The 111,024-nt window shown below is 72.8% G+C and carries 109 protein-coding genes, 4 tRNA genes, 1 pseudogene and 1 riboswitch (1 of these 115 only partly in view); of the genes and pseudogenes, 51 read left to right on the forward strand and 63 right to left on the reverse strand.

The genetic code is table 11. From position 1 onward, the window contains the following. Positions 1-58: 58 nt before the first annotated feature. The 3 genes from NFX44_RS18990 to NFX44_RS19000 form a co-directional block, all read right to left on the reverse strand. Entirely contained in the window at positions 59-1,915 is a 1,857-nt protein-coding gene (locus NFX44_RS18990) for an acyl-CoA dehydrogenase (protein ID WP_262284905.1), read from the reverse strand. Positions 1,916-2,053: 138 nt separating this feature from the next. After that, positions 2,054-3,181 carry a PP2C family protein-serine/threonine phosphatase gene (locus tag NFX44_RS18995; RefSeq protein ID WP_262284906.1) on the reverse strand — a complete coding sequence of 376 codons (1,128 nt, stop codon included), beginning with the start codon at positions 3,179-3,181 and terminating at the stop codon, positions 2,054-2,056. A gap of 100 nt (positions 3,182-3,281) precedes the next feature. Then, positions 3,282-3,911 carry a septal ring lytic transglycosylase RlpA family protein gene (locus tag NFX44_RS19000; RefSeq protein WP_262284907.1) on the reverse strand — a complete coding sequence of 210 codons (630 nt, stop codon included), beginning with the start codon at positions 3,909-3,911 and terminating at the stop codon, positions 3,282-3,284. Positions 3,912-4,116: 205 nt separating this feature from the next. On the opposite strand from NFX44_RS19000, the gene NFX44_RS19005 reads away from it, so the two are divergent. The 3 genes from NFX44_RS19005 to NFX44_RS19015 all read left to right on the forward strand — a co-directional run bounded on the left by NFX44_RS19005 (position 4,117) and on the right by NFX44_RS19015 (position 6,241). Further along, a complete protein-coding gene (locus NFX44_RS19005; RefSeq protein WP_262284908.1) occupies positions 4,117-4,656 on the forward strand; it encodes a phosphoribosyltransferase in 540 nt (179 codons plus the stop codon). Positions 4,657-4,696: 40 nt separating this feature from the next. After that, positions 4,697-5,716 carry a questin oxidase family protein gene (locus NFX44_RS19010; protein ID WP_262284909.1) on the forward strand — a complete coding sequence of 340 codons (1,020 nt, stop codon included), beginning with the start codon at positions 4,697-4,699 and terminating at the stop codon, positions 5,714-5,716. Between the two features lie 90 nt (positions 5,717-5,806). After that, complete coding sequence (locus tag NFX44_RS19015; RefSeq protein WP_262284910.1) at positions 5,807-6,241, forward strand: ASCH domain-containing protein; 435 nt, start codon at positions 5,807-5,809, stop codon at positions 6,239-6,241. Between the two features lie 4 nt (positions 6,242-6,245). Here the strand turns inward: NFX44_RS19015 and NFX44_RS19020 are convergent, their stop codons facing one another. Beyond that, positions 6,246-7,124, reverse strand: a complete 879-nt coding sequence (locus tag NFX44_RS19020) for an LLM class flavin-dependent oxidoreductase (RefSeq protein ID WP_262284911.1) — start codon at positions 7,122-7,124, stop codon at positions 6,246-6,248. Positions 7,125-7,173: 49 nt separating this feature from the next. Beyond that, the gene (locus NFX44_RS19025) at positions 7,174-8,226 is read right to left on the reverse strand and encodes a MerR family transcriptional regulator (RefSeq protein WP_262284912.1); all 1,053 of its coding nucleotides are present in this window, start codon (positions 8,224-8,226) and stop codon (positions 7,174-7,176) included. Positions 8,227-8,516: 290 nt separating this feature from the next. Here NFX44_RS19025 and NFX44_RS19030 point away from each other — a divergent pair, with 290 nt between their 5' ends. Beyond that, positions 8,517-9,605 carry a hypothetical protein gene (locus tag NFX44_RS19030; RefSeq protein ID WP_262284913.1) on the forward strand — a complete coding sequence of 363 codons (1,089 nt, stop codon included), beginning with the start codon at positions 8,517-8,519 and terminating at the stop codon, positions 9,603-9,605. On the opposite strand, the gene NFX44_RS19035 is transcribed toward NFX44_RS19030, so the two are convergent. Both NFX44_RS19035 and NFX44_RS19040 read right to left on the reverse strand, forming a co-directional pair. Continuing rightward, positions 9,602-10,153 carry an NUDIX hydrolase gene (locus NFX44_RS19035; RefSeq protein WP_262284914.1) on the reverse strand — a complete coding sequence of 184 codons (552 nt, stop codon included), beginning with the start codon at positions 10,151-10,153 and terminating at the stop codon, positions 9,602-9,604. The two genes, NFX44_RS19030 and NFX44_RS19035, sit on opposite strands and share 4 nt — an antisense overlap. A 31-nt stretch (positions 10,154-10,184) precedes the next feature. Continuing rightward, positions 10,185-11,078, reverse strand: coding sequence for a LysR family transcriptional regulator (locus NFX44_RS19040; protein ID WP_262285160.1), 894 nt, complete (start codon positions 11,076-11,078; stop codon positions 10,185-10,187). A 115-nt stretch (positions 11,079-11,193) separates the two neighbouring features. Between NFX44_RS19040 and NFX44_RS19045 the strand changes: the two genes are divergently transcribed. The 4 genes from NFX44_RS19045 (at position 11,194) to NFX44_RS19060 (ending at position 13,484) form a co-directional block, all read left to right on the forward strand. Beyond that, entirely contained in the window at positions 11,194-11,550 is a 357-nt protein-coding gene (locus tag NFX44_RS19045; protein WP_262284915.1) for a DUF1801 domain-containing protein, read from the forward strand. After that, positions 11,547-11,933, forward strand: coding sequence for a VOC family protein (locus tag NFX44_RS19050; protein WP_262284916.1), 387 nt, complete (start codon positions 11,547-11,549; stop codon positions 11,931-11,933). Before NFX44_RS19045 ends, NFX44_RS19050 begins: the two co-directional genes overlap by 4 nt. Before the next feature lie 67 nt (positions 11,934-12,000). Further along, on the forward strand, positions 12,001-12,999 hold the full coding sequence (locus NFX44_RS19055; RefSeq protein WP_262284917.1) for an aldo/keto reductase: 999 nt from the start codon (positions 12,001-12,003) through the stop codon (positions 12,997-12,999). Beyond that, positions 12,999-13,484 carry a GNAT family N-acetyltransferase gene (locus NFX44_RS19060; RefSeq protein ID WP_262284918.1) on the forward strand — a complete coding sequence of 162 codons (486 nt, stop codon included), beginning with the start codon at positions 12,999-13,001 and terminating at the stop codon, positions 13,482-13,484. The genes NFX44_RS19055 and NFX44_RS19060 overlap by 1 nt, the downstream gene beginning before the upstream one ends. 11 nt (positions 13,485-13,495) lie before the next feature. On the opposite strand, the gene NFX44_RS19065 is transcribed toward NFX44_RS19060, so the two are convergent. From NFX44_RS19065 to NFX44_RS19080, 4 genes are all read right to left on the reverse strand, one after another. Continuing rightward, positions 13,496-14,101: a hypothetical protein gene (locus NFX44_RS19065; protein ID WP_262284919.1), complete on the reverse strand. Its 606-nt coding sequence runs from the start codon at positions 14,099-14,101 to the stop codon at positions 13,496-13,498. A 354-nt stretch (positions 14,102-14,455) separates the two neighbouring features. Then, positions 14,456-14,983, reverse strand: coding sequence for an N-acetyltransferase (locus tag NFX44_RS19070; protein WP_262284920.1), 528 nt, complete (start codon positions 14,981-14,983; stop codon positions 14,456-14,458). An 89-nt stretch (positions 14,984-15,072) separates the two neighbouring features. Further along, positions 15,073-16,092, reverse strand: a complete 1,020-nt coding sequence (locus NFX44_RS19075) for a GNAT family N-acetyltransferase (protein ID WP_262284921.1) — start codon at positions 16,090-16,092, stop codon at positions 15,073-15,075. 147 nt (positions 16,093-16,239) lie between these two features. Further along, positions 16,240-16,313 (reverse strand) — tRNA-Gly (locus tag NFX44_RS19080). A 223-nt stretch (positions 16,314-16,536) separates the two neighbouring features. Here NFX44_RS19080 and NFX44_RS19085 point away from each other — a divergent pair. After that, positions 16,537-17,520 carry a zinc metalloprotease gene (locus NFX44_RS19085; RefSeq protein ID WP_262284922.1) on the forward strand — a complete coding sequence of 328 codons (984 nt, stop codon included), beginning with the start codon at positions 16,537-16,539 and terminating at the stop codon, positions 17,518-17,520. Positions 17,521-17,608: 88 nt separating this feature from the next. Here NFX44_RS19085 and NFX44_RS19090 read toward each other — a convergent pair whose 3' ends face one another. Continuing rightward, positions 17,609-18,154, reverse strand: a complete 546-nt coding sequence (locus tag NFX44_RS19090) for a pyridoxamine 5'-phosphate oxidase family protein (RefSeq protein ID WP_262284923.1) — start codon at positions 18,152-18,154, stop codon at positions 17,609-17,611. Between the two features lie 78 nt (positions 18,155-18,232). On the opposite strand from NFX44_RS19090, the gene dcd reads away from it, so the two are divergent. Next, positions 18,233-18,811, forward strand: coding sequence for a dCTP deaminase (gene dcd, locus NFX44_RS19095; protein WP_073826900.1), 579 nt, complete (start codon positions 18,233-18,235; stop codon positions 18,809-18,811). A 60-nt stretch (positions 18,812-18,871) separates the two neighbouring features. Here dcd and NFX44_RS19100 read toward each other — a convergent pair whose 3' ends face one another. Next, complete coding sequence (locus NFX44_RS19100) at positions 18,872-19,852, reverse strand: NlpC/P60 family protein (RefSeq protein ID WP_262284924.1); 981 nt, start codon at positions 19,850-19,852, stop codon at positions 18,872-18,874. A gap of 70 nt (positions 19,853-19,922) precedes the next feature. Beyond that, positions 19,923-20,059: riboswitch (cyclic di-AMP (ydaO/yuaA leader) on the reverse strand. A 241-nt stretch (positions 20,060-20,300) separates the two neighbouring features. On the opposite strand from NFX44_RS19100, the gene NFX44_RS19105 reads away from it, so the two are divergent. Beyond that, complete coding sequence (locus tag NFX44_RS19105; protein ID WP_262284925.1) at positions 20,301-22,298, forward strand: N-acetylmuramoyl-L-alanine amidase; 1,998 nt, start codon at positions 20,301-20,303, stop codon at positions 22,296-22,298. A gap of 72 nt (positions 22,299-22,370) precedes the next feature. Here NFX44_RS19105 and NFX44_RS19110 read toward each other — a convergent pair whose 3' ends face one another. The 3 genes from NFX44_RS19110 to NFX44_RS19120 form a co-directional block, all read right to left on the reverse strand. After that, on the reverse strand, positions 22,371-23,387 hold the full coding sequence (locus NFX44_RS19110) for a C40 family peptidase (protein ID WP_262284926.1): 1,017 nt from the start codon (positions 23,385-23,387) through the stop codon (positions 22,371-22,373). Between the two features lie 164 nt (positions 23,388-23,551). Further along, positions 23,552-24,556: a hemolysin family protein gene (locus NFX44_RS19115; protein WP_262284927.1), complete on the reverse strand. Its 1,005-nt coding sequence runs from the start codon at positions 24,554-24,556 to the stop codon at positions 23,552-23,554. Next, positions 24,549-25,856 (reverse strand): hemolysin family protein, encoded by a 1,308-nt coding sequence (locus NFX44_RS19120; RefSeq protein WP_262285161.1) that lies wholly within the window; start codon positions 25,854-25,856, stop codon positions 24,549-24,551. The genes NFX44_RS19115 and NFX44_RS19120 overlap by 8 nt, the downstream gene beginning before the upstream one ends. A gap of 115 nt (positions 25,857-25,971) precedes the next feature. Between NFX44_RS19120 and NFX44_RS19125 the strand changes: the two genes are divergently transcribed. After that, on the forward strand, positions 25,972-26,649 hold the full coding sequence (locus NFX44_RS19125) for a GPP34 family phosphoprotein (protein WP_262284928.1): 678 nt from the start codon (positions 25,972-25,974) through the stop codon (positions 26,647-26,649). Positions 26,650-26,718: 69 nt separating this feature from the next. On the opposite strand, the gene NFX44_RS19130 is transcribed toward NFX44_RS19125, so the two are convergent. Together NFX44_RS19130 and NFX44_RS19135 are read right to left on the reverse strand one after the other, a co-directional pair. After that, positions 26,719-28,917 (reverse strand): (Fe-S)-binding protein, encoded by a 2,199-nt coding sequence (locus NFX44_RS19130; RefSeq protein WP_262284929.1) that lies wholly within the window; start codon positions 28,915-28,917, stop codon positions 26,719-26,721. 190 nt (positions 28,918-29,107) lie between these two features. Then, the gene (locus NFX44_RS19135; protein ID WP_091316105.1) at positions 29,108-29,371 is read right to left on the reverse strand and encodes a cell division protein CrgA; all 264 of its coding nucleotides are present in this window, start codon (positions 29,369-29,371) and stop codon (positions 29,108-29,110) included. A 231-nt stretch (positions 29,372-29,602) separates the two neighbouring features. Between NFX44_RS19135 and NFX44_RS19140 the strand changes: the two genes are divergently transcribed. From NFX44_RS19140 to NFX44_RS19155, 4 genes are read left to right on the forward strand one after another with little or no spacing between them, the layout of a single operon-like run. Beyond that, positions 29,603-30,409 (forward strand): DUF881 domain-containing protein, encoded by an 807-nt coding sequence (locus NFX44_RS19140; RefSeq protein ID WP_262284930.1) that lies wholly within the window; start codon positions 29,603-29,605, stop codon positions 30,407-30,409. Next, complete coding sequence (locus tag NFX44_RS19145; RefSeq protein WP_262284931.1) at positions 30,406-31,815, forward strand: class E sortase; 1,410 nt, start codon at positions 30,406-30,408, stop codon at positions 31,813-31,815. The genes NFX44_RS19140 and NFX44_RS19145 overlap by 4 nt, the downstream gene beginning before the upstream one ends. A 2-nt stretch (positions 31,816-31,817) precedes the next feature. Beyond that, complete coding sequence (locus NFX44_RS19150) at positions 31,818-32,096, forward strand: hypothetical protein (protein ID WP_262284932.1); 279 nt, start codon at positions 31,818-31,820, stop codon at positions 32,094-32,096. Positions 32,097-32,100: 4 nt separating this feature from the next. Beyond that, positions 32,101-32,751 carry an aminodeoxychorismate/anthranilate synthase component II gene (locus NFX44_RS19155; RefSeq protein WP_262284933.1) on the forward strand — a complete coding sequence of 217 codons (651 nt, stop codon included), beginning with the start codon at positions 32,101-32,103 and terminating at the stop codon, positions 32,749-32,751. Between the two features lie 83 nt (positions 32,752-32,834). Here NFX44_RS19155 and pknB read toward each other — a convergent pair whose 3' ends face one another. From pknB to NFX44_RS19190, 7 genes are all read right to left on the reverse strand, one after another. After that, positions 32,835-34,658, reverse strand: coding sequence for a Stk1 family PASTA domain-containing Ser/Thr kinase (pknB, locus tag NFX44_RS19160; RefSeq protein ID WP_262284934.1), 1,824 nt, complete (start codon positions 34,656-34,658; stop codon positions 32,835-32,837). Continuing rightward, entirely contained in the window at positions 34,655-36,001 is a 1,347-nt protein-coding gene (locus NFX44_RS19165) for a serine/threonine protein kinase (RefSeq protein ID WP_262284935.1), read from the reverse strand. The genes pknB and NFX44_RS19165 overlap by 4 nt, the downstream gene beginning before the upstream one ends. 1 nt (position 36,002) lies before the next feature. Further along, on the reverse strand, positions 36,003-37,505 hold the full coding sequence (locus NFX44_RS19170) for a penicillin-binding protein 2 (protein ID WP_262284936.1): 1,503 nt from the start codon (positions 37,503-37,505) through the stop codon (positions 36,003-36,005). Further along, on the reverse strand, positions 37,502-38,881 hold the full coding sequence (locus tag NFX44_RS19175) for an FtsW/RodA/SpoVE family cell cycle protein (protein WP_262285162.1): 1,380 nt from the start codon (positions 38,879-38,881) through the stop codon (positions 37,502-37,504). Before NFX44_RS19175 ends, NFX44_RS19170 begins: the two co-directional genes overlap by 4 nt. Before the next feature lie 139 nt (positions 38,882-39,020). Beyond that, a complete protein-coding gene (locus tag NFX44_RS19180; protein ID WP_262284937.1) occupies positions 39,021-40,460 on the reverse strand; it encodes a PP2C family serine/threonine-protein phosphatase in 1,440 nt (479 codons plus the stop codon). Continuing rightward, positions 40,457-40,942, reverse strand: a complete 486-nt coding sequence (locus NFX44_RS19185; protein ID WP_074315675.1) for an FHA domain-containing protein — start codon at positions 40,940-40,942, stop codon at positions 40,457-40,459. Before NFX44_RS19185 ends, NFX44_RS19180 begins: the two co-directional genes overlap by 4 nt. A 6-nt stretch (positions 40,943-40,948) precedes the next feature. After that, the gene (locus NFX44_RS19190) at positions 40,949-41,737 is read right to left on the reverse strand and encodes a DUF3662 and FHA domain-containing protein (RefSeq protein ID WP_262285163.1); all 789 of its coding nucleotides are present in this window, start codon (positions 41,735-41,737) and stop codon (positions 40,949-40,951) included. A gap of 209 nt (positions 41,738-41,946) precedes the next feature. Between NFX44_RS19190 and NFX44_RS19195 the strand changes: the two genes are divergently transcribed. The 4 genes from NFX44_RS19195 to NFX44_RS19210 all read left to right on the forward strand — a co-directional run bounded on the left by NFX44_RS19195 (position 41,947) and on the right by NFX44_RS19210 (position 44,904). Then, positions 41,947-42,032, forward strand: a tRNA-Leu gene (locus NFX44_RS19195). Positions 42,033-42,103: 71 nt separating this feature from the next. Continuing rightward, a complete protein-coding gene (locus tag NFX44_RS19200; protein ID WP_262284938.1) occupies positions 42,104-43,213 on the forward strand; it encodes an NAD-dependent epimerase/dehydratase family protein in 1,110 nt (369 codons plus the stop codon). Further along, positions 43,210-44,016 carry a WecB/TagA/CpsF family glycosyltransferase gene (locus tag NFX44_RS19205; RefSeq protein ID WP_262284939.1) on the forward strand — a complete coding sequence of 269 codons (807 nt, stop codon included), beginning with the start codon at positions 43,210-43,212 and terminating at the stop codon, positions 44,014-44,016. The genes NFX44_RS19200 and NFX44_RS19205 overlap by 4 nt, the downstream gene beginning before the upstream one ends. A gap of 285 nt (positions 44,017-44,301) precedes the next feature. Continuing rightward, on the forward strand, positions 44,302-44,904 hold the full coding sequence (locus NFX44_RS19210; RefSeq protein ID WP_262284940.1) for a hypothetical protein: 603 nt from the start codon (positions 44,302-44,304) through the stop codon (positions 44,902-44,904). On the opposite strand, the gene NFX44_RS19215 is transcribed toward NFX44_RS19210, so the two are convergent. From NFX44_RS19215 to NFX44_RS19225, 3 genes are all read right to left on the reverse strand, one after another. Then, positions 44,872-45,270, reverse strand: coding sequence for a hypothetical protein (locus tag NFX44_RS19215; protein WP_262284941.1), 399 nt, complete (start codon positions 45,268-45,270; stop codon positions 44,872-44,874). The genes NFX44_RS19210 and NFX44_RS19215 overlap by 33 nt on opposite strands. Positions 45,271-45,427: 157 nt before the next feature. Continuing rightward, positions 45,428-45,649 carry a DUF397 domain-containing protein gene (locus NFX44_RS19220; RefSeq protein ID WP_262284942.1) on the reverse strand — a complete coding sequence of 74 codons (222 nt, stop codon included), beginning with the start codon at positions 45,647-45,649 and terminating at the stop codon, positions 45,428-45,430. Then, positions 45,619-46,500 carry a helix-turn-helix transcriptional regulator gene (locus tag NFX44_RS19225; RefSeq protein ID WP_189197556.1) on the reverse strand — a complete coding sequence of 294 codons (882 nt, stop codon included), beginning with the start codon at positions 46,498-46,500 and terminating at the stop codon, positions 45,619-45,621. Before NFX44_RS19225 ends, NFX44_RS19220 begins: the two co-directional genes overlap by 31 nt. Positions 46,501-47,130: 630 nt before the next feature. On the opposite strand from NFX44_RS19225, the gene NFX44_RS19230 reads away from it, so the two are divergent. Continuing rightward, entirely contained in the window at positions 47,131-47,418 is a 288-nt protein-coding gene (locus NFX44_RS19230) for a hypothetical protein (protein WP_262284943.1), read from the forward strand. A 99-nt stretch (positions 47,419-47,517) separates the two neighbouring features. Then, positions 47,518-47,961: a hypothetical protein gene (locus NFX44_RS19235; protein ID WP_262284944.1), complete on the forward strand. Its 444-nt coding sequence runs from the start codon at positions 47,518-47,520 to the stop codon at positions 47,959-47,961. An 18-nt stretch (positions 47,962-47,979) separates the two neighbouring features. Here the strand turns inward: NFX44_RS19235 and NFX44_RS19240 are convergent, their stop codons facing one another. Both NFX44_RS19240 and NFX44_RS19245 read right to left on the reverse strand, forming a co-directional pair. Then, positions 47,980-48,846, reverse strand: a complete 867-nt coding sequence (locus tag NFX44_RS19240; RefSeq protein ID WP_262284945.1) for a PASTA domain-containing protein — start codon at positions 48,844-48,846, stop codon at positions 47,980-47,982. A gap of 101 nt (positions 48,847-48,947) precedes the next feature. Next, positions 48,948-49,658 carry a PASTA domain-containing protein gene (locus NFX44_RS19245; protein WP_262284946.1) on the reverse strand — a complete coding sequence of 237 codons (711 nt, stop codon included), beginning with the start codon at positions 49,656-49,658 and terminating at the stop codon, positions 48,948-48,950. A 94-nt stretch (positions 49,659-49,752) separates the two neighbouring features. Here NFX44_RS19245 and NFX44_RS33255 point away from each other — a divergent pair. Beyond that, positions 49,753-50,622 (forward strand): annotated as a pseudogene (locus NFX44_RS33255) (hypothetical protein); the annotation flags it as partial. A 684-nt stretch (positions 50,623-51,306) separates the two neighbouring features. On the opposite strand, the gene NFX44_RS19255 reads toward NFX44_RS33255, so the two are convergent. Together NFX44_RS19255 and NFX44_RS19260 are read right to left on the reverse strand one after the other, a co-directional pair. Then, positions 51,307-52,785 (reverse strand): glutamate--cysteine ligase, encoded by a 1,479-nt coding sequence (locus tag NFX44_RS19255; RefSeq protein WP_262284948.1) that lies wholly within the window; start codon positions 52,783-52,785, stop codon positions 51,307-51,309. Positions 52,786-53,037: 252 nt separating this feature from the next. Next, the gene (locus NFX44_RS19260) at positions 53,038-53,619 is read right to left on the reverse strand and encodes a YceI family protein (RefSeq protein WP_262284949.1); all 582 of its coding nucleotides are present in this window, start codon (positions 53,617-53,619) and stop codon (positions 53,038-53,040) included. Positions 53,620-53,720: 101 nt separating this feature from the next. On the opposite strand from NFX44_RS19260, the gene NFX44_RS19265 reads away from it, so the two are divergent. Then, positions 53,721-54,212, forward strand: a complete 492-nt coding sequence (locus NFX44_RS19265; RefSeq protein ID WP_262284950.1) for a MarR family winged helix-turn-helix transcriptional regulator — start codon at positions 53,721-53,723, stop codon at positions 54,210-54,212. Between the two features lie 228 nt (positions 54,213-54,440). Here the strand turns inward: NFX44_RS19265 and NFX44_RS19270 are convergent, their stop codons facing one another. The 6 genes from NFX44_RS19270 to NFX44_RS19295 form a co-directional block, all read right to left on the reverse strand. Further along, positions 54,441-57,095 carry a helix-turn-helix domain-containing protein gene (locus NFX44_RS19270; RefSeq protein WP_262284951.1) on the reverse strand — a complete coding sequence of 885 codons (2,655 nt, stop codon included), beginning with the start codon at positions 57,093-57,095 and terminating at the stop codon, positions 54,441-54,443. Positions 57,096-57,219: 124 nt separating this feature from the next. Continuing rightward, the gene (locus NFX44_RS19275) at positions 57,220-58,368 is read right to left on the reverse strand and encodes an acyl-CoA dehydrogenase family protein (RefSeq protein ID WP_262284952.1); all 1,149 of its coding nucleotides are present in this window, start codon (positions 58,366-58,368) and stop codon (positions 57,220-57,222) included. An 83-nt stretch (positions 58,369-58,451) separates the two neighbouring features. Further along, on the reverse strand, positions 58,452-59,984 hold the full coding sequence (locus tag NFX44_RS19280) for an acyl-CoA carboxylase subunit beta (protein WP_262284953.1): 1,533 nt from the start codon (positions 59,982-59,984) through the stop codon (positions 58,452-58,454). A 218-nt stretch (positions 59,985-60,202) separates the two neighbouring features. Then, the gene (locus NFX44_RS19285) at positions 60,203-61,123 is read right to left on the reverse strand and encodes a hydroxymethylglutaryl-CoA lyase (RefSeq protein WP_262284954.1); all 921 of its coding nucleotides are present in this window, start codon (positions 61,121-61,123) and stop codon (positions 60,203-60,205) included. Between the two features lie 164 nt (positions 61,124-61,287). Then, the gene (locus NFX44_RS19290) at positions 61,288-62,625 is read right to left on the reverse strand and encodes an acetyl/propionyl/methylcrotonyl-CoA carboxylase subunit alpha (protein ID WP_262284955.1); all 1,338 of its coding nucleotides are present in this window, start codon (positions 62,623-62,625) and stop codon (positions 61,288-61,290) included. 96 nt (positions 62,626-62,721) lie between these two features. After that, positions 62,722-63,348: a TetR/AcrR family transcriptional regulator gene (locus NFX44_RS19295; protein ID WP_262284956.1), complete on the reverse strand. Its 627-nt coding sequence runs from the start codon at positions 63,346-63,348 to the stop codon at positions 62,722-62,724. A gap of 113 nt (positions 63,349-63,461) precedes the next feature. On the opposite strand from NFX44_RS19295, the gene NFX44_RS19300 reads away from it, so the two are divergent. Further along, positions 63,462-64,655: an MFS transporter gene (locus NFX44_RS19300; RefSeq protein ID WP_262284957.1), complete on the forward strand. Its 1,194-nt coding sequence runs from the start codon at positions 63,462-63,464 to the stop codon at positions 64,653-64,655. A 6-nt stretch (positions 64,656-64,661) separates the two neighbouring features. On the opposite strand, the gene NFX44_RS19305 is transcribed toward NFX44_RS19300, so the two are convergent. Next, a complete protein-coding gene (locus NFX44_RS19305) occupies positions 64,662-65,816 on the reverse strand; it encodes an FAD-dependent monooxygenase (protein ID WP_262284958.1) in 1,155 nt (384 codons plus the stop codon). A 103-nt stretch (positions 65,817-65,919) separates the two neighbouring features. On the opposite strand from NFX44_RS19305, the gene NFX44_RS19310 reads away from it, so the two are divergent. Beyond that, positions 65,920-66,492, forward strand: a complete 573-nt coding sequence (locus NFX44_RS19310) for a TetR family transcriptional regulator (RefSeq protein WP_262284959.1) — start codon at positions 65,920-65,922, stop codon at positions 66,490-66,492. Here the strand turns inward: NFX44_RS19310 and NFX44_RS19315 are convergent. The 3 genes from NFX44_RS19315 to NFX44_RS19325 all read right to left on the reverse strand — a co-directional run bounded on the left by NFX44_RS19315 (position 66,489) and on the right by NFX44_RS19325 (position 68,847). Further along, on the reverse strand, positions 66,489-67,391 hold the full coding sequence (locus NFX44_RS19315; RefSeq protein ID WP_262284960.1) for a sulfurtransferase: 903 nt from the start codon (positions 67,389-67,391) through the stop codon (positions 66,489-66,491). The genes NFX44_RS19310 and NFX44_RS19315 overlap by 4 nt on opposite strands. A 235-nt stretch (positions 67,392-67,626) precedes the next feature. Next, positions 67,627-68,073, reverse strand: coding sequence for a hypothetical protein (locus NFX44_RS19320; RefSeq protein WP_262284961.1), 447 nt, complete (start codon positions 68,071-68,073; stop codon positions 67,627-67,629). Positions 68,074-68,076: 3 nt separating this feature from the next. Next, positions 68,077-68,847, reverse strand: a complete 771-nt coding sequence (locus tag NFX44_RS19325; RefSeq protein WP_262284962.1) for an SGNH/GDSL hydrolase family protein — start codon at positions 68,845-68,847, stop codon at positions 68,077-68,079. A gap of 261 nt (positions 68,848-69,108) precedes the next feature. Between NFX44_RS19325 and NFX44_RS19330 the strand changes: the two genes are divergently transcribed. Further along, the gene (locus NFX44_RS19330; RefSeq protein ID WP_262284963.1) at positions 69,109-70,671 is read left to right on the forward strand and encodes a hypothetical protein; all 1,563 of its coding nucleotides are present in this window, start codon (positions 69,109-69,111) and stop codon (positions 70,669-70,671) included. A gap of 22 nt (positions 70,672-70,693) precedes the next feature. Beyond that, on the forward strand, positions 70,694-72,364 hold the full coding sequence (locus tag NFX44_RS19335) for a PQQ-binding-like beta-propeller repeat protein (RefSeq protein WP_262284964.1): 1,671 nt from the start codon (positions 70,694-70,696) through the stop codon (positions 72,362-72,364). 189 nt (positions 72,365-72,553) lie between these two features. Here the strand turns inward: NFX44_RS19335 and NFX44_RS19340 are convergent, their stop codons facing one another. Next, positions 72,554-72,928: a VOC family protein gene (locus tag NFX44_RS19340; protein WP_262284965.1), complete on the reverse strand. Its 375-nt coding sequence runs from the start codon at positions 72,926-72,928 to the stop codon at positions 72,554-72,556. A 116-nt stretch (positions 72,929-73,044) separates the two neighbouring features. Between NFX44_RS19340 and NFX44_RS19345 the strand changes: the two genes are divergently transcribed. The 4 genes from NFX44_RS19345 to NFX44_RS19360 all read left to right on the forward strand — a co-directional run bounded on the left by NFX44_RS19345 (position 73,045) and on the right by NFX44_RS19360 (position 76,437). Further along, entirely contained in the window at positions 73,045-74,814 is a 1,770-nt protein-coding gene (locus tag NFX44_RS19345) for a proline--tRNA ligase (RefSeq protein ID WP_262284966.1), read from the forward strand. A gap of 55 nt (positions 74,815-74,869) precedes the next feature. Continuing rightward, positions 74,870-75,289 carry a CBS domain-containing protein gene (locus NFX44_RS19350; protein ID WP_151460556.1) on the forward strand — a complete coding sequence of 140 codons (420 nt, stop codon included), beginning with the start codon at positions 74,870-74,872 and terminating at the stop codon, positions 75,287-75,289. 69 nt (positions 75,290-75,358) lie between these two features. After that, entirely contained in the window at positions 75,359-75,784 is a 426-nt protein-coding gene (locus NFX44_RS19355; protein WP_262284967.1) for a SufE family protein, read from the forward strand. Positions 75,785-75,804: 20 nt separating this feature from the next. After that, on the forward strand, positions 75,805-76,437 hold the full coding sequence (locus NFX44_RS19360; RefSeq protein WP_262284968.1) for a DsbA family protein: 633 nt from the start codon (positions 75,805-75,807) through the stop codon (positions 76,435-76,437). A 36-nt stretch (positions 76,438-76,473) separates the two neighbouring features. Here the strand turns inward: NFX44_RS19360 and NFX44_RS19365 are convergent, their stop codons facing one another. The 6 genes from NFX44_RS19365 to NFX44_RS19390 form a co-directional block, all read right to left on the reverse strand. Beyond that, entirely contained in the window at positions 76,474-77,022 is a 549-nt protein-coding gene (locus NFX44_RS19365) for a YbaK/EbsC family protein (RefSeq protein ID WP_262285164.1), read from the reverse strand. Between the two features lie 82 nt (positions 77,023-77,104). Then, complete coding sequence (locus tag NFX44_RS19370) at positions 77,105-77,299, reverse strand: hypothetical protein (protein ID WP_262284969.1); 195 nt, start codon at positions 77,297-77,299, stop codon at positions 77,105-77,107. Between the two features lie 37 nt (positions 77,300-77,336). Beyond that, complete coding sequence (locus NFX44_RS19375; protein WP_262284970.1) at positions 77,337-78,116, reverse strand: SDR family oxidoreductase; 780 nt, start codon at positions 78,114-78,116, stop codon at positions 77,337-77,339. 75 nt (positions 78,117-78,191) lie between these two features. Next, positions 78,192-78,857 carry a GAP family protein gene (locus NFX44_RS19380; protein WP_262284971.1) on the reverse strand — a complete coding sequence of 222 codons (666 nt, stop codon included), beginning with the start codon at positions 78,855-78,857 and terminating at the stop codon, positions 78,192-78,194. Between the two features lie 52 nt (positions 78,858-78,909). Beyond that, entirely contained in the window at positions 78,910-80,280 is a 1,371-nt protein-coding gene (locus NFX44_RS19385) for an MFS transporter (RefSeq protein WP_262284972.1), read from the reverse strand. A gap of 55 nt (positions 80,281-80,335) precedes the next feature. Then, entirely contained in the window at positions 80,336-80,596 is a 261-nt protein-coding gene (locus tag NFX44_RS19390) for a hypothetical protein (RefSeq protein ID WP_262284973.1), read from the reverse strand. A 212-nt stretch (positions 80,597-80,808) separates the two neighbouring features. Here NFX44_RS19390 and NFX44_RS19395 point away from each other — a divergent pair, with 212 nt between their 5' ends. Both NFX44_RS19395 and NFX44_RS19400 read left to right on the forward strand, forming a co-directional pair. Further along, on the forward strand, positions 80,809-85,371 hold the full coding sequence (locus NFX44_RS19395; RefSeq protein WP_262284974.1) for a cation-translocating P-type ATPase: 4,563 nt from the start codon (positions 80,809-80,811) through the stop codon (positions 85,369-85,371). Then, positions 85,361-86,149 (forward strand): MBL fold metallo-hydrolase, encoded by a 789-nt coding sequence (locus NFX44_RS19400; protein ID WP_262284975.1) that lies wholly within the window; start codon positions 85,361-85,363, stop codon positions 86,147-86,149. The genes NFX44_RS19395 and NFX44_RS19400 overlap by 11 nt, the downstream gene beginning before the upstream one ends. A 55-nt stretch (positions 86,150-86,204) precedes the next feature. Here NFX44_RS19400 and NFX44_RS19405 read toward each other — a convergent pair whose 3' ends face one another. Beyond that, positions 86,205-86,624 (reverse strand): CBS domain-containing protein, encoded by a 420-nt coding sequence (locus tag NFX44_RS19405; protein ID WP_262284976.1) that lies wholly within the window; start codon positions 86,622-86,624, stop codon positions 86,205-86,207. A gap of 220 nt (positions 86,625-86,844) precedes the next feature. Between NFX44_RS19405 and NFX44_RS19410 the strand changes: the two genes are divergently transcribed. Both NFX44_RS19410 and NFX44_RS19415 read left to right on the forward strand, forming a co-directional pair. Beyond that, complete coding sequence (locus NFX44_RS19410) at positions 86,845-88,332, forward strand: serine/threonine-protein kinase (protein WP_262284977.1); 1,488 nt, start codon at positions 86,845-86,847, stop codon at positions 88,330-88,332. Positions 88,333-88,374: 42 nt separating this feature from the next. Then, a complete protein-coding gene (locus NFX44_RS19415; protein ID WP_262284978.1) occupies positions 88,375-88,836 on the forward strand; it encodes a GNAT family N-acetyltransferase in 462 nt (153 codons plus the stop codon). A 4-nt stretch (positions 88,837-88,840) separates the two neighbouring features. Here the strand turns inward: NFX44_RS19415 and NFX44_RS19420 are convergent, their stop codons facing one another. Then, positions 88,841-89,788 carry an L-threonylcarbamoyladenylate synthase gene (locus NFX44_RS19420; protein WP_262285165.1) on the reverse strand — a complete coding sequence of 316 codons (948 nt, stop codon included), beginning with the start codon at positions 89,786-89,788 and terminating at the stop codon, positions 88,841-88,843. 75 nt (positions 89,789-89,863) lie between these two features. On the opposite strand from NFX44_RS19420, the gene NFX44_RS19425 reads away from it, so the two are divergent. Then, positions 89,864-90,415 carry a hypothetical protein gene (locus NFX44_RS19425; protein ID WP_262284979.1) on the forward strand — a complete coding sequence of 184 codons (552 nt, stop codon included), beginning with the start codon at positions 89,864-89,866 and terminating at the stop codon, positions 90,413-90,415. Between the two features lie 52 nt (positions 90,416-90,467). Beyond that, entirely contained in the window at positions 90,468-91,364 is an 897-nt protein-coding gene (locus NFX44_RS19430; RefSeq protein WP_262285166.1) for an aminoglycoside phosphotransferase family protein, read from the forward strand. Here the strand turns inward: NFX44_RS19430 and NFX44_RS19435 are convergent. Continuing rightward, positions 91,358-91,960: a helix-turn-helix domain-containing protein gene (locus tag NFX44_RS19435; RefSeq protein WP_262284980.1), complete on the reverse strand. Its 603-nt coding sequence runs from the start codon at positions 91,958-91,960 to the stop codon at positions 91,358-91,360. The genes NFX44_RS19430 and NFX44_RS19435 overlap by 7 nt on opposite strands. A 63-nt stretch (positions 91,961-92,023) precedes the next feature. On the opposite strand from NFX44_RS19435, the gene NFX44_RS19440 reads away from it, so the two are divergent. Next, the gene (locus tag NFX44_RS19440; RefSeq protein WP_262284981.1) at positions 92,024-92,614 is read left to right on the forward strand and encodes a dienelactone hydrolase family protein; all 591 of its coding nucleotides are present in this window, start codon (positions 92,024-92,026) and stop codon (positions 92,612-92,614) included. A gap of 4 nt (positions 92,615-92,618) precedes the next feature. On the opposite strand, the gene NFX44_RS19445 is transcribed toward NFX44_RS19440, so the two are convergent. Continuing rightward, entirely contained in the window at positions 92,619-92,972 is a 354-nt protein-coding gene (locus NFX44_RS19445) for a hypothetical protein (RefSeq protein ID WP_262284982.1), read from the reverse strand. Positions 92,973-93,102: 130 nt separating this feature from the next. Here NFX44_RS19445 and NFX44_RS19450 point away from each other — a divergent pair, with 130 nt between their 5' ends. Together NFX44_RS19450 and NFX44_RS19455 are read left to right on the forward strand one after the other, a co-directional pair. Further along, positions 93,103-93,807 carry a VOC family protein gene (locus tag NFX44_RS19450; protein WP_262284983.1) on the forward strand — a complete coding sequence of 235 codons (705 nt, stop codon included), beginning with the start codon at positions 93,103-93,105 and terminating at the stop codon, positions 93,805-93,807. A gap of 19 nt (positions 93,808-93,826) precedes the next feature. Next, a complete protein-coding gene (locus NFX44_RS19455; protein WP_262284984.1) occupies positions 93,827-94,363 on the forward strand; it encodes an alpha/beta hydrolase in 537 nt (178 codons plus the stop codon). Positions 94,364-94,414: 51 nt separating this feature from the next. On the opposite strand, the gene NFX44_RS19460 is transcribed toward NFX44_RS19455, so the two are convergent. Further along, a complete protein-coding gene (locus tag NFX44_RS19460) occupies positions 94,415-95,104 on the reverse strand; it encodes a nucleotidyltransferase family protein (protein WP_315974610.1) in 690 nt (229 codons plus the stop codon). Between the two features lie 104 nt (positions 95,105-95,208). Continuing rightward, the gene (locus NFX44_RS19465) at positions 95,209-96,030 is read right to left on the reverse strand and encodes a TetR/AcrR family transcriptional regulator (RefSeq protein ID WP_262284985.1); all 822 of its coding nucleotides are present in this window, start codon (positions 96,028-96,030) and stop codon (positions 95,209-95,211) included. Here NFX44_RS19465 and NFX44_RS19470 point away from each other — a divergent pair. From NFX44_RS19470 to NFX44_RS19495, 6 genes are all read left to right on the forward strand, one after another. Further along, positions 95,965-97,089, forward strand: coding sequence for an NAD(P)/FAD-dependent oxidoreductase (locus NFX44_RS19470; protein ID WP_262284986.1), 1,125 nt, complete (start codon positions 95,965-95,967; stop codon positions 97,087-97,089). The two genes, NFX44_RS19465 and NFX44_RS19470, sit on opposite strands and share 66 nt — an antisense overlap. A 69-nt stretch (positions 97,090-97,158) precedes the next feature. After that, positions 97,159-97,749 (forward strand): GrpB family protein, encoded by a 591-nt coding sequence (locus NFX44_RS19475; RefSeq protein WP_262284987.1) that lies wholly within the window; start codon positions 97,159-97,161, stop codon positions 97,747-97,749. 105 nt (positions 97,750-97,854) lie between these two features. After that, positions 97,855-98,559, forward strand: coding sequence for a hypothetical protein (locus NFX44_RS19480; protein ID WP_262284988.1), 705 nt, complete (start codon positions 97,855-97,857; stop codon positions 98,557-98,559). 49 nt (positions 98,560-98,608) lie between these two features. Further along, a complete protein-coding gene (locus NFX44_RS19485) occupies positions 98,609-99,601 on the forward strand; it encodes a sulfotransferase (protein ID WP_262284989.1) in 993 nt (330 codons plus the stop codon). Positions 99,602-99,820: 219 nt separating this feature from the next. Further along, positions 99,821-100,201: a YciI family protein gene (locus NFX44_RS19490; RefSeq protein WP_262284990.1), complete on the forward strand. Its 381-nt coding sequence runs from the start codon at positions 99,821-99,823 to the stop codon at positions 100,199-100,201. A 136-nt stretch (positions 100,202-100,337) separates the two neighbouring features. After that, positions 100,338-101,390, forward strand: a complete 1,053-nt coding sequence (locus tag NFX44_RS19495) for a hypothetical protein (protein WP_262284991.1) — start codon at positions 100,338-100,340, stop codon at positions 101,388-101,390. 100 nt (positions 101,391-101,490) lie between these two features. Here NFX44_RS19495 and NFX44_RS19500 read toward each other — a convergent pair whose 3' ends face one another. Beyond that, a complete protein-coding gene (locus tag NFX44_RS19500) occupies positions 101,491-102,099 on the reverse strand; it encodes a low temperature requirement protein A (RefSeq protein ID WP_315974613.1) in 609 nt (202 codons plus the stop codon). Then, complete coding sequence (locus tag NFX44_RS19505; RefSeq protein ID WP_262284992.1) at positions 102,039-102,188, reverse strand: hypothetical protein; 150 nt, start codon at positions 102,186-102,188, stop codon at positions 102,039-102,041. The genes NFX44_RS19500 and NFX44_RS19505 overlap by 61 nt, the downstream gene beginning before the upstream one ends. A 184-nt stretch (positions 102,189-102,372) precedes the next feature. On the opposite strand from NFX44_RS19505, the gene NFX44_RS19510 reads away from it, so the two are divergent. The 3 genes from NFX44_RS19510 to NFX44_RS19520 all read left to right on the forward strand — a co-directional run bounded on the left by NFX44_RS19510 (position 102,373) and on the right by NFX44_RS19520 (position 103,959). Beyond that, positions 102,373-102,594, forward strand: coding sequence for a tyrosine-type recombinase/integrase (locus NFX44_RS19510; protein WP_262284993.1), 222 nt, complete (start codon positions 102,373-102,375; stop codon positions 102,592-102,594). Between the two features lie 160 nt (positions 102,595-102,754). Then, positions 102,755-103,135: a VOC family protein gene (locus tag NFX44_RS19515; RefSeq protein ID WP_262284994.1), complete on the forward strand. Its 381-nt coding sequence runs from the start codon at positions 102,755-102,757 to the stop codon at positions 103,133-103,135. 629 nt (positions 103,136-103,764) lie between these two features. Beyond that, complete coding sequence (locus tag NFX44_RS19520; protein ID WP_262284995.1) at positions 103,765-103,959, forward strand: hypothetical protein; 195 nt, start codon at positions 103,765-103,767, stop codon at positions 103,957-103,959. A 15-nt stretch (positions 103,960-103,974) separates the two neighbouring features. Here NFX44_RS19520 and NFX44_RS19525 read toward each other — a convergent pair. The 6 genes from NFX44_RS19525 to gyrB form a co-directional block, all read right to left on the reverse strand. Next, positions 103,975-104,050 (reverse strand) — tRNA-Ala (locus NFX44_RS19525). A 40-nt stretch (positions 104,051-104,090) separates the two neighbouring features. After that, entirely contained in the window at positions 104,091-104,219 is a 129-nt protein-coding gene (locus NFX44_RS19530; RefSeq protein WP_208818042.1) for a DLW-39 family protein, read from the reverse strand. A 43-nt stretch (positions 104,220-104,262) separates the two neighbouring features. After that, positions 104,263-104,336: transfer RNA gene (locus NFX44_RS19535), tRNA-Ile, on the reverse strand. 153 nt (positions 104,337-104,489) lie between these two features. Continuing rightward, positions 104,490-105,401, reverse strand: coding sequence for a DUF3566 domain-containing protein (locus NFX44_RS19540; protein ID WP_262284996.1), 912 nt, complete (start codon positions 105,399-105,401; stop codon positions 104,490-104,492). Between the two features lie 3 nt (positions 105,402-105,404). Then, complete coding sequence (gene gyrA, locus NFX44_RS19545; RefSeq protein ID WP_262284997.1) at positions 105,405-107,930, reverse strand: DNA gyrase subunit A; 2,526 nt, start codon at positions 107,928-107,930, stop codon at positions 105,405-105,407. Between the two features lie 130 nt (positions 107,931-108,060). Next, positions 108,061-110,007 (reverse strand): DNA topoisomerase (ATP-hydrolyzing) subunit B, encoded by a 1,947-nt coding sequence (gyrB, locus tag NFX44_RS19550; RefSeq protein ID WP_262284998.1) that lies wholly within the window; start codon positions 110,005-110,007, stop codon positions 108,061-108,063. Between the two features lie 583 nt (positions 110,008-110,590). Between gyrB and NFX44_RS19555 the strand changes: the two genes are divergently transcribed. Next, positions 110,591-111,024, forward strand: the 5' portion of a protein-coding gene (locus NFX44_RS19555; RefSeq protein ID WP_262284999.1) for a hypothetical protein. 121 nt of this gene lie beyond the right edge of the window; the window shows 434 of its 555 coding nt (coding positions 1-434); it begins with the start codon at positions 110,591-110,593; its stop codon lies beyond the right edge, outside the window.

Here is a 111,024-nt window from a genome sequence, read left to right on the forward strand (position 1 = left end):
GAGCTGTACGCTCGCCGGCCGCCGGTCGGTCGTCAGGGTCGAATCACCCCGTCGGGGATCAGAACGCCTCCTCCGGGAGGTCCATGATCTCCAGGTCGGTGCCCTCGATGATCCGCCGGTCGGCGCCGATGCGGGGCAGCACCTCGCGGGCGAAGAACCGGGCGGCCGCCACCTTGCCGGTGTAGAACGCCTTGTCGGTGGCGGAGACCTCGCCGCCGAGCGCCTTCAACGCCACGTCCGCCTGCTTCTGCAGCAGCCAGCCGACCACCAGGTCGCCGACCGCCAGCAGGAACCGGCGGCTGCTCAGGCCGACCTTGTAGAGGGCGCGGGCGTCGCCGCCCTGGGCCTCGGTCAGCCAGCCCATCATCACGCCGAGGATGTTCTGGATCTCGCCGAGCGCCTTGCCCAGCGCCTGCCGCTCCTCCTTGAGCTGGCCGTTGCCGGCCTCGGAGGCGATGAACTCCTGGATCTCGCCGGCGACGGCCATGAGCGCCTTGCCGTTGTCCCGGACGATCTTCCGGAAGATCAGGTCGAGGCTCTGGATCGCCGTGGTGCCCTCGTAGAGGGTGTCGATCTTGGCGTCCCGGACGTACTGCTCCAGCGGGTAGTCCTGGAGGAAGCCGGAGCCGCCGAAGGTCTGCAGCGCCTCGTGGCCGAGCAGCTCGTACGCCCGCTCCGAGCCGACGCCCTTGACCAGCGGGAGGAGCAGGTCGTTGACCCGCTTGGCCAGCTTGGTGGCCTTCTCGTCACCGGCCGCCTCGGCGACCGCGACCCGGTCCTGCCAGGTGGCCGTGTAGCAGACCAGCGCGCGCAGGCCCTCGGCGTACGACTTCTGCATGAGCAGGGAGCGGCGCACGTCCGGGTGGTGGGTGATGGTCACCCGCGGGGCGGTCTTGTCGGTCTGCCGGACCAGGTCGGCGCCCTGCACCCGGTTCTTGGCGTACTCCAGGGCGTTCAGGTAGCCGGTCGAGAGGGTGGCGATCGCCTTGGTGCCCACCATCATCCGGGCGTACTCGATGATCATGAACATCTGCCGGATGCCGTCGTGCTTCTCGCCGAGCAGCCAACCCTTGGCCGGCACGCCGTGCTCGCCGAAGGTCACCTCGCAGGTGTTGGAGACCTTCAGGCCCATCTTGTGCTCGACGTTGGTGGCGAAGACGCCGTTGCGCTCGCCCAGCTCGCCGGTCTCCTCGTCGAAGTGGAACTTCGGCACGACGAAGAGGGACAGGCCCTTGGTGCCCGGGCCGCCGACGCCCTCGACGCCGACCGGGCGGGCCAGCACGTAGTGGACGATGTTGTCGGTCAGGTCGTGCTCACCCGAGGTGATGAAGCGCTTGACGCCCTCGATGTGCCAGGAGCCGTCCGGCTGCGGGACGGCGCGGGTGCGGCCGGCGCCCACGTCCGAGCCGGCGTCCGGCTCGGTCAGCACCATGGTCGAGCCCCACTGCTTCTCGATGAAGAGCCGGGCCCACTTCTTCTGCTGCTCGGTGCCCTCGACGTGCAGCACGTGCGCGAAGGACGGGCCGGAGGCGTACATCCAGATCGGGGCGTTGGCGCCGAGCACCAGCTCGGCGAGCGACCACCAGAGGGCGCGCGGGGCGTTGGTGCCGCCGAGGACCTCCGGCAGGTCCAGCCGCCAGAACTCCGAGTCCATGAACGTCTGGTAGGACTTCTTGAACGACTCCGGCAGCGGCGCGGTGTGCGTCGCGGGGTCGAAGACCGGCGGGTTGCGGTCGCTGTCCGTGTAGCTGGCGGCCAGATCCTCGCGGGCCAGGCGGTCGACCTCGGAGAGGAAGCTGCGGGCGGTGTCGACATCCAGGTCCGTGTACGGCGCCTGGCCGAACGTCCGGTCCGCCCCGAAGACCTCGAACAGGTTGAACTCGAGGTCCCGAAGATTGCTCTTGTAGTGGGTCATGCTCGCTGGCCCCGCTTCCGGACAGGTGTTACCGATCAGTAACTCCAGACTGTATTACTCGCCGGTAGCCAACGACAAGCCGATCTCGGAAGTGACAGCGATTACACACTTCCGGTTCACCCGACGGTGGCCGTCGGCTCAACTCTCCGCCGCGCCGACCTCCCAGCTCGGCACGGGCGTGGCGGCGGCGCTGCGCGGCCCGGTGTATTCCATCAGGACCAGCGCGATGTCGTCGTCGAGGCGGCCGTGCACCCACTCGACCAGGGCGGTCTCCAGCGAGGCCAGACCGTCGGCCACGGTGCCGTGGCCGAGCAGCCGCCAGGCCCGGTCGGCCGTCGGGAAGAACTCCCCGTCCCGGCGCGCCTCGCCCAGCCCGTCGGTGAAGAGCAGCAGCCGGTCGCCCGGCTCCAGCCGCTCCACCCGGGGCCGCACCACCGGCATGAAGCCGAGCGGCGGTGCGGGCGCCGGCGGTTCGAGCGGGATCACCGCGCCCCGGCGCAGCAGCAGCGGTGGCGGGTGGCCACAGTTGACGATGGTGAGGGTGCCGCCCCGCTCCTCGACCAGCGCGGCGGTGACAAAGTCCTCGTCACCCACGTTGCGGGCCACCGCCCGGTCCAGGTCGGTCACCACCGCGCGCAGGTCCGCCCGCTCGTACGCCACGTGCCGGTAGGAGCCCAGCACGATGCTGGCCAGCCGGACCGCGTCCAGCCCCTTGCCGCGCACGTCACCGATGATCATGCGGACGCCGTACGGGGTGTCCATCGCCTCGTACAGGTCGCCGCCGATCTCGGCGGTCGCCGTGGAGGAGATGTAGCGGGCGGCTACCGCCAGGGTGCCGACCTGCGGGCCGAGCGACCGGAGCACCGCCTGCTGGGCGACCGAGGCGAGCCGGGACAGCTCCGCGATCCGCTCGGACTGCCGCTCGCGGACCGCCGCCACGGCGCCGGCGATCGCGGTGGCCAGCGCGATGCCGGCCACGTTGACCGCGGTGACCAGTGACATGGTCTGCTCGGCCAGCGCGAACGCGGCCCCGATCCCGGTGGCGAGCAGGCCCACCCCGAGCACCACCCGCCAGGACGCGAGCGCGGCGGCGAGGAACGGGGCGGCCACCATCAGGGCGATGTAGTGCGCCGGACGCCCGTCGGCCAGCTCGACGGCGGAGACGATCGCGAGCAGCGCGAGGGCCGCGCCGAGGCCGGCGCGGGATCCGGGGCTCAGTGGGCCGCGGCCCGACTGGAAGGGTTGCGTGCGTACACCGGACAGCATGCCTGATGGACGTGAACGGGTGAATGAACCTGACCCGTCGTCCGAGGATGTTCTGGCCGGCCGGATCCTGTCGCCGACCCGATCGCCGCCGGTCACCCGGTCAGCCGAGGACCTCGTACCTGACGGTCAGCTCGCCGAGGTCGGTCGAGGCGATCGCGGCGAAGGCGGCCCGGGACAGGTCGATGCACCGGCCGTCGATGTACGGACCGCGGTCGTTGATCCGCACCACGACGGACTTGCCGTTGGCCGGGTTGGTCACCCGTACCTTCGTGTTGAACGGCAGCGTCTTGTGCGCGGCGGTCAGCGCGTCCGGGTTGAACGTCTCGCCGTTCGCCGTCATCTGCCCCTCGTCGTAGAAGGACGCGCCGCAGGAGCCGCTGTCCACGACCTTCGCGGCCGTGGTGGTCTTCTTCGCGGTCGGCTTCGGGCTCGCGGTCCGGGTCTTGCTCCGGGAGGCCGCCTGGGTCCGGGTCGCCGTCGGGCTCGGGGTGGCCTTCGGCGAAGGGCTGAGGCTCGGCGAGGCGCTCGGCGAGGCGGACGGCGACGCCGAGCTGGGGGCGAGCGTGCTGGGCAGGGCCTCGACCGCGGCCGGGGTCGCGGCCGGCTCGGCCGAGGTGAGCTGGACGGCGCCGACCGTGCCGCCGATGGCGAGCACGACGCCGACGGCCGCAGTGGCGGCGATGCCGGCCGGCGAGGAGAACTTGCGGGTACGAAGGTGCCTACCAGCCACCGCCCGGTCCTTTCGTCTGCTGAACAAACCGGCTCGGACCGTAACGAGAGAAGCACTTCGGAAGTCAACGTGATCATGGTGCTATGCCCACATTTACCCTGGTACGTGTAGCCGATCAAGCTAGCACCACTCCACCGAACGTAGGAAGGAGTGCTGGCCGGGGCCGGTGGGGCCTCGCCTGGTGCCGGTGCCCCAGGATGGAGGCGTGCTGAGCCGACGCCTGGTCGAGCTGTTCCGCTGGGTCGACCCCGGCCCGGGGAGCAGCCATCTCGTCAGCGACCTCTCCGCCTGGTGGCGCGATCCCGAGGTGCTGGCCGGGGTCGGGCCCGCCCTGGCCGGCCTCTTCCCGGCCGCCCGGCCGACGGTCGTGATCGCCCCGGAGGCGACCGGGCTGCTGCTCGGTCCGCTGGTCGCGGTGGCCGCCGGCGCCGGGTTCCTGCCCGCCTACAAGGACGGCGGGGAGCGGCGGCGGGTCGGACCGATGCGCTGGGCCGGGACGCCCGCCGACTACCGGGGTCGGCAGCTCCGGATCGGGGTGGACGCCCGACACCTCGGCCCCGGCGACCGGGTGCTGCTGGCCGACGACTGGGTGGCCACCGGGGCGCAGCTCGACGCGCTGCACCACCTGGTCCGGGACAGCGGGGCCGAGTTCGTCGGCACGGCCGCGCTCGTCGCGACCTGTCCGGCGCCGGTCGCCGAGCGGCTCCGGGTCCGCGCCCTGCTCAGCGGAGACCAGTTGCCGTGAGGGTTGACCTCAAGGGCGCTTCAACTCCGATGATCGACGCATGGACGACGGCATCCTGGACGAGGCGTACCAACGGCTGCACCGGACCGGCCCGGAGTTCGAGGGCTGGCTCTCCAACCACGGGCCGATGGCGGTCGAGGCGCTGGTCCGCCACGGCCACGGCACGCGCGTACACCGCTGGCTCGACGACTACCTGCGCCGGCTGGACGAGCTGCCCCGCGGGTTGCGACCGATCGACGACTGGCGGGCCGCGCTGGGCGACCCGAAACGGGCCGGCGACTGGCTCGCCCACTTCGACCGGGAGCTGCGGGAGCGCCCCTGGCACCAGGTGCTCGGCGACTGGTGGCCGCGGCTGCTGCCGGGCATCGCGGCCGGGGCCACCCACGGGGTGATCCGGGTCGGGCACGCGGTGCGGGTGCTGCGTACCGACGGGGAGAACCCGCAGCGGCTGGCCGAGCTGGGCCAGGCGCTCGGCTACTGGGCGGCCCGCTGGCAGCCGGTGCCCGGCGCCGGCCCGCTCACCGGACGGTCCGACGTCCCGACCGCGCTCGCCGCGGTGCCCCGCATCCCGGCCCAGACCGGCGGGATCCGGGACCGGCTGGGCCGGCTGACCGACGTAACCGGATGGCCCGGCGCCGTCGCCGCGCTGCACCCGCCCGCCGACCCGGTCGCGGCCGAGCGGACCCTCACCGACCTGGTGCACCGCACCGCGCTGGACTACCTGCGGTTCGGGCACGGCAACCCGGTGATGCTGGTGCACGCGGTGACCGCACCGACCGCGGTGCTGCGCACCCTGCCGGCCCTGGACCCGGGGCTCTGGGCACCGAGCGTCGCCGCGGCCTGGTCGGCCACGGCCGCCGTGACCTCGGTGTACGCCCCACCCACGCCGGCCCCCGCACCCGCCGTGACCGACGGCGAGCCGGCGGAGGTGTTCGCCCGGGCGGCCCGGCACGGCGACGAGCACGTGGTGAAGCTGGCCGACGCGGTGCTGGAGGCGCACGCGGCGACCGGCGACGCCCGGGTGCTCACCGCCGCCGGCTACGCCGGCCAGCTCATCTGAGGACGTCGTCGACGGCGTCGCAGACCTCGGCTCGTGGGCGGCGGGCGAATTCCCGCGACGGGCCGGCGGCCGGCGGTTAGCCTCGGCAGGATGTGGCCCCGCATCGGTGGACTCCGCACCCTCGCCCTCGGCACGCCGGGCGAGCTGCGCACCACCCTCAACACCCTCGTGCTGTCCGGCGTGAAGACCGCCACGGCCGGACTGCTGACCGACGAGTACGCCACCGAGAACGAGGAGCTGGAACACGTCGGCGAACGCCTCGTCCTGGTGGACGACGACGACAAGCTGATCGGCGTGGTCGAGGTCACCGGCGTCGAGGTGGTCCGTTTCGCCGACGTGTCCTGGGATTTCGCCCGCTCGGAGGGTGAGGGGGACCGGTCCATCGAGGAATGGCGCGAGGGCCACCGCCGCTACTGGGCCCGGGTGGGCTTCCCCGTCGACGACGACTCGCAGGTGGTCTGCATCCGGTTCCGGCTGGTCTCCGCCGGTGACGGCGGCATCAGCACCGGCGACCTGGGCACCTGACCGGTCAGAGCCGGCGCAGCTCCGGCAGCAGCTCCGCCGCCCGGACCAGCACGGCCTCGTCGCCCGCGTACCAGCTGCTGGCCCGGGGCCAGTGGGTCACCACGTCGGTGAAGCCCAGCCGGGCGGCACGGGCGACCTGCTCGGCGAAGAAGTCCGCGTCGCGCAGCGAGAAGACCGGCGCCGAGTCCAGCGACAGGTAGCGGTCCAGGGTGGCCGGGTCGCGTCCCGCCTGCTCCAGCGTGCCGTCCAGCCGGGCGGACAGCTCCGCCACGCTCGACCACCAGCTCTCCAGGTCGTCACCGCCGAGACCGGTGGTCACCCAGCCCTGCCCGAAGCGGGCGACCAGCCGCATCGAGCGGGGCCCGTTCGCGGCGACCACGAACGGCACCCGGGGCTGCTGCACGCACCCGGGGTTGTTCCGCGCGTCGACCGCGGCGAACCACTCGCCGCGCCAGGTCGTGCCGTCCTCCCGCAGGATCAGGTCGAGCAGCTCGGTGAACTCGGCGAACCGGTCGACCCGCTGGCGGGGCGGCAGGGTCTCCCCGCCGAGGACCGCCGAGTCGAAGCCGATGCCGCCCGCACCGAGGCCGAGCAGCACCCGCCCCCCGGAGACGTCGTCCAGCGCGGTCACCTGCCGCGCGAACGCCGCCGGATGCCGGAAGTTCGGCGAGGCGACCAGGGTGCCGAGACGGATCCGGGAGGTCACCGTCGCGGCGGCGGTCAGCGTGGTCATCGAGTCGAACCAGGGGCCGTCGACCAGGTCGCGCCACCCCAGGTGGTCGTAGGTCCAGGCGTGGTCGAAGCCCCACTCGTCCGCCTGCCGCCAGCGCCGCCGGGAGTCCGACCAGCGCTGGTCGGGCAGGATCACGATGCCAATTCGCATGATCGCCAGGGTACGACCCGGGTCGGACAGGCCGACCCGGGCCGGGGGACTACCCCTCCACCAGGTCGGCGACCACGCAGGCGATGTTGTCGGGGGCGCCCGCCGCGTACGCGAGGTCGACCAGGCGCCCGACGGCGGTCTCCGGGTCGTCGGCCCCGGCGAGCACGGCGTGCAACGCCTCGGGGTCGACCACCGCCGCGAGCCCGTCGGAGCAGAGCAGGTAGCGGTCGCCGGCCAGGGCGGTCCGCAGTGCGAGGTCCGCCTCGACCTCGCCGGCCCCGAGCGCCCGGGCCAGCAGGGCCCGCTGCGGATGCGCCCCGGCCTCGGCCGGGCTGAGCTTCCCCTGGTCGACCAGCGACTGGACGTAGGTGTGGTCCTGGGTGAGCCGGGACAGCTCGCCGCCACGCAGCAGGTACGCCCGGGTGTCCCCGACGTGCACCAGGGCCAGCCGGCTGCCGCGCCGCAGGACGGCGGTGAGCGTGGTGACCGGCTGGTGCGCGGCGGTCGCGTGGGCGCGTACCGCCCGGTCGGCGGCCCCCACCGCGTCGGCCAGCGCGGCGAGTAGTTCGGTGGCCGGCGCGTCGGCCGACTCCAGCGGCCGCAGGGCGTCCACGGCCGCGGTGCTGGCGGATGCCCCGCCCGGGCCCCGCATACCGTCCGCCACGGCGAGCAGCGTCCCACTGGCGTACGCGGTGTCCTCGTTGGATTCCCGGACGGCGCCCGTCTCGCAGCGGACGGCGTACCGGAAGGTGGTGTCGGACATGGTGGTGCCCCTCTCGGTGAGCTGGTCGACGAGGAGCGCGACGGCGCGGCCGCGGGCGGCCGTGTCGGCGCTGACCCGCCGCCACCAGGCGTCGACCGCCTCGGCGGCGGCGTCCGGCGGCAGGCCGCAGACGGCCCGGATCTCGGCCAGCGGCATGCCGGCCCGGCGCAGCGCGGCGATCAGCCGGGCCCGGTCGAGCTGTCCCGGCGCGTAGTACCGGTAGCCCGAGTGCGGGTCGACGGCGGCGGGTGGCAGCAGCCCCAGCTCGTCGTAGAGCCGCAGCGCCTTCGGCGTCAGGCGCGCCGCGCGGGCGAACGCTCCGATGGTCAGCAGCTCCACAGGCCCATCCTCCCGCCCCGGTCGCGTCTCCTCGTGCCGGTCGCGGCGACCGGCACGGACCAAGCTGGGCCTTGCCGCAGGGGCAGGGTCAAGGCGTTGACGATGTATCGATCACTTACATATGTTGCTCACCTCCAACGGCCTCGACGCACGGCAAGCCGAGACCGTCCGGCTGCGCCGGCTCACCACGGCCGCCGAGAGCCGGCTGCGCGCCCTGCGCCCCCGCACCGCCTGACCCGCGTCCCGGGCCGCCACCGGCCCACCACCCGAACGACCTGAAGGGGACGGCCATGCCACCGACGGGGGACCCCCTCGCCCGCCGCTACCGGCGCCTGCTGCTCGCCTATCCGCGCGCCTACCGCCGCGAGCGCGGCGAGGAGATCCTCGGCCTGCTGCTCGACGGCGGGCCCGCCGGGCGGACCCGGCCCACCCTCCGCGAGGCCGCCGACCTGGTCCGGGCCGGCCTGCGCTGCCGCCTGGGCCGGCCGGCCAGCCGCACGGTCGGCGTCTGGGCGGTCCTCACGGCGCTGATCTGCGGGCTGTTCACCGGCGCGCTGGCCGCCCGGGCCGCCTGGGAGACCTCCCGGCCGCAACCCGACCGGGCCGAGTTCACGGCGGTCTTCGCCGAGGCGTTCCCCGGCCACCGGCTCGGCGAGGACGTGTCGACCGCCCCCGCGCTGTTCGTCATCTACGGCCAGCCGCTGTCCCGGGCGTCCCTGCGCAACCTGCTGCTCGGCGACGGTGGCGAATACCAGGAGGGGTCGGCCGGCGGCTCGGCGACCGGCCCGATGCCGACGCCGGAGGCGCAGACGCTGGCGACGGCGCAGCGGCGCCTCCGGGACGCCGGCTGGCGGGTGTACGAGCCGACCTCCGAGGTGCTTCTGACCTGCGCCGACCCGCGCTGCGACCCGGCGAGCCAGCCGGTCGAGACCGTCCTGGTGGCCCGCCGGGGCGACACCGTGCTGCGGGCCACCTTCGACGATCCCCGGTCCTTCGGCTCGTACCTCTCCGTGGCGCTGCAGCGGGCCGCGCCGCCGGCCGTGCTGCCCGTCGCCGTGCTGGCCGGGCTGCTCGGTGGCGCGCTGGCCTGGCTGGTCTTCGGCTGGGCGAGCCGGCGCACCGAGGGCCGCCGGCGGGCGCCCCTGCTGCTGGGCATCACCCTGTTCCTCTGGTGGGTGCCCGTGCTGCTCGCCACGTCGTCGCTGGCCCGGCACCACCTCGACGAGCCGCACCCGAACTGGCACCCGCTCTGGGAGTGGCTGGGTCAGCCGACCCTCTCGCTGTTCTTCCTGCTCGGCCTGGCCAGCGCGCTGGTCCTGCTGCTCACCGCGCTGACGCCGCGCCGGCACCCGCGCCCGCTGACCGTGGGCCTCGGCTAGAGCTTCGCCAGCATCCGGCGCAGGTGCGGCTCGACCGTCCCGGGCGCGGCCTCGGCCACCTCGCGCGGCATCCACCAGCGGACGCCCCGGAACTCCGCCGGGTCGGGGATCAGCTTCTGGTCGCGGCTGCCGGCCAGCACGTACCAGAGGGTGACGTCGGTGTGCCGCTCCTCCGGCGGGCCCACGGTCTCCGTCACCGTGAGGAAGGCCGGGCGCTCGCCGAGGGCCGGCGCGAAGACGGCCGGCACGCCCAGCTCCTCCAGCATCTCCCGGCGCACGGTCTGCGCGGGGTGCTCGCCCGGCTCGACGTGACCGCCGCTGGGCAGCCACATCCCGGCGTTGCGGTGGTCGACCAGCAGCACCGCGCCGTCCGTCTCGTCGCGGAGCAGGAAATAGGCCACCAGGTGCGGCGACGGGGTGCGCGGCTTCACCCGACGGAAGATGTCCTCCGTCGCGGCCAGCCAGGCCAGCGTCGTGGCGCGGTGCCGCGCCTCCTGCTCGTCACCCGGCGTGAGCGCCTCGACCAGCGCCCGGATCTCGTCCCGCACGCCGCCATGCTGCCAGCCGGGTCCGACAGTCTCAGGCCGCGGGGGCGGGGTTGGCGTCGACCGCCGCGCGGACGAACTCGCGTACCCGGGTGGTGGTGTTGCTGGCCAGCCACACCGGACCGCGCCGGATCGGCGGCGCGTCGTGGATCGGCACGTAGGCCAGGTCCGGCCGGGCGTGGTAGTGCCGGGTCTGCTCGCCCACCGGCAACACCCCGCGCCCCATCGCGACCAGGGCCAGCATCTCGGAGAAGGTGTTGCCGGCCGGGCCCCGCGGCACCGGCCGGCCCGACGGGGTCCAGTCCGGCGTGCGGTCCCGCTTGAAGGCGGCCGAGGTCACCGCCGGGTACTGCACCACCGGATGGTCGGCCAGCGCCTCCAGCGACACCGACTCCGCGCCGGCCAGCGGATGATCCGCGGCCACCGCGAGCACCCGGGCCTCGTGCAGCAGCGCCGGGCCGTTCGCCATGCCGTCGAAGGGGTACGCGGCGATCAGCACGTCGATCGTGCCGTCCCGCAGGCTCGACCGGGTGGTCGCGAGCGGGGCCTCGTGGACGTGCACCACACAGTCCGGGTGGCGCTCGGTGAACAGGGTGACCGCCCGGAGCAGCACCGGGGCGGTCGACTCACCGACGTACGCCACCCGCAGTTCGCCGGTGAGCCCGCGCCCGGCGTCGACGGCGCGCTGGACCGCGTCCGCCATGCCGGCGACGAGCGGTCGCAGGTCGTCGGCGAGGCGGGCGCCGATCGGGGTGAGCCGGACCACCCGGCTGGTCCGCTCGAAGAGCGGCGCTCCGATCCGGCGTTCCAGCTTCCGCACCACGTGGCTGATCCGCCCGGTGGTCACCCGCAGCCGCTCGGCGGTCCGCCCGAAGTGCAGCTCCTGGGCGAGGGTCAGGAACGTCTCGACCTCGTACCGCTCCAGCACCGCCGACCCCCACCGTTGAATCCTGGTCAACGATCGTAGTCCGATCGCGTCTTGGTCCGGACGGCGCCGCCGACGAGGGTTGACGGTGTTCCCGACGCACTCAGGAGGACCACCGATGGACCCCGTCACCACCTATCTGACCGGCCTCGACGCGCCGAGGCGCGGGACCGGCGAGAAGCTGCGTTCCGTCGTCGAGGCCGCGCTGCCGGAGGCCACCGGGGCGATGTGGCACGGCCAGCCGGTCTGGGGGCTCGGCGACCGGCCGGGGAAGACCCCGCTCTGCCTGGTCAAGGCGTACCCGGCGTACGTCACCTTCGGGCTGTGGCGGGGGCAGGACGTCGCCGACGACTCCGGCCGGCTCGTTTCCGGCGCGCGCCGGATGTCCTCGGTCAAGCTGCACGGCGTCGACGAGATCGACCCGGAGCTGTTCACCGGCTGGCTGCGCGCCGCGTACGCGCTGGAGACCCGGTGAGCGCCGTGCGGGTGACGGGCTTCGACCACCTGGTCCTCGCCGTCACCGACGTCGAACGGTCCCTGGAGTTCTACTGCGGCACCCTCGGCCTGGCGCCGGTGCGGGTCGACCGGTGGCGGGCCGGTGAGGTGCCCTTCCCGTCGGTACGCGTCAACGCCGACACCATCATCGACCTGGTCCGTGGCGAACCGGACGGGTCGAACGTGGACCACTTCTGCCTGGTGGTCGAGCCGCTCGACTGGGCCGAGGTGGTCGACTCCGGGGTGTTCACGGTGCTGACCGGGCCGGTGCCGCGCTTCGGCGCGCGGGGCACGGCCACCTCGATCTACGTCCGCGACCCGGACGGCAACACCGTCGAGCTGCGCTGGTACCCGGGGTCTTGACTTCCAGTTCGCTCGAAGCCGCAGAGTGGCAACCGGCAGGACCACGACGCGGACCGGGGAGCGGATCATGAAGCGCACGTTGGGGCGGAGCGGCATCGAGGTCAGCGCGCTGGGCATGGGCTGCTGGGCGATCGGCGGCCCGTACGCCGGTGGCGCCAACCAGTACGGCTGGGGCCGGGTCGACGACGACGAGTCGACCCGGGCCGTCCGCCGGGCCCTCGAACTCGGCGTCACCTTCTTCGACACGGCGAGCAGCTACGGCGCCGGGCACAGCGAGGTGGTGCTCGGCAGGGCGCTCGGCGGCGACCGGGACCGGGTGGCGATCGCCACGAAGTGGGGGTTCACCTTCGACGAGCGGACCCGGGAGGCGCTCGGCACGGACAGCAGCGTCGCGTACCTGCGCAGGTGCCTGGACGGCTCACTGCGGCGGCTGGGGACCGACCACGTCGACCTCTACCAGCTCCATCTCGGCGACCTGCCGGTCGCGGAGGCCCTGGACCTCGTCGCCCCGCTGGAGGACCTGGTCACCGCCGGCAAGATCCGGGCGTACGGCTGGAGCACCGACGACCCGGAGCGCGCCGCGGCCTTCGCCGACGCGGGCCCGCACTGCACTGCCGTGCAGCACGACATGTCGGTGCTGGCCGACCGGCCCGCGATGATCGAGCTGTGTGAACGGGCCGGGCTGGCCAGCATCAACCGGGGACCGCTCGCCATGGGCCTGCTCAGCGGCAAGTACGCCGACGGCCGCACGGTGCCCCGGGACGACGTGCGCTCGCAGAGCTACGACTGGATGACGTACTTCCGCGACGGCGCCGGGGCGCCCGAGTGGCTGGCCCGGGTGGAGGCCCTGCGGGAGGTGTTCGCCACCGGCGGCCGTACGCCGACGCAGGGCGCGCTGGCCTGGCTCTGGGCCCGCAGCGGGGCGACCGTCCCGATCCCCGGCTGCCGCACCGTCGCCCAGGTCGAGCAGAACGCCGCCGCGCTCGCCCAAGGCCCGCTGCGGCCGGACGAGTTCGCCGCCGTGGAGGATCTGCTGGCCGACCTGCGGGTTGCTAGCGTCGCCTGATGCCCGCACTCGAACGGCTCGCCGTCCGCCACGCTCCGGCCCTGCTCCGCTTCGAGCAGGAGAACCGGGCGTACTTCGCCCGGTTCGTGACGGACCGCGGCGACGACTACTTCGCCGAGTTCGCCGATCGGCTCGCGGGCCTGCTGACCGAGCAGGACGCCGGGGAGTGCCACTTCCACGTCCTCGTCGACGGCGACGACGGGACGGTGCTGGGCCGGTTCAACCTGGTCGACGTCGCCGACGGCAGCGCCGAGCTGGGCTACCGGGTGGCCGAGCGGGCCAGCGGACGCGGCCTGGCCCAGGAAGGTGTCCGCCGGGTCTGCGCGCTGGCCCGCGACGAGTACGGGCTGCGCCAGATGGTCGCCTCGGCCGCGCTGGCGAACCCGGCCTCCCTGGCGGTGCTCCGGCGGACCGGGTTCGTGCCGGTCGGGGAGGTCCTGCTCCACGGCGAGCCCTCCCTCCGGCACGTCCTCGACCTCACCTGAGGCCGCACAGGTCAGGCCGCGCGCACCGGCATCCCGTAGATCCCCCCGTCGCCGACCTGTGCGCTGTCGACCAGCATCGGGTTGAGGCTCCACAGGGCCGCCAGCTTGAGCACGTCGTGTTCGTGCGGCGCCGACTCGTACCAGGCGTCCCAGTCTTCCTCCTGCCAGTTCCGCCAGTTGTCGCCCCAGCCCCGGAGGCCTTTGCCGACCTCGCGCTCGGCCGGCGTGACGTCACCGATGAACAGCGGGACGTCGCCGTCGAAGGTGGCGAACGCCCGCACGACGACCCCGTCGACCGCCCGCACCCATCCGTGGGAGGACCATCCCCGCTCGTTGACGAAGAACTGGACCTCACCCAGGCGCGCGCTCAGGGCTGCGAACCATTCCGGGAACCGCGGATCGGTGGCGCTGTAGTCGAACGTCGCGAGATCGCGCCGGCCGTGCGCCAGGGTCCACCCGTCCACGGGACCGGCCACGAACACGCCGGAGACGTACGCGCGGTCGACGCCCTCGTCCCAGGAGAGACGCTCACGGTCGGCCAACCGCAGCACGTCGGCGACCTCCTCCGGGCTTCGCTCCCGCACGGCGAGCCACGTGGTCTTGAAACCAAACCCCATGCGGCTCATCATCGCGTCGACAGACCACCGGCGGCATTCCGCCATCCGGTCGTCTCCGACGCCAGGAACGCGGATGGAAGGCGGGCGAGGGCAGCGGGTCTGAGCCTTCGGTCAGCGACGGTTGCGGGACCGGCGAACCGCCCACACCCCGCCGACGATCGCGACGACCGTGGGCGCCAGCCAACAGATCGCCAGGAGCGAGAGGTGCCCCGGCTTGACAGTTCCCATGGCCGAGAGGACAGGTCCCACTTGCCACGCTGCTCTCCCCGCTCGGAGGCGGAAGCGCAGCCGCACCTGCGCCGGCCCGCGGATTCCCTGCGCAGGGCGGGAACCGCTGCGGGTGATGGGGCTCCGTCATCGCCGCGCGCTGCGGAAGCCCTGGTAGCCCATGATGTGCACCGTCTGGGACGGGTTGAGGGCGAAGGGTATCGCCTTGCCGGTCTCGGCGAACCCGAGCTTGCGGTAGAACGCGCGGGCCCGCGGGTTGTCCTCGTGGACGCCCAGGGTCAGCCACGCCGCGTCGATGTGGTCGCGGGCGAAGCGGATCGCCGCCGTCATCAGGGCAGCGGCGGGTCCTGCCGGGCCGCGGTGCGCCGGGGTGACGTAGACCGCGTAGACGTGTGCGTGGTCGGAAACCTCGGCGAGCGGCGCGACGGCAGCGGTCCCGACCCAATCGCCTGCCTCGCCGGTGGCGACGAATGTCGCTGACGAGGCGGAGTCGGCCTCGCGGGCCGCGTCCCGCTGCCAGACGCTGTCGCACAAGGCGGTCGCCTCGGCCAGTGGCGTGCTGAACGCCGTCGGTGAGTCCTGGAGCGCCTCCAGTCGGATGGCCCTCAACTGCCGCCATTCGCCGGCGGCGATGCGACGTATGTGGTAGCTCATGAAGGCCATTCTCGTTGTGTGGCGGTGACGAAAATCGAACCCGCCCGGCCGGCTCGGAAACTGCAGGCGGGCAGGTTGCCGCGTTGTGCCTACGTGGCGGGCACCGACAGTTGAAAGACCGACCAGCGGTCCACCGGCTGGAAGCCGAGTACGGCGTTGACCGCCCGCATGTGCGTGTTTTCCTCGGCGTTCCACGCGTCGATGACGCGCAGCGCCGGCTCGTGGGCCCGTGCGTACGCATGGTTGGCCGACTTCACGATCAGGCCGAGACGCCGACCTCGGTGGGCCGGCTCCACGATCGTGACCCGCTGCCGCGCATGAGTGTCGTCGTCCGCCTCGAACGACAGTTTGGTGCGGGCGATGATCTGGCCGGTCGCATCGTGCCGGGCCGCCGTCGAGTAGGCGCGGTGGCCGCGACCCAGTTCGGTCGCCTCCTGGCCGCGCACCCGGTCGGCGTCGTACCGCTCCTGCTCGACCGCCAGGTCACCGGTGGGAGCGTCGAGCATGAGCCGGCTCTGCAGCGCGGCGACATCCTTGATGATCTCTTCGGGTACCACGTCGCGCCACTGCACCAGCGAGTACCCGTCCGCGTGGGTCCACGCCTCGGCGAGCGTCGTCTCGGCGGCCCCCGGATGGTCGGCGATCCGGCACCGGGATCTGACGCTGGTCACGCCGGGCCGGTGAGCGCGGTTGGTGAGGTAGCGGTAGCCGGCTTCGTCGCGGGCAACACCGCCGGGCAGCGCCCGCACCGTCTCGATCTCGATCAGGTTCCGGCAGTGCCGTCGGGCGGCCGCGTAGACCTCCTCCAGCAGCCTGGTGCCGATGCCGCGGCGCCGGTGCTGCGGGTGCACGATCAGCTCCAGGCAGACGATGCCCAGGTTCGCGGCCTGGGGCAGCAGGTACGACGCCGCGCCGACCACCCGGTCCCCATCCCAGGCCAGCAGTGCCTCCTCGGTCAAGGTGGGCCACGGGTGCTCGAACCGGGCCGTGTGATCCCGTCGGCTGGGTGTGGGGAAGTCGGGCAGGTCGTGGCGGGTGACCGCGACCATCAGGTCGTACCACCGGCCCATCGCCACGGAGTCGACCGGATCGAGCTGGGTGATGGTCATGCCCGCATCGTCCGGCGGGCCTGCCCGAGCAGCAACCGGATTGCGTCGCCGTGACGACCCACGAGTCCGACCGCGATCGCACGGGCCACGGCCTGGGAACGTCGAAGGCCCCGGCTCGGACTCGTGTCCTGGCCAGGGCCTGTCGCGTGGAGCGGGTGACGGGAATCGAACCCGCACTGTCAGCTTGGGAAGCTGATGTTCTGCCATTGAACTACACCCGCAGGCGGGACCACTGTACAGGAGGTCACCACCTCCGTGCACCCAGGTACCCCCGTGGCCGGCCACGCATCGACCGAACGCGACGCCCCGGGACTACCAGCAAGAAGTTTCCCCACGGCAACATATGGTCGTTCTCAAATCCTTCGATCGGATGTAACGTCTCCTCCACGTTCTCCGACCGGGCGTGACATACCCCCTGTCGCGCCCGCAGAAAGAGGTGGGCCCATGGGACTTCGTCCCAACCTGCTGACCCGGCGCACCGCCGGCGTCGCGTCGACGACCCTCGCGCTGCTGCTCAGCACCGCCGCGGTAGGCGTCCTCCCCGCAGCTTCGGCCTTCTCGGCCGCCCCGTCCGGCTCCTGCTCCGAGCCGGCCGACGTCCACTCCGACGCCCGGGTCAAGAAGGGCGGACACGCCAAGCTGGACCCGAACGCGCTGACCGCCAAGCAGGTCCGCGAACGCGACGCCGATCTCACCGCGGCGCTGCGTGAGCGGGCGAACTTCCGCGCCGGCGCCGGGGCCACCCCGCTGGCCACGGTGACGATCCCCGTCGTCGTCCACGTCATCCAGCGGGACAGCACCCGGGCCGGCGGAAACATCCCGGACTCGATGGTGACCCAGCAGATCGCCGTGCTGAACACGGCGTACAGCGGTGGCACCGGTGGCGCCGCCACGGCCTTCAGCTTCCAGCTGACCAAGGTGCACCACGTCACCAACGCCGCCTGGTACCCGATCGTCGAGGGCTCCTCCGCCGAGCGCTCGATGAAGACCTCGCTGCGCGAGGGCGGCAAGAACACGCTCAACATCTACCTGGGCGAGTTGAGCGACGACCTGCTCGGCTGGGCCACCTTCCCGCAGCGCAAGCTCAACAGCATGGACGGCGTGGTCGCGCTGAGCGAGTCGCTGCCGGGTGGCACCGCGACCAACTACAACCAGGGCGACACCGGCACCCACGAGATCGGCCACTGGCTGAACCTCTACCACACCTTCCAGGGTGGGTGCTCCGGCTCGGGTGACAGCGTCTCCGACACCCCGGCCGAGGCCTCGCCGGCCTACGAGTGCCCGACCGGTCGCGACACCTGCACCGGCACCGGCAAGGACCCGATCACCAACTTCATGGACTACACCTACGACTCTTGCATGTACCAGTTCACCGCTGGTCAGGCGAGCCGCATGCTGACCGCCTGGAACGCCTACCGCGCGGCCTGACAGCCGCGCGCCACGGGCCGGCGCCGGGGCCGTCCTCGGACGGGGCCGGCGCCGGCTCTGTTCGGGCGGGAACCCATCGGGTACGGGGTCAGGCCGCCGAGCGGCGGGTGTCGAAGCCGTGCCGGCCACGCCGGCCTTCCGGGGCGAGCGGGTCACGCCGGGTCGGGGCGTTGGCCCCCGGGTCGAGCCAGACGCGCACCTCGGGCCGGCCGGTGCCGGGGCTGGCCACCTGGTCGCGCCGGGTCAGCATCGCCGCGTCGACGGTGAACTCGAACAGCCGCCAGTCGCCCTGCGGTGCGGCCCGGCCGATGCGGGCCACCCGGGCGACGGTCGCCGGGTCGGTCACCGGGATGGCCCGGCCGGCCACGTAAGCCTCGTCGTCGCTCTCCTCCGGCGGGAAGGAGTGCAGCGCGTAGCGGCCGTCGCGTTCGAGGTCGCGACGCTTGGGCGAGTCGATGACGAAGCACCAGAGCCCGTCGTCGGTGATGACCGGGGAGACCGGGTGCACGCGCGGGCCGCCGTCGGCGCGGACCGTGGCGAGGTAGCCGAAACCCGGCCCGTACTGCTGCAACAGGAGGCGGATCTCGTCGGCGAGTCGGGGCTCGTCGGCGGCGAATTCGGACCAGGAAGCCATGCGGACATTCTATCGAACAGGTGTACGAAGATGTAGTCCGACACGCAGGTCACCCGTACCGGTCGCTATGGTGTTCCGATGCTGCTCTCCGACCGCGACCTGGTCTCCGAGATCAAGGCGGGCACGCTCGCGCTGGAGCCCTTCGAGCCCACGCTGGTGCAGCCGTCCAGCATCGACGTGCGTCTGGACCGGTTGTTCCGGGTCTTCAACAACCATCTCTACACGCACATCGACCCGTCCGTGCAGCAGGACGATCTCACCTCGATGGTGGAGGTCCCCGAGGGCCAGCCGTTCGTGCTGCACCCGGGGGAGTTCGTGCTCGCCTCCACGCTGGAGGTGATCTCGCTGGGCGACCAGCTCGCCGGGCGCCTGGAGGGCAAGAGCTCGCTGGGCCGGCTCGGCCTGCTCACCCACTCGACCGCCGGCTTCATCGACCCGGGCTTCTCCGGTCACGTCACGCTGGAGCTGTCCAACGTGGCGAACCTGCCGATCACGCTCTGGCCGGGCATGAAGATCGGCCAGCTCTGCATCTTCCGGCTCTCCTCGCCGGCCGAGCACCCGTACGGCTCGGCGGTGTACGGCTCGCGCTACCAGGGCCAGCGCGGCCCGACCCCGAGCCGCTCCTGGCAGAGCTGGCGCACCTGGCCGACGCGCTGACCGACCGGCACACCGGAACGGCGCAGAGGCCCCCGCGGCGCGGGAGCCCCTGCGAACCGGTCAGCCTGGGCGGCCGTAGCTGTTGATCTGGCCGTCGTCGACGCGCTTCATCGTGATCGGCTTGCCGGACTGAGAGGCGTGCACCACCCAGCCGTCACCGACGTACATGCCGACGTGGTGCAGGTCGCTGTAGTAGAAGACGAGGTCACCGGCGCGTAGTTCGCTCCGGCTCACCCGCCTGGTCACGTCGTGCTGCTGCCGGGCGTTGTGCGGCAGCGAGACGCCGGCCTTGGCCCAGGCCGCCATGGTGAGGCCCGAGCAGTCGTAGTGGTCCGGGCCGGCGGCGCCCCAGACGTAGATCTTGCCGATCTGGGCGCAGGCGAACTTGACCGCGACGCCGGCCGGGCCGCCGGGGTAGCCGGCGGGGCAGGGCGCCGGGCGCAGCGGACCGCCGCCGCCATTGCCGTAGACCTTGAGGCGCAGCTTCTGCAGCTTGACGATCTCGGCGTCGATCTGCTTCTTCTTGGCCGCGAGCTGGGCCTCGGTGCGCGCCAGCTCGGTGATCATCTCGTCCAGCGGCTGCTTCTTGGCGGCCAACTGGTCGCGCAGCTCGGCGACGGTCCGCACCTGCTCCTGCTGGCGGTTCGCGAACCGGTCGAGCAGGGCGAGGCCGTCGACCAGCTCGCTCGGCGACCGGCTGCCCAGCAGCGCGTTGACGGTGGAGAGGTTGTTGTCGCCCTTGTAGGCGTCGGCGGCGAGCCCACCCACCTGGCCGAGGGCGGCGTCCACCCGGGCCTGGAGCGGCGCGATCTGCTTGCCGAGCGCGGCGGCCTGCTTCCGCTTGGCGGCGAGCTGCTCGCGCGTGGCGTTGACCTGTTCGATGACCGGTTCGAGCTTGTTCCAGTCCTGGTCGATCTGGCGCTCGATCTCGGTGACCGACGGTTCGGCGTGTGCCGCCGTGGCGCCGCCGGTCAGGACGACGGCGGTGCCGACCAGGGCGGCGAGGGCGGTGGTGCAACGGGACCAGCGGGAACGCGGCACAGTCGTCGACCGGTCGACCGACCGGACCGACGGTGGCCGCGGGGCATGGTGTGCCACCGGGCTTCCGTACTCCTTCTTCCTGGCCGCCTACCGGGTTAGCTGACGGGTTCGGGCGGGAAGGGAGGCGCCCTACCGCAGGGGGCTGCGGATTCACCCCAGTTACCTGGGTCCCCGGCTCGCCCGGAGGCGACTCGGCGGTGCCGGACCGTCACCACCCGGGTTGGACGGTGAAGTTCGCGGCCGACGATTGACCAGAGTAGAGAGGACCGTTATCGTTCCGCAACCCAAGACGCCGTGACACTCCGTACCCGAAAGATTCTTTCAGCGGAGATTACCCATCGGAAAGGTATTGACCCGGACCGCGCGCGGGGTGAGGGTGGGGACGCAGTGACCCCCATCCCTGTCTGGAGGTTCGATGCACCTCTCACCCCCGCCGTCGGGCAGACGGATGCTGCTGGCAGCAGCCGTCGCGGCTGCCACCGCACTCGTGGCGACCGGCCCGGTGGCCGCTCAACCGCTCACCGCCCAACCCGCCAGCGACCGCCAGGATCAGTATGCCGCCGCCGCGGCGGAATACGGCGTGCCGCAGAGCGTCCTGCTCGGCGTCTCGTACCTGGAGTCGCGCTGGGACACCCACCCGGGCCAGCCGAGCACCAGCGGCGGCTACGGCCCGATGCACCTCACCGACGCCCAGCACGTCCTCGCGACGCCGGCCAGCGGCCACGTCAGCGAGGACGAGGACCCGCGGGGCGACGACTCGCGCCCGCTCACCCTCGACCCGGCCACCGCGGCCGCACCGGCGGAGGACGTGCTGCCGCAGGCGTCCCTGCAGACGCTCGACGCCGCCGCGGCCCTCACCGGCCTCGCCGAGGAGACGCTGCGCACGGACGCGGCCGCGAACATCCGGGGCGGGGCGGCGCTGCTCGCCTCGTACCAGAAGCAGTTGGACTCGCCGGTCGGCGCCACCACCGACCCGGCGGCCTGGTACGGCGCGGTGGCCCGCTACTCCGGCGCGGACACCGAGGACGCGGCGGCGGCCTTCGCCGACGAGGTCTACGACCAGCTCGGCCTGGGCGCGGCCCGGACCACCGACGACGGCCAGCGGGTGACCCTGGCCGCCACCGCGGTGACACCGGACCAGTCCGGGCTGCACAAGCTGGGGCTGCGCCGGGCCGAGCGGCCGGACGGCCTGGAGTGCCCGGTCCGGCTGGCCTGCGAGTGGATCCCGGCCCCCTACGAGCAGTACGGCCCGGGATCCGGCGACTACGGCAACCACGACCTCGGCAACCGCCCGGCCCAGCAGAAGATCGAATACATCGTCATCCACGACACCGAGGGCTACTTCGGCCCGAGCGTGAACCTGGTGAAGGACCCGACCTACCTGGGCTGGCACTACACGCTGCGCTCGGTGGACGGCTACGTCGCCCAGCACATCAAGGCCAAGGACGTCGGCTGGCACGCCGGCAACTGGTACGTCAACGCCAAGTCCATCGGCCTGGAGCACGAGGGCTTCGCCGGGCACGGCACCTGGTACACCGAGGCGATGTACCGGGCGTCGGCCAAGCTGGTCCGGCACCTGGCGCTGAAGTTCCAGATCCCGCTGGACCGGCAGCACATCATCGGCCACGACAACGTCCCCGGCACCACCGCCTCGACCGTGCGCGGGATGCACTGGGACCCGGGCCCGTACTGGGACTGGTCGCACTACTTCGACCTCATGAAGGCGCCCTTCCGGTCCCTCGGCAACGCGCACACCGGCCTGGTCACCATCGACCCGGACTTCGCCACCAACCAGCCCGCCTTCGTCGGCTGCAACCAGCAGCCGCCGGGCGTCCCGAACCCGGCTCCGCCGGCCGCGCCGTGCCCGCTGCGCGGCTCGTCCGCGGTGGTCCTGCACACCGCGCCGAGCGCGACCGCCCCGCTGGTCAACGACCTCGGGCTGCGTCCGGACGGCACGCCGGACACCATGTACATCTCCGACCACGGCGCCCGCGCCTCGGCCGGCCAGACGTACGCGGTGGCCGACGTGCAGGGTGACTGGACGGCGATCTGGTACCTCGGCCAGAAGGCCTGGTTCCTCAACCCGGCCTCGGCGCCCACCGCCAAGTGGTCGACGGGCTTCGTGGTGACGCCCAAGCCGGGGAAGACCACCATCCCGGTGTACGGCCGCGCCTACCCGGAGAAGGAGGCCTACCCGGCCACCATCCCGTTCCAGGGCGTCTCCCCGCTCCAGTACACGTTCTCGGCCGGCCAGCGGTACGCGCTCGGCGGCGTCCTGCAGAGCGAGTACTACCGCGCGGTGTCGTTCGACGGTTCGGCCCCGGACGACCGGACGGTGGTCCGCGGCGACACCAGGTACGCGCAGGTCCAGTTCGGCCACCGGATCATGTACGTGAACCTCGACGACGTGCTGATCCTGCCGTCCCCGATCGACGCGCCCAGGTAGCAGCGGCGACGCTCGACGGAGAAGGCCCCCGGTCCGTGTGGACCGGGGGCCTTCTCGTCGCTGGGGGGCGGGTCAGGTGACCCGGACGAAGCCGGCGAGCGGCTGTGTGCTGATGCTCGACACCTGGACCGGTTTGCCGGTCCGTGGCGCGTGCACCATCACCCCGTTGCCGAGGTAGAGCCCGACGTGGTGCAGGTCGCTGCCGAAGAAGACGAGGTCACCCGGTCTGGCCTCGGAGCGGGAGACCTTGCGGCCCTCGTTCCACTGTGCACCCGTGAAGTGGGTGAGCGAGATGCCCGCCGCCTTGTAGGCGTACTGGGTGAGGCCGGAGCAGTCGAACGAGTTCGGGCCGGTGGCGCCCCACACGTACGGGTCGCCGACCTGCGCGCACGCCGTCCTGATCGCGGTGCGCGCGGCGCTGCTGACCACGCCGTCGATCTTCGGGCAGCCGGCCGGCCGGATCGAGGTCACCGGCAGCATGGCCGTCAACCGCTTGATCTCGGAGTCGATCTGCTTCTTCTTGGTCGCCAGCTCCTTCTCCTGCTTGAGCTCGGTGGCGATCAGCGCGTCCAGCTTCTGCTTCTGCGCGTTGTACTTGTCCCGGACGGCGAGCACACCGGCGATCTGCTTGCGCTGGTCGTCGGCGAGCCGGTCGAGGATGACGAGCTGCTCGGCGAGGGTGCCCGGCCTGGTGCTCACCAGCAGGGCGCCCATCTCCTGGGAGGGGCCCTGGATGTAGTAGCGGGCGGCGATGTCGCCGACCTTGTTCATGGCGAGCGCCGACTCGAGCTCCAGCGGCACCATCTTCTTCTGCAGGTCCGCGGACTTCTTCTTGTTGACCTTGAGCTGGGAGCGGACCTTGTTGTACTGCTCGATCGTGGGTTCGAGCTTCTCCCACTGCTTGTCGATCTGCGCGTCGATCTCGTCCACCGACGGCGCCGCGTGCGCCGGGGCCGCCAGCATCCCGGCGCCGACCGCGACGGCGGCGACCACGGTGAGGAGACGGCGTACCACCCGGTGGAACCCGGCGGGGCGGCCGGGCGACTGGCTCGGGGCGTGACGTTCAGGGGGCATGGTTGCCACCGGCACGGACTCCTTTGCAACCGACCGCCGGGCGCCTCGCGAGAGGGAAGATCGAGGCAGACGACCCACAGCGGTCGGTGCCCCACATTAGGGAAGGCACGGGGGTGGAATCAAGGCGACCTTTAGTTCAATCACGTCTGCGCAACCGCTTGCACACCAAGGGTATTCATTTACTTGCCAACGATCGCCGTCAATACGTCGTCGAGTGTCACCACACCGAGCGGTCGACGGCCGTCGCTGACCAGCACCATGTGCCGGCGCTCCCGGCGCATCGAGAGCAACAGGTCGGCCAGCGTACGGTCGGGCGGCACCACGGCCAGCGGCCGGTAGATGTCGGCCGGCACCGGCGCCCGGCGGGTCGCGCCCGAGTAGCCCAGCACGTCCTTCACGTGCACGAAACCGAGCACCCGGCGGGTGGACCGCTGCACCACCGGGAAGCGGGACCGGCCGGTGCGGGTGGCCAGCACCTCCAACGACGCCGGTGAGACGTCCTCGGCCACCGTGGTCACCGTCGACCAGGGTTGCAGGGCGTCGGCGGCCGTCCGGCTGTGCAGGGCCAGCGCGCCGGTGATCCGGGCGTGCTCCTCGGCGTCCAGCAGACCCTCGGTACGCGCCTGCGAGACCAGGCCGGCCAGCTCCTCCGCGGTGAACACCGTCTTCACGGCGTCGGTCGCCTCCACCCGCCACAGCCGCAGCACCTGCCGGGCCGACCACTTCATGGCCAGCAGCAGCGGCTTGGTGGCCAGGCAGAAGGCGAGCATGGCCGGGCCGAGCCAGAGCGCCGACGGCTCCGGACCGGCCAGGGTGATGTTCTTCGGCACCATCTCGCCGACCACGGTGTGCAGGAAGACCACCACGCCGAGGGCGATCACGAAGGCCACCGGGTGCACCGCAGAGGCGGGCAGGCCGAGCGCCTCGAACGGCGCCTCCAGCAGGTGGGCCAGCGCCGGCTCGGCGATCGCGCCGAGGCCCAGCGAGCAGACCGTGATGCCGAGCTGCGCCCCGGCGATCATCAGCGGGATCTGGTTCATCGCCGACAGCGCCCACCGGGCCCGCTTCGAGGTCGCCGCCAGCGGTTCGAGCACCGTACGGCGGGAGGCGATCAGGGCGAACTCGCTGCCCACGAAGAAGGCGTTGCCGAGCAGCAGCGCCAGGGCGATCAGCAGCTCACTCACCGTCGTCGGGCTCCTCGGGGCGGACCACCCGGACCTGCTCGATCCGGTGCCGGTCGACCTCCACCACGGTGAACTCGTACCCGGCCTCCTCGACCGTCTCGCCCGGCACCGGGATGTGCCCGAGCCGGGCCATCAGGAAGCCGGCCAGGGTCTCGTACGGCCCTTCGGGCAGCCGGAAGCCGGTCTGCTCGACCAGCTCGTCCTCGCGGAGCACGCCGTCCACCAGTACGGTCCGCTCGCCGCCCGGCACCGTCAGCTCCACCGGCCCGAGGTCGTCCACCGCGTCCGGGTCGAACTCGTCGGCGATCTCCCCGACCAGCTCCTCGACCAGGTCCTCCACGGTCACCACGCCGTCCGTGCCCCCGTACTCGTCGACCACGATGGCCAGGTCGGCGCCGGCGTCCTTGAGCGCGGCCAGCACCCCGTCGAGGTCGAGGCTCTCCGGGACGTACACCGGTTCGCGGGCGACCGCCGCGACCGTGGTGGCGGCCCGGCTGGCCAGCGGCACGCCGAGCGCGTCCGGTACCCCGGCCACGCCGGTGACCAGGTCCAGCGTCTCCTCGTAGACCGGGAACCGGGTCCGGCCGGTCTGCCGGGACAGGTCGAGCAGCTCGGCGACCGTCGCGGTGGCCCGCAGCGCGATCACGTCGACCCGCGGGGTCATCGCCTCGGCGGCCCGCTTGTCGCCGAACCGGATGGTGCGGCGCAGCAGCATGGCGGTGTCCGGCGGCAGCGCACCGGCCCGGGCCGAGATGGCCGCGAGCAGCCCCAGTTCCTCCGGGGACCGGGCGCTGGCCAGCTCCTCCTGCGGCTCCACGCCGAGCCGCCGGACCAGCCGGTTGGCCGAGTCGTTGAGCAGCCGGATCAGCCAACCGAAGGTGCGGGAGAAGGTCCGCATCGGCCCGGCGGTGCCGAGCGCCGTGGGCATCGGCCGGGCCAGTGCGAGGTTCTTGGGCACCAGCTCGCCGAAGAGCATCGAGATGAGGGTGGCCAGCGCCAGGGCGAGCAGCCCGGTGAACCGTTCCGCCCCGCCGACCGGGCGCAACAGCGGGGCGAAGAGGCGGGCCAGCGCCGGCTCGGCCAGGTAGCCGGTGAGCAGCGCGGTGATGGTGATGCCGAGCTGGGCGCCGGAGAGCTGGAAGGACAGCTCGCGCAGCGCGCGGCGTACCGTGGTGGCCCGACCGTCGCCCTCACCGGCCCGCCGGTCGATCTCCGCCCGGTCGACGGTGACCAGGGCGAACTCGGCCGCGACGAAGAACGCGTTGCCGGCGGTCAGCAGCACGAAGCCGACCAGGGGCAACAGCGTGGTAACCAGCAGGCCGTCGATGAGCGCGATTGTTCCACGGGCCGGCAGTCGGCACGAGCCGGCGGCCGGCCGGCTGGCGGGCTGGTGGACCGGACGTAGCGTGGATCGCATGGACCGCCTGCTGCTCACCGACGAACTGGTTCTGCTCGCCTACGACGACGCCGGCGCCAACCGGCTCGGCCGGCCGCACCTGGACTACGGCCTCGCCGGGGCGGTCCTGCTGGAGCTGGCCCTGGCCGGCCGGGTCGAGGTGACCGACGGCCGGCTGGCGGTCACCGATCCCAGCCCGACCGGCATGCCCCTGCTGGACCAGGCGCTCGCCGCCGTCGCCGGGGACCGGCCGCGAAAGCCGAAGGACTGGATCAGCAGGCTGGCCAAGGGCCTGCCGGACCGGGTGCTCGACGGCCTGGTCGCCGCCGGGGTGCTGCGCCGGGAGTCGGACCGGGTGCTGTGGGTGTTCCCGCGTACCCGCTATCCCTCGCCCACCGGCGCGGAGCCGGCGGTGGAGACGGCGGCCCGGGAGCGGATGCGGGCCGCGCTGGCCGCCGACGGTCCGGCGGACGCGCGGACGGCCGCGCTGCTCACCTTGACCCGGGCCGTCGGCCTGGACCGGAAGCTCTTCCACGAGCTGCCGAAGGAGCGCGTCAAGGCCCGCCTGGCCGAGATCGCTGCGGGCGACTGGGCCTCCGCGGCCACCAAGAAGGCGATCGAGGAGACGCAGGCCGCGGTGCTGGTGGCGACGACCGCCGCCGCCACCGCCGCCATCGCGACCACGACGGTCTCCTGACCGACGACGGCGGCGGCACCCGCGTGGGGTGCCGCCGCCGTCGTGGTTCAGCTCGTCCGGGGGTACGCCTCAGCCGGCGACCGTCTCGGTCTCCTTCTCGCCCGCCGGGGCGTCCGGCTTGACCGAGCGGAGCAGCACGCTGGCCACGTCGACGACCTCGACCTGCTCGCCGGCGCCCTTGCCGTTGACACCGTCATTGAGCATCGTCGAGCAGAACGGGCAGCCGACCGCGATGGTCTTCGCCCCGGTGGCCATGGCCTCCTCGACCCGGTCCACGTTGATCCGCTTGCCGATCTTCTCCTCCATCCACATCCGGGCGCCGCCGGCGCCGCAGCAGAAGGAGCGCTCGCTGTTGCGCGGCATCTCGGTCAGCTCGCCCTCGATGGCGTCCCCGAGCACCTCGCGCGGGGCGGCGAAGACCCGGTTGTGCCGGCCCAGGTAGCAGGGGTCGTGGTAGGTCACGCCGCCGTCGACCGGCTGCACCGGGGTGAGCTTGCCGGCGGCCACCAGGTGGGCCAGCAGCTGGGTGTGGTGCACCACCTCGAACTCGCCGCCGAGCTGGCCGTACTCGTTGCCCAGGGTGTTGAAGCAGTGCGGGCAGGTGGCGACGATCTTCCGCTTGCTCTTCTCCCGGCCCTCGAACGCCTCGTTCAGCGTCTCGACGTTCTGCTGGGCGAGCATCTGGAAGACGAACTCGTTGCCGATCCGCCGGGCCGGGTCACCGGAGCACGTCTCGCCCTCGCCGAGGATGGCGAAGGAGACGCCGGCCTCGTTGAGCAGCGTGGCCACCGCCCGGGTGGTCTTCTTGGCCCGGTCCTCGAACGCGCCGGCGCAGCCGACCCAGAACAGGTACTCGAAGTCGTCGACCTCGCCGACCCGCGGCACCTCGAAGCCGAGGCCCTTGGTCCAGTCCTCACGGGTGTTCTGCGGGGCGCCCCACGGGTTGCCCTTGTTCTCCAGGTTGCGGAGCATGACGCCGGCCTCGGACGGGAAGCTCGACTCGATCAGCACCTGGTAGCGGCGCATGTCGACGATGTGGTCGACGTGCTCGATGTCCACCGGGCACTGCTCGACGCAGGCGCCGCAGGTGGTGCACGACCAGAGCACGTCCGGGTCGATGACACCGCCCTCCTCGGCGGTGCCGATCAGCGGGCGGTCGGCCTCGGCCAGGGCCAGCACGTCCATGTGGGCGAGCTGCGCCTCGGTGGCCTTCTCCTCGCCGGTCAGGTCCTTGCCGCCGCCGGCCAGCAGGTACGGCGCCTTGGCGTACGCGTGGTCGCGGAGGCTCAGCACGAGCAGCTTCGGGGACAGCGGCTTGCCGGTGTTCCAGGCCGGGCACTGCGACTGGCAGCGGCCGCACTCGGTGCAGGTGCTGAAGTCCAGCAGGCCCTTCCAGGTGAACTGCTCGACCTGGGCGACGCCGAACTGGTCCTTCTCCGGGTCGGCCTCCTCGAAGTCGAGCGGCTTGCCCTCGCTCATCATGGGCCGCAGCGGGCCCAGGCCGGAGCCGGCCGGCTTCGCGGGCTCGCGCTTGAAGAAGATGTTCGGGAACGCCAGGAACCGGTGCCAGGCGACGCCCATGGTGACGTTCAGCGAGATCACGATGAGCCAGGTCATCGAGATGACGATCTTGATGAGGGCGGCGACGCTCACGCCGGCCGTCCAGGCCGGGAGGGCGGCGCCGACCGCGTGGCTCAGCGGGGTGGCCCAGACCGGGTACTCGAAGTGGTCGGTGGCGACCTTGAAGCCGCGGATCACGAAGCCGAAGATCAGGACCAGCAGCACGACCCACTCGACGAAGTAGCCCTGCCACATGGTCGAACCGGTGAACCGGGAGCGGCCGCCCGGCCGGGTGGGCCGGTTGCGCAGCCGGATGCCCATCAGCACGAGGATGCCGGCCAGGCCCAGGATCCCGATCCACTCGGTGGCCAGGCCGAAGATCGTCCAGTGCCCGATGATCGGCAGCCCGCCGCCGGGTGTGACCACCTCGAAGTACGCCTCGAGCACGAGCAGCGACAGCACGATGAAGCCGACCATCACGAACCAGTGCGCCGCGCCCACCACGCTCCACTTGAGCATGCGGGTGTGGCCGGCGGTCTCCACCAGCATCTTCTTCGTGCGGGCGCCCTTGTCGGTGAACCGCTCCGGCGCGGGCTGGCCGAGCCGGATGACGGCCGTCATCTTCATGACCGCGCGCACCGCAAGCCACACCGCCACGGCGGTGATGGCGGCCGCGAGGATCGTGGTGACGATCTGGACGCTGCCCATCGAGTTGGCCTCCCGGTCTGCTGCTTGTCAGTGCAGCCTACGCGCAAGGTTACCCAGCAGTAACGTGAGTCATCTCGCACCGGCCACCCCGCCCTGCCGACACCTTAGGGGCAGCGGGCGCCGGGCGCCGGTCAGGGGCGTCCCGGCGTGACCTACGCCCGGTGCGGCAGAGGCGGCGGAACCGGCGGGGTCAGCGCCAGCGGGAGAGCAGGATCAGCGAGGAGACCATCGCGCCGAAGCCCACGGCGAGGTTCCAGTACCCCCACGACGCGACGGGATACGCCTGCTCGGAAAGGTAGTAGACGACCAGCCACCCGATGCCCACCACGATCAGCGCGACCGCGGTGATCGGCAGCCAGACCGGGCTAGGCTTGCGCGTCGCCGCCGTCGCCGTCGGACGCACGTCCGTCGGCGGGGTGTACACCTTCTTCTTGCGGACCTGAGACTTGGGCACGACGCTCTCCAGAGGGGGGTACGACCTCGTCCGGCCTGACAACCGGGCGCGGGGGCGACGGTCCATGGCCAATAATGTTCGACAGCTAGCGTAGTCCGGCCGGACCCTCCAGGCCACGAATGGGGTCAGGCCGGTGCACGGAGTGACCGAAAAGAGCGGGACTTTTCGGGTCGAGCAGACCGGTCCGCGCCCTCGCGGGCCGGAACGAGACGACGGGAAAGGGAACGCCCGGTGGAGTACACGTCCGGCGCCGCCTCCTGGCAGAAGGTCCTCCGGCGCGCGGTGGTCGGCCTGCTGCCGCGCCGGCCACGCCAGCGCCGCCCGGGCTGGTCGATCGGCGTACCCCTGATCGCCGCCGCGGCCGGCCTCCTCTTCACCACGACGGCCACCACCGCCGGCGGCACCCCGTTGCGGGAGGACCGGCGCCCCCAGCTCACCCAGTTGATCGAGGACCGGCGCGAGCAGGTCGCGGCCAGCGAGGCGAAGGCCGCCCGGCTGCGCGCCGAGGTCGAGGAGCAGACCGGCGCCCTGGCCGGCGCCGACGGCCCGATCAAGGCGCAGCAGGACCGGGCCGCCGCCACCCGCCAGGCCGCCGGGTTCACGGCGCTCACCGGCAACGGCATCACCATCGAGCTGAACGACGCGCCCCGACGCGCCGACCAGAGCCTGCCCAAGGGTGCGAGCAACGACGACCTGGTGGTCCACCAGAGCGACGTCCAGGCCGTCGTGAACGCGCTCTGGGCGGGCGGCGCGGAGGCCATGTCAATCATGAATGTCCGCGTGCTCAGCACCAGCGCGGTACGCTGCGTCGGTAACACTCTGCTGCTGCACGGCCGGGTGTACTCCCCTCCTTTCAAGATCGTGGCTATCGGCGACCCCGCCGCCTTCCAGCGGGAACTCGCCGCGTCCAAGGGAGTCCGGTTGTTCAGGGAAGCCGTCGACCACTACCAGCTCGGCTACACCGAGACCGTCTCCACGGTCACCGTGCCGGCGTTCGAGGACTCGACCGCACTGCAGTCGGCCAAGGTGCCGCGGTGACCCGGGACGATCCCCGCGAGCGCGACGGGCGCCACCGCGACCCGAGCGAGGACCCGACCGCCTTTCTCCCGAAGGTCGACCGGCCGGCTTCCGCGCCGCCCCGGCCCCCGCTCGACCTGCCCTGGCCGGACCAGGCGGCGCCACCCTCGGCCACCGAGCAGCCGCCGGCGCGCCCGCGCCCGCCCGCGGCCCCGCCGCCGGCGTGGCCCGGCAACCACCCGCCGGCCCCCACCGCGCGGCCGGTGTCACCGCCACCCACCGCGCCACCCGGCCCCGCCGCCCCCCACGACCGGCGTCCCGCGCAGGACCAGCACCGGCCGGCACCCGCGCCCCGGCTCGACCCACCGACCGCGGAGGTACGCCCCTCCAGCCCCGGTGACGCGCCGACCGCGTTCATCCCACCGCTCGGCGACCGGCGCGAGCGCCAGCGGGCCGGGAACCCGGTCGAACCCCGCCGCGCCGAGGGGGCGCGTCCCGCGGCGAACGGCCCGGCGGACCCGGGTGCGACCGCGCTGATCCCGGCCGTCAGCCGCCCGCCGGCCCCTCCGGCGGCACTGGACCACACCGCGCTCATGGGCGCCGTGCCCCCGGTCCCGGACATCGGCGAGGGCGACCCGGGCGGCACCCCGGCCGAGCCGCCGCAGCCCCGCCGCGGCGAACGGGTGGTGCAACTCCGGCCGGAGCAGACCGGCGAGGGATACAAGAGCGTCTACTCCGAGCTGACCCGGCCCACCGTCGGTTCCCGGCTGCGTTCGATCGTGCGCGGCACCGGCGAGGTGCTGATCACCTTCGGCCTGGTGGTGCTGCTCTTCGCCGGCTACGAGATCTGGGGCAAGGCGGTGATCGTCGACGCCCACCAGAACGACCTGAGCAGCCAGCTCGCCCAGGAGTGGGGGGCGGACCCGACGGTCGGGCCGACGACCGGGCCGAGCGCCAAACCGAAGCCGCCCGCCGAGGGCAAGCCGGTCGCCGGGCTCTACCTCCCGAAGTTCGACAAGCACTGGGTGGTGGTCGAGGGGGTCACGCCGGACGACATCCGGTACGCCCCGGGCCACTACCCGAAGAGCGCCATGCCGGGCCAGGTGGGCAACTTCGCCATCGCCGGGCACCGCATCCGGGCCACCTTCTGGCGCCTCGACGAGCTGCGTCCGGGCGACGCCGTCGTGGTCGAGACGCAGACCGAGTGGTTCATCTACAAGGTCTACCAGCAGCGGATCGTCAAGCCGTACCAGGTCGAGGTCGTCGCGCCGGTGCCGGGCAAGCCGACCGAGAAGCCGACCGAGAAGCTGCTCACCCTCACGACCTGCAACCCCAAGTTCGACAACTACCAGCGGCTGATCATCCACGCCCGCCTGGACCACGTCCAGGCCAAGACGGCGGGTCGCCCGGCCGAGCTGGAGGGCTGAGCGTGTACGGCTGGATCTGGCGGAAGCTGCCCCTCGGGCTCCCCGGAAAGCTGATCGGCTCGCTGCTGCTGGCCGTCGCGACCGTCGCCCTGCTCTGGTTCGTGGTCTTCCCGTGGGCCGAACCCCTCCTGCCCTTCGACGACGTGCAGGTCACCCAGGACTCCGGCGTGCCGGGGGACGACGGCGGCGGGCTCACCGAGCCGAGTGAGCGGCCGTCCGAGGAGGAGATCCCCTACAGCACCGAGTCGAACAACGCCCCGCCCTCCACCCCGAGCAGGTGACCCGATGCGCGTCCTCGTGATCGACAACTACGACTCCTTCGTCTTCAACCTGGTCCAGTACCTGGGCCAGCTCGGCGTGGAGTGCGAGGTGCGGCGCAACGACGAGATCGACGTGGCCGAGGTGGGCCGGGCGGGCGCGGAGGGTGTGCTGCTCTCGCCGGGGCCGGGCAGTCCCGACCGCGCCGGCATCTGCCTCGACGTGATCAAGGAGTACGCCGGTAAGCTCCCCCTGTTCGGGGTCTGCCTCGGTCACCAGGCCATCGGTGAGGCGTTCGGCGCGACCGTTACCCGGGCGCCGGAGCTGCTGCACGGCAAGACCTCGGAGGTACGGCACCACGGGGTGGGGGTGCTCGCCGGCCTGCCCGACCCGTTCACCGCCACCCGCTACCACTCGCTCGCCGTGCTGCCCGAGACGCTGCCCGACGAACTGGAGGTCACCGGCCGGACCGGCTCCGGCGTGGTGATGGCCATGCGGCACCGCACCCTGCCGATCGAGGGCGTCCAGTTCCACCCCGAGTCGGTGCTCACCGAGGGTGGCCACCTCATGCTGGCCAACTGGCTGGCCGTCTGCGGCTACCCGGAGGCCCTGGAGCGGGCCCCGGAGCTGGCCGCCGAGGTCGACGCCCGCCGCCGCGCCGCGTTCGCCGCCGCCTGAGGCTTCGTCCTACGCCAGATAGGCGACGTGGCGGTGTCCGGGTCGCCCGGACACCGCCCCCTCGCCGGCCTGGCGCGGTCGGCTCAGGGCAGGCTGAACCTCGTCGGCGGCGTGGTGTTCGGGAACGGGAAGCCACCACCGCCGCCGGTGCCGGGCGTCGTCGGCGTCGTGCCCGGCGACGGGGTGCCCGGGCTGGCGCTGTCGGTCGGCTCCACCGCGGCGATGTCGACGTAGATCGTCACCCGCTCGCCACGAGGCAGCTTCGAGTTGCCCTTGGGGGTCTGCCGGCTGACCTTGCCGGCCTTGTCCGGCGTGACATCGTCGCCGTCCAGCGTCCGTACCTGGTAACCGGCGTTCTTCAGCAGTCTGGTCGCCTGGTCCTCGGACAGGCCGAGAACATCCGGCACCTCGTTGACGTTGCCTCGGGAGACCTTCACCTTCACCTCGGTCCCCGCGGTGACCGTGCTGCCCTCCTTGGGATCGACGCCGACAACGGTCCCCTTGGGCAGGCTGCTGTCGACGTCGTCGGAATCGACCTTGAGGTCCAGGTTCTCCAGCTGCTGCCTCACGTTGATGAACTGGGAGTTCACCAACCCGTCCGGGATGGTGACCTGCTTCGGGCCTCCGCAGATCTGGACCGTTACCGCGGTGTTCTTTTCCACCCGCTGGCCGAACGGCGGGTTCTGGCCGACCACGGTGCCCTTGTCGCAGGTGGTGTTCTGCACGGGCTCACCGGCCGTGAAGCGCAGCCCGGCCTGGGTGAGCGCGGCCTGCGCCTCCACCTGGGTGCGGCCCTGCAGCTGCGGCACGGAGACCTTCTCGGCGCCGGTCTGGTTGAGCCAGAGCGCGGTGGCCAGCGCGATGACCGCGAGCACGCCGAGCGCCGCGAAGGTGGCGATCACCCAGGCCGAGCTCTTCCGCTTGCGCGCGTCGCCGACCCGGGCCGGCGGCTGCTGGCGGGTCTGCGGGCCCATCACCTGGGTCTGCTGGTAGCCGCCGGCACCGGCCGGCGCCATCGGCATGGTCTCCTCGGCGGGCATGACCGGGGTGGCCAGCACCGGGCGGCCGGCGGCGGCGCGGAGCAGGTCCGCCCGCATCTCGCCGGCACTCTGGTAGCGGTTCAGCGGGTTCTTGGAGAGCGCCTTGAGGACGATGGCGTCCACGGCGGGGTTGACGTCCGGGTTGATGGTGCTCGGCGTGGGCGGCTGCTCCCGCACGTGCTGGTAGGCGACGCTGACCGGGCTGTCGCCGACGAACGGCGGGTGCCCGCAGAGCAGCTCGAAGAGCACGCAGCCGGCCGCGTAGACGTCGGAGCGGGCGTCGACCGCCTCGCCGCGCGCCTGCTCGGGAGAGAGGTACTGCGCCGTGCCGATGACCGCGCTGGTCTGCGTCATCGTGGTGGCGCCGCTGGCCAGCGCCCGGGCGATGCCGAAGTCCATCACCTTGACCTGACCGGTCTGGGTCAGCATCACGTTGCCGGGCTTGATGTCCCGGTGGATGATCCCGTGCCGGTGGCTGAACTCCAGCGCCGCGCACATGTCGGCGCAGATCTCCAGCGCCCGGCGCGGCTGGAGCCGGCCCTCGGCGCCGAGCACCTCCTTGAGGGTCCGCCCGTTGACGAACTCCATGACGATGAACGGCAGCGTCTCGCCGGTCGGGGCGGTCTCCTCGCCGGTGTCGTACACGGCGACGATGGCCGGGTGGTTCAGCGAGGCGGCGTTCTGCGCCTCCCGGCGGAACCGCATCTGGAAGGTCGCGTCCCGGGCCAGGTCGGCCCGGAGCATCTTGATCGCGACATCCCGACCGAGCCGGAGATCGCGACCGCGGTGCACCTCCGCCATGCCGCCGTAGCCGAGCAGCTCGCCGACCTGGTACCTGCCACCGAGCAGGCGGGCCTGCGCTGTCATCGCGTCTCTCGTCCTTCGCTCGTCGTCGTCTCGCCGCCAGCCGGCCGGAGCCGTACCTCACGACGGTACGACGTGGAAACCGGATAGTCGCCCCCGTGGGCCCGCACCGCGCCGGAGGTCACGCTGACCGGAGCAAGCGCGCCGGGGTCACCGGCCGCTGCGTTGTCCCGGATTCGGTAGGAAATGACCCCGGAACAGACGAGGATCAGCACGGCCAGCACGATGGCCAGCACCCACCGGCCGGCGTGGGACCGGCGCGGGGCGGGCGCGACCGGCGGGTGGGCGTACCCGAGGGGGTTGTGCTGCCGGGGCGGCGGGACGGGCGCCGCGCCGCGCGGCGCCACCGGCGGGCGGGGCTGCGGGAGCGGCGCCACCGCGGTCGGGCGGGGCGCCACCGGCGGACGGGCGGCCACCGCGGGCGGGCGGGGCTGCGGTCGGGTGGCCGTCGGGACCTGCGCCCGCGCGGCCGGCGCGGCCGGGGAGGCGGGTACGCCGGAGATCGGGTGGCCGCCCCGCGCCTGCTGCGACAGGGCGAGCTTGGCCTGCCGGGAGACGCTCGCCAGCGCGGCGGCGCTGGGCCAGCGGGCCGCCGGGTCCTTCGCGAGGGCCCGCTCGACGATGGCCCGGACCTGCGGCGGGATGTCGGCGGGAAGCGGCCGGGGCGTCTCGCGCACGTGCTTCATGGCGATCTCGAGCGGGTTGTCCCCCTCGAAGGGCCGCCGGCCGGCCAGGCACTGGTACGCGACCACGCCGAGCGCGTACACGTCGGAGGCGGGGGTGGCGACGGCGCCGGTGGCCTGCTCGGGCGAGATGTAGGAGGCGGTGCCGAGCACCGAGCCGGCGGCGGTGAGCTGGCCGACCAGGTCGGAGCGGGCGATGCCGAAGTCGGTGAGCACCAGCGTGCCGTTGGGCCGGACCAGCAGGTTGCCGGGCTTCACGTCCCGGTGCACGATGCCCTTCTCGTGCGCGGCGTGCAGCGCGTCGGCGGCCTGGGCGAGCAGGGCCATCGTCCGGGCCGGGGTGAGCCGGCCGACCCGGCTGAGCGTCGAGGAGAGCGCGTCGCCCTCCACGTACTCCATGACGAGGAAGGCGATCTGCTGGTCGCTGCCGAAGTCGTAGACGTCGACCACGCCGGGGTGGTTGATGGTGGCCATGGTGCGCGCCTCGCCGCGGAACCGCTCGGCGAAGCCCGGCTCGTCGAGCAGGGCGGGGAGCAGGCTCTTGACGGCGACCGTACGGCCCAGCACCTGGTCGGTGCCGCGCCAGACGTCGCCCATGCCACCGCTGGCGATCCGCTCGTCGAGGCGGTAGCGGTTGCCGAGCTGCACACCCGGGCTGAGCATGTCAGCGGCCTTCCGCGATGGCCGCCGCCATGATCCGGCCGCCGATCCGGGCCGCCTCGGCGCTGCCGCCGCTGCCCGCCTGCTCCAGCTCGACACACACCGCCGAGACCGGGGTGCCGTTCTTGTCCAGCGCGAAGCCGATGAACCAGCCGTGGTCGGGGGTGTTCGGGCCGGACTGGGCGGTGCCGGTCTTGCCGCCGACGGTGTAGCCCTCGATGGCGGCCTTCCGGCCGGTGCCCTCCTTCACCACGTTGACCATCATGTCCTGCAGGTCGGCCGCGACCGGGCCGCTGACGGGCCGGCGCAACTCGCGCGGCTTGGCGGCGTCGTAGACGGTGGTGCGGTCCGGTCCGAGGAGCTGCTTGACCAGGAACGGCCGCATCTGGCTGCCGCCGTTGGCGACCGTGGCGGCGATCAGCGCGCCCTGCAGCGGAGTCATCCGCACGTCACGCTGGCCGATGGAGGACTGGGCCAGCGCGGCCGGGTCGGTGCCGCCACCGGGCGCGGCCATCTCGCCGGTACGGCTGGCCGCCACCGGCAGACCGCCGTCCTCGCCCGTCTCGCCGACGGTGAGGTCGTCCTCCTCGAAGCCGAACGCGCGGGCCTTCTCCTTGAGCTTGTCCGCGCCGAGCCGGACGCCGAGCTGGGCAAAGCCGGTGTTGCAGGACTCGGTCACCGCGTCCCGCAGCGTGACCTGGGCCTCCGGGCAGATCGACGGGGCGGCGTTGCGGATCGGCTGGCCCGAGGTGGGCGGTGTGTAGCTCGACCCGGCCGGGATCTCGGTCTGCTGGGTGACACCGTTCTCCAGCGCCGCCGCGGCCACCACGATCTTGAAGGTGGAGCCGGGTGGCAGCGTCTCGGACAGGGCCCGGTTCGCCAGCGGGCGGTCCTTGTCCTGTTCGAGCGCGTTGTGCGCCTTCGTGGCAGCGCCCGTGTCGTGGCTGGCCAGCGGGTTCGGGTCGAAGCTCGGCATGGAGACCAGGGCCTGCACCGCCCCGGTCCGCGGGTCGATCGCGATGGCCGCGCCCCGTCTGGCCCCCACCTGGTTGTCGTTGAGCTGCTTGTACGCCGTCTCCTGGGCCCGCTTGGAGAGGGTCAGCAGCACGTTGCCGCCACCGGTCTGGTCACCGGTGAACATGTCCTTGATCCGGTTGGCGATGAGCTGGTCGCTGGTGCCGGCGAGGAAGTCGTTCTCCAGCCGCTCGATGCCGGTGTCGGCCAGGTTGACCGGCTTGTAGCCGAGCACGTGCGCGTACATCGCGCCACCGGGGTAGGTGCGCTGGAACTTCAGCTTGCCGTCGGTCTCCTTGCTGAGCGCGACCGCGGTGCCGCCGACCTCGATGTTGCCGCGCTTGCGGTCGTACTCGGCGACCTGGACGCGGCCGTTGTAGTCGCTGTTGCGGTATTCGTCGGCCTTGTAGCCCTGGATCCAGTTCAGGTTGGCGAAGAGCAGCCCGAACAGGATCATGACGACGACGCCGACGCGGCGCAGGGGTGCGTTCACGGCCGGATCACCTCCGTGGGGGCACCGTGCAGCTGCTCCGGCGGGCCACCCGACGGCCGGGCCGCCGGGCCGCCGCCTCCGGTCACCGGCCGGCGGGCGCCGTCGGAGACCCGGAGCAGCACCGCGATCAGCAGCCAGTTCGCCATCAGCGAGGAGCCACCGGCGGAGAGGAACGGGGTGGTCTGGCCGGTCAGCGGGATGAGCTTGCTGATCCCGCCGACGATGACGAAGACCTGCAGGCCCAAGGTGAAGGCCAGGCCACCGGCGAGCAGCTTGCCGAACGAGTCCCGGACCGCCAGCGCGGCACGCAGCCCCCGCTCGACGATCAGCAGGTAAACCACCAGCAGCGCGGAGAGGCCGAACAGGCCGATCTCCTCACCGATGCCGGCGAAGATGAAGTCGGTCTGCACCTCGGGCAGCAGGGTGGGCTGGCCACCGCCCGGGCCCGCCCCGAACAGGCCGCCGGTGCCGAGCGTGAGCAGCCCCTGGACGAGCTGGTAGCCCCGGTCGTACGGCTCGGCGAAGGGGTCCAGCCAGATCTGGGCCCGGTCGTAGAAGTTGGCGAACGGGCCGCCCACCGTGCTGCCCAGCACGTACGCCAGGTAGGCGCCGCCGAAGAACAGGATCAGGCCGATGAGCAGCCAGCTCACCCGTTCGGTGGCGATGTAGAGCGTCACCACGAACATGCCGAAGTAGAGCAGCGACGTGCCCAGGTCCTTCTCGAAGACCAGCACCAGGAGGCTGATCAACCAGACCACGAGCACCGGGCCGAGGTCCCGGCCGCGCGGGAAGTCGATGCCGAGCACCCGGCGGCTGGCCAGCGAGAGCACCTCGCGCTTGCGGACCAGGTAGTAGGCGAAGAAGGCGAGCAGGGCCAGCTTGGCGAACTCACCGGGCTGGATGGAGAACCCGCCGAGCCGGATCCACAGCTTCGCGCCGTTGATCTCCGAGAACCGCCCCGGCAGCACCGCCGGGATCATCACCAGCACGATGCCGGCCAACCCCAGGGTGTACGCGTAGCGCGAAAGCGAGCGGTGGTCCCGCATGATCGCCAGCAGCCCGGCGGCGAGCACCACCGCGGCGAGCGTCCAGGCGAGCTGGCGCCCGCCGGTGCCGGCGAAGATGGCCAGGGTCTCCCGCTGCTCGGGAGGGGACTGGGCCAGGTCGTAGCGACGCAGGAAGCCGACGCCGATGCCGTTGAGCAGGGCGACGGCCGGCAGCAGCGCCGGGTCGGCGAACGGCGCCAGCCAGCGGATCACCAGGTGCAGGCCCAGGAAGACCAGCCCCAGCGCGGCGGCCGGGATCCAGAAGTCCGGGGTGACCGTGTCCAGCACGTTCGCCTCGACCGTCGCCGCGTACGCCGCCACCAGGACCATGGCGAGCAGGAGCAGGGACAGCTCGGCGTTGCGCCGGGACCGGGCCAGGCGCACGCCGGGCTGCTCGCCCGTCGAGGCGGGCGAGGCGGCCGGTGCGGCGGCTGCGGTCACGGATGTGTCCTCAGGGTCGAGCCGGCGCTCACTCGGGCGACCGGCAGCCGGCCGGGTCGACCGGCGGAACCGTGTCGGAGGGGCCGGCGTCGGGCGTGGTGGTCGGCGTCGTCGTCGGGGTCGCGGCGACCGTGGCCGTGGCCGTGGCCGTGGGGACGGCGCTGCCGTTGACCGCCGGCGCCGACGGGCTGTCGGCCGCGGACGGGGTCGGGCTGGCGGGTCCGGCCGTCGGGCTGGGCGGGCAGAGCGGCTTCAGGTTCGGGTTGGCCGGGTCGTCGCTGGTCAGCTCGGCCAGCCGGCGCTCGGCGTCCGGCTCGCTCTTCGCCTGGATGCCCTGCTTGACCTGCTCCTGGGCGGCCTGGGTGAGGTCGTCGAGCCTGGCGTCGCTGGTGGCGTGCACGTTGGACAGGTCGAGCCCGGCGACCTGGCCCGGGACCCCGCGGAACACGGCGAGCTGCCCCTCGTCGGTGGCGCCGACGTAGTACTGCCGCTGCGTGTAGTTCCACCCGCCGAAGAGGCCGCCCCCGACGATGACCAGCAGAGCCAGCAGCATCGCCGCGGTGCGCAGCGGGTGCCCGCGACGCCGCTCGGGCTCGTCGTCGCGGCTGTCCGCCGGCTCCTCGGGCGCGGGCGCACGGGGAGCCGACAGCGCCGAGGCGCGGGCTGCCGGGGTGGAGACGTCGGCCGAGGTGGCCATGCCGCGGTCCCGGGCGGCGGCGCCGCCGACGATCGGGGACGCCTCGACGATGTCCTGGTCGGTGGCGTCCGCGATGATCACGGTGATGTTGTCCGGGCCGCCGCCGCGCAGCGCGAGCTGCACCAGGCGTTCCACGCACTGCTGCGGGTCGGTGTATTCGCGCATCGTGTCGGCGATGGTGTCCGCGCTGACCACACCGGACAGGCCGTCCGAGCAGATCAGGTAGCGGTCACCGGGGAGCACCTGCCGGACGCTGTATTCCGGGTCGATGTCCCGGCCGTCCAGCGCCCGGGTGAGCAGCGAGCGCTGGGGGTGGCTGCTCGCCTCCTCCGCGCTGATCCGGCCCTCGTCGACGAGCATCTGGACGTACGTGTCGTCCTTGGTGATCTGGGCGAACTCGCCGTTGCGCAGGAGATAGGCCCGCGAGTCACCGATGTGGACCATGCCGATCTTGCTGCCCGAGAAGAGGGTCGCGGTCAGCGTGGTGCCCATCCCCTCCAGTTGCGGGTTGGCGTCCACGGTGTCGCGGAGCTGTTGGTTGGCGGTGCCGACGGCGGAACGCAGCGCGTCGACGAGGGCGTCCCCGGGGACGTCCTCGTCCAGGGGCGCCATGGCACCGATGACGATGTTGCTGGCGACGTCACCGGCGGCCATGCCGCCCATGCCGTCGGCAACGGCGAGTAGCCGCGGCCCGGCGTAGACGGAATCCTGATTACCGTCTCGGATCAGACCGCGGTCGCTGTGGGCCGCGTAGCGCAGGGTCAGAGTCATGGCCGTAATTCGAGGGAAGTGCGGCCGATCCGGATCGGCACGCCGAGGGGGACGGGGGTTGGTCCGGTGACCTTAGCGCGGTCCAGGTAGGTGCCGTTAGTCGATCCGAGGTCCTCGACGAACCACTGCCCGTCGCGCGGCACGAGCCGGGCGTGCCGTGCCGAAGCGTAGTCGTCGGTGATCACCAGAGTCGAGTCCTCGGCCCGGCCGATCGTGATCTGGGCCTCCCCGAGGGTGATCCGGGTGCCGGCCAGTTGACCGGCGGTGACCACCAGCTGGTGCGCGGCCCTGCCCCGCTTCACCTTCGCCGGCTTCGCCGCCTGCCCGGTCGACGCCCCGACCGCGCGCGGCGCGGCCACCAGGCGACCCGACCGGGCCCCGGCGAAGAGGTCCCGGCGGATCACCCCGACCACCGTGAACACGAAGATCCACAGCAGGATGAGGAACCCGAACCGGGCGACGGTGATGACGAGTTCCGGCAACGCGGGTCAGCCGTCCACGCGGAAGGTCAGGGTCGTCGTGCCGAGCTGGATCATGTCGCCCGGGTTGAGGGCGACCGCGGAGACGCGCTGGCCGTTGACCATCGTGCCGTTGGTGGAGCCGAGGTCGGTCAGCACGACCTGGCCGCCGTCGAAGTCCAGCCGGGCGTGGCGCCGGGAGATGCCGACGTCGGGCAGGCGCAGGTTGGCCTGGTCGCCGCGGCCGATCACGGTCGAACCCATCTGGAGCGGGTAGGTGCGGCCGTCGCCCGAGACCAGGCGGACGTTGCGGCCACCGCCGTGCCCCGGGGGCGGACCGTAGCCGCCGCCCTGGTCGTAGGCGGGGTAGGCCGGGGCGGCGTCGTAGCCACCGGGCGCGGAGACCGGGGCGACGTCGCCGCCGGTGTAGACCTCCGCGGTGACCCGGAACATGCCGGTGTCCAGCCCCTCACCACGTTCGACCTCGACGATCACGTCGCCGTAGACCGTCCACGCCTGCTCGCCGATGAACTCCGCCTGCGACTGGGCCAGCTCCTGGGCCAGCGCGGCGGCGTACGGCGCCAGCCGACTGTGGTCGTACGGCGAGAGATCGATCACGTAGCGGTTGGGCACCAACGTGCGCCCACCGGCCAGGATCGCCTTGTGCGCCTCGGCCTCCCGCTGCATGGCGTTGAGGATCTCCACGGGGTGGACCACCCCTTTGAAGACCTTGGCGAAGGCCCCCTCGACCAGGCCTTCCAGACGCTTCTCGAAGCGTTGCAGCACGCTCACCGGCTCCTCCTCGGGTCCCGAGGCAATGATGGTATCCGGACACCGCCTCCGCAGCTCACACGCCGCTCGGCCGGCTGCCGGCGGCCCGTTCGTGACCAGCCCCGCGATCGTGCTAAAGTTTCGTCCGCCACGAACGGTGATCGCTCGTGGCGATGACCGGGAACAGCGTAATATGTCCGGGCACCCGCCGCAGATGGTGGGAGCGGGATGAGATACGGTGTTGCAGGTCAAGCCACGGGGAAGTGGCGGAATGGCAGACGCGCACGGTTCAGGTCCGTGTGCCCGAAAGGGCGTGGGGGTTCAACTCCCCCCTTCCCCACCAACACGAGGGCTCCGCACTCAGCGGGGCCCTCGCGCCGTATCGGGGCGTGCCGGACGTCACGCTATGCTCCGATGGTTTCCCTGCCCCAGATGGACCAGGAGTGGCGTGTGAGTGTCGCGTTGGTGACCGGTTCGGGCGGTCTGATCGGCTCCGAGGCGGCCCGGCACTTCGCCGGGCTCGGTCTCGACGTGGTCGGCATCGACAACGACATGCGGCGCTACTTCTTCGGCGAGGACGGCTCGACGGCCTGGAGCCTCGACCGGCTCGCCGGTGAGCTGGGCCGCGCCTACACCCACCACGCCGTGGACATCCGGGACCGGGACGGCCTGGAGCAGGTCTTCAAGAAGTACGGCTCGGACATCGCCGTGGTGATCCACAGCGCCGCCCAGCCGAGCCACGACTGGGCCGCCAAGGAGCCGTACACCGACTTCGACGTCAACGCCGGCGGCACGCTCAACGTGCTGGAGAACACCCGGCGGCACGCCATCGACGCGCCGTTCATCCACTGTTCCACCAACAAGGTCTACGGCGACCGCCCGAACACGCTGCCGCTCATCGAGCTGGAGACGCGCTACGAGCTGCCCGAGGACCACCACTGGTACGACGGCATCACTGAGGACATGTCGATCGACGAGTCGCTGCACTCGATCTTCGGCGCCTCGAAGGTCGCCTCGGACGTGATGGTCCAGGAGTACGGCCGGTACTTCGACATGAAGACCGCCTGCTTCCGGGGCGGCACGCTCACCGGCCCGGCGCACTCCGCCGCCGAGCTGCACGGCTTCCTGGCCTACCTGATGCGCTGCGTCATGGAAGGCCGGACGTACAACCTCTTCGGCTACAAGGGGAAGATGGTCCGGGACGCCATCCACTCGCGGGACGTGCTCAGCGCGTTCGAGGCGTTCTTCCGCGAACCGCGTTCGGCGCAGGTCTACAACCTCGGCGGTGGCCGGCACTCGAACACCTCGCACATCGAGGCGTTCCGGATCGCCGAGGAGATCACCGGTCGGGTAGCGAAGATCAACTACGTCGAGCAGGCCCGCACCGGCGACCACCAGTGGTACGTCAGCAGCATGGCCCGGTTCGAGGAGCACTACCCGAACTGGAAGATCACCTACGACGTGCCGATGATCCTGCGCGAGATCTACGAGGCGAACGTCGACAAGTGGGTGCCGAAGGCATGACCACCGGCACCAAGCGGAACGTGCTCGGCGTACTCGTCGACGCGACCGACTACGCCCGGGCGACCGAGGCCGTGGTGGCGGCCGCGCACGACCGGCGCCCGCTGGCCCTCACGGCGCTGGCCGTGCACGGCGTGATGACCGGGGTGCTCGACCGGGCGCACAACGCCCGGCTCAACTCCTTCGACGTGGTCACCCCCGACGGGCAGCCGGTGCGCTGGGCGCTCAACCTGCTGCACGGCGCCGGCCTCACCGACCGGGTCTACGGGCCGGAACTCACCCTGCGGGTGCTCGCCCGCTTCGCCGACGATGGGCTGCCGGTCTACCTCTACGGCTCCACCGAGGCGACCCTGTCCCGCCTGGTCCCGGCCCTGGAGCAGAAGTTCCCGGCGCTGAAGATCGCCGGCGTCGAGCCGTCCAAGTTCCGGTCGCTCCAGCCGGGCGAGGACGCCGAGATCGCCGATCGGATCAAGGCCAGCGGCGCCCGGCTCGTGCTGGTCGGGCTGGGCTGCCCCCGGCAGGAGGTCTTCACCTACGCCATGCGGCCGCTGCTGGACATGCCGCTGATGGCCGTCGGCGCGGCGTTCGACTACCACGCGGGGCTGCTGCGCAACCCGCCGCCGTGGATGCAGCGGGCCGGGCTGGAGTGGTTCTGGCGGCTCGGCCTGGAGCCGAAGCGACTCTGGCGCCGCTACGTCATCCTCAACCCGGCCTACCTGGCCCGGCTGGCCGCGCAGAAGTCCGGCGTGTGGAAGGCCACCCCGCCGCCTCCGGCCACGGAACGCCCGGCCACCTTCGACGTCTGAGCCCGCAACGACGCCCGGCGGCCACCCCGAGGGGGACCGCCGGACGCCGGTGGGAGAGGTTGGCTCAGGGGACCGTTCACCGCCGTTTCGTCGACGACGCACGGCGGCTGCCGCGGTCCGATCGACGCTGACCGATCGTTAACAGGCTAGGTCAGCGGTGCGGACGCTGTGAACATGCCGGATCCGCCATAACGCCGACGGGATGACCCCTACGGGAGGCGTACGGGAGGAACCGGGGTGCCGCCCCGGATTCGGTGGGCGTCGATCCGGGCCAGGCTGGACACCATGGACGAGCCTCTCACCGTGCTGCTTCCCGTCGCCGCCGTCTGGCTGGCCGCCGGCGTGGTGGCGGACGGGCTGCCCCGGCTGGACCGCGCCCGCGCGCTGCGACGGCGTACCGGATGGTTGTCCGCCCTGGTCCTCACCGGCCTGGCGCTGACCGCGACGGTCCTCGCGGTGGGCCTGCAGAGCGCCGGCACGACGGCGCTCGACCGGGCCGCGGCCGGGCTCACCCTCGCGGCGGCCCCGGCGCTGGTCGTGGCCGTCTGCACGGTACGCCGGGTCCGGTGGCTGCGGGCCGGCGCGGGCGCGTTCGCCGCCGCGCCGGACACCCCGGCCCCGCACGGGCTGCGGGCCGCCGCGGCGCATCCCCTGATCGGGCTGCCGCTCCAGGTGACGGCACTGGCCGCGCTCGGCGCGGTGCTGCCGGCCGCGGGCGTCGACCTGTTCGCCGGACCGGCCGTCGCCGGGCCGGCGATCACCGTCGCGGTGCTCGGTGTGATCGCGATCGGGGTACGCCACGCCCTGCGGCACAACCGCCTCGCCGAGCGGGCGCTGCCGCCAGCGGCCACGGCGTCAGCGCGGGCGGGTCGCCCCCTGCACGTATAGCAGCTCCAGGATCGCCCGGGTCGCCTCGAACCAGCGGTCCAGCCAGCCCGGCGGGGGCACGCTGCCCTTCGGCGGCAGCTCCATCAGCAGACCGCGCAGCAGCGGATGGTCCACGAGGGACTCCTGCTGCTCCATCGGCCAGCCGGTCAGCGGGAAGGACGGCTCAGTGAGCGGGTTCGGGTCGAGCGACGGCAGCGAGAGCGGCGGGCCGGGCTGTTCCGGCGCGGCGACGTCCCGGCCGACCTCGGCGTCCCCGGAGCCCACCTCGGTGAGGACGCTGTCCCGGCGCGCCCCGCGGTACTTGCCACCGAACCGCTCGGGTTTGCCCGGGCCGTTGGTCAGATTCTCTGAACCGATCGTCGTCATCCGTCTCGCCTGCCTCGCTCGGTTGCCGATCTGTGCGGTTCAACGAGGCGGAACGGAACTGGCGACGGGTGCCCGGGACCGGCCGGCCGCAGACGAAATGGTCCCGCCCGGCGGCACTGCCGGGCGGGACCACGCTTCTGGGGGCGGGCCACCGGAATCAGTCCCCGGCGAACGCACCGCCCCTGGCGCCGGCGACGAAGGCGTGCCAGTCACCCGGGGCGAAGACCAGGGCCGGGCCGGTCCTGTCCTTCGAGTCCCGGACGCCGACCGCCCCGGTCACATACGCGACCTCCACGCAGTTGTCACAGTTCGGCCCGCTCTTCGAGCTCTTGAACCACGTCGCCTGCGTCAGGTCCACGGGGAACTCCTTGGTCGCCATTTCCACAACGGCTCCTCTGCCAGTTTTGCGATGTGTGCGATGGATTCCTCCGGGCGAATGGCCGCTGCTCGAATGTGATCGAAGATGAAGCTGTACTTCTGTAGCTCGTCGCTCTTCTCGAGGAAGAGCCCACCCGTGGCGTTCTCCGCGTACACGACATCGGGATCACTCGGTTCGGGGAAGCTGAGGATCGTGAAGGTCCCGTCCATGCCGGCGTGCGCGCCCACCTCGAAGGGCAGAACCTGCAACGTCACGTTCGGCAGTTCGGCCACCTCCACCAGCCGTTTGAGCTGGCCACGCATCACCGCGTCGCCGCCAACCGGCCGGCTCAGCACCGCCTCATCGAGCACCACCCACAGATCGACCGGATCGTCCTGGGTCAACAACGACTGACGGCCCAGTCGGACACGCACCCGCTGTTCGACCTGTTCGGCGGTGAAGTCGGGCCGAGCGGCCCGGATCATCGCCCCCGCGTACTCCTCGGTCTCCAACAGGCCCGGCACGACCTGTTGTTCGTACGCCCGGATCGAGCTGGCCGCCGCCTCCAGTCCCACGTACGCCCCGACCAGCACCGTGCTGTACGGATGCCACCAGCCCTTCTGCCGGGCCTCGCGGGCGATCTGCACCAGCTCGTCGCTCTCGGCGCCGACCACCCCGTAGATGCGGAGCATGTCCCGCACGTCCCGGGGCGTCGCTGTGGTGTGACCGGTCTCGATACGGGAGATCTTGGAGGCCGAGCACTCCAACTGCTCGGCGACCGTCTCGATGGTGATGCCGGCGGCTTCCCGCTGCCGGCGGAGTTCCGCCCCCAGGCGTCGACGCCGGATGGTCGGGCTGCGCCGTTCGCTCACGACGTCACCCCACGGGACGATGGACGGGGATTCCCACTCCTCGCGCGCACCCGGCTACCTCCGGTCGGTCGCGCCCGGTTTCACACCCGCCGTGGGCGCGACCGGCGTACGGCGGGCGAGCGTTCGCGGCAGGGGGTGGTGCCGGTCGTCGACCGGCCGCGACGGGCGAAACCGGCGTCCAGTGTGCCGCCCCGGGACCTGAGGCTTCAAGCGTCCCGTTCACGTGTCCTGCTCGCGTATCGGCAAAAGTCGACGTGCAACTTGCATGAAGCACGTCGCTGATGCACTCTGTCGGTATGGCACGGGTTACTCACCGTCTTCGCATGATCTCCGGGCGTGGTCGCACCACGGGCCGCGGGACGGCGGGAGGGGAGCCGTCCCGCGCCCTGCGACCTGCCCCGGGATGAAGACCCCGCCGCTGCATGCCAGCTTGGCTGTGGCGGCGGGAGCGGTAACCGGGAGCAGCCGGGTGATGGTCGGGTGGCGGTCCGCCACCGCGGGTACGGCCCGACCAGCACCGACCCACTGATCAGCCGGCCCACGAGGTAGATCCCCCGTCACCGGACCGCCCTGTCCCCCAGATCAGCCCACGCCGGCCCGCCCGCCGGCCGATCATTCCCAGGAGCCCATGTGCTTCCCCGCTCCGGTGACGTACTGCACGTGACGCGCGCGGCGAGTGTCCAGTTCCTCCGACCGATCATGTTCCGGGTGATCCGGGTGCTCGACTGGCCGACCTATGACGGTTGGCTCTGGCTCGACGGCTACGAGTTGAACGCGGCGGGGGACGCGGTCAACCGGCGGTCGATCTTCGTACAGCAGGAGGGGCTGCGGCACCTCCAGGCCGCGCCGGCACCGCGCCAGCACACCGTCCGGACGGCCCGCCGTCCGGTGGTCCGGACTCCGGTCCGGGTCGGCTGACCTCACGAATCCCGGTCGGGGGGCGTACCGCCGCCATAGAATCGGTACGCCCACCCCGGCGAACGCTCCACCCCGCGCGCTCCGGACCCTGAACCTGGGATGGTCATGGTCAATCTGCCCGCCGCGCGGCGGCACCACCGGTCCCGTATCGGTTACGCCTTCGGGCTCCTCGCGTTCCTCGGCGTCGCGACCGCACTCGCGCTCGTGGTCCGCCACCCCGCCTTCTCCGCGACCCAGGAGTTGACGGAGCCGGTCCCGGCTCCGGAGATCACCGTGGCCGGTGAGGGCAACCGGCCGGCCACCGAGGACGACGGGCCGGCCTGGGTCGATCCACCGGTGGCCGACGCGCGGGGCGGGGACCTCGTCCCCCCGCCGACCCCCGACCATGCCGGGGGCGGGGCCGGGGCCGGGGAGGCCGCGCTCGCGGAGCGCCCGTCGGCCGCCACCGAACTCAGCCGGTCGCTGTTCTACTCGGGCCTGCTCGGCCTCGGCATCTCGCTGGCCGGGCTGGGCCTGGTCGGCACCCGACGCCGCCAGTGGTGACCCTCGGCCGGTGACGGCTCAGCCGGTGGCGGTGGCCGTCGGGGAAGGCGTCGAGGTGGTCGGCTCCGTCGTCGGCTCCGCGGCCCGCGCCACCACGATGCTGACCCGGTCCCCCTCGGCGACCGGCTCACCGGCCCCCGGGCTGGTGTCGATCACCGTTCCGGCCGGCCGGTCCGACGTCCGGTAGCGCACCCGGTAGTCCACGCCCAGCCGGTCGAGGGCCGCCCGGGCGGCGGACTCCGGCAGCCCCACCAGCGGCGGCATCGGCACCTCGGCGGCCGCCGTGGTGGTCGGCGGGCCGCTCGGCGGCGAGCTGGTCGGCGCGGCCGTACTCGGCGTCGCGCTGGTCTGCGGGGCGATGCTCGGCGCGGTCGAGGGCGCCAGGCCCGGCTCGGCGTCGCGGTCCGCCGCGCGGAGCGCGAGCCAGACACCCAGGCCGATCAGCGCGATTAGCACCAGCGCGAGGATGCCCAGCAGGATCGGCATCCACCAGCGACGACCCGACTGCTCCTCCGGGTACCACTCGCTGCCAGGCTCCGGATAGCCGGCCGGCCGGGGTGGCGGCACTCCGGCGCGCCCGGACCAGGCGGGACTGACCGGCTCCTCGCGGGCGGTGGCGTCGAGCGGCCGCCGCGCGGCGGCACCGCCGGGCATCGGGCGGGTCGCGTCGGCATCCTCGGCGGCGGCCGGGTTTCGCGGCATGGCGCGGGTCGCGTCGGCGTCCTCGCCCCGGGACGGTTCACGGGGCATCGCCCGGGTCGCGTCAGCGTCCTCGGGCGTGGCGGGGCGGTCGGGCGGCGTGGCGCGGGTGACGTCCGGGTCGGGAGGCAGGGCCCTCGTGGCGTCCGGGTCCTCGGCGGGCGGCTCCTGGCGGTCGTCGCTCATCGCACGTCCTTTCCCCACCGGGACAGGGCGGCCTGGCCCTCCGCCGTCCACGGTAGCCGTCCGCCCCACCATCGGCAGGCATCAGCGCGCCGGGCCGCCCGTCACGGCGAGGGAAGCGGACTGGCGGTCGGCGCGGTGGAGGGCCCGTCGCCGCAGGTGAGGGTCACCGGGTCGTTCCACCGGGCCGCGCTTCCGGGTACCGGGTCCTGCGCGGCGACCGGACCCTCGCGGCCGGTGCGGTAGCGGGGGTAGAGACCGGCCGCCACCAGGTCGTCCGCCGCGTCGGCGCAGCCCTGGGCGAGCAGGTCGGGCACGGCGACGGTCGGCGCCGGGCCGGCGACCCAGAGGGTGACGGTGACGCCGCGCTTCACCGGCGTGCCGGGGGCGGGCGAGGTGCGCTGGACGGTACGGCCGGAGCCGTTGCCGAACAGCAGCCGCCAGCCGAGCTTGCGCTCCCGCAGCTCCCGGCGGACCTGCTCGAAGTCGGTGCCCACCAGCTGGGGAACGGTCAGGCCGGCGGGGGTGGTGGTGCGCGTACCGGTCGGCCGGTCGTCGCCGGTGCTCGGCTCGGCGGCGGTCGGAGTGGTGGCGTCGACCGTGGGTGCGGTGGGGACCGCCACGGGCGGCGGGGTCGGTCCGTCCGGCTCACCGGCCAGGATCCAGCCGCCGCTCGCCCCGATCACCGCCAGCAGGACCATCGCCAGGCCGCCACCGAGGAGCAGCCGGGTCCGGTCCCGCCCGGGTTCGGCGCGTACACCCGGCTGCCCGTCCGGGTACCCCTCGTCCGTCATCACGTCCCTCGCCTCAGTCACCGGCGACCGTATCCGGCGCCACCAAGCCCCTCGCGGCCGATCCGGGCTCCGCCACCACTCGCCGCGCCGACCTTGGGACGCTACGCTCCCCGGCATGGCCAGACGGGGCTGGGGAGGATCGACCGCCGCCGCGCTCGGCGTCGCCGCCGGTGCGGGCGCCGCACAGCTCGGCTTCGGCTACGGGCTCGGCATCATCAACTGGGCGCCGGCCGGCGCCGCCCGCGTCGACGCGGCCTGGGTGGCCAGCCTCGCCTGGGCCACCTGGATCTCCGCGACGTCGGTGATCGCCGGCGCGGTCTGCGCCCAGCGGCTGCGCGGCGCCGACGACGACGAGCCGGCGGGCATCCTGCCGCGGCTCGGCCTGGCGCTCGCCGCCGGGGTGGGCGCGGTGATCACCGTCCTGCTGGTGGCCGTGCCGGCCCGGGCCGCCCGCGTGCCGGACACGTCCTCGCCGCAGGCCGTGGCCGCCGGGTACGCGGCCGCCGGGCTGGTGCTCGGCGTGCTGCTCGCGACGTGGGCGCTGCACACCCGGGCCGCCGCCACCAACCTCATCGCCACCACCGGCTGGCTCTGGCTGCTCGCCGTGGTGTCGGTGGTCGACGGGGTGCTCTCCGGCCGTGGTCTGACCACCGCCCAGCTCGGCATCTGGCAGATCAGCGCGGACAGCGGCCGGTTCTGGATCCGCGACTACTTCTACTGGCCGGGGGCACTGCTCTCGCTCGGTTCCGCCCTGCTGATCGGGGTGCTGGCCGCCCGGCGGGCGGTCCGCGTGCCGGAGCGGCGGGTCGGGGCGGCGGCCTCCGGGGCGGCCGGTCCGCTGCTGGTCGCGCTGGCCTACCTGCTCGCCGTGCCGAGGCTCGCCGGGATCGCCGCCGAGCAGGTGTCGGCCCACCTGATCGCCCCGTACGCGGTGATCGCCGGGATCGGCGGCTCGGCCCTGATGGCCGCGCTGGCCCAGCGGGCCGGAAGCCGCGCCACCGAGTGGGCCGGCGTCCGTGTGCCCCGCCAGCGCACCGGGGAGGCGGACGAGCTGACCGCCCCCGACGACGAACCGCCGGCCGACGAATCCACCGAGGGCTGGCCGACCGACGACAAGCCGACCGGGGACAAGCCGGCACGCCGGTTCTTCGGGCGCCGCCCGGCCGGTCCCGGGCCGGCCTCGCCGGGTGCCGAGAGCCAGGCCGGCGGGACAGACCCGACCGGGGGGCCCGTCACGCCGGTCGAGCCGGGCCGGCCGGTCACCTCCCCGGACGGGCCCGGTGACCCGGTCCCGTCCGCGCGCACCGGCGGCGGGCCGGCGAAGGCGGATCGACGGGATGCGACGACACCCGCCGGCACACCGGACGACACCGCGCGGGCGGCGGCGGGTGGCCGGCGTGGCCGGGCCGTACCGCCCCAGCGGCGCCCGGAGTCCGGCTCGGCGATCCGCATCGAACCGGCCCGGACCGGCGCCGATCCGGCGGCGGCGGATTCGGAGACCAGGGAGACGCCGGGCGGGAGCGAGCCGGCGGGCGCACCGGAGAGCGCCGCGAGCGCCCCGCTCACCGACCCGAAGGCCCGTCGCCGCAACCGCTGACGCCGACCGGCGCAGGGCGAAGCCGGCTCGACGTGGCCGGGCCGCCGGACAGTTCCCAGCCCTCGGCGGCGGTCAGTCGACCGGCCAGGTGTGGACGGGTTCGTTGGCGCGTTGCAGCTCGGCGTAGCGCTGGACCATGTGGTGCAGGGCGGCCTTCCGGTCCATGCCGCGGTGGCGCTCGGCCGCCCACACCGTCTCGGTCTGCCAGACCGCGCCGTTGCGGCCGGTGCGGCACCGCTCCTCGATCACCCCGAGGAGGCGGTCGCGCTCGGCCGGGGCCACGCCGAACCGGTCCAGCCCCTCCGCGGCGGTGGGCAGCAGCGTGTCGAGGACGAGCGTGGTGACCGGCACGTCGCCGAGCCCGGGCCAGTGCAGCGCGGCGTTGATGCCGCGCCGGGCGGCGGCGTGGAAGTTCTCCTCGGCCGAGCTGAAGGTGAGCTGGCTCCAGATCGGCCGGTCCGCCTCGGCGAGGCCGCGGGCGAGGCCGAAGTAGAAGGCCGCGTTGGCGAGCATGTCCACCACGGTCGGCCCGGCCGGCAGCACCCGGTTCTCCACCCGCAGGTGTGGGCGGCCGCCCATGATGTCGTAGACCGGGCGGTTCCAGCGGTAGACGGTGCCGTTGTGCAGGCGCAGCTCGCCGAGCTGGGGCACCCCGCCGGCGTGCAGCACCTCGACCGGGTCCTCGTCCTCGCAGATCGGCAGCAGGGGCGGGAAGTAGCGGACGTTCTCCTCGAAGAGGTCGAAGATCGAGGTGATCCAGCGCTCGCCGAACCACACCCGGGGGCGTACGCCCTGGGCCTTCAGCTCGTCCGGGCGGGTGTCGGTGGCCTGCTCGAACAGGGCGATCCGGGTCTCCGCCCAGAGCTGCCGGCCGTAGAGGAACGGCGAGTTGGCCCCGACCGCCACCTGCACGCCCGCGATGGCCTGGGAGGCGTTCCAGTAGTCGGCGAAGCTGTCCGGCGCGACCTGAAGGTGGAACTGGAGGCTGGTGCAGGCGGCCTCGGGCGCGATCGAGTCGGTGTGCGTACGCAGCCGCTCGACGCCGCGGATGTCCAGCTCGATGTCCTCGCCCCGGGCCCCGACGATCTGGTCGTTGAGCACCCGGTAGCGCTCGTCGGTGGACAGGTTGTCGGCGACCAGGTGCCGCTCGGTGAGGGTGGGCAGGATGCCGACCATCACGATCTTGGCGTCGGACTTGGCGGCCCGCTCGTCGGCGCGGCTCAGGCTGCTGCGCAGGTCGTGGGCGTAGTCGGCGAAGCCGGTGCCCTCGATGAGCCGGGGGGAGGCGTTCAGCTCCAGGTTGAACTGCCCCAGCTCGGTCTGGAAGAGCGGGTCGGCGATGTCGGCCAGGATCTGGTCGTTGCGCATGGCCGGCTCGGCGGCGGCGTCGACCAGGTTGAGCTCGATCTCCAGCCCGGTCATCGGCCGGTCGGCGTCGAAGCCGAAGTCGTCCAGCATCAGCGCGAAGACGTCCAGGCACCGCCGGACCTTCTGCCGGTAGCGGACCCGGTCCTCCCGGGAGAAGGCGCCCTGCTCGACGTCTCTGCCCATCTGTCCTCCCGGCGCCGGCGCCACGGAACCGTACGGTTCCGCAACGCATTGTGAACCATTCACGTTGAGTGCGTAAGTGCGCCCGGGGCCGCCGATCGGAGGCTGGGCGCAGGTCTGCACTCCTACCCAGCCGGGGGCCGCGGCACCGGGGTCAACCGCCGAACAACACGTGACAATTCGCACCGACCGCGTACGACGACGGGCCCGCGCCGTCGGGTGACGGCGCGGGCCCGTGGGGTCGTACGCGGAGGATCAGGCCTGGCGGACGGCCTCGCCCTCGATCTCGATCTTGATCTTCTTGCCGACCAGGACGCCGCCGGTCTCCAGGGCGACGTTCCAGGTCAGGCCGAACTCCTCGCGGTCGATCTCGGTGGAGGCCGAGAAGCCGAAGATGTCCTGGCCGAAGGGGCTGCGGCCGACGCCCTCGAACTCGACGTCCAGGTCGACCGGGCGGGTCACGCCCTTGATCGTGAGCTCACCGGAGAGGACGAACTCGTTGCCGTCGCGGGACTTCACGCCGGTGCTGCGGAACTCCAGGGTGGGGAACTGCTCGGCGTCGAGGAACTCCGGGCTGCGCAGGTGCGCGTCGCGGTCGGCCTGGGCGGTGTTGATGCTGGCCGCCTGGATGGTGGCGGTCACCGACGACTGCGTCGGGTCCTCGGCCACCGTGATGGTGGCGCTCGCCTCGGCGAACTCGCCGCGTACCTTGCTGACCATCATGTGCCGGGCGACGAACCCGACGCGCTTGTGAGCCGCGTCCAGCAGGTAGGTGCCGGCGGTCGGGATGGTGAGACCCTCCCAGTCGCGGGTAACCGCTTCGATGCTGCTGGTCATGCTGCTGTCCTCCAGGGAAGATTGTTTAGTAACCCAACGACTGACTGAGCAACTATAGGCATAGCAATATTCCCTGTGTCAAGGACTGCTAGGATGGCAACGTGGACCAGAACGTGTTCGACGATCCCCGGATCACCGCCATCGGCCTCCTCTTCGAGGCCAGCGCCGGGCTGTCGGCCCGGTTCGCCGCCCAGTTCGAGGAGCACGGCCTCTCCCCGGTCGAGTTCGAGGTGCTGATGCGGCTCACCCGGTCGCCGGGTCACCAGCTGCGGATGACCGACCTCGCGGCGCAGACCTCCCTGTCCACCAGCGGGGTCACCCGCGTGGTCGACCGGATGGAGCGCGACGGCCTCCTCCGCCGCCGGGCCTGCCCCTCCGACCGGCGCAGCTCGTACGCGGTGGTCACCGCGGCCGGCCTGAGCCGGCTGGACGACACCCTGCCCGGGCACCTGCGCATCATCGAGGAGTGGTTCACCGGTCAGCTCACACCACCCCAGCTGGAGGCCGTCCTGGACGGGCTGCGCCGGGTCCGTGACGCGGTGCACCCCGGGGCGACCGCCGGCAGCACCGAGCCGGCGCCCGCGGGCTGCTGATCGCCGGACGGCCCGGGACGTACCGGTCGGTCACCGGCAGAAAGACCGGCAGAACCGACGGGACACCGGGGCAGAACGCCGCTTTATCGGAAAAATCTCCCGCGCTGGCTGGATAGGCTTCCGGACAGCGGGGGGGCACCGGGGGGTGCCGGCGCGAGCGATGAGCGAGGGGCAGCACCAGGGGGCTTCTTCGCTCGCGCCACCCCCGCGCCTTCTGTTCCGCCCGCCTCAGCCGCCCCGGCCGGCGCGTTCCCGGCGGGCCACCAGCGCGTAGAGCAGGGCCTCCTCCCGGGGCACCAGCCTGATCCCGGTGGCCCGGCAGGCCCGGTCCAGCCGGTCCAGCACCGCCACGTCGGTGGTGCTCGCCGCCAACCCCACCAGTGCCTCCACCAGGTCGCGCCGCTCCCCACCGCCGGCCGCGGAGTCGGCCGCCGCGCTGAACCACTCCGCGGCCAGCTCCCGGTCTCCCCGGTGCAGGGCGAGATGGCCCTCGATGATCGCGCAGACCACGTCCTCCGGCGGGACGTCCCGGCGCTCCCCGGGCGCTTCCAGGGTCTCCGCGCTCCCTGGCCGCCGCCGCCCCGGCACCGGCCGGGCGGGCCGCAGCTCGGTCACCACCTCGAGCGCCTCCGCCGACCGTCCCTGCAGGGCGAGTGCGAGCCCGACCGTGCCGAGCACCCGCCGCCACCGCCCCGGTTCGCCCAGCTCGACGAGCGCGCCCGCCACCCGCCACCCCTGCTCCACGGCGTCGACGTACCGGCCCTCCAGCCGGATCACCTCGGCCAGGTCGGCCCGGGCCAGCAGGCGGAGTCGCTGCTCCCCGCACTGGGTGGCCAGCCGGTCGACAGTCGCCAGCCGGCGCCGCGCGCCGGCCAGGTCCGCCACCCGTACGTCGTGCCAGGCGAGGTGCTGGTGGGCGACGGCCATCTCGCGTACCCGGCCGTGCCGGGTCGCCAGCTCCAGTGCCGCCTCGGCCTGCTCCCGGGCCTGCCCCTGCGTGCCGGCGGCGCTGAGCAGCACGCAGAGCACCGACCGGGCCGACAGCTCCCCGGTCACGTTCCCGGCCGCCTGGAAGATCGCCAGCGCGTTCCGGGCGGCCGGCAACTCCACGTTGCCGGCACCGTGCTCGGCGGCGAGCCGGGCCGTCCCGAGCAGCGCCCAGGCTCGCAGCACCGGCGACGCGTCCGCGGTACGCGGATCGGCCAGCAGGCGGCGCAGCCACCGGCGCCCGGAGACGTCCCGCCCGCGCAGCCGCCACCAGCGGGGCAGTGCCGCCGCCAGGAGCAGCGCGGTCGCCGGATCGTCCTCGGCGGCGTGCGCCAGCGCGGCCGTGATGTCGCTGGTCGCCTCGTCGAGCAGGTGCACGGCGTCAGGCAGTTCCGCGCCGACCAGGTTGGGGGCGGTCCGCCGCACCAGCCCGGCCACGACCACGGCGTGCCGGCGGCGGATCCCGGTCAACTCCCCTTCGACGGCGGCCTGCTCGGTGGCGAAGTCGCGGACGGCGTCCAGCAGGCGGAACCGGAACGGGCCGGTGCCCCGGACGCTGAGCAGCCCGAGTTCCCGCAGCCGGTCCAGCAGGGGCACGGCGTCCCGCCGCTCCTCGCCGTCGGCGAGCAGGTCCTCGGCCAGCTCCACCGACCAGCGGTTGCGGAACGCGGAGAGCCGGCGCAGCGCCGCCCGTTCGGCGGGCGCGAGCAGGTGGTAGCTGGTCGCCACCGCCTCGCGCAGGGTCACCGTGCCGGCGGCGAGGTCGGCGGCCTCCCAGCCGGGACGCCCGCCCGCCAGGTCGAGGACCCGGTCGCCGTAGCGGTCGAGAAGTTCGGTGACGTCGAGGATCCGGCCGCGCGCGGCCATCAGCTCGATGGCCAGCGGCAGCCCGCCGAGGCGGCGCACCAGCGCGGCGAGCGCCGGCAGCTCGGCCCGGGTCGGCGGTTCGCGGCGCGCCTGGGCGAGCCGGGCGGTGAACAGGGTCGCCGCGGGCCAGCGGGCCAGCTCCGTCACGTCGGCCGGGTCCTGGCCGACCGGCGGCACGTCGAGCGGCGCGACCGGCCGGACCAGCTCGCCGGGGAGCCCCACCGGGCGCCGGCCGGTGACCAGCACCCGCAGCGTCGGCGCCGCCGCGACCAGGGCGCGCAGGGCCTCGGCCACCGGGCCGGGCGCCCGCTCCACCGCGTCCACGAGCAGCAGCGCGGGCCGGCCACCGAGCCGGCAGGAGAGGTCGGCCAGCCGGTTCACGCCGAGCACCGCGACGGAGGCGGCGAGCACGTCGGCGGCGTCGGAGCCCTCGCCGACCAGCACCCCGGCCACGCCGGCCGGGTGGTCGGCGGCCGCCCGGTACGCGACGGTGAGGGCGAGCGCGGTCTTGCCGACACCGGCCAGCCCGACGAGGCTCACCACCGGTCGCTCGGAGAGCAGGGCGGCCACCTCGTCGACGTCGCGGTCCCGGCCGACCAGCGGGACCGGCTGGGGCAGCGCGATCGGCGTACCGGAATCGGTGGCGGCGGCGCCGGTGACCGGAAGGTGCCGCGCGGCCGGACCCGGCGCGGCGACATCGGGACCGCTCACCGGGAGGTGGGCCGCGGCGGCATCGGGACCGCCGGCCGGCGGGTCGGGCGCGGCGGTCTGGACCGGGCGGGCGGCGGCGAGGAACGCCTGCCGGGCCGGGCCGGTCAGGCCCAGCGCGTCGGCGAGCAGGTCTACGGTGGTGCGCTGGGGTCGGGTGGCCCGACCCCGCTCCAGGTCACGGACGGTCCGCACGCCGACGCCGGCCCGGGTGGCCAGCTCGGCCTGGGTGAGCCCGGCGGCGAGCCGATGCCCGCGCAACAGGTCGGGCAGGGGGGTACGACCGCCCGGGCTCCGCGAACGATCATGAGCCGGAGTCATGGGCACGAAGAGTACGGATCGGGTCGGACGCTCCACAGCCCATCGTCGGGCAGCCGACCGTCCACTGCCGATATCCGACAGACGGTGGAGCCCGCCCGGGTCCGACGGCCCGGGCGGGTTCCGCTCACATGCCGAGATCGCGGGCGATGACCATGCGCTGCACCTCGCTGGTGCCCTCGCCGATCTCCAGGATCTTCGAGTCGCGCCAGAAGCGGGCCACCGGGTACTCGTTCATGAAGCCGTAGCCGCCGTGGATCTGGGTGGCCTCGCGGGCGTTGTCCACCGCGATGGTGCTGGCGTGCAGCTTGGCGATGGCCGCCTGCCGCTTGAACGGCTCGCCGGCCAGCATCCGGGCGGCCGCGTCGTAGTACGCGAGCCGCGCGGTGTGCGCCTTCATCTCCATGTCGGCGATCTTGAACTGGATCGCCTGGTACGCGCCGATCGGCTGGCCGAACGCCTCGCGCTCCTTCGCGTACCGGATCGACTCGTCGACGCAGCCCTGGGCGAGGCCGACGGCCAGGGCCGCGATGGCGATACGCCCCTCGTCGAGGATGCGCAGGAACTGGGCGAAGCCCCGGCCGCGCTCGCCGAGCAGGTTCTCCGCCGGCACCCGGCAGTCGTCGAAGGTGAGCTCGTGGGTGTCCGAGGCGGTCCAGCCCACCTTGGAGTAACCGGGCGCGACGTTGAAGCCCGGCGTGCCGGACGGCACGATGATGGTGGACAGCTCCTTCGAGCCGTCCGGCTTCGTGCCGGTCACCGCGGTGACCGTGACCAGCGCGGTGATGTCGGTGCCGGAGTTGGTGATGAACGCCTTCGATCCGTTGATCACCCACTCGTCGCCGTCCAGCACGGCCCTCGTCTGCGTGCCGCCCGCGTCGGAGCCGGTGCCCGGCTCCGTCAGCCCGAAGCCCGCGAGGGCCTCGCCGCTGAGCAGCTTCGGCAGCCACCGGGCCTTCTGCTCGTCGCTGCCGAACCGGTAGATCGGCATCGCGCCGAGCGAGATCGCCGCCTCCAGGGTGATGGCCACGCTGGAGTCGACCCGGGCCAGTTCCTCCAGGGCCAGGCAGAGCGCGAAGTAGTCGCCGCCCATGCCGCCGTGCTCCTCGGGGAAGGGCAGACCGAACAGGCCCATCTTGCCCATCTGACGGACGATCTCGTACGGGAAGGTGTGCTGCTCGTAGTGCTCGGCGATGGCCGGGGCGACCACCTCGCGGGCGAAGTCCCGCACGCTCTCCCGCAGCGCCTCTTGTTCCTCGCTGAGCCGGAAGTCCATCTGATCCTCCTGATGGGATGCCTCTGTGGACGGGCCGCCGGGCGCTCGTGGCGCCGGGTCGGGTGGTGCGGGTCGGGGTGCGGTCAGACCGGGGTGACGCCGTGCCGGCGCCTCGCGAAGTGCCGCTCCTTGCCGCGCGCGGCGGCGAACCGGCGGACCAGTTCGGCACGCAGCTCGTGCGGCTCGACGATGGCGTCCACCACCAGCTCGCTGGCGAGCCGGACGATGTCGATGTCGCGCTCGTACTCCTCGCGCTTCGCGGCGACGAACGCGGCCCGCTCGGCCTCGTCCGCGATCGCGGCGATCTTGTTGGCGTAGACGGCGTTGACCGCGGCCTCCGCCCCCATCACCGCGATCTTCGCGGTGGGCAGGGCGATCGTCGCGTCCGGCTCGAAACCGGGGCCGGCCATCGCGTAGAGGCCGGCGCCGTAGGCCTTGCGGACCACCACACAGATCTTGGGTACGGTCGCCTCGGAGATCGCCGTGATCATCTTGGCGCCGTGCCGGATGATGCCCTGCTTCTCCACCGCGCTGCCGACCATGAACCCGGGCACGTCGGACAGGAACAGCAGCGGCACGTTGAACGCGTCGCAGAGCTGCACGAACCGGGTCGCCTTGTCGGCCGAGTCGACGAAGAGCACGCCGCCCTTGAACATCGAGTTGTTGCCGACCACGCCGACGACCTCGCCGTTCAGCCGGCCGAAGCCGATGGTCAGCTCCTTGGCCCAGAGCGCCTGGATCTCGAAGAAGCTGCCCTCGTCGAGCAGGCCCTTGACGTACCGGCGCATGTCGAACGCCTGCCGCTCACTGACCGGGACCAGCGCGGCCAGGTCGGCCTTCTCCGGCGCGGGCGCCGCCTCGACGGCGGGCGGGGTCTGGGTCCAGTTGGTCGGCAGGTAGGACAGGTAGCGCTTGACCACGTCGAGCGCCTCGGCCTCGGTCTTGCAGAGGAAGTGCCCCACGCCGGACTCGGCGCAGTGCACCTTGGCCCCGCCCATCGCCTCCAGCGTGGTCTTCTCGCCGGTGACCATCTCGACCATCCGGTCGGAGCCCAGGTACATGCTGGCGTTGCCGTCGACCATGGCCACCACGTCGCAGAACGCCGGGATGTAGGCCCCACCCGCCGCGCTCGGCCCGAACAGGGCGCAGACCTGCGGGATCGCGCCCGAGGCGCGAACCTGGTTCCAGAAGATCTTGCCGGCGCCGCGCCGGCCGGGGAACAGGTCGACCTGGTCGGTGATCCGGGCGCCGGCCGAGTCGACCAGGTAGACCATCGGCACGCTTGTCGAGTAGGCCCGCTCGATGATCCGGATGATCTTCTCGACGGTCCGGGCGCCCCAACTGCCGGCCTTCACCGTGGAGTCGTTCGCCATGAGGCAGACCGGCCGGCCGTCGATGGTGGCCGTGCCGGTGACCACGCCGTCGGCGGGCAGCCCCTCGGCCATCGCGTTGGCGTAGAGCCCGTCCTCGACGAAGGAGCCCTCGTCGACCAGGTACGCGACCCGCTCGCGGGCGAAGAGCTTGCCCTTCGCGGCGTTCGCCGCGTGGTACTTGTCCGCACCGCCGGCCCGGGCGCGCTTGCGCAGCTGCTCCAGGGCCTCACCGTCGAGCGTCACGCCGACTCCCATTGCCACCGGCCGCCTCGTGAGCGCGCCGACCGACCTGAACGATCGTTAGGCTAGCGCATTCCCGCCCCTCCGGCGACCTACCATCCGGCCACACCCCTGCCACCCCCTCCCACCCACCCCAATGATCATGAAGTTGTTGCCCTCGGCCGCGGCGTGTCGCGGCAACAACTTCATGATCACCGCGGGCGGGTGGTCGGGGTGGACGGTCAGGAGGGGATCGGGGTGAGGCGGGTGCGGGGTCCGGCGCGGAGGACGCCGGACGGCAGCTTCTTGCCGACCAGCCGCTCGGCCAGCTCGGCCGCCTCGATCAGGGCGGCCAGGTCGATGCCGGTGTCGATGCCCATGTCGTGCAGCATGTGCACGGCCTCCTCGGTGGCGAGGTTGCCGCTGGCGCCGGGGGCGTACGGGCAGCCGCCGAGGCCGCCCACGCTGGCGTCGAACTCGGTGATGCCCAGCTCCATGGCGGTGAGCATGTTGGCCAGCGCGGTGCCCCGGGTGTTGTGGAAGTGCAGCAGCACCGGCAGGTGGGCGTTGCGGTCGCGAACCGCGGTGACCAGCTCGCGGACCCGCCGGGGCGTACCCATGCCGGTGGTGTCACCGAAGGCCACCCGGTCGGCGCCGTCCCGGACCACCCGGTCGACGATGCCGGCCACCCGCTTCGGGTCGACGTCACCCTCGTACGGGCAGCCGAAGCTGGTCGCCACGATCACCTCGGCGGTCGCGCCCGCGCCGTGCAGCAGGTCGATCAGCTCCGCGATGTCGTCGAGCGACTCCTCGGTGGACCGGTTGACGTTGCGCCGGTTGTGCGTGTCGCTGGCCGAGACCACCACCTCGATCTCGGTGAAGCCGGCGGCGAGGGCGCGCTGCGCGCCCCGGGTGTTCGGCACCAGCGCCGAGTAGCGCACGCCGTCGGCCTTTGCGGCCCGCTGCCACACCTCGTCGGCGTCGGCCATCTGCGGGATCGCCTTCGGGTGCACGAAGGACACCGCCTCGATCCGCCGCACGCCGGTGCCCGAGAGGGCATCCAGCAGCCGCACCTTGGCCTCGGTGGGAATCGGCTCCTCGTTCTGGAGCCCGTCCCGCGGCCCGACCTCCCGGATGGAGACGAACTCCGGCAGTTCCGCCATAAGGGGTCACCTCACTGTGACGGTGTTGGGTGATGGGTCCTCCCAGCATCCCACCCGTCCCCGACGCCCCGGTGATCATGAAGTTAGCGGCAGATTCTGCCCTTTTTGTCGCCGCTAACTTCATGATCAACCACAGCAGGAGGCGGGTGGGGGTGGGGGTGGGGTCAGCGCATGCGGGAGACGATGCCGGTGTCGTAGTCGCCCGACAGGAACTCCGGGTTCTCCAGCAGCTCGGCGAAGAAGGGGAGGTTGTTCTTCGGGCCGGCGATCTCGAACTGGGCCACCGCGGCCCGCGCGCGCTCGACCGCCTCGGTTCGATCTCGGCCACTGACGATCAGCTTGGCCAGCAGGCTGTCGTAGAACGGGGTGACCGTGTTGCCGGCGACGTAGCCGGAGTCGACGCGTACGCCCTCGCCGGCCGGCTCGTTCCAGGTGCTGATCGCGCCCGGGCCGGGCAGGAAGCGCTTCGGGTCCTCGGCGTTGATCCGCAGCTCGATGGCGTGCCCGCGCGGCGCGAGCGCGTCCGGGTCGAAGGTCGGGGCCAGGCCGGCGGCCACCCGCAACTGCTCCTCGACCAGGTCGACGCCGTAGACGTACTCGGTGACCGGGTGCTCGACCTGCAGCCGCGTGTTCATCTCCAGGAAGAAGAACTCACCGGACGCGGGATCGAGAAGGCACTCGACCGTGCCGGCGTTGCGGTAGTTGACCGCCTCGCCCGCCCGGACCGCCGCCGCCAGGAACCGCTCACGCAGCTCGGGCGACACCGCCGGGGACGGGGACTCCTCGACCAGCTTCTGGTTGCGCCGCTGCACCGAGCACTCCCGCTCGCCGAGGGCCACCACCCGGCCGTCGGCCAGGCCGAGGATCTGCACCTCGACGTGGCGCACCCGGGGAAAGTACCGCTCGATCAGCACCGAGCCGTCGCCGAACATCCGCTCGGCGAACGAGCGGACCTTGTCGTACTCGGAGCGCAGCGCGGCCTCGTCGGTCGCCACGCCCATGCCCATGCCGCCGCCACCGGCTGCGGCCTTGACCATCACCGGGTAGCCGATCTCCGCGGCGGCGGTGACCGCCGCGTCCAGGTCGGCCGCCGGCTCGGTGGTGCCCGGCGCGACCGGCACCCCGGCCGCCGCCATCAGGTTCCGCGCGTTGATCTTGTCGCCCATCGCGGTGATCGCGTCCGCGCCGGGCCCGACCCAGATCAGGCCGCTGGCCTGGACGGTACGGGCGAAGTCCGCGTTCTCGGACAGGAAGCCGTAGCCGGGGTGGATCGCCTGGGCGCCGGTGTCCTTCGCGGCGGCGAGGATCGCCTCGACGTTGCGGTAGCTGAGCGCGGGATTGGCCGGGCCGACGCAGACCGCCTGGTCGGCCTCGGTCACGAAGGGCAGGCCGGCGTCGGCCTCCGAGTGCACCGCGATCGCCCGGATTCCGAGCCTCTTCGCGGTGCGGATGATCCGGCGCGCGATCTCGCCCCGGTTGGCCACCAACAGCGATTCGAACAAGGAAGGGTCCCTTCTTGACGCCTCTTGCATAGCAGGGGCCCCTTCTTAACACGCCGACGACGCGCACGCTTAACGGGCGTTAAGGCGCGCCGCGTGTCAGGCCGGGTCGGTGGGGGCCAGCAGCGCGGCAAGCGTGGCGCCCCGCAGCAGCTCGGCCCGGCGGCGGCGGTCCACCTCGCCACCGAGGAACGGGGTGGAGTTCATGAGGCCGAACGCCGCGTGCGCGAGCACCCGTGCCTCGCCGTCCGGCAGCCCGGGGTGCAGGGCGGTCAGCACGGTGACCCACTCCTCGACGTACATCCGCTGGAGCCGGCGGATCCGGCGGCGCGGCTCGTCCGGGAGGCGGTCCAGCTCGTGCAGGTGCAGGGCGATCACCGCCGGGTTGGCCAGCGCGAAGTCGACGTGGAAGTCGATCAGCGACTCCAGCGTGCCGCGCGGGTCGTCGGGGTGGTTGGCGGCCCGTTCCCGGCCGCCGGCGAGCAGCCCCTCGCTGACCGGGATCAGCGCGGCGGCCAGCATCGCCTCCTTGCCGGCGAAGTGGTGGTAGAGCGCCGGGCCGGTGACACCGGCGGCGGCGCCGATGTCGTCCATCGACACCCCGTGGTAGCCCCGCGCCGCGAAGAGCCCGACCGCGATCTCCAGGATCTCGTCGCGCCGGGACCGGCGCCGGCCCGCACCCGTCGCGCCGTTCGCCGCGCCCCGCGCCTGCTGTTCCACCGCCACCGGACCAGCCTAGACCGCGTACCCAAGCTGGTGGAGTCTCGGTTACCCGTCGGTCGCCTCACATCCCGGGCCGCTTGACCCTCGACCCGGTTCAGGCCGCAGGGTCCGTCGGCATGACCGCCACCGTGCTCGGCCGGGACTACCGCCTGCTCTGGTCCGCCGCCGTCTCGTCCCGGTTCGGCGACGCGCTGCGTACGCCGGCCCTGGCCCTGCTGGCCGCCGCGCTCACCCGCGACCCCCGGGCGATCGCCGCGGTGACCGTGGCGGGACAGCTCCCGCCGCTGCTGTTCGGGCTGCTCGGCGGCGCGTACGCCGACCGGTGGGACCGGCGCCGCACGATGGCGGCGGTGGACGGGGCCCGGGCCGTGGTGGTGGCCGCGCTGGCCGGGCTGGTCGCCTCCGGCCGGGCCGGGGTCGCCGCGCTGGCCGCCGCCGCGTTCCTGCTCGCCACCCTGGGCACGCTCTTCGACGCGTCCGCCTTCGCGCTGCTGCCGTCGCTGGTGTCGCGGGCCGCGCTGCCCGCTGCCAACGGCCGGCTCCAGGCCGGCACGGCCGTGGCCGGTGGGCTCCTCGGCGCCCCGCTGGCCGGCGTCCTCTTCGCCCTGGCCGCGGCGCTCCCCTTCGCCGTGGACGCGCTCACCTTCGCCCTCGCGGCCGCTCTCGCCCTCGCCCTCCGTCCGCTGCCGGCGGCGCCGCCCCGGCCGGCGGCGTCCGGGGTGTGGCGGGAGGCGTGGGCCGGGGTGCGGTGGGTGCGCCGGGACCGGGTGCTGTGGGGGGTCACCCTCGCCGCGGCGGGGTCGAACCTGGCGATCAGCGGTTTGATGGCCGTGCTGGTGCTCTACGCGCTCGGGGCGCTGCGGGTGCCGGCGCAGGCGTACGGGCTGTTCGCGGCGGGCGTGGTGATCGGTGGGCTGCTCGGTGCACTGGTGGCCGGGCGGGTGGCGACCCGGCTCGGCACGCTGCCCGCGCTGCGCGCGGTGCTGCTCGGGCAGACCGTGGCGCTGGCCGGGTTCGCCCTGGCCCGCGGCCCGCTGGCCGGGCGCGTGGCGCTGGCCGCGTTCGCCGCCGGCACGACGATCTGGAACAGCCTGTGGTCCGCGTACGGGCAGGGGCACGTGCCGGCGGAACTGCTCGGGCGGGTCGGCGCGGCGCAGCGGGTGATCGGCCTGGCCGCCGCACCGCTCGGGGCGGCGCTGGCCGGGTTGGCCGGCGAGGCGTACGGCGTGGGCTGGGTGGTCGGCGCGGCGGCGGGCGTGTTCGCCCTGGTCACCGCCGGCGCGTGGGGAACGCTGCGCGGGGCCGCCTGACCCGGGTCAGCGGCCGTCCGGCTCGAACCCGGCCAGCCGCACGGCGAGCCGCCGCCGCGCCGGGGGCAGTCCGGAGGCGACCCGGAGCACCAGGTCGCGCAGCGGGCGGGCGACCGGCGGGACGGCGGCGAGCCGGGTGAGCCCGGCGGCGAAGCCGAGCACCTCCTCGGCGAGCGGGCGGCGGGCGGCGGCGTACCCGTCGAGGAGCGTGTCGGGACCGCCGGCGAGCACCGCCGCGAGGGCGTCGCCGAGGGCGACGGCGTCGCGGAGGCCGAGATTCATGCCCTGGCCGCCGGCCGGGCTGTGCACGTGCGCCGCGTCCCCGGCGAGCAGCACCGGGCCGGACCGGTAGCTGCTCGCGATCCGGTGGTGGATCCGGAACCGGGAACTCCAGCGCACGTCGGTGACCCGGTCCGGGCGCCGGGCCGGCCCCCGCTCGTCGAGCAGCGCCTGGAAGTGCCGTGCCCCCGGCTCGCGCGGCGCGTCGTCGACCGCGGCGACCAGCCGGACCAGCCCGCCGGGCAGTGGCGCCCAGACCAGTGGGCCCTGCCGGGCCAGGAAGAGGTTGACCTGGTCACGGGGCAGCGCGCTGTCCACCCGGACGTCCGCGAGCAGGAACGACTCGCCGGGGTCGGCCGGCCCGCCGAAGTCGATGCCGGCCAGCTCGCGGACCGGGCTGCGCATGCCGTCGGCGCCGACCACCCACCGGGCCCGGACCGTCTCGCCGCCCGCGAACGTCGCGGTGGCGCCGGCGCCGTCGAGATCGAGGCCGGTCAGCTCGTACGGCCGGAGCACCCGGCCGCCCAGCGCGGTGAGCCGGTCGGCGAGCACCGCCTCGGTCTCGGCCTGGGAGACCAGCAGCGCGTACGGGTAGCGGGACGGCAACCGGTCGAAGGGGACGGTGAGCAGCATCCGGTCGCGGTCGCGGACGGTGAACCGGGTCGACGGCAGCCCCCGGGCGGCCAGCGGTGCGGCGACGCCGATCCGGTCCAGCACCTCCAGGGTGCCGGCGTGCACGACGGCCGCCCGGGAGGTGAGCGGCGGGCCGGGCAGCCGGTCCACCACGGTCGCGGTCACGCCGTGCCCGGCCAGGGCGACGGCGGCGGCCAGGCCGGTCGGCCCGCCCCCCACCACGAGGACGTCGGTGCGCTCGGGCAGCATGGCCCACCTCCGGGTTCGCCAACAACTGTTTGCCAACGCTTGTTGACAACGGTAGGCGCGCTGCGGTTTCGGTGTCAACGCTTGTTGGCCTACAGTTGTGGGCATGACCGACACGGCACCCCGCGCCCGGCGCTCCGACGCCACCCGGGCGGCCATCCTGCGCGCGGCCCGCGAGCGCTTCGCCGCCGACGGCTACGAGCGGGCCACCATCCGGGCCATCGCCGCCGACGCGCGCATCGACCCGTCGATGGTCATGCGCTACTACGGCAGCAAGGAAGGGCTGTTCGCCGCGGCGGCCGAGTTCGACCTGCGCCTGCCGGACCTGGCTGCCGTGCCACCCGACCGGCTCGGCGAGACGCTGGTCCGCCACTTCCTCGGCCGCTGGGAGGGGGACGAGACCCTCGCGGCGCTGCTCCGCGCCGCGAGCACCAACCCGGGCGCGGCCGAGCGGATGCGCCGGATATTCGCCGACCAGCTCGCCGCCGCCGTGGCCGGCTTCGGCACCGACCCGGCGACCACCGGCCGCCGGGCCGGCCTGGTGGCCAGCCAGATCCTCGGGCTGGCCTTCACCCGCTACATCGTCCGGCTGCCCCCGGTGGTGGAGATGGCGCCGGAGGACGTGGTCGCCTGGGTCGCCCCGACCCTCCAGCGCTACCTGACCGGTCGACCGGCCTAGCCGGTGAAGCTGCCCGGCTCCTCGCCCCGCGCGACGGGGGCCCGGACCAGGTTGCCCCACTCGGTCCACGAGCCGTCGTAGTTGCGGACCCGCGGGAACCCGAGCAGGTGGTGCAGCACGAACCAGGTGTGACTGGACCGCTCGCCGATCCGGCAGTAGGCCACCACGTCGTCCGACGGGCTCAGCCCGAGCTGGTCGACGTAGATGGCGCGCAGCTCGTCCGCCGGCTTGAAGGTGCCGTCCTCGTTCGCGGCGGCCTTCCACGGCTTGCTCACCGCGCCCGGGATGTGCCCGCCGCGCAGCGCGCCCTCCTGCGGATAGGCCGCCATGTGCAGCATCTCGCCGGTGTACTCACCCGGCGACCGCACGTCGACCAGCGGCCGGCCGGCGGTCACGTGCGCCATCACCTCGTCACGGAACGCCCGGATCGGCGCGTCGTCGCGCGCCGGCACCGGGTAGTCGGCGCGCGGCCGGTTCACCGTGTCCTTCGACATCTCGCGTCCCTCGGCCACCCACTTCATCCGGCCACCGTCGAGCAGCCGGACGTCGGCGTGGCCGAAGAGCGCGAACACCCAGAGGGCGTACGCGGCCCACCAGTTGAAGTTGTCGCCGTAGAAGACCACCGTGTCGTCGCGGCCGATGCCCTTGGCCGCGCACAGCTCGGCGAAGCTCTTGGCGTCGAGGTAGTCCCGGGTCACCTGGTCGTTCAGCTCGGTGTGCCAGTCGACCTTCACGGCGCCGGGGATGTGCCCGGTGTCGTAGAGGAGCACGTCCTCGTCGGACTCGACCACCACGAGACCCTCGTCGCCCAGGTGCTCGGCCAGCCACTCCGTGGTGACCAGGCGCTGCGGGTCGGCGTACGACTGGAGGTGCGGGTTCGGATCACTCGGCACAGGCATGAGCCCCAAGGTACGCCGGATCACCGGGCGGCGACCGGCCATCCCGAATCGGGCGCAGCGAACGTGACGGGCCGCACGTGACGGTGGTGACCCGTCGACCACAGAGGATCGCGCCGACCGTACGGCACGGGACCGGACCACCCCCGGCGGGAACAGCACCGGGGTGTTTCCGGGCACCGGCCGGGGCACGGACCGGACGTGGACCTGGCTCTCCTGACCGGCGCCCGGCCGCCGGTCAGGCCCGGCGGTGCACCAGCCGCCCGGCGACCACCGTGGCCAGGCAGGAGCCGTCGGCGGCGAACACCGCCAGGTCGGCCCGGCCGGCGACCACCAGCGCCGGCGGCCGGGCGGCGGCGAGCACCGCCACCTCGTTGCGCGCGGCGGCGGCCCGCAGCGCCGGGTCGGTGACGTGCTCGGCGAGCACCGCGGCGGCACCGAGCCGGAACAGGGCGTGCACCCGTTCGCGCGGGCTCGGCGCGGGCGGCAGGGGCCCGTCGTGCACCAGCGCCGGCCCGAGGGCGCCGGCCCACCGCCGCACCCGCACCTCCGGGTACGCCCCGGTCAGCTCGTCCAGCGGCGCCACCGCCTCGATCCGGTCGCCGCTCACCAGCACGGCGTGCCCGGGCCGGGGCTCGTCGTCGAGGGTGAGCCGCAGCAGGGGCGCGGCGTGCAGGGTCCGCACCGGTCAGTCGAGGGTGATCGGCCCGAGCACCGGCCGCTTGGCGGTGATCAGGTCGCCGGAGGAGCGGCCGGTCAACCGCCGCTTGATCCAGGGGGCCAGGTGCTGGCCGGCCCAGCGCAGGTCGGCGGCCCGGGCGGCCAGCCACGGGGTAGGCGCCGGATGCGGCGGCACCATGAGCCACTCCTCGTCGCAGCCCACGCCGAGCGCGCTGAGCACCTGCCCGGCCACCCGCCGGTGCCCGGCCGCCGACAGGTGCAGGCGGTCGGTGCTCCAGAGCATCGGGTTGAGGTAGGTGTCGTCGGCGTACAGGTCGACCAGGATGGCGCCGTGCCGCTCGGCGACCTCGCCGACCACCCGGTTGAGCAGAGCCACCCGGGGTGCCACCAGCCGCTGCCCGGGCAGCCGGGCCATCACGTCGGCGAACCGGAACAGCACCACGTCGGCGCCCCCGGCGCGCAGCCGGCCGATCACCGCGTCGAAGCGCGGCACGAAGGCATCCGGATCGAAGGTACGGCGCAGCACGTCGTTGCCGCCGGCCGCGAAGCTGATCAGGTCCGGCTTCATGTCCAGGGCGGCCGGCACCTGCTCGGCCACGATGTTCGGGAACAGCCGGCCCCGGATGGCCAGGTTGGCGTAACCGAAGTCGGGGCCGGCCTCGGCGGCGAGCCGGGTGGCGACCAGGTCGGCCCAGCCGCGGTAGGTGCCGTCCGGATACGCGTCGTCCATACCCTCGGTGAAGCTGTCGCCCACCGCCACGAAGCTGCGCCAGCGCACTGCGCCTCCCTCTGACTGACCCGGCAGAGCTGCGTCGGCCAGTCTCGCACCGACCGGGCCCTCGCCGCCCGACCCCCGCGCAGGACGTGGCGGAGGTCATCGACGGCGAGGCGTGAGCAGAGTCATCGGGACAAATGTCCCGCTTGGTGGGTCCGGGGCAGAATCCGTCCGCGGGACCGGGGATGATGTTGCCCGTCATCCGGCCCGCGGTGGAGGCGCCCGCCGCCGCGGCTGGTCAGCGACGGCGCGAACGAGGAACGCATGACCCAGGGACACCCGGCCACCTTCCCGGCCGACGGTCAGCCGCACCCGCCGGGCCAGGCGTATCCGGCCGCACCACCGGGCGTCCCCGCCCCGCCCGGCTACCCGCCGCCGGGGGCGTACCCGGGCGGGCCCGGGCAGCCGGGGTTCGGGCCGGGGCAGCCGGGCTTCGGGCCGTACCCGCCGGCCGCACCGCCGCCGCCGAAGTCGCGGCGCGGCCTCTGGATCGGGCTGGGTGCCGGGGCGCTGGCGCTGACCCTCTGTGCCGGCACGGCGATCGGCGTGGGCGTGGGGTTGAGCAAGCGCGGCGAGGACGCGGCACCGAAGGCCGCCGCCGCGGCCAACGGGGTGACCGTCAACCAGCATGAGCTGGACGACCTGCTGGCCCGGCACAGCAAGGCCCTCGCCGACAAGGACCTCAAGGGCTACCTGGCCCCCTTCGACCCGGCCCGCAAGGACCTGGTCGCGGGCCAGACCCGGCTCTTCACCAACCTGGGCAAGCTGCCGCTGGCGGTCGGCCAGTACCGGACCATCGCCCAGCAGGGGCGGACCACCGACAGCTTCGGCCGCGGGGTCAGCTTCCAGCTCGACGTCTCCTTCGTGCACCAGTTCGAGGGGTACGACCTCACCCCGGTCGCCGAGTGGTACCGCTGGACCGTCGTCCGGGAGAGCCAGGGCGCCCCGCTCAAGGTCACCGCGGTCACCGGGGCGCCAGCCGCGATGGGCAGCTCGAAGACGGTCTACTACCCGGGCCCCTGGGACAAGTGGCGCGACATCCACGTCGAGCGCACCGCGCACACCCTGGTCATCACCGACGCCGCGCTGGCCGCTCAGGCGAAGCGGTACGCGCCGGCCGCCGAGGCGGCGGTGGCCGACGACTTCGCCGCCTGGCAGGCCGGCGGGGTCACCGCGAACATCCCGAAGGGCTTCGTCATCAGCCTGGTCAAGGGAAAGCAGGACCTGGGCTCGCTCTACCGGATCAACAAGGAGAAGACCACCGAGTCCGGCGTCTCGATCGGCATGGTCTCCGCCGACCGGAAGCAGGACATCGACATCGGCGGCAGCCGGATCGTGATCGACGTGGCCGACCGGTCGTTCTTCGCCGCCGGTAACACGCGGGGGCCCCGGGAGATCTTCCGGCACGAGGTGGGCCACTCCCTGGTCGCCAGCCTGGAGGACGCCGACAAGCAGGACTTCTTCGACGGCATCGAGAACTGGATCGTGGAGGGCTTCGCCGAGTACCTGGCCCACCGGGGTGAGCCGCTGCGGTCCAGCGGCCGCACCCCGCAGGCACGGTCGATCGTCCGCTCGGGCGACTGGGAGGGCACGCTGCCGGGCAACGCCGAGTGGGACCTCTCGGGGCGGACCAGCTTCCACTACTGGCTCGGGCACGCGGCGATGACCCACCTCGCGGAGAAGTACGGCGAGCAGAAGCTGTTCCAGTTCGTGACCGCCCGCTACCGGGGCGCGACCGCCGACCAGGCCAGCCGGCAGGTGCTCGGCGTCCCGCTGGCCCAGTTCCAGACCGGCTGGGCGGCGTACGTGCGGGCGCAGGCGCGCTGAGCGGGAACCCGAGGAGCGAACGATGACGAACCCGCAGTCCCCCTGGCAGCCGCAGCCCGGAGCACCGGGCGGCCCGCCGGTCCCGCCGCAGCCGCAGTACCCGCCGCCCCCGCCGCCACAGTCCGGGGCGCAGGTCCCGCCGCAGGCCGCGCCACAGGTTCCGGCGGGAGGGGCACCACAAGCCCCGCAGCCGGGTTGGCCGCAGCCGCCGCAGGGCCCGTCGGCGCAGGGCGGGCACCCGGGCTGGCCGCCGGCCCCGCAGGCCGGTCAGCCGGCGTACCCCGTGGCCGGTCAGCCGGCGTACCCCGTGGCCGGTCAGCCCGCGTACCCACCGCCCGGTTGGCCGGGGGCGGCACCGACCCGGCCGGTGGCGCCCAAGCGGCGTGGGCGTCTGGCGCTGGTGATCGCCGGCGGGCTGGTGGCCGTGCTGGCCGTCGGTGCCGGCACCGCCTACGGCGTCTCCCGGCTGATCGGCGGAAGCTCCGGCGACGGCGACCTGAAGACCGCCTGGGTGCTGGACTTCCCCGAGCGGCAGAACATGACCGGACTCACCGCGTTCGACCAGGAGGACATGTTCGGCGCCTGGCTGGTCGGCGACAACGTGGTACGGGCGCAGGCGGACGGGGTGCTCGCCTACCGGCTTTCCGACGGCGGGCAGGCCTGGGGTGCCCCCGCGCCGGACGGAACCTCGGTCTGCGTCGCGGCCCAGGCGGTGACCGACGGCCGGGGCGCGGTTGCGGTCGGCTCCGACAAGTCCTGCAACACCGTCGCCGGGGTCGACCTGAACAGCGGCAAGGTGACCTGGCAGGCCAGGTTCCCCGCGCCGGTCATCGAGGGGCGCGACACCCTGACCGCGCCGGACCTGTCGGTCGCCGGTCAGCAGGTGATCGTCCGCTCCGAGGACACGATGATCGGGTTCTCCCTCGCCGACGGGAAGCAGCTGTGGCGCACCACCGGGAAGAAACTGCTGCCGGGCCGCGGCTGCGGATTCAAGGACATGCGGGCCGCCGACGACCTGGTCGTGGTCACCTACGGCTGTTCCCGGGGCGGTGAGGTCGACGGCGTCGACCCGGCCACCGGCAAGGTGCGCTGGCGGCAGCGGCTGCCCGAGTCGAAGCTCATCGATGGCGTGCTGAGCGTGCATCCGGCGGTGGGCCTGCCGGGGCTCGGGCATGACGCGTACACGATCCGGGACTCACGGACCGGCAAGGAGGTGGCCTCCTTCACCGATCCGATCGACGGCGTCGAGCTGTGGGACGTGCCGCCAAACCGGTCCAACGCCATCGACGGTCCGGCGATCTACGAGTGCCTCGTCACCGACGACACCCTCTACTTCCCGACTTTCCCCAAGCCGGTGCCAGGCACCGGGCGGTCGGCCAACCAGATCCTCGCGATCGACCTGGCCACCGGCAAGAAGCGTTGGATCTCCTCCGGCCACAGCGGCAGCAAGGTCCAGCTGATCCGCCAGGACGAGCAGGGCGTGCTCGCCTGGGAGGCCGGCGACCGGAAAAAGCAGCCGCCGCGCCTGGTCCGCATCGACCCGGCCACCGGCAAGGTCAGCGTGGTGGCGGAGGGGCCGTTCTCGGCCGGCTTCGAGGGCGAGTCGGCAAAGGTCATGGAGCGGGACGGGGTCGTGGTGATCGTGCCCTGGAAGCACGTCGTCGCAGACCGGGCGATCACCGTTCTCCGCTGACCGGGACCGCGGGAAGGGGCGGACCACCGGTCGGTGGGCCGCCCCTCCGCGTAGGTCACCGATCCTCGATGACCCCCCGCCTTCACCCCGGCCACCTGGCGCGCCTTCATCGCGAGGCCCCTGCCCGCCGTTCAGCCCGTGGTGGCGTGAGTCGTTCGCGACATCAGGTCCACTCGCCGTCGCCACGGTTCAGAGGTAGAGGCAGAACGGGTGGCCGGCCGGGTCGAGGTGCACCCGGACGTCGTCCTGGGGCTGGAAGTCCGCCACGGTGGCGCCCAGGGACACCGCGTACGCCGACGCCGCGTCGAGGTCGTCGACCTTGATGTCGAGGTGGGCCATCATCTGCGGCTCGCCCGGACCGGCCGGCCAGACGGGCCGTACGTACGCCGGCTCGGTCTGGAATGCCAGCCCGGCACCGCCCCCGGCGGCGGCCAGGACGACCCAGTCCGGCTCGTCCTCGTCCCGCGACCACCCGAGCAGCCGTTCGTAGAACCCGGCCAGCTCGCGCGCGTCGGGCGCGTCCAGCACGGTCGTCGTCAGCGTCAGCCGAGGCCTCTCATCCATCCCTCTCTCCTACCCGCACACCGGCGCCTCCACCCCCGGACACCGGCCGGCCGAGATCCCCCGAAACGGGGACGAATACGATCGCCCGCCGACGCCGCCCGCCGTACGCTGCCTCAATGCTGCTGCGCATGTCGACCCTGCTGCTCCGGACCCTGCGCGAGGACCCGGCCGACGCGGAGGTGCCGAGCCACCGGCTCCTGCTCCGGGCCGGCTACATCCGCCGGGCCGCACCGGGCGGCTACACCTGGCTGCCGCTGGGCAAGCTGGTGCTGGACCGGGTCACCGAGATCGTCCGCACGGAGATGGCGGCGATCGGCGACCAGGAGGTGCACTTCCCGGCGCTGCTCCCGGCCGAGCCGTACCGGACCAGCGGGCGGTGGACGGAGTACGGCGACGACATCTTCACCCTCGAGGACCGGAAGGGTGCCGAGCATCTGCTCGCTCCGACCCACGAGGAGATGGCCGCGCTGCTGGTGAAGGACCTGTTCAACTCGTACCGGGACTTCCCGGTGACGCTGTTCCAGATCCAGACCAAGTTCCGGGACGAGGCCCGGCCGCGGGCCGGCCTGCTGCGCGGGCGCGAGTTCCTCATGAAGGACGCCTACTCGTTCGACCTGGACGAGGGCGGGCTCCAGGCGGCCTACGACCGGCACCGCGAGGCCTACCAGCGGATCTTCACCCGGCTCGGGCTGGACTTCACGGTGGTGCACGCGATGTCCGGGGCGATGGGCGGCTCGGCGTCGGAGGAGTTCCTGGCCGCGACGCCGGTCGGCGAGGACACCTACGTGGGCTGCACCGCCTGCGACTACGCGGCCAACACCGAGGCCGTGGTGACCCGTGCGCCGGCGGCCGGGGACCCGGACGCGCACCCGGCGGCGGAGGTGTACGACACCCCGGAGACGCCGACCATCGCGTCCCTGGTCGAGCTGGCCAACGCCCGCGCGCTGGCCGGCCGGACCGACTGGACCGCCGGCGACACGTTGAAGAACGTGGTGCTGGCCGTGCGCCGGCCGGGCGCCGAGCAGGCGGAGCTGCTGGTCATCGGCCTGCCCGGCGACCGCGAGGTGGACCTGAAGCGGGTCGAGGCCGCCCTGGCACCGGCCACCGTGGCGGTCTTCGACGACTGGCCGGCCCACCGCGAGCTGGTCCGCGGCTACCTCGGTCCGCAGATCCTCGCCAAGCACGGGATCCGCTACCTGGTCGACCCACGGGTGGTGGCCGGCACCAGTTGGCTGACCGGCGCCAACGAGCCGGGCCGGCACGCCACGAACGTCGCCTGCGGGCGGGACTTCACCCCGGACGGCACGATCGAGGCCGCCGAGGTGCGCGCCGGTGACCCCTGCCCGGCCTGCGGCACGGGTGAGCTGACCATGCGCCGGGGCATCGAGGTGGGGCACATCTTCCAGCTCGGACGCCGCTACACCGACGCGTTCGCGGTCGACGTGCTCGGCCCGGAGGGCAAGCCGGTCCGGCCCACCATGGGCTGCTACGGCATCGGTGTGTCGCGAGCGGTCGCGTCGGTCGCCGAGCAGCACCACGACGACCGGGGGCTGGTCTGGCCGGCCGAGGTCGCGCCGTGCGACGTACACCTGGTGGCGGCCGGGAAGGGGCCGCAGCTCGACGCGGCGCTGGAGCTCGGCGGGCGGCTCTCCGCCGCCGGCCTGCGGGTGCTGGTCGACGACCGCACCCACGTCTCGGCCGGGGTGAAGTTCACCGACGCCGAGCTGATCGGCATCCCGCGCACCGTCGTGGTCGGCCGCCGGCTGGCCGAGGGGCACGTCGAGCTGCGTGACCGGGCCTCCGGCGAGCGGATCGAGTCGCCGGTGGACGGCCTGGTCGAGCGCCTGCTCGACGAGTCGCGTGGGGCGCGCCGCAACGGGGTGTAGCGGACGCGCCACGGGGTACCGCAGACGGATCGACCAAGGTGTTTCGGAGGCTCTCATGTACCGGGTCAGTGACGTGATGACCAAGCAGGTGGTCTACCTGCCCGCGGAGACCCCCCTGGACGAGGCGGCCAGGGTGATGAAGGAGTCGGACATCGGCGATGTCGTGGTCACCGACGGAGCCACCCTGGCCGGCGTGTTGACCGACCGCGACATCGTGGTGCGGGCGGTCGCCGAGCGGGCCGACCCGGGGAGCACCACTATCGGTTCGATCGTCACCCGCGAGGTGGTGATGATCGAGCAGCACTGCACCGCGGGCGAGGCGGCCGCGCTGATGCGCGAGCGCAACATCCGGCGCGTCCTCGTGTGCGACAGCGACCGCAAGCTGGTCGGCATCGTCTCGCTCGGCGACCTGGCGATGCAGCTCGACCCGAACTCCGCGCTGAGCGACATCAGCGAGGCCGCCCCGAACGTGTGATCCGCCCGACCCGGTGCCCTCCCGGCCGACCCCGGAGGGCGCCGGGTCGCCGGCGGTAGCCTGGCGGTCATGTCCGAGATGCCGAGCAAGCTGGCCGAGATCGTCGACGAGTTCGCCAGCGCCCCGCGCGACGTGGTGCTGGAGATGCTGCTGGAGTTCTCCGACGTGATCCCGCCGCTGCCCGAGGGCGTGGACCGGGGCGACCTGGAGCAGGTCCCGGAGTGCCAGACCGCCTTCTTCCTGCGTGCCGAGGTCAACCCGGACAGGACGGTGAGCACCATCTTCGACTGTCCGCCGGAGGCGCCGACCACCCGGGCGTTCGCCGGCATCCTCGCCGAAGGGCTGGCCGGCGCGAGCGCCGAGGACGTGCTGGCCGTGCCGGACGACCTCTACCAGCGGATGGGCCTGGCCCAGGCGATCAGCCCGCTGCGGATCCGTGGTGGCAGCGCCATCCTGGCCCGGCTGAAGCGGCAGGTCCGGGAACAGATCTCCTGATCGACGGGTTGTCGCTGGTCATGGAGATCGAGATCTACGCCGACGTCGTCTGCCCCTGGTGCTGGATCGGCAAGCGCCGCCTGGAGCAGGCCCTGGAGCGGTACGACGGCGAGGTGACCGTCCGGTTCCGGCCGTTCCAGCTGGACCCGACGCCGGTGACCGAGCCGAAGCCGCTCATCGAGGCGCTGGGCGCGAAGTTCGGTGGCCGGGACCAGGCCGAGGGCATGGCCGCCCACGTCACCCAGGTCGCCAAGGGTGCGGGGATCGAGATGCACTTCGACCGCGCGGTGGCCGCGAACACCTTCGAGGCGCACCGGCTGGTCCGGTTCGCCACCGAGCGGGGCCGGGCCGCCGAGCTGGTCGAGCGGCTCTACCGGGCGCACTTCCAGGACGGGATCGACGTCGGGTCGACCGACGCGCTGGTCAAGCTGGCCGCCGAGGTGGGGCTGGACGAGACCGAGGCCCGGGACTACCTGGAGTCGAACCTCGGTCGCCGCGAGGTGGCCGCCGACCTGAGCGAAGCGCACCAGCTGGGCGTCTCCAGCGTGCCGACCTTCGTGCTCGCCGGGAAGTACGCCGTGACCGGCGCCCAGGAGCCGGAGACCCTGCTGGCCGCACTCCACGAGGTGGCGCAGCGGGAGGCGTCCGCGTGATGTTTCACGTGGAACAAGATCGATGCGGGTGACGGCCTAGGCCGGTCGGGCCAGGTCCTCCACCACCGTTGCCCCGGGCAGCGCGCCGAGCGCCGGCCCGGGCAACGCGATCTTGCTGTGCCGTACGCCGGAGCCGATGATCACGTGCGGCGTGGCGATCACGCGCGAGTCGACCAGGATCGGCCAGTCCTCCGGGAGCCCGATCGGGGTGATCCCGCCGTACTCCATCCCGGTCAGCTCGACCGCCTCGGCCATCGGCGCGAAGCTCGCCTTGCGCACGTCGAGCATCCGGCGGACCACGCCGTTCACGTCGGCCCGGGTGGTGGCGAGCACGATGCAGGCCGCGTACCGGATCTCGCCGCCCCGCTTGCCGGCGACCACCACGCAGTTGGCCGACTCCTCCAGCCCCACCTCGTACGCCGCGCAGAACGCCGCCGTGTCGGCCAGCTCGGCGTCGATCGGGGCGACCAGCACGTCGTCCACGTCCACCGGAGCCTCGTCCGGCCACCGCTCGATCGCGGCGGCCACCGGCGCGGCCAGCAGGTCCAGTCGGGTACGGGCGGGCTCGGTCTTCAGCGTCCCCATCACGGCTGCGATCCTCGCACCCGCCGGGCGGCTCCGCTCACCGACGTCCCGACCGGCCCGGATCGCGGACGAGGTCGACGGTTCAGCTGCCGGTGAGGAAGGCGTTCTCCCGGGCGAACGTCCGGTCCTGGTGGGCCGCCAGCTCCTCGGCCCGCAGGGCTTGGGCGCGGTGGGTTTCGACGTCCTCGATGCCGTGCCGGACCCCGAGCCGGATCACGCCGTAGAGGAAGACGAAGCCGAAGACGTACAGGATCACGGTGGTGAGGAAGACCAGCATGCGGCCACGGTAGGGCGGCCCGGAACCGCAAGAGGTTTCATCTCCGGCCGGTTCCCCCGTACGTGTCGGCGAGGTGGTCGGCCCAGGTCCGCGTGCCGGTCGGGGTGGCGGTGGTGGTGAGCCCGCCGGCGCGCAACTCCCGGCCGAGCCGACCCGGGATCCGCACCGGCAGCAACGGACGGCGCGACCGCCGGGCCGTCCGCCAGGCGCGGGCCGCCTCGTCGTAGCGGAGCACCTCCGGGCCGGCGAGCTCCTCGATCCGCCCCGACGGGCCGGCGGCCAGCATCCCGGCGAGCCGGTCCGCCACCTCGCCGGGGTCGACCGGCTGGGCGAGCACCTTCGGGTCCCCGAGCACCGGGCCGAACCGGCTCGCGGCCCGCAACAGGTACTCCAGGAACTCCGGGAACTGGGTCGCCCGCAGCACGCTCCACGGCACCGGCCCGGCCGCCACCACCTGCTCGGCCGCGAGCTTGTGCCGGTAGTAGCCGAACGGCACCCGGTCGACGCCGACGATCGAGACGTAGACCAGGTGGCCCACCGCCGCGTGCCCGGCGGCCAGCGCCAGCCGGCGGGTGCCCAGCACGTCGATCTCGTGGGTGCGCCGGTTCGGCGAGGAGGCCAGGTGCAGCACGGCCTCCATCCCGTCGGCCGCCGCGGCCAGCCCCTCACCGGTGGCCAGGTCGGCCGCCACCCACTCGACCCCGGCGTCGGTCCGGGGCCGGCGGCTCACGGCGCGGACCGTGTGGCCCTCGTCGCGCAGCCGGGGCAGCGCCACCCGCCCGAGCCGTCCACTCGCCCCGGTCACCAGCACCCGCATCTCGTACTCCCCTCCACGCGCTCGCTCCCTCCTGGACGGCCCCGGGCGGCCCGAGGTGACCGGCTGTGCGGCGGCTCACCCCCGGCGGCTCGACTCCAGCAGGTCCAGCACGGTCACCAGCGCGAAGAACGCGATCACCACCTCGCTGACCACCCAGCCGTGCCGGTCGGCCCAGGTCCGCAGCCGGGGCAACGCCGTCGCGGCCCGCCCGCGGGCCAGCAGCAGGATGAGCAGCGGCACGGCGAGCAGCCCGAGAGTCAGCAGGACGAACGGCAGCAGGTGCCACCACGCCAGGTCGTGCCGGGCGACGCTGGCGCCGACGGCCGCCATGGTGAGGTCGTCGCTCGGCGCAGTGGCGAAGAGCACCACCCCGAGCCGCAGGGCGTATCCCGGCCCGGCCCGCCGGAGCGGCTCCATCCAGCGGGGCGGGCCGGTCCGGTGCCGGCGCAGGAAGACGACCACCGCCAGGACCACCAGCAACGCCAGCACCGCCCAGTCGATCCAGATCGCGGTCCGTTCGAACCTGGCGACGTCGGTTGCCGCTCGCGCCTCCGGACCGCGGAGCACCCTGGTGAGCAGCCAGCTCAGCGTCACCCCGGCGACGACCACCACGCCCGCCCCGGCGAGGTACCCGAGCGAAGCGGCCCGAGGCCGCTCGGCCGAGGCGAGGAGGACCGCCGCGACCACCTGCGTCCCGGCCACCATCACCACGGCCAGCGGCAGGATGGTCAGGAAGTTCATGGCCCGCCCATCCTCCCGGGCCGCCAGCCGGCCCGGGCCCGCTTTGCCCGGATCACCGGCGGGCGAGCACCACCCGGCCGGCGAGCAGCACGCCGAGCAGCCCGCAGCCGGCCGCCACGGCCAGCGTCGTCACGTAGCTCGCCCGGCCCGGCGCCGATCCGGCGGCCAGCACGGCACCGGTCAGCGCCAGCACCGTGGCGGCGGAGAGCGAGTCGCCCAGTTGCAGTGCCGAGCTGTTCCGGCCCTGCTCGGCCGGGGCCGACAGATCCAGGGTGAGCACCGACAGGGACGGGTAGAGCAGACCCATGCCGAGGCCGGCGACGGCCCAGGCGAACACCGCGGGCGCCACCGGCACGGCCGGCAGGAGGGCCAGCGTGACGCCGGCCGTGCCGGCGGCGATGCAGGCCAGCCCGATCCGGGGCAGGGTGGCGGCGGAGCGTGGCGCGGCGATCCGGCCCTGGATCCACGAGCCCACCGACCAGGAGAGCGCGCCGACGGTCAGCACCAGCCCGGCCGCGGTCGGCGAGAAGCCCCGCTCCCGGGACAGCATCAGCGGGATCACCACCTCCGCCCCGGCGAACGCCGCCGAGGCCAGGCCGCGCAGGCCGATCACGGTCGGGAGCCCCCGGGCGGCCCGCAGGAACCCCGCCGGCAGCAGCCGCGGTACGCAGACCAGCAACCCGACCAGCGCCGCACCGATCAGCCCGGCGGCGAGAGCGCCGCGCTGCTGCCCCCCGTAGTGCAGCAGTGCGGCGCTCGCCCCCGCCCCGCAGGCCCAGCCGATCCGGGCCAGCGCACCGGCCGGCGGCCGGGCCGGCACCGCCGCGCCCAACGCCCGCAGCCCCGGCTGGACCAGCAGCACCGCCGGCACCGCGACCGCCGGCACCGCGAGGAACACCCAGCGCCAGCCCAGGTGCTCGACGATCAGCCCGGCCACCGCCGGACCGACCAGCGACGGCACCACCCACGCCGCGGCGAACGCGGCGAACACCCGTCGCCGCAGCTCCTCCGGGTACGCCTGCCCGACGATCACGTACAGCGCCACGGAGAGCAGGCCGGAGCCGAAGCCCTGCACGACCCGCCCGACGACCAGTACCTCCATGGTGGGCGCGGCGCCCGCCACCACGAGTCCCGCCACGAACCAGGCGACCCCGTGCCACATGGCCGGGCGCGGCCCCCGGGCGTCGCACCAGATGCCGGAGGCGACCATGGCGACCACGCCGGAGGCGAACGGGCCGCCGAAGGCGAGCGCGTAGAGGCCGAGACCGTCCAGGGTGCGGGCGACCGTCGGCATGGCGGTGCCCACCGCGAGCGCCTCGAAGGCGAGCAGCGACACCAGGGCGACGCTGCCCACGGTCATCGCCCGCAGCCGCGGCGACCAGAGGTGTGCGGGCGGGGCCGGCGGTGCGGCGGTGACGGTCATGGGCTCAAGCCTCGGACCTCAACCGGGATTGAGGTCAACGGTGAGCCCCGTCTCGTCAGGCCGCCGTGAGCGCCTCGCCCACCCCGTTCACCAGGCCCGAGTAGTGCTGGTCCATGAGCAGGTGCCCGGCCGTCACGACGAGGGCCAACGGCCACTCGATGACCTGGAGCGCGGCGAGCACGCCCAGCCCCGCGTAGAAGGCCAGCTTGTCCGGTGGCGGCACCGCCACCTCGCCGAGCACCGGGACCTCCACCCGCCGGCAGTACGTCTTGAACATCTCCCGCGACCCGCTGAGATTGCGTGTCAGCGTGCTCATCCGCGCCTCCCCGGTTACGACGATCTTCCGAGCGGCATTCCACCGGCCTCCCCGTCCATGCCCCGGGCAGGGCGGAAACTTCCCCTACCGGAGGGGCATAACGGACGCTGCGGCGGGAAGTCGGGCTCGCCGGGACGAGGTGCGGGAGGCGAGATGGCGTACGACGACGGGAGCAGCGGGAAGCGGGGCCGGGAGCCCGGCCGTACGCCTCGATGACCTCGCTGGGCCGCGTCGCCGGCCTCCTGCTGTCACCGGCCACCGTCCCCGACGCGGTGGCTCGGGTCGCGCGTACCGTCGCCACCGCCGTGCCGGACACCGCCCGTACCGTCGGGTCCGCCCTGCCGGAGACGGCCAGGAACGCCGTGCCGGACAGAGTCGCCGACGCGGCGGGGACCGTGGGCGCGGCGGCGACCCGGCTGGCCCGCCTCGCCGGTCTGACCCGGCGCCGGGTCTGGTCGCGCGACGGCCGCCACCACATCGAGGTGCACGGCGTCTGCCAGGACGGCGGGGACCAACTGGCCCGGCAGGTCGAGGCGGCGCTGGAGGCGATGCCCGGCGTGACCTGGGCCCGGGTCAACGCGCCGTCCGGCCGGGTGATCGTGGCGGTCGAGGAGCCGAAGCCGAAGCTGCGCGACGTGATCGCCACCGTGGCGCGGACGGAGCGCATCTGCCCGCACGAGCCGGACCCCGACGTGCCGCCGCCGCACCCGCCCGAGGAGGGGCCGCGCACCGCCCGCACGATGGGCGCGCTGGCCTCGGACGCGCTCGGCCTGACCATCTCGGCGGCCACCCGGATCCTGCCGTTCGCCCCGATCCCCGCCGAGGCGGCCGGCCTCCTCGGCGCCGTCGACCTGCACCCGAAGCTGCACGGCCTCGCCGACCGGGGCCTGCGCGCCGACCCCCGCGCCGACCTGCTCTTCCCGCTCGCCGAGGCGGTGGTCCAGGGGCTCACGGGCGGCTGGGCCGGCATCGTGCTCGACGGCGCGCAGCGGGTGGTGCAGTGGGGCGAGGCGCGGGCCCAGCTCGCCGCCTGGACGAAGGCCGAGCCGAGGCTGACCGGCGCGCCGGACCGCGCGGTAGCCCGAGTCCCCGACGGCGAGCGGCCCTGCCCGGTCCCGGACGGCCCGGTCGAGCACTACGCGAGCCGTATTCTCGCCGCGGGGGCGGCGGCCGGGGCGGCGGCGCTGCCGGTGGCCGGCGGGAAGCGGGCCGCCGCGCTGGCCCTGTCGTCGCTGCCGAAGGCCCCGGGCAGCGGCCGTGAGGGGTACGCCGCCCAGCTCGGCCGGATGCTCGCCCGGCGCGGCGTGATCGCCATGGACCGCGGCGTGCTGCGCCAGCTGGACCGGATCGACACGGTGCTGCTCGACGCCGCGGTCCTCGGCTCCGACCGGGGCGTGCTGGCCGACCTGGCGCCGCTGCCCGGCGCGGACACCGGTCAGGTGGCCGGCCGGGCGTTCGCCCTGTTCGACCCGGCCGACCCGCAGGCCGTCCGGAACTCCGACGGCTGGCGGCTCGGGCCGCTGGACCGGCTGGACGCCGTCGACCCCGGCGACACCCCGGACAGCGCACGGCTGCGCGAGGAGGGCGGCCGGCTGCTCGGGCTGGCCGAGGGCGGGCGGCTCGCCGCCGTGCTGCGGGTCGAGCCGGAACCCGTGCCCGGGGTGGACGCCCTGGCGACCGCCACCCGCCACGCCGGCCTGCGGCTCGTGGTCGGCGGGGACGACGACGGCCGGCACGACTTCGCCGACGCCCACGTGCCCGGCGGCGACCGGCTCGCCGACGCGGTCCGCGACCTGCAACGCGAGGGCGCGGTGGTGCTGGTGGTCTCCGGCGACCGGGCCGCGCTCGGCGCCGCCGACTGCGGGCTGGGTGTCTCCGCGCCGGAGGACCTGCCGCCCTGGGGCGCGCATCTGCTGGTCGGCGACGACCTGCGGACCTCCGCCCTGCTCATCGACGCGACAGGGGTGGCCCGGCGGATGACCGGGCAGAACATCCGGATCGCGATGGCCGGCACCGGGCTGGGGGCGCTGGGCGCGTTCACCGCCGACCGGGAGCGGCTGCCCCGCCCCACCCTCGCCGCGGTGAACGGGGCCGGCGCCCTCGCGTTCGCCCACGGCGTCTGGCGGGCCCGGCGGCTGCCGGACCGCACCCGTACGCCGGTGCCGGCGCTCACCGCCTGGCACCTGATGCCCGTGCCGACCGTCCTGGACCAGCTCGGCACCCGCCCCGAGGGGCTGACCGGCGAGGAGGCGGCCCGCCGCCGACGCGCCGTGACCGGGGACGGGCAGGGACCGACCGGGCTGCTCCGCGCCTTCGTGGACGAGCTGTCGAACCCACTCACCCCGGTGCTCGCCGCCGGGGCGGTGCTCTCCGCGACGTTCGGTTCGCTGGTCGACGCCGCCCTGGTCGGCGGCGTCGTGGGCGGCTCGGCGCTGATCGGCGCGGTGCACCAGCGCAACACCGAACGGTCCCTGGCCGCGCTGCTGTCCCGCTCGGCGGTGACCGCCCGGGTGCTGCGCGACGGCGCGGAGCGGGTGGTGGCCGCCGAGGAGCTGGTCGCCGGGGACGTCGTCGCGCTGGGGTCCGGCGATGCCGTCCCGGCCGACTGCCGGGTGCTGACCAGCGACGGGCTGGAGACCGACGAGTCGTCCCTGACCGGCGAGTCGCTGCCGGTGGGCAAGAGCCCCGAGCCGGTGGTGGCCGCCGCGATCGCCGAACGGCACTCGATGCTCTACGAGGGCACCACGGTCGCCGCCGGCCACGGCACCGCCGTGGTGGTGGCCACCGGCGAGGAGACCGAGGCGGGGCGCAGTCTCGCCCTGGCCCGGCAGGCGCCCCCGGCCAGCGGGGTGGAGAGCCGGCTCGGGAAGCTGACCAGCGCCGCCGTGCCGCTGGCCGCCGGCTCGGCCGTCGCGGTGGCCGGGGCGGGGCTGCTCCGGGGCGTACCCCTGGTGGAGACGGCGGCGACCGCCGCGAACCTGGCCGTGGCCTCGGTGCCCGAGGGATTGCCGTTCCTGGTCAGCGCCGCGCAGCTGGCGGCGGCGCGGCGGCTGGCCGAGCACGGCGCGCTGGTGCGCAACCCGCGGACCATTGAGGCACTGGGCCGGGTCGACGTGCTCTGCTTCGACAAGACCGGCACCCTCACCGAGGGCAAGCTGCTGCTGGCCGGGGTGGGCGCCGGCGACGACCGGTACGCCCCGCCGGACCGGCTGGACGAGCCGCTGCGGCTGACCCTGGCCGCCGCGCTGCGGGCCACCCCGGCGGCGGCCGACCCGGACCAGCTGCCCCAGCAGACCGACCGCGCGGTACGCCGCGGCGCGGGCACCGCCGACGTCGTGGAGCAGACGGGCGCTCCGGACTGGACGGCGGTGGGCGGGCTGCCGTTCGAGCCGTCCCGGGGCTACCACGCCACGGTCGGCCGCACCGCCGACGGGCTGCTGCTCAGCGTGAAGGGGGCGCCCGAGTCGGTGCTGCCGCGCTGCGCGGCGCGGCGGACCAGCGGGGGCGACACGCCGCTGGACCCGGCGGGCCGGGACGCGCTGCACGCGATGCTCGCCGAGCGGGCCGGGGCCGGGCACCGCATCCTGGCCGTGGCCGAGTGCCGGGTGGCGGCCGAGTCGGTGACCGACGAGCAGGTCGACGGGCTGGTCTTCGTCGGCTTCCTGGCCCTCGCCGACGGGGTGCGGGACAGCGCCGCGCCCGCGGTGCGGCGGATCCGGCAGGCCGGCGTGCACACCGTGATGATCACCGGAGACCATCCGGCCACCGCCGAGGCGATCGCCGCGACCATCAGCCCCGACCACGGCGAGCAGCGGGTGGTCACGGCCACCGAGCTGGACCGGCTCGACGACGAGGCCCTCGCGGAGCGGCTCATGGCCACCGACGTGGTGGCCCGCTGCACCCCGGCGCACAAGGTGCGGATCATCCAGGCGTTGCAGCACCGGGGCCGGACGGTGGCGATGACCGGTGACGGCGCCAACGACGCCCCGGCCATCCGCCTGGCCGACGTGGGCATCGCGCTCGGCCAGCGCGGCACCCCGGCGGCCCGCGCCGCCGCCGACCTGGTGGTCACCGACGACCGGCTGGAGACGATCATCGCCACCCTCGTGGAGGGGCGGGCCATGTGGTCGTCGGTCCGCCACGCGCTGAGCATCCTGGTCGGCGGCAACCTCGGCGAGATCGCGTTCAGCGTGCTGACCGCCGCCGCCACCGGGCGGTCGGCGCTCACCGGCCGGCAACTGCTGCTGGTCAACCTGCTCACCGACCTGGCGCCGGCGCTGGCCATCGCGGTCCGTCCACCCGCCTCCGACGGGGCCGACCACCTGCTGCGGGAGGGACCCGACACGTCGCTCGGCGAGACGCTGACCCGGGAGATCGCGCTCCGGGCCGCCGCCACCACGCTGGGCGCGACCGCCGGCTGGACGCTCGCCCGGTGGACCGGCCGGGAACGCCGGGCCGGCACGGTCGCGCTCGCCTCGCTGGTCGGCACCCAGCTCGGCCAGACCGTCCTGGCCGGCGGCACCAGCCCCGCCGTGCTGGCCTCCACGGCCGCCTCGATCGGCGCCCTGATCGTCGTGGTGCAGACCCCCGGGGTCAGCCAGTTCTTCGGCTGCACCCCGCTCGGCCCGGTGGGGTGGAGCATCGCCGCCGGGTCCGCGCTCGGGGCCACCTTCGCCAACGGCGCGCTGACCCGGCTGGTCGACCGCCTGCCCCAACGCGGCACCCACCCGCATGGGGAGGCCGATCAGGGGTACCGCGAGGAGCATGACGCCTGAGGTGACCTTCGTCGGCACGGCGACGACCCTGCTGCGGCTCGGCGGGTTCACCCTGCTCACCGACCCGAACTTCCTGCACCGGGGCCAGCGGGCCTACCTGGGCCGGGGGCTGTGGTCGAAGCGGAGCACCGACCCGGCGCTGACCATTCCCGAGCTGCCCACGCTGGACGCCGTGGTCCTGTCCCACCTGCACGGCGACCACTTCGACCGGGTGGCCCGGCGCGGGCTGGACCGCTCCCTGCCGATCGTCACCACACCCCAGGCGGAACGGAAGCTGCGCCGCTGGGGGTTCCAGGCAGCGGAAGGGTTGCCCACCTGGCGGTCCTGTGAGCTGCACCGCGGGGACGAGACGGTGCGCCTGACCGCGCTGCCCGGCCAGCACGGGCCCGGCGCGCTGGACCGGCTGCTGCCCGACGTGATGGGCACCCTGGTCGACCTGGAACAGGCCGGCCAGCGCCGGTTCCGGCTCTACGTCACCGGCGACACGCTGCGCCGCCCGCAGCTCGCGCAGATCCCCGAACGGTTCCCGGACATCGACGCCATGCTGATCCACCTCGGCGGCACCCGGATCGCCGGCATCCTGCTCACCATGGACGCGCGGCAGGGCGCCGACGTGGTGGAGCTGATCCGGCCCCGGCTCACCGTGCCGATCCACTACGACGACTACCCGGTGTTCCGCTCCCCGCTGCGGCACTTCGTCGAGGAGGCCCGCCGGCGCGGCTTCGTCCGGCAGGTCCGCACCATCCAGCGTGGGGAGACCGTGCCGCTGACCCCCTGACGTGGTTCGCCGCCCCGTCCGGCGCACGGCCGGAGGGGCGGCGGAAGGGACCTGGTCAGGTGCGCTCGGAGATCGCCTCGATGAGGTCGCCCACCGGGCGTTCCGGCAGCGAGCGGGCCACGTCGGCGACGGCCACGATCCCGACGAGCTCGTGCCCGTCGATCACCGGCAGCCGGCGTACCTTGTGCTTGCCCATGGTCCGCAGGATCTCGGCCGCGTCGTCGTCCGCGCCGATGGTCACGGCCTCGCCCTGGGCCAGCTCACCGGCGGTCACGTCGGCCGGATCCTTGCCCTGGGCCAGCACCTTCACCACGATGTCCCGGTCGGTCACCATGCCCTTGAGGCGGTTGTCGTCGCCGCAGATGGGCAGCGAGCCCACCCCGAGCTCGGCCATCCGTCGGGCGGCGGTCCGGAGGTCGTCCTGCTCCCGGACACAGCTCACGTCGCTGGTCATGATCTCGCGTGCGGTCGGCATTGGCATGACACCTCACTTTCGGGGGGTTGTTACCCGTACCTCCTACCCCCGCGGGCCGCGGCCATGCCGACTACCTGGCCGGGCGACGCTGGCGACGGGCACCGGATTGACTACCTTGGGTGGATGGTCCACGACGAACAGTGCCCCGTGAACCGGCGGGCCGACGGTCCATCAGCGACCTCCCCGTGTGAGATCGGGCCGGGCTGGAAAAGGTGACGTCGTGTCGCGACGTCTGCTGAATGGCCGGTACCAGTCCGAGGAGCTGCTGGGCAGCGGCGGCATGGGCGAGGTGTGGCGCGGGCGGGACCTGCGGCTGGACCGACCGGTCGCCATCAAGGTGCTCACGGCGGCCGGCGTGAAGGAGCCGATGGCCGCGGAACGCTTCGACCGCGAGGCCCGCACGGCGGCCCGGTTGGCCCACCCGCACATCGTCGCCGTCTACGACTTCGGCACCGAGGAGAACCACTCCTACCTGGTGATGGAGCTGGTGGAGGGGCGGACGGTCGGCGACCTGATGGCCGCGGGCCCGCTCCCGGTGGTCCAGGCGCTGTCGATCGCCGTGCAGGCCTGTGACGGGATCGCCGCCGCGCACGCCGCCGGGGTGGTGCACCGGGACATCAAGCCGGGCAACCTCATCGTCACCCCCGCCGGCACCGTGAAGATCTGCGACTTCGGCATCGCCCGCCTGCCCCGGCTGGCCGGCCAGAACACCCTCACCGGCCCGGCGACCAAGCTCGGGACCAGCTCGTACATGTCCCCGGAGCAGGCGCTCGGCGGTCCGGTGGACCCCCGCACCGACCTGTACGGCCTGGGCTGCACCCTCTACGCGATGCTCGCCGGCACCCCGCCGTTCGCGGGTGACCCGCTCAGCGTGTTGCACCAGCACGTCAACGAGCCGCCCCCGCCACTGCGGGACCGCCGGCCGGACGTACCGGTCGAACTCGACGCCCTGGTGTCCGAGCTGCTGGCCAAGGACCCGGCCGACCGGCCCGCCGACGCCGCGGTGGTCCGGGAGCGCCTCGCGGCCCTGCTACCCCGCGCCGGCACCCCGCTCGCGGTCGTCGCGATCGACGCCGTACTGGCCGATCCCGGGCCGCCGCCCGCACCCGAGCCGGCCGCGCCGGCGACCGACCCGGGCGACCGGTCGGGACGGTCCCGCCGCGGCCCGCTGCTCGTGGTGGCCGGCCTGGTCGTCCTCGCGCTGCTCGCCCTCGCCGGTGTCACGCTGCTCAACCGGGACGGCGAGGGGTCGCTGGCCGGGCCGACCGCGACGACCGGCCCGGCCGCCACGCCCCCGGCCGCGCCGAGCGTGCCGGTGGTGCCGGTCACCGTGGCGCCGACCACGCCCCGGTCGCGGACGCTCGCGCCGGCGACCCGCACCCCGGCCGCCACACCGACGCCCAGCCCCCGGATCACCTCCGCGAGGCCGAGCCCCACCCGACCCCGGGACCCGATCGTGGCCCTGCGGCTGTCGATCCAGGAGCAGGTCGACGCGGGACAGCTGAACCCGGACGCGGCGAGGGACCTGCACGCCAAGGTGGACGCGATCGCCAAGGAGACCGCCGAGGGCGACACCGAGCAGGCGCAGGAGCAGATCAAGAAGCTCCGCGACAAGCTGAGTGAGCTGCTCCGCGGCGGGAAGCTCACCGCCGCCGGCTACGACGCCCTCGGCGCCGACGTCGACCGGGTCGCCGCCGAGCTGGCCTGAAACCGGTCGAGGCCGGTGCGGTCCGGCGGCTAGGGTGCGGCCGTGCCGTCACCTCGCCTGGAGCAGATCACGCCGGACAACGTCCTGGCCGCCTGCGCGATCGCCGTCCGTGAAGACCAGGAGGGGCTGGTCGCCCCGGTGGCCCGGTCGCTCGCCGAGGCGTACGCCCAGCCGGCGGTCGCCTGGCCCCGGCTGATCGTCGGCGACGACCGCCCGGTGGGCTTTCTGATGGGCTTCCTCGACATCCAGTGGAATCCGGACGACCCGACCGACGTCCGCTCGGGCCTGTGGCGGCTGAACATCGCCGCGGACGAGCAGGGCCGGGGCTACGGGCGGTTCGCCGTGGCGGCGCTCGCCGACGAGCTGCGTCGCCGGGGCACGGACCGGATGTTCGTCACCTGGGCGCCCGGCCCGCACGGCCCGGAACGCTTCTACCACCGCCTCGGCTTCTCGCTCACCGGCGAGACGAGCGGCGACCAGGTGGTCGGCGTGCTGGCCCTCTGACGGGTCAGTGCCAGGTGGCGGCGGCCCGCCGCAACCGGTCGTTGATCGCCCGGCCCACCCCGACCTCGGGGACCGGCTCGGCGACGATCTCGGTGACCCCGGTGGCATCGAGCCGGTGCAGGGCGTCGAAGAGGCGTGCGGCCGCCGCCGTCAGGTCACCCTCGGGCGACAGCACCTCCACCGCCGCCCAGTCACCCCGCGCCGGTGGCTCCCGGAAGGCCAGGAACCCGCGCCGGCCGCCGTTCCCCTCGGCCGCCGCACCCAACCGCAGCGGGGTACGCGGGGCGTAGTGCGCGGCCAGCGTCCCGGGCGCGACCGGCTGGCCCGAGCTGCCCTGGCGTACCTCGACCGGACCGGCCGCCTCGACCAGCGCCTCCACCGGCAGCGCGCCCAGCCGGAGCACCACCGGCCGCCCGCCCCGGGCGTCCACGATTGTCGACTCGATCCCGCACCGGGTCGGCCCGCCGTCGAGCACCACGTCCACGGCGGCGCCCAGCCCGGCCACCACGTGCTCGGCCCGGGTGGGGCTGAGCTGCCCGAACCGGTTGGCGCTGGGCGCGGCCACCGGCACCCCGGCGGCGGCGATCAGCGCCCGCGCGGACGGCTCGTCGGGCACCCGCACGGCCATGGTGTCCAGGCCGGACGTGACGATCGGCGGGATCGCCGCCGGCCGGTCCACGATCAGGGTGAGCGGTCCGGGCCAGAAGCGCTCCACCAGCGCGGCCACCGCGGGTGGCACCGCGCCCACCAGGCCGGGCAGGTCGGCCGCGTCGGCCAGGTGGCTGATCAGGGGGTCGAAGCTGGGCCGGGCCTTCGCCTCGAAGATGCGTGCCGCCGCCCGGGCGTCCAGCGCGTTCGCGCCCAGCCCGTAGACGGTCTCGGTGGGGAAGGCGACCAGGCCGCCGGAGCGCAGGACGGCGGCGGCCTCGGCGATGCCGCTCTCGGCCGGCAGGACGCGCGGGGATCCGGTGCTCACGCACCCGACGCTAGTCTGCCGGAGCGGCCGGCCCGGCACTACCCTGCCCCCATGGGCAGGCGGGTGGCGCTGGCGGTGGCCGCCTTCCTCGTGCTGGTCGGCGGTATCGGCCTGCTGACCGCGCTGCCGGCCGTCCAGCGGGCCATCTCGCCGGACGCCGAGCCCACGCCCCTCCCGCTCCGCCTCGCCGGTCCCCGCTACGACGACCTCACCGTCGACCTCGACCCCGGCCGGTACGCCGTCTGGGCCACCCGGCCGACCAGCGCCCCGGACCGCGACCGCTGCCGGGTGACCGGTCCCGACGGCCGGCCGGTGCCGGCGGCCGACCCCGGGCGGGTGGTCGAGTGGACCGAGGTGGCCACCGACGACACGGTCTGGACCTGGACGTCGACCTTCGCCGCCCCGGTGGCCGGCGGCTACCACCTCACCTGCCGGCTCGACCCCGACGCCCCCGGTCAGCAGTACGCGGTCACCCGGGAACCGGACCGCCGGCTCGCCCTGCGCCTGCGGCTGGCGCTCTGGCGGGGTCTGCTGGTGGCGGCCATGCCGGCCGGCCTCGTGGTCCTCGCCATGACGCTGACCTGGCGCCGCCGGGCCGAGTGAACTCGTTTGCGGCCCGCGCCCGCGCCGATCCAGGATGATCGCCGTGACCCGGATGAAGATGCACGCCGACGAGGTGCACACCGACGTCGACCTGGTCCGCCGGCTGCTTGCCGGGGAGTTCCCGCAGTGGGCCGACCGGCCGCTCCGCCTCGTCCCCTCGCACGGTACGGACCACGACGTCTACCGGCTCGGCGACGACCTGGCGGTGCGGCTGCCCCGGATCGGCTGGGCCACGCAGCAGGCGGCCCGGGAGGCCGAGTGGCTGCCCCGGCTGGCCCCGCTCCTGCCGCTCGCCCTGCCCGTGCCGGTGGCCATGGGCGGCCCCGCCGAGGGCTACCCGTTCGACTGGTCGGTCTACGAGTGGCTGCCCGGCGAGAGCGCCAGCACTGCCCGGTACGACCCGGACGCCGCGGCCGTCGACCTGGCCGCCTTCATCGCCGCACTGCGGCGGATCGACACCGCCGAGGCGTATGCCCGGCCACCCCGGGCCCGGGGGGCGGACCTCGCGGAGCTGGACGAGGCGGTCCGCGACGCCGTGCGCCGGCTCGGCGACCGGGTCGACGGCCCCACGGTGCTGCGCGCCTGGCAGGAGTCGCTGGACGCGCCGGCCTGGAGCGGGCCGGGGCTCTGGCTGCACGGCGACCTGCTGCCGGGCAACCTGCTGGTGGTCGACGGCCGGCTCTCCGCGGTCATCGACTTCGGCGGGCTGAACGTCGGCGACCCGGCCTGCGACCTGCAACCGGCGTGGAACCTGTTCAGCGGCGGCAGCCGTGCCCGGTTCCGCGCCGAACTGGCGGTGGACGACGCCTCCTGGCTGCGCGGCCGGGGCTGGGCGCTGCTCCAGGCGGTGATCGCCCTGCCCTACTACTGGGACACCAACCCGGGGATCGTCCGGCAGACCTCCCACGCCCTGCGCGAGGTGCTCGCCGACGCGGCCGCCCGCTACTGAGCGGTGTCGGGCCGGTCGGCCGCGTCCCGGTCGGTGTCCGGGAGGGTGGGCGCGTCGGTCGGGTAGAGGCCGGCAACGAACCCGTACACCTGGTCGCCGGAGCGGGGGATCTGGGCGAAGCGGCGGGCGAGCGCCTGGACCTCCGCCCAGAACGTCCGCACCTCCTCGATCGGGATGCGCGCGTGGACGAGCGTGCACCGCAGGTCGTCGGCGGCGTGGGCCGCGGCGGCCTCGGCGGCGGCCTCGGCCAGGCCGTTGATGCGCGCGACGACCTGCTTGTCCTCCGGCCGGTTGAGCACGCCGACGTAGAACGTGCGGGCGACCCGGCCGTAGAACCGCTCCTCGATGGCCCGGACCCGTCGTGTCCGCACCACCCGGAGCAGGCCGGCGTCGACCAGCAGGTTCACGTGGTAGGCCACGCTGCTCTTCGGGCGGTCGACCGCGCGGGCCATCTCGTTGACCGTCGCAGCCCGCTCCAGGAGCAGCTCCAGGAGCGTGGACCGCAGCGGGTCGGCCAGCGCGCGCAACTGCTCGGGCGCGCTGACCACGAGCATCTCGTCGAGGTCGTAATCCGGGATCTGCTGATTGACCGACATTTCTCGACCGTTCTAGAATTCTGGATCATTCGATCGCTGTGGTTCGTTGACAGGAGTCTAGAGATGGCCGAGATCATCCTCTTCCACCACATCCAGGGGCTCACCGACGGCGTCCACGCCTTCGCCGACCAGCTGCGCGCCGGCGGGCACACCGTGCACACACCCGACCTGTTCGACGGCGAGCGCCCGGCGACCATCGAGGACGGCGCCGCGCTGACCAGGCGCATCGGCGGCGCGGTGCTCGACGAGCGCGCCGACCGGGTCGTGGCCGACCTGCCGAAGGAACTGGTCTACGCCGGTGTCTCCTGGGGCGCCGCCACCGCGCAACGGCTCGCACAGACCCGGGCCGGCGCCCGCGGCGCCCTGCTCTACGAGTCGTGCCTGCCGGTCACCGGCGAATGGGCCGTCGGACCGTGGCCCGACGGTGTCCCCGTGCAGATCCACGGCATGGACAAGGACCCGTTCTTCGCGCTGGAGGGCGACATCGACTCCGCCCGCGAGCTGGTCGGGATCGTCGGGCCCGAGCGGGCCGAGCTGTTCGTCTACCCGGGCGACGCGCACCTGTTCACCGACAGCTCACTGCCCTCCTACGACGCCGACGCGACGGCCCTCGTGGTGCGGCGCTCGCGGGAGTTCCTCGACCGGCTGGGCTGACCCCTCAGTGGCACAGCACCGCCACGTTGACGAAGAGGCAGCACGAGGCGACCGTCGTCAACAGGATCGCGCCGGCCGCCCGGAGCGCGACGTCGACGCCACCCCGTCCACGCCGGGTAACGGACAACGTCTGCTCCAGGACGACCAGGAACACCCAGCCCGGCAGCAGCAGCGTCAGGTAGAAGTCCCAGGCCGGGTTCGCGAACACGCTCGCGTTGCCGTTGCCGCCGTAGTTGGGGCAGTCCTCGAAGCGGGTGATCGGCTGGAGGACCGCCAGCAACGCCACGAAGAAGGCGCCGCCGAGGAGGCAGACCCGGAAGCCACTGAGACGGGACGGCGGCTTCCGGTCCTCGATCATCGGCTCAGCCTAGAGGCGTGCCCGGTTCCGTCGGCCACCCGGAAACCACGACCCTCGGCGAGCGGCGCGGCCGCACCGACTGCTCCGAAACCGCCTTGTTGTCCTGCTGGACCGTCTCTACGGTGCAGGAATGCTCTCGCGAACGCTGACGGTGACCTTCGATGCGCACGACCCGGCTCGCCTGGCGCGGTTCTGGGCCGGCATGCTCGGCCGGGAGGTCGTCGAGGACGCCGGCGCCGTTCTCCTGCCCGGCGATGACACGCAGGTCGGCCTCCAGTTCGTCCCGAGCAACACGACGAAGGCGGGGCCGAACCGCATCCACCTCCACCTGACCAGCGCCCAGCCCGGCGACCAGGAGCGCACGGTCGCGACGGCGCTGGAGCTCGGCGGCGGCCACCTCGACGTCGGGCAACGCCCCGAGGAGGGGCACATCGTCCTCGCCGACCCCGAGGGCAACGAGTTCTGCGTGATCGAAGCGGGCAACGGCTTCCTCGCCGGGTGCGGGCTGCTCGGGGAACTGGCCTGCGACGGCACCCGGGAGGTAGGCCTCTTCTGGAGCGCGGCGCTGGGCTGGCCGCTGGTGTGGGACCAGGACGAGGAGACCGCGGTCCAGTCACCGCACGGCGGCACGAAGGTCGCGTGGGGCGGCCCGCCCGTCGCGCCGAAGAAGGCGAGGAACCGGCAGCGCTTCGACCTCGCCCCGGCCGGCGGCGACCAGCAGGCGGAGGTCGACCGGCTGGTCTCCCTCGGGGCCACCCGGCTCGACGTCGGTGAGGACGGCGCCGTCGAGCTGGCCGATCCCGACGGCAACGAGTTCCGCGTCAGGCGGAACTGATCTGGATAGGGTCGTCCGCATGGCTGACGCTGTCGTGATTCCCGGCGCCTGGTTCGGTCCGGGCGCTCCCCTGCTGATGTACGCCGGCGACGTGGCGGAACAGCGGGGCGCGACGGTGCATCGACACTCGTGGTCGCGGGAGTTTCCGGGGCTCGACCAGCCCGAGATCGAAGGCTGGGTGGGCGGCGAGATCGCCCCGCTGATCGACACCGTCGGCGGTCGGCCACTGCTGATCGGCAAGTCGCTGGGCACGAACGCGGCAGCGATCGCCGCCGAAAGGTCCTTGCCCGCCGTGTGGCTCACGCCCCTGCTCACCCTGCCGTGGGTGGCTGACGCGTTGGGCCGCGCGACCGCGCCGTTCCTGCTCGTGGGTGGCACTGGCGACGAAGCATGGGACGGTGACGTCGCCCGCCGGTTGACGCCCCATGTGCTGGAGGTCGAAGGCGCGGATCACGGCATGTACGTACCGGGCCCGCTGACCGAGTCGATCGCGGTGCTCGGTCGAGTCGTGGTCGCCGTGGAGGAGTTCCTCGACGCGATCCGGTGGCCCAGCTAGGCCCCTGGTCCCGCTCCGCACCCGCCGGCTGGGCTGCCGCACGGCTGACGACTACGGCGGAGCGACTGTGACGTGCGGCCATCGCCTGCCCGGGTCGTGGCGTGACAGACGCGCTCGTGAAAGCTCGGCCGTGATCCGTCGTGGGTTGCGCCGCCAGACGCCATCGAGCAGGTCGTCCAGCCCGAGCGGGGCGCAGACGTGCAGTGTCCCGGCAGCGTCGAACCGCACCGCCACGCAGGTAGCGGTTTCGGGCCAGGTGGCAACGGCATCGGCTACGGAGTGGAGTGCAGGGACGGGCCCCGTACCGAACACGCTCTCGTACCAGGTGTGCACGGCTGCCTGGTTGGTCGCCTCCCACGGGACCGCGGGCTCACGGAGTCGTAGAAGCTCGGTAGCGGCGGCATCTCTGCCGGGGGTGAGGTCGTTCGCGTCGAAGAAGGCGACGTCGACGTCCCGAACGTCCTGAGGATCGAAGCCGCCTCCGTACCGCTGGCCCCAGACGAGATCCCGAAGAACGCCGGCCCCTACCCACGCGTCCGGTAGGCCGGACTCCCGGACGGTCCTCAGCACGTCGAGTAGCCACGGGCACGATGCGATCAGCTCGGCCAGCTCGGTGGTCCGTGAGCTGCGCGGCTCAGTTGGCGGCGGATCGACGAACCCGACGGGAGGCTCGTCGACGCACCGGCCGCGTCGGTACTCCTCGTCCCAAGCGTCAGAAGCGGATCCCCGCACATTCACCACGCCACGCTGTCAGATGATCGTGATCCGTGCGGCCCCCTTGTAGGGGGCTGTGTTGACCTTCGGCAGCTCCGGATGCCTGATCGAGGTCCGTCGGGCTCAGCCGATCACGTGTGGGGATGGCTGGTGATGCCGTCCAAAATGGTGGTCAGGTTGTGGTGGAAGGTTTCCTCGGCGCTGAGGTGGGCGCCGTCGATGACGAGCCGGGCGACAGTCGGATAGCGACCCGTTTCGAGCATGCGGTTCAGGTAGGGGCCGAGGCTGACCTGCCAGGCGGTCAGGTCGGTGCCGGTGGAACGGGCCGTGCGTCGCTCGGTGACCTCCCTGCGGAGCGCTCCGGTGATGAAGGCGTTGAGGGCGCCCAGGGCTCGCTGGAGGTCGTCGATGTTGCGTACGCCCGGGGCCTGGCTGAGCGCCGCCGCGGTCGATTCGCCCACGGCGAGCGCGTGAGGTCCCAGATGCGGCCGTGCGCCGTGCAGGTCGGCGAACCACTCGTGCGCCAAGGCGACGTCCCGGGTGCGGTGAACGATGGCCAGGACCGTGGCGCGCCACCCGGAGTGCTGGCCGGCCTCGGCGATCTCGGCGTAGACGGCATCGACCATCAGGTCGAGCAGCTCGGACCTGTTGACCACGTAGTCGTAGAGCCGCATCGGACCGACGCCGAGCTCCTTGGCGATCTTGCGAACGGACAGCCCGTCGAGGCCGTCCGCGTCGGCGAGCCGGATCGCCGTGGCGGCGATCTTTTCGCGGCTCAGCGGCACCGGCGCCGCCCGGGGCCGAGGCTCGGGCCGTTCCCAGACGGGCACGGGTGCGCTACCGTACGGCGTATTCATAAGATACAGCGTACGGCAGAGGGGATGACGATGCGAATCGCGATCGCCGGTGGTGGTCTCGGCGGCCTGACGCTGGCCCGAATCCTGCACCGGCACGACATCGACGCGGTGGTGTACGAGCGCGAGGCAAGCCGAACCGCGCGGACGCAGGGCGGATCGCTCGACCTGCACCCGGAGTCCGGGCAACAGGCCCTGGCCGAGGCGGGACTCGCCGGCCGGTTCCGCACCGAGGCTCGGCCGGAGGGCGAGGAACATCGCATCCTCGACCCGGCCGGACGCACCCTCGTGCACCACAAGCCACAACCCGGCTCGTTCTCCGGACGGCCCGAGATCGACCGGAGGGCACTGCGTGACCTGCTGCTCGATTCGCTCCCGGGCGACGCGGTTGCGTGGCAGCACCGGCTCGTCGCGGCGACCCCACGACCGGACGGGAGCTTCGAGCTGACGTTCGATGGCGGCCACCGCGCCGACTGCGACATCCTCATCGGCGCGGACGGCGCGCGCTCGGTCGTCCGGTCGCTGCTGACCGACGCAAAGCTGTCCTACGTGGCCACCCTGGTCGAGCTGAGCATCAGCGACGCCGACCGGCGCCACCCGGCTCTCGCCGAGCTGGTCGGCCCCGGAAACCTGTGGTGCGTCGGCGTGAACCAGATCCTTGCCGCGCAACGCCTCGGCGACGGCACCATCCGAGTCGGTATCTCCCTGCGCGCAGAAGACCGCGGCCTCGACACCTACCGCAGCAAGCGCGCTCTGCTGGACCTGTTCGACGGCTGGGACCCAGGCCTCACCGCACTCATCGAAGCCGGCGACGGCGCGCCGACGCCTCGCCGGATCGAAACGATGCCCATCGGCACGCGCTGGGCCCACCAGCCGGGCATCACCCTCATCGGTGACGCCGCGCACCTCATGCCGCCGGTCGGCGAGGGCGCCAATCAGGCCATGCTCGACGCCGCCGAACTCGCCGGCGAACTCACCGCCAACCCCGCCGACCCCGACTCGGCGATCCGGGCGTACGAGGAGGCGATGTTCACCAGGACCCACGCGATCGCCGAGATGTCCGCGCGGGTCCAGGCGATGATGCTGTCTCCCACCGCGGCGGAAGACATCACGCGCTTCTTCACCCCGCGCTCCAGCGAGCCGGCACCCGCAGGATGAGAACGCAGGGGACTTCCGGCCGGGCGAACGGGGCTGTGAATCGCGGGGGACCTCACTAAGGTGCCTCCAATGCGCATTCCACCTCTGCCTAGGGCATCGCTGGATCTCACCGGCGACAAGGCTGCGAAGCGGGCAGTCGGCAACCGGCCGGCGAACGTCACCTCCCCCATCACGATCGACGCCTACAACCCTGAGTGGCCCGCAATGTTCGCCAAGGAGGAGGCGGCCATCCGTGCTGCGCTCGGCACCAGGGCACTTGCGGTCGAACACGTCGGGTCGACCGCCGTACCCGGTCTCGCGGCCAAGAACCGACTCGACATCGACCTCATCGTTGCGGACCCGGCAGATGAAGATGCCTATGTGCCGCCGCTCGAAGCCGCCGGCTACTTCCTACGCACCCGTGACCCCGACTGGTATCAGCACCGCTGCCTCTGGGCCCACGACCACGGCGTGAATCTGCACGTCTTCGGCCCTGACTGCGATGAGTATCTCCGGCACCTGCTCCTCCGAGACTGGCTCCGCGACCACCCGGAGGATCGCGATCGCTATTCCGCCGAGAAGCAGCGAGCCGCCCAGGAACACCCGATGGACATGGCGTTGTACGTCCAGGGCAAGTCGGCGATCATCATCGACATCCTCAAGCGGTGCGGGCTGCGCTGAACAGCGCATGGACATGATCGGCGCCCGCCGTGGGACAAAATCGGGTGGATGGCACGCTAAGGACGAGGCAAGGCGGGGCCGCGGATCGCGCGCGCGGGGGACACAATGATCGATGTGGAGAGCCAGAGCCTCGCGCCGGCGAAGGTGTACGTGTGGTCGCGGGTGTTGGCCGCGGCCGCGCTCTGGACTTCGATCATTCCCGCGGCATGGTCAAGCGTGCGGAATGGTTGGGACCTGGCGTTGGTGTGGTGGCTCCCGACCGTTGTCGCCGCGATCCCGCTGTGCGTTCCCGGTCGTAAGCCGTTCCGGGTCGCCGCCCTTACCGCCGCCGTGCTGCTATCTGTGTTGTCGGTGCCGGGCTTGCTCTTCGGGTGGTTCCTCCACCTTCCGGCCGCGCTGATTCTCGTCGCCGCCGCACAGGCCGACCCGTTGCAGCGGACGCCGAGGCTGTCCCGTCTGGCGATCGCCGTCGGCCTGACGGTGGCAATGGTCACGACCGCGGGTTGGGCCGTGGAAATCTACCGGATGGCCCTGGCCCCGCCGGATACGTTCACGGTCCATACCAGTTCCAGGTTCGACCCGATGGAGCCGCCCTTCAGAAGAATCATCGAGGCCGACGGGAGCGGCATCGGATCTGGCGCGGACCACGTGAGCTTCACAGGGAGCGATGACGGCACCGGCCCTGTCCTTGCGGTCGGCTTTCCCAAGGACTTGTCCGGCGCGGAGCAGGATCGGCTCAGACAACACCTGCTGGAGTTGCCCGAGGTGACCGATGTCCGCCTCTGCCCCCGCCTACAGCCCTGGTGCTAGTCGCGCAGCTACGCCCGGTCAGCGGAACGGGGCGAGCGGGATATTGTGGTTGCGGGGGCGCGGCGCCGGTACTTGGCTGATCGTCATGTATGCCCCCTCACCGATCTTCGTAGCAGGTACGGGTCGTTCGGGAACGTCGCAGCTCGCGGACATTCTCGGCGAGCACCCGGAGATCCACCGGATTCCGATGGAGACGCGCTTCATCGTCGATCCGGGTGGCTTGCGGGACCTGGCGGACGCACTCACGATTCGATATGACCCTTTCGTCGGTGAGGACGCCCTGCGCAGGCTGAGCGACTTCCTGACGGTGCGAGTACCCGGCCGGCGCGACGACCGCGGCAGGACCGTTCCCGAGGTCGTCGGCGAGCGGCACTACTGGGACGCGGTGGGACGGCTGTGGCCGCAGCTCGTCGCGTGCACGTTCGACGAGTCGGCGCCTGCGGCAGGCTCCCGCCACGCCGACTGGCCTGCCGGGCCGTTCGAGCCGCGGAGTCAGCGGCGGGTGATCCCGAGGTATTTCAGCGATCGGCGTGAACTGATCGGGATCCTTCGTCGCGCGGTCGACACGATGTTCGGCGAAGCCGCCGCCGATGCGGGTAAGCCGGCCTGGTGTGAGAAGACGCCGTTCAACCTGCTGTGCATGGACTTCCTCTGGGAGCTCGTCCCGGAGGCGACCATCGTCCACATCAAACGTCACCCGGTCGCGGTGGTCGCGTCCCACGTCGACCAGCCATGGGCACCGCCCACGGTCGACGGCGCGCTCGCGTGGCTGAAACCGGTCTATGACCGATGGCTCGACTGGAAGGCCACGGTGAATCTGACGGACAGGCGATATGTCGAGGTGAAGGCCGAGGATCTCGCGGCCGACTGGCCCGCGCAGCGGCGCGCCCTGTTCGAACGGCTCGGTGTCGACGACTTCGCGACCCCGTCGACGTTCGAATCACACAGAGTGGTCAACCGCAATGACCAGTTCGACCCCGGAACCCGCGAGTTCGTCGAACGAACACTGGGCGCTGTCATCCCAGCCATGGGATACGCGTAACCCGCTCGCGGTTTGCCGGAGAGTCAAGCGTGCGAGGGTGCGTTCGAAGGACGGAGTCCGATCCTCCCTCAGTCACCACGCCGGGCTTCCTCGAAAGAAGTTTCCGGGATGATGTCGTATCAAAGCGCAGCCGTTCGTAGAACGAGTGTGCGGCGGCCGGCGGGGCCGCCGGACACGAGGAGTCGGACAGGGCCGTCTCCCGGGACTGAGGAGACGACCATGACGGAGTACCTGATCACCTTCAACGATGAGTGGGTGCCCCATCACACGGCGGAGGAGCTGCGTGAGAAGGCCACGGCGGCTCGGGCCGTGATTGAGGAGATGCAGGCCGACGGTGTCCTGATCTTCACCAACGGCGGGCTCGACCGGTCCACCGCGGTGTGCAGTGTCGAGCCGGTCGACGGCAATCCCCTCTTCACCGACGGCCCGTACGTCGAGAGCAAGGAGCACCTCGGCGGCTTCGTCGTCGTGGACGTGCCCGACGACACGGCGGCGCGATACTGGGCCGGCCGGCTCGCGACCAAGCTCAACTGGCCCCAGGAGGTGCACCGGTTCCGAGGCCCCGGGCAGGTCCGGCGTAACGGCTCTGGGGAGACGTGAGCGCGGCGCTCAGGTACCTGCTGTCCCCACGGGCCGGCCGAGCGCACCGAGCTCGCCTGGTCAGTTCGGGTCATTGGCCGTCGCCTTCATCGAGTACCGTCCTGGCGGCACACTCCTCATCACACGGGGGAACCTCATGACCATTTCCTTCAGGTCCCAGCGGATGCTCGCCTGGACCGCACCCGTGGCGCTCGCGCTGACCGCGCTCGCCCCGGCCCTGCCAGCCCAGGCCGCGCCGAAGCCCGCGCCAACCGTCACCACGAGCCCGATCGACAAGGACCTCAACGGTGACGGCGTCGCCGACCTGGTCACCGTCGGCGGTCCGGGCGCCGGTCTCGCCTCCGGCGTCTGGTCCGCGCTCGGCGTGAAGTCCCGCAAAACCGGAGTCGGTACCGGCCAGGTCCAGACCCCAGCCACCAACATCGGCCTGCGCGGCAACGGCTTCGGTGGCACCTACTCCGCGGCCGAGTTCGACGGCGCACAGGTGATCACCGGCCACTTCTTCGGCGACACCGAGCAGGACTTCCTCGCCTACTACCCGGGTGGGGCCTACGCCGGCAACGGCACGGTCATCAAGGGCGCCGGCGACGGCACGATGCTCGACCCGGCCAGCGGCAACCAGGCAAACATCGGCCTGGACTACCTCCTGGACGCCAACGGCAACTCACCGCTGACGCTGGTCAACGGCTACGTCGCCGACGGCATCGACAACGGCCTCCCGGACCTGATCGGCATCTCCGGGGACGCCACCAACGGCTACCGCCTCGGCTACCACCCCAACTTCGGCTCGCCGGGCCTCTACTTCGGCACCACCACGCTGACCAACCCCACCCCTACGGGCGGGAGCGACTGGCAGAACTGGAGCATCGCCAGCACCGAGACCGCCTCCGGCGTCGCGCTGTTCCTGCGCAACGCCACCAGCGGTGACCTGTACCTGTGGACCGGGGTCACCATGGTCGACAACGGTGACGGCACCGGCACGTTGACCCACATTCAGTACCAGGTGGCGGCCAGCTGGAACACCGGCGTCACGATCAGCACCCTCTCGGCCGCCGACATCAACCTCGACGGCACCCCCGACCTGTGGACCGTGCTGCCCAACGGCACCTACCGGGCCTACCTGATCTCCGGCCTGTCCACCAGCGGCACCGCAAACGTGACCGCCACCCGCGCACAGCGGCTGGCCTGACCCTGCTTGGGGCGCGCCACCACCCGTCGGCGCGCCCCAGCCGGGCCGGCCAATCGAACCCTCCGACCTGAAATCGGAAGGTCAGCGGTTCGACCCTCCGCTAGGCGGCCGGGGATGGAGCCTCTGGTGGGCGACCGGCGGCCTTCCAGGCGTCGGCGAGGGCGATGCCGAGGAGCACGACGGCAGCGGCGACGGCGGCGAGCAGTGGCGGGCCGAAGTACAGCGGCGGCGCGAGCAGGACCAGAGCGGCGATGCCGACGAACCGCCGTACGGCGAGCCGGTCGAAGACGCACCGTTCCAGCCGGATCCGGCCGAACAGGAAGACCGCCGGCCCGCCGAGGATCACCACGAGCCAGGCCGCTTGGACGCGCCCGCCTGGACGGGCCAGCACGTCTTCCGAGCCCACTGCGATGAAGACGATGCCGATCACCATGAACACGTGGGCAGCGCCAATACGTTGGCCGAGCAGCGCGGGGTTCGATGACACCTCGACGGCCTCGGCCAGGATCTGGCCGGTGCGATAAAAGTAGATCCGACACAGCAGCACGGACGACAGGAATGTGATCACCAGGGCCGTGGTTTCGGCGGGGGAGCTGTGGTGATGTGTGTAGGTGAGGCCTATCGACACCACCGTCTCGCCGAGCGCGATCAGCAACAGTTGCTGGTACCGCTCGGGCAGGTGCCGACCGTGTACAGCAACGACAGCCAGCGCGGGCGCACGTCGTCGGAGAGCAGGTCCGGCACCACCCGGCTGACCACGCCGATCAGGGCGAAAACCAGCACCAGGTCGAAGAACAACTCCAGGAAGTTGGCCTGCCGGGACTCCTCCTCACCGCGCAGGATGTCCCGTGCCTGCGCCGACTCCGATGTTCGCCCTACCCGCCCATGCTCGCCGGGCCAATTCCTTCTGTGCGCCGATTCACCTGTTTCACCGACAAGGTGCTGACGGCAGTACAGCGCCGACGCGAGCCAGGCCCGCCGGATGGAACCTGCGCCAAGTCGTGGTTGGTTGCACCTCCACGACCTACGGCACGCCTTCGCCACGTTCCTGCTCGACCAGGGCGAGGAGCTGCGCACGGTCACGGAGCTGCTTGGGCACTCCAACCCCCGCCTTGCAAAGGCGGCTCCACAGTTGATGCTTGCTGATCAATGCAGACGACTGCTGTTGTCGTCCGGGACTTTGCCGTCCCGTACCAACGGTTGACGGCTGTTGTCGCGCGTCTCGCTGACTTCCTGATGGGCACCCTCGTCCAGCCCCGCTCGCCTCGCCCGGTACGATCGCGAGCTTGTTCTCACTGCGGGGAGCCCATGAGATCCGCGTGCGACCGCCCCGGCAGTTCCCATGCTGAGAGTAGGTTTCGTCAATGGCATGCCGTATCGGTGAGATCGTGCTCAAGTGCCGCGACCCCGAGGCGCTGGCGCGGTTCTGGTGCGAGGTCCTGGACTTCGTAGAGCTCGATCGCGAAGCGGAGGTCTACATCGAGATCGGCCCGCGCGAAGGGTTCGGCGGCCCGCAGCCGACGATCTTCCTGATCCGCGACGACGAGCCGAAGAACGGGCATGCCCGGCTGCACATCGACGTCAACCCCACCGACCGCGATCAGGACGCCGAGCTCGAGCGCCTCCTGGCCGCCGGGGCCAAACTCGTCGACATCGGTCAGCCCGCGGATGCGTCCTGGCACGTCCTCGCCGATCCAGAAGGCAACGAGTTCTGCCTGCTCAAGCGCCGCCTCGACCCACTCTGACGGCCCTCGCCCAAACGATCGACGCAGCCGCCACCCCGCAGCCGCCGACAAGATGCCGACAAGATCTGGCGACCCCCATCAACAGCTGGGGGCCGGGTGGACGCTCGACCCGCCCCGTGTCGCATGCGTGTTGGCGAGGCATTGACCCAGCCAACGGAACCTCGCCATCCCGTCGCCACGTCAAGACGGCCTTGACACACGGACGGACGCTGGCAGTCCCGGCGGCGGTCTGCTCGGCTCGCCCCGGGTCTTCGGCGGTGGGATAGCGCCAGCGCAACCACCCATGGACCGCGACCCGCCGACGGAGCCCCGGCCATCCTGGAGCCGGAGCGCCCCGCCGGAGGCGCACTAGCCGCAACCCCGCGACCGCCGGCAGTTCGCCGACGCGGCTGGCGTGCCCTCCCCTACGCCGCTCGGGCACGTGGCCGCGCGGCCCGGCCGGCTGCCGGCCCACCCCTCACCCGTCAACGGTCTGTCGTTCTGCGGCGGCCCCCGGGCTTCCCGCTGTCCGCGCCAGCCGCCGGGCGTCAGGCGTGACGGCCGCAGAGCGACAGCGGCAGCGGCCGGCGCGCGCCCAGGCGGCGGCGCGTGCGGCCCGTTGCGGGCCGCCTTGGTTAGTGTCCGGCGGGGTGCCGGTCAACATCGTTCAGGCGGTGATGGGCCACGAGCAGGCGTCGACCACGCTCAACCGATACACGCACACGCCGGCGGATTTTCACGAGTCGGTGCGCAGGGTCTTCGGCGGTGCTGCTGACGATTCGCTGACGACCAAAGATGATCCTCGATCCGGCGGGGAAGCAGAGGAGGAGGAAGAGAGGCCGTGAGCTGGCTGGATGATGTGGTGGAGCCCAGGGGACTCGAACCCCTAACCCCTGCCTTGCAAAGGCAGTGCTCTGCCAGTTGAGCTAGGGCCCCGAGGCGGGCGAATTCGCCCGGTGCTGACGGCCAGGCGCGGTCAGCGCAGGTCGGGCGCGGTGGTCGCCTCGTGCCAGAGAGCGCGCTCGTCGTTCGATGCCTTGATCTTCTTGGCCACGACGGCGGCGACGCCGACGACGCCGGCCAGGATCAGGAGCTTCTTGAACATGGGCTTGACCCCTCGCGCTCGACGACCGTCGGACGGTGTGCGGTGGGGCTAGCTGGAATCGAACCAGCGACCTCAGAGTTATCAGCTCTGCGCTCTAACCGACTGAGCTATAGCCCCGCGTAGCGACGAGCAAGGTTAACCCATCGCCGCCGTGGCCCCCAAATCGGGGGGCCGTGGTGGCGCGCTCACCCGCCCCACTTCGAAACTACCCGGATACGCGACGCCGGGGCGACCGCTTTACGCGGTGCCCCGGCGTCGTCGTCGGTCGGGTCAGTCCCGCTCGGCGAGCGTCAGCTCGATCCCGCCGACCAGGTCGGCGCAGACGTTGTAGACGAACGCGCCCAGCGTGGCCAGCGCGGTGAAGAGCACGACGTTGACCAGGCCGATCAGCGCGGAGCTGAGGATCACGCCCTTGGCGGTGATCCGGAAGCCGCCGCCGCCGCCCTGACCCCCGCCGGCGTTCACCAGGTCGGTGAGGCTGTCGTTGACGCTCTTGAACACACCCATCGCGTCCAGCGCCAGGTAGAGCACCGAGGTGGCGACGACCACCACGATGAAGAGCACCACGGAGACCGCGAACGCGAACTTCATCACGGACCACGGGTCGATCCGCTTGAGGTTCAGCCGGGCCCGGCGCGGTCCGCGCGACGCGGCCGAGCTGACCGAGGTACGCGCGGCGCGTACCGCCTCACCCACGCGGGCGGCCCCGACGGCGGCCGCACCGCTGATGCCCGGCGGCAGGCCGCCACCGTTGGCGGGGCGGCCCGTGGCGGCGGGACGGCCGCCGTCCGGTGACGGCTTCGGCGCGGTGCCCAGGCCGGCGCCGACGCGCGGCTGGGTGCCGGTCGTGCCGGTGGACGGCCGGGCGGCCGCCGCGGGCTTTGGCGGCTGCGGGGTCGTGCCGGACTTCGCGGCGGCCGGCGCGGCCAGGCCGTCGGCCGACGTCGGAGCGTCGACCTTCGTCTCGGCCTGGTCAGCCGGCGGCGATCCCTCGCCGGAGGTTTCCGGCGGCGGGGCCATGCCAGGAGCCCGGGTGAATTTCGGGGCAGGCGCGTCGGCGGGGACGGTGGCCCGACCCACGGCCGCGCGGCCGGTCGCTGGTGTACCGCCCTGTGCGGCCTCCTCGTCGACCGGGTTGGCCGAGGTCCCCGTGTTCCCCGACTTCGCCTGTGTCTCCGTCATCAACTAGTCCTGTTCGTCAGGCTCGTCGGCATTGCGAGCAATCGCCACGATAGTCACGCCGTCCGGGAGGTCCATCAGCTTGACCCCCATTGTGTTCCGGTCACGCGTACGGCGTACAGGCTTCACCGGAGTCCGGATGACGCCACCGTTGCTGGTGATGGCGAACAACTCGTCGTCCGGGTTGATCACCACCGCGCCGACCAGACCACCGCGTCGCTCGGTGATCTTCGCAGTCAGCACGCCCTTACCTCCCCGGCCCTGGACCGGGTATTCCTCGATCGGGGTTCGTTTCGCGTACCCCCCGTTCGTCGCGACCAGCACGTCCATATCCATGCCCTCGCGGACGACCTCCATCGCCAGCAGGACATCCTCGTCGCTGAACCGCATGCCGATCACCCCGGAGGTGGCCCGGCCCATCGGGCGCAGCGCCTCGTCGCTCGCGTTGAAGCGAATGGCCTGGGCGTTCTTGGAGACCAGCAGCAGGTCGTCGGTCGGGGCAACGAGGGCAGCACCGACCAGCTCGTCCTCATCGCGCAGGTTGATCGCGATGACTCCGCCGGAACGGTTGGAGTCGAACTCCTCGAGCCGCGTCTTCTTCACCAGGCCGTTCTTCGTGGCCAGTACCAGGTAGGGCGCCACCTGGTAGTTCGGGATTTCGATGATCTGCGCGATCTGCTCGTCCGCTTGGAAGGCGAGCAGATTGGCCACGTGCTGGCCCTTGGCCACCCTACTGGCTTCGGGAAGCTCGTAGGCCTTGGCCCGGTAGACCCGGCCCTTGTTCGTGAAGAACAGGATCCAGTCGTGGGTGGAGCATACGAAGAAGTGGCTGACGATGTCGTCCTGCCGCAACGTCGCGCCGCTCACGCCCTTGCCGCCCCGCCGCTGCGAGCGGTAGAGGTCGACCTTCGTGCGCTTGGCGTACCCGGTGCGGGTGATCGTGACGACCACGTCCTCGCGGGCGATGAGGTCCTCCATCGAGACCTCGCCGTCGAACGGCACGATCTTGGTGCGCCGGTCGTCGCCCCACTTGGCGACGATCTCGCCGAGCTCCTCGGAGACGATCCGCCGCTGCCGCTCGGGCTTGGCCAGGATGTCCTTGAGGTCGGCGATCTCCACCTCGAGCTTGGCCAGGTCGTCCAGGATCCGCTGCCGCTCCAGGGCGGCCAGCCGGCGCAGCTGCATGTCGAGGATCGCGGTCGCCTGGACCTCGTCGATCTCCAGCAGCCGGATGAGGCCCTGGCGGGCGTCCTCGACGGTGGGCGAGCGCCGGATCAGGGCGATCACCTCGTCGAGCGCGTCCAGCGCCTTGGCCAGACCGCGCAGGATGTGCGCCCGCTCCTCGGCCTTGCGCAGGCGGAACGCGGTCCGCCGGCGGATGACCTCGATCTGGTGCTCGACGTAGTAGCGGATGAACTGGGCCAGGTTGAGCGTGCGCGGCACGCCGTCGACCAGCGCCAGCATGTTGGCGCCGAAGGTCTCCTGGAGCTGGGTGTGCTTGTAGAGGTTGTTCAGCACCACCTTGGCGACCGCGTCGCGCTTGAGCACGAGCACGATCCGCATGCCGGTACGCCCGGAGGACTCGTCGCGGATGTCGGCGATCCCGGCGAGCTTGCCCTCCTTGATCAGCTCGGCGATCCGCTCGGCCAGGTTGTCCGGGTTGACCTGGTAGGGCAGCTCGCTGACCACCAGGGCCGGCCGGCCACGCTTGTCCTCCTCGACCTCGACCACGGCCCGCATCCGGATCGACCCACGGCCGGTCCGGTACGCGTCCTGGATGGCGGCCTGGCCGACGATCAGGCCGTGGGTCGGGAAGTCCGGGCCCTTGACGATCTCCAGCAGCGCCTCGAGGGTGGTGGCCTCGTCGGCCTCCGGGTTCTCCAGGCACCACTGCACGGCCGCGCCGATCTCGCGCAGGTTGTGCGGCGGGATCTTGGTGGCCATGCCGACCGCGATGCCCTCGGAGCCGTTGATCAGCAGGTTGGGGATGCGGGACGGCAGGATGGTGGGTTCCTTGGCCCGGCCGTCGTAGTTGTCCTGGAGGTCGACGGTGTCCTCGTCGATGTCCCGGAGCATCTCCATGGCCAGCGGGTCGAGCTTGCACTCGGTGTACCGCATGGCCGCGGCCGGGTCGTTGCCCGGCGAGCCGAAGTTGCCGTTGCCGTCGACCAGCGGGTAGCGCAGCGACCAGGGCTGCGCCATCCGGACCAGCGCGTCGTAGATGGCCGAGTCGCCGTGCGGGTGGAACTGGCCCATCACGTCACCGACGACCCGGGAGCACTTCACGTAGCCGCGGTCCGGGCGGTAGCCGGAGTCGAACATCGCGTAAAGGATCTTGCGGTGGACCGGCTTGAGCCCGTCCCGGACGTCCGGCAGGGCCCGCCCGACGATCACGCTCATCGCGTAGTCGAGGTACGAGCGCTGCATCTCGACCTCGAGCCCGACCGGCTCGATGCGGTCGTGCGCGACGACCGCGGCCAGTGTCTCCGGGGTCTCCGGCTCGTTCGGCGTGGACTCGGGAGTATCGGTCACTGTTAACCCTTATCAGACTCAGAGTCGTTTTCGTGCTGTGGATAACGGCTGTGGATACCGGTCAGACTGTGGATAACTCTGTGGACCGCCGGGCCGGCCGGTAGATCTCCGGCCGGCCCGGCGAGGTCCGTCAGATGTCCAGGAACCGCACGTCCTTGGCGTTGCGCTGGATGAACGACCGGCGCGCCTCGACGTCCTCACCCATCAGGACGCTGAACAGCTCGTCGGCGGTTGCGGCGTCGTCGAGCGTCACCTGGCGCAGCGTGCGGGTGGCCGGGTTCATCGTGGTCTCCCACAGCTCGGGATAGTTCATCTCGCCGAGACCCTTGAACCGCTGGATGTCGTCCGGCCGGGCGTTGGCCTTCTTCTGCTGGCGCAGCGCGATGAGGCCGTCCCGCTCCCGGTCCGAGTACGCGTACTGCGCGTCGTCGCCCTTCTTGTTCCACTTGATCTTGTAGAGCGGCGGGGCGGCCAGGTAGACGTGCCCCAGCTCGACCAGCGGACGCATGAAGCGGAACAGCAGGGTGAGCAGCAGCGTCTGGATGTGCTGGCCGTCGACGTCGGCGTCGGCCATCAGCACGATCTTGTGGTAGCGCAGCTTCTCGATGTCGAAGTCGTCGTGGATGCCGGTGCCCAGCGCGGTGATGAGCGCCTGGACCTCGTTGTTCTTCAGCACCCGGTCGATCCGGGCCTTCTCCACGTTGAGGATCTTGCCGCGGATCGGCAGGATCGCCTGGGTGCGCGGGTCGCGTCCCTGCTTGGCCGAGCCACCGGCGGAGTCACCCTCGACGATGAACACCTCGGACTCGCGCGGGTCGGTCGACTGGCAGTCGGCCAGCTTGCCGGGCATCGAGCCGGACTCCAGCAGCGACTTGCGCCGGGCCAGCTTGCGCGCCTGCTGGGCGGCGATCCGGGCCCGCGCCGCCTGCGACGCCTTCTGGATGATGGTCTTGGCCTCGGCCGGGTTCCGGTCGAACCAGTCGACCAGCCACTCGTTGCAGACCCGCTGCACGAAGCTCTTCACCGGGGTGTTGCCGAGCTTGGTCTTGGTCTGGCCCTCGAACTGCGGGTTGGCCAGCTTGACCGAGATGATCGCGGCCAGGCCCTCGCGGATGTCCTCGCCGGAGAGCTTCTCGTCGCCCTTGAGCAGCTTCTTGTCCGTGCCGTAGCGGTTGACGACGCTGGTGAGCGCGGCCCGGAAGCCCTCCTCGTGGGTGCCGCCCTCGTGCGTGTTGATCGTGTTCGCGAAGGTGTAGACCGACTCGCCGTAGGACTCGTTCCACTGCATGGCGATCTCGACCGACATGCCCTCCTCCTCGGCGCCGAACTCGACCACCGTCTTGTGGATCGGGTTCTTGGAGGCGTTGAGGTGCCGGACGAAGTCGGCGATGCCGCCCTTGTAGAGGAAGGTCACCTCGCGCTGCTTGCCCTCCTCACCGTCGGACACCCGCTCGTCGAGCAGGTGGATGGTGAGGCCGCGGTTGAGGAAGGCCATCTCCTGCAGGCGCCGGTAGATGGTCTGGAAGTCGAAGTCGACCGTCTCGAACACGTCGGCGTCGGGCCAGAAGGAGACCGCCGAGCCGGTCCGGTCGGTCGTCTCGCCCTTCTCCAGCGGGGTGGGCTTGGAGTTGTGGTACTGCTGCCGCCAGACGTAGCCGTCCTTGTGGATCTCCACGGCCATCCGGGTGGAGAGAGCGTTCACCACCGAGACGCCGACGCCGTGCAGGCCGCCGGAGACCGCGTACGCCTTGCCGTCGAACTTGCCGCCCGCGTGCAGCACGGTCAGCGCGACCTCGACACCCGGCTTCTTCAGCTTGGGGTGGAGGTCGACCGGGAAGCCACGCCCGTTGTCGGTGACCCGGACGCCGCCGTCGGCCAGCAGCACCACGTCGATGGTGTCGCAGTAGCCGGCCAGCGCCTCGTCCACGGCGTTGTCGACGACCTCCCACACGAGGTGGTGCAGGCCGCGTTCACCGGTGGACCCGATGTACATACCGGGCCGCTTCCGGACCGCCTCCAGGCCCTCGAGAACGGTGATCGACTCGGCGCCGTACTTCTTGTTGTCCTCCGCTGCCACCCTCGGCCACTTTCTCGCGCCGGTCGCGCCAGGGCGCGGGGCGCGGGTTCGGCGGACAGGACGCGACGTCGGCGCGCACGAACCGGTCCCCGGATTTCCAGGTCACGGATCGCGTACGCCGGTCGACGCGGTTGCCCGCGGATCGCGATCGGCTCGACCCGATGCGGGACAATGATCAAGGGCCCGGGTGGGCCCGTGTCCGTCGCTCCGTGTCGGGTCTTTCGTCTCGCCGTCAATCTTACTGTGCGCAGCCGACCAAACCGCCACTCGGCACCCCTCCGAGGCGGCTGAGAATGCCGTAGGAGCCCGAACCGTGCTATCCGCGACTCCCCCTACACGCCTTCGGCGGCTTCCGGTCGCGACGCTGCGTCAGGCGCGCCGGGCCGAAGTCGCCGGCACCCCTGGTCGAGGACGCGGCCGGCGCCGGATCGGTGCCTGCGGGTGGCCGACCGGGGGTCGCGGCGAGACCGGCCGTGCCGTACCTTTTGCGGCGCCGCCACCTGCGGTCTTGATCTTTCGCGGCCGGAACCGGGACGATCGACCCGATCGGTCGGACAACGTGCTTGCTGAGAGGTGACGCCAGATGGGGCTGGACAACGTCGCGGTGCACTGGCCGCGGACCGGCCGCTTCTACGATCCGGTCGCGCCGGCCGAGTTCGTCGACTTCGGCGAGATCGTGGACATGCCACGCATCTCGGCACCGACCGCCGCGCTCGCCGAGCTGATCGCGAAGACCGGCACGGTACGGGCGACCGCCTACACGGAGCTGGTGGACCTCATCCTGGGCCTGGAAAATGTGCTCTACGCCACGGAGAACTCGGCCGAGGACGAGGACCCAGTGATCGACCCGGACGGCTGCTCCTGGATCGCCGAGGGCGTGGAGAAGTTCGTCACCCGGCACCGCCCCTTCGGCGAGGCGGTCACCTTCGAGTCGGTGAGCGAGGTGCTGCGCTCGCTGCTCGGCGACGGGCGCCTGGCCGAGCAGCAGCTCCGCTGGCTCGACAGCCGGCTGGACAA

This window comes from Micromonospora sp. MA102 (assembly GCF_025460765.1).
GTDB lineage: Bacteria > Actinomycetota > Actinomycetes > Mycobacteriales > Micromonosporaceae > Micromonospora > Micromonospora halotolerans.

What these genes read in the sequence shown, in the direction of transcription:
- NFX44_RS19385 (WP_262284972.1), bottom strand. Translation starts at nt 80,280, where the DNA reads ATGACCGTCACCGCCGCACCGCCGGCCCCGCCCGCACACCTCTGGTCG.
- NFX44_RS19070 (WP_262284920.1), bottom strand. Translation starts at nt 14,983, where the DNA reads ATGAGCTACCACATACGTCGCATCGCCGCCGGCGAATGGCGGCAGTTG.
- NFX44_RS18990 (WP_262284905.1), bottom strand. Translation starts at nt 1,915, where the DNA reads ATGACCCACTACAAGAGCAATCTTCGGGACCTCGAGTTCAACCTGTTC.
- NFX44_RS19490 (WP_262284990.1), top strand. Translation starts at nt 99,821, where the DNA reads ATGACGGAGTACCTGATCACCTTCAACGATGAGTGGGTGCCCCATCAC.
- NFX44_RS19390 (WP_262284973.1), bottom strand. Translation starts at nt 80,596, where the DNA reads ATGAGCACGCTGACACGCAATCTCAGCGGGTCGCGGGAGATGTTCAAG.
- NFX44_RS19470 (WP_262284986.1), top strand. Translation starts at nt 95,965, where the DNA reads ATGCGAATCGCGATCGCCGGTGGTGGTCTCGGCGGCCTGACGCTGGCC.
- NFX44_RS19205 (WP_262284939.1), top strand. Translation starts at nt 43,210, where the DNA reads ATGACCACCGGCACCAAGCGGAACGTGCTCGGCGTACTCGTCGACGCG.
- NFX44_RS19240 (WP_262284945.1), bottom strand. Translation starts at nt 48,846, where the DNA reads ATGAGCGACGACCGCCAGGAGCCGCCCGCCGAGGACCCGGACGCCACG.
- NFX44_RS19155 (WP_262284933.1), top strand. Translation starts at nt 32,101, where the DNA reads ATGCGCGTCCTCGTGATCGACAACTACGACTCCTTCGTCTTCAACCTG.
- NFX44_RS19270 (WP_262284951.1), bottom strand. Translation starts at nt 57,095, where the DNA reads ATGACTCCGGCTCATGATCGTTCGCGGAGCCCGGGCGGTCGTACCCCC.
- pknB (WP_262284934.1), bottom strand. Translation starts at nt 34,658, where the DNA reads ATGACAGCGCAGGCCCGCCTGCTCGGTGGCAGGTACCAGGTCGGCGAG.
- NFX44_RS19210 (WP_262284940.1), top strand. Translation starts at nt 44,302, where the DNA reads ATGGACGAGCCTCTCACCGTGCTGCTTCCCGTCGCCGCCGTCTGGCTG.
- NFX44_RS19165 (WP_262284935.1), bottom strand. Translation starts at nt 36,001, where the DNA reads ATGCTCAGCCCGGGTGTGCAGCTCGGCAACCGCTACCGCCTCGACGAG.
- NFX44_RS19105 (WP_262284925.1), top strand. Translation starts at nt 20,301, where the DNA reads ATGCTGCTGGCAGCAGCCGTCGCGGCTGCCACCGCACTCGTGGCGACC.
- NFX44_RS19180 (WP_262284937.1), bottom strand. Translation starts at nt 40,460, where the DNA reads ATGACTCTGACCCTGCGCTACGCGGCCCACAGCGACCGCGGTCTGATC.
- NFX44_RS19065 (WP_262284919.1), bottom strand. Translation starts at nt 14,101, where the DNA reads ATGGGGTTTGGTTTCAAGACCACGTGGCTCGCCGTGCGGGAGCGAAGC.
- NFX44_RS19455 (WP_262284984.1), top strand. Translation starts at nt 93,827, where the DNA reads ATGGCTGACGCTGTCGTGATTCCCGGCGCCTGGTTCGGTCCGGGCGCT.
- NFX44_RS19075 (WP_262284921.1), bottom strand. Translation starts at nt 16,092, where the DNA reads ATGACCATCACCCAGCTCGATCCGGTCGACTCCGTGGCGATGGGCCGG.
- NFX44_RS19405 (WP_262284976.1), bottom strand. Translation starts at nt 86,624, where the DNA reads ATGCCGACCGCACGCGAGATCATGACCAGCGACGTGAGCTGTGTCCGG.
- NFX44_RS19450 (WP_262284983.1), top strand. Translation starts at nt 93,103, where the DNA reads ATGCTCTCGCGAACGCTGACGGTGACCTTCGATGCGCACGACCCGGCT.
- NFX44_RS19330 (WP_262284963.1), top strand. Translation starts at nt 69,109, where the DNA reads ATGACCCAGGGACACCCGGCCACCTTCCCGGCCGACGGTCAGCCGCAC.
- NFX44_RS19515 (WP_262284994.1), top strand. Translation starts at nt 102,755, where the DNA reads ATGGCATGCCGTATCGGTGAGATCGTGCTCAAGTGCCGCGACCCCGAG.
- NFX44_RS19380 (WP_262284971.1), bottom strand. Translation starts at nt 78,857, where the DNA reads ATGAACTTCCTGACCATCCTGCCGCTGGCCGTGGTGATGGTGGCCGGG.
- dcd (WP_073826900.1), top strand. Translation starts at nt 18,233, where the DNA reads ATGCTGCTCTCCGACCGCGACCTGGTCTCCGAGATCAAGGCGGGCACG.
- NFX44_RS19395 (WP_262284974.1), top strand. Translation starts at nt 80,809, where the DNA reads ATGACCTCGCTGGGCCGCGTCGCCGGCCTCCTGCTGTCACCGGCCACC.
- NFX44_RS19220 (WP_262284942.1), bottom strand. Translation starts at nt 45,649, where the DNA reads ATGGCGACCAAGGAGTTCCCCGTGGACCTGACGCAGGCGACGTGGTTC.
- NFX44_RS19215 (WP_262284941.1), bottom strand. Translation starts at nt 45,270, where the DNA reads ATGACGACGATCGGTTCAGAGAATCTGACCAACGGCCCGGGCAAACCC.
- NFX44_RS18995 (WP_262284906.1), bottom strand. Translation starts at nt 3,181, where the DNA reads ATGCTGTCCGGTGTACGCACGCAACCCTTCCAGTCGGGCCGCGGCCCA.
- NFX44_RS19055 (WP_262284917.1), top strand. Translation starts at nt 12,001, where the DNA reads ATGAAGCGCACGTTGGGGCGGAGCGGCATCGAGGTCAGCGCGCTGGGC.
- NFX44_RS19345 (WP_262284966.1), top strand. Translation starts at nt 73,045, where the DNA reads ATGCTGCTGCGCATGTCGACCCTGCTGCTCCGGACCCTGCGCGAGGAC.
- NFX44_RS19045 (WP_262284915.1), top strand. Translation starts at nt 11,194, where the DNA reads ATGGACCCCGTCACCACCTATCTGACCGGCCTCGACGCGCCGAGGCGC.
- NFX44_RS19010 (WP_262284909.1), top strand. Translation starts at nt 4,697, where the DNA reads ATGGACGACGGCATCCTGGACGAGGCGTACCAACGGCTGCACCGGACC.
- NFX44_RS19370 (WP_262284969.1), bottom strand. Translation starts at nt 77,299, where the DNA reads ATGCTGGTCTTCCTCACCACCGTGATCCTGTACGTCTTCGGCTTCGTC.
- NFX44_RS19130 (WP_262284929.1), bottom strand. Translation starts at nt 28,917, where the DNA reads ATGGGCAGCGTCCAGATCGTCACCACGATCCTCGCGGCCGCCATCACC.
- NFX44_RS19360 (WP_262284968.1), top strand. Translation starts at nt 75,805, where the DNA reads ATGGAGATCGAGATCTACGCCGACGTCGTCTGCCCCTGGTGCTGGATC.
- NFX44_RS19260 (WP_262284949.1), bottom strand. Translation starts at nt 53,619, where the DNA reads ATGACCAGCAGCATCGAAGCGGTTACCCGCGACTGGGAGGGTCTCACC.
- NFX44_RS19255 (WP_262284948.1), bottom strand. Translation starts at nt 52,785, where the DNA reads ATGGGCAGAGACGTCGAGCAGGGCGCCTTCTCCCGGGAGGACCGGGTC.
- NFX44_RS19540 (WP_262284996.1), bottom strand. Translation starts at nt 105,401, where the DNA reads ATGACGGAGACACAGGCGAAGTCGGGGAACACGGGGACCTCGGCCAAC.
- NFX44_RS19085 (WP_262284922.1), top strand. Translation starts at nt 16,537, where the DNA reads ATGGGACTTCGTCCCAACCTGCTGACCCGGCGCACCGCCGGCGTCGCG.
- NFX44_RS19400 (WP_262284975.1), top strand. Translation starts at nt 85,361, where the DNA reads ATGACGCCTGAGGTGACCTTCGTCGGCACGGCGACGACCCTGCTGCGG.
- NFX44_RS19340 (WP_262284965.1), bottom strand. Translation starts at nt 72,928, where the DNA reads ATGGATGAGAGGCCTCGGCTGACGCTGACGACGACCGTGCTGGACGCG.
- NFX44_RS19475 (WP_262284987.1), top strand. Translation starts at nt 97,159, where the DNA reads ATGCGCATTCCACCTCTGCCTAGGGCATCGCTGGATCTCACCGGCGAC.
- NFX44_RS19235 (WP_262284944.1), top strand. Translation starts at nt 47,518, where the DNA reads ATGGTCATGGTCAATCTGCCCGCCGCGCGGCGGCACCACCGGTCCCGT.
- NFX44_RS19530 (WP_208818042.1), bottom strand. Translation starts at nt 104,219, where the DNA reads ATGTTCAAGAAGCTCCTGATCCTGGCCGGCGTCGTCGGCGTCGCCGCC.
- NFX44_RS19175 (WP_262285162.1), bottom strand. Translation starts at nt 38,881, where the DNA reads ATGGTCCTGGTGGCGGCGTACGCGGCGACGGTCGAGGCGAACGTGCTG.
- NFX44_RS19430 (WP_262285166.1), top strand. Translation starts at nt 90,468, where the DNA reads ATGAAGATGCACGCCGACGAGGTGCACACCGACGTCGACCTGGTCCGC.
- NFX44_RS19495 (WP_262284991.1), top strand. Translation starts at nt 100,338, where the DNA reads ATGACCATTTCCTTCAGGTCCCAGCGGATGCTCGCCTGGACCGCACCC.
- NFX44_RS19305 (WP_262284958.1), bottom strand. Translation starts at nt 65,816, where the DNA reads ATGCTGCCCGAGCGCACCGACGTCCTCGTGGTGGGGGGCGGGCCGACC.
- NFX44_RS19510 (WP_262284993.1), top strand. Translation starts at nt 102,373, where the DNA reads ATGGAACCTGCGCCAAGTCGTGGTTGGTTGCACCTCCACGACCTACGG.
- NFX44_RS19350 (WP_151460556.1), top strand. Translation starts at nt 74,870, where the DNA reads ATGTACCGGGTCAGTGACGTGATGACCAAGCAGGTGGTCTACCTGCCC.
- NFX44_RS19480 (WP_262284988.1), top strand. Translation starts at nt 97,855, where the DNA reads ATGATCGATGTGGAGAGCCAGAGCCTCGCGCCGGCGAAGGTGTACGTG.
- NFX44_RS19435 (WP_262284980.1), bottom strand. Translation starts at nt 91,960, where the DNA reads ATGTCGGTCAATCAGCAGATCCCGGATTACGACCTCGACGAGATGCTC.
- NFX44_RS19015 (WP_262284910.1), top strand. Translation starts at nt 5,807, where the DNA reads ATGTGGCCCCGCATCGGTGGACTCCGCACCCTCGCCCTCGGCACGCCG.
- NFX44_RS19090 (WP_262284923.1), bottom strand. Translation starts at nt 18,154, where the DNA reads ATGGCTTCCTGGTCCGAATTCGCCGCCGACGAGCCCCGACTCGCCGAC.
- NFX44_RS19285 (WP_262284954.1), bottom strand. Translation starts at nt 61,123, where the DNA reads ATGGCGGAACTGCCGGAGTTCGTCTCCATCCGGGAGGTCGGGCCGCGG.
- NFX44_RS19335 (WP_262284964.1), top strand. Translation starts at nt 70,694, where the DNA reads ATGACGAACCCGCAGTCCCCCTGGCAGCCGCAGCCCGGAGCACCGGGC.
- NFX44_RS19060 (WP_262284918.1), top strand. Translation starts at nt 12,999, where the DNA reads ATGCCCGCACTCGAACGGCTCGCCGTCCGCCACGCTCCGGCCCTGCTC.
- NFX44_RS19425 (WP_262284979.1), top strand. Translation starts at nt 89,864, where the DNA reads ATGGGCAGGCGGGTGGCGCTGGCGGTGGCCGCCTTCCTCGTGCTGGTC.
- NFX44_RS19310 (WP_262284959.1), top strand. Translation starts at nt 65,920, where the DNA reads ATGACCGACACGGCACCCCGCGCCCGGCGCTCCGACGCCACCCGGGCG.
- NFX44_RS19440 (WP_262284981.1), top strand. Translation starts at nt 92,024, where the DNA reads ATGGCCGAGATCATCCTCTTCCACCACATCCAGGGGCTCACCGACGGC.
- NFX44_RS19200 (WP_262284938.1), top strand. Translation starts at nt 42,104, where the DNA reads ATGGTTTCCCTGCCCCAGATGGACCAGGAGTGGCGTGTGAGTGTCGCG.
- NFX44_RS19275 (WP_262284952.1), bottom strand. Translation starts at nt 58,368, where the DNA reads ATGGACTTCCGGCTCAGCGAGGAACAAGAGGCGCTGCGGGAGAGCGTG.
- NFX44_RS19300 (WP_262284957.1), top strand. Translation starts at nt 63,462, where the DNA reads ATGACCGCCACCGTGCTCGGCCGGGACTACCGCCTGCTCTGGTCCGCC.
- NFX44_RS19365 (WP_262285164.1), bottom strand. Translation starts at nt 77,022, where the DNA reads ATGGGGACGCTGAAGACCGAGCCCGCCCGTACCCGACTGGACCTGCTG.
- NFX44_RS19020 (WP_262284911.1), bottom strand. Translation starts at nt 7,124, where the DNA reads ATGCGAATTGGCATCGTGATCCTGCCCGACCAGCGCTGGTCGGACTCC.
- NFX44_RS19375 (WP_262284970.1), bottom strand. Translation starts at nt 78,116, where the DNA reads ATGCGGGTGCTGGTGACCGGGGCGAGTGGACGGCTCGGGCGGGTGGCG.
- NFX44_RS19315 (WP_262284960.1), bottom strand. Translation starts at nt 67,391, where the DNA reads ATGCCTGTGCCGAGTGATCCGAACCCGCACCTCCAGTCGTACGCCGAC.
- NFX44_RS19030 (WP_262284913.1), top strand. Translation starts at nt 8,517, where the DNA reads ATGCCACCGACGGGGGACCCCCTCGCCCGCCGCTACCGGCGCCTGCTG.
- NFX44_RS19445 (WP_262284982.1), bottom strand. Translation starts at nt 92,972, where the DNA reads ATGATCGAGGACCGGAAGCCGCCGTCCCGTCTCAGTGGCTTCCGGGTC.
- NFX44_RS19125 (WP_262284928.1), top strand. Translation starts at nt 25,972, where the DNA reads ATGGACCGCCTGCTGCTCACCGACGAACTGGTTCTGCTCGCCTACGAC.
- NFX44_RS19355 (WP_262284967.1), top strand. Translation starts at nt 75,359, where the DNA reads ATGTCCGAGATGCCGAGCAAGCTGGCCGAGATCGTCGACGAGTTCGCC.